Below are 115,343 nucleotides of genomic sequence, written 5' to 3'. Positions count from 1 at the left end.
ATTATTTCGACATAAAGATATTCAGGAACTTCGCGATTTAGATGAAGAAGATTTGAAGGAAATTGAAGCGTCTAAATATGATCTTAGCTATATTGCTTTGGATGGTAATATCGGTTGTATGGTCAATGGTGCTGGTCTGGCTATGGCAACGATGGATATTATTAAATATTATGGTGGGGACCCGGCTAACTTCCTCGATGTTGGGGGCGGTGCCACAACTGAGAAGGTAACGGAAGCGTTTAAAATTATTTTATCCGATGAAAAAGTTAAAGGGATATTCATTAATATTTTTGGCGGTATTATGCGTTGCGATGTCATTGCAAATGGTGTCGTCGAAGCTGCCAAACAGCTTGGATTAACACGCCCGCTCGTTGTTCGATTAGAAGGTACTAATGTTGATCTTGGAAAGAAAATTTTAGCGGAGTCGGGACTTAATATCGTTGCTGCAGATTCGATGGCAGATGGCGCACAAAAGATTGTCTCGCTCGTACAATAACCACTTTTAAATCGATAGGGGATGTGAAGTAATCGTGAGCATTTTAGTCGATAAACATACCAAAGTCATTACCCAAGGTATTACGGGGGCGACAGGTCTATTCCATACCAAAGGCGCGTTGGATTATGGTACCCAAATGGTGGGTGGAGTAACTCCAGGTAAGGGTGGTACAAATGTAGATATTACATTGGAGAATGGGGAAACTGTTAGCTTACCGGTATTTAATACTGTGATTGAGGCGCAACAAGCAACAGGAGCGACAGCAAGCGTGATTTATGTTCCACCAGCTTTTGCAGCAGATTCGATCCTTGAAGCGATAGATGCGGAATTGGATCTCGTGATCTGTATTACAGAAGGTATTCCAGTGCTGGATATGGTCAAGGTCTCTCGCTATTTAGAAGGTAAGAAGACGGTATTGATCGGACCTAACTGCCCGGGTGTCATTACACCTGGTGAATGTAAAATTGGTATCATGCCTGGTTATATTCATCTTCCAGGACATGTAGGTGTCGTTTCAAGAAGTGGAACGTTGACTTATGAAGCGGTTCATCAACTTACGACTCGTGGAATCGGTCAATCCTCTGCAGTAGGAATCGGCGGAGATCCAGTGAAGGGATCTGAATTCATTGATATTTTGAATCTATTTAATGAGGATCCCAATACGTACGCTGTTATTATGATTGGTGAAATCGGTGGAACGGCTGAAGAAGAAGCAGCGGAGTGGATTCGTGAGCATATGACGAAGCCTGTAGTTGGTTTTATTGGTGGCGTAACTGCACCTCCAGGTAAACGTATGGGACATGCAGGAGCAATTATTTCTGGTGGTAAGGGGACAGCTGAGGAGAAGATTTCTAAGCTTGAAGAATGTGGTATCAAGGTTGCCCCTACGCCATCAGAAATGGGTTCTACTCTAGTAAGTGTTTTAGAAGAACATGGTATTTTAGATAAGTGCATGACACAGTAATGTCGTTTCATGTATAATAGCTGCACAAGGTAAGCAACCTTTTATTCCCTTTTGGGGAATAAAAGGTTGCTTTTTTTTCGAAATATAAGAAATTATAAGTTTCACTTGATACTCTATACCTTATATTTCCGCTGAAATGGGTATCGTCTTTGAACAAAAGGACGGCATAGCCGTTTCTACTTGTATGGATCATGTATCATTTTATTAAAGGGTATACTAACCTATTTTTGAGGAGGCAATTATGAGAACTGAGGAAGAAAGAATGATGCTTATAGCGTTACATGAATTGGATGGAGTTGGATGGAAGACCATTGAACGATTGTCGAGAAATGGGGTTTTCTCGGTTCAAATGCTGAATTATAGTCACTTGGATTGGGAGAAAACGGGATTAACGCGAGATAAGGCAGAAACGATTTTCAGACAATTGTCGAAAGAACGAATCGAAGAACGTAGAGCCCAGCGTGTAGAGCGTGGAATTGAAGTGTTAACGATATTTGATGAGCAGTATCCTTATTTATTAAAAGAAACTCATCAACCACCGTGGGTGTTATACTGTCTCGGGGAACAGAAATTACTTCATACACTTAGTATATCTATGGTAGGAACGCGTATTCCGACAGCTTATGGACGGAGGGTAGGTTCGGTTTTGGCTGAAGAGTTGTGCGCCGCAGGTGTAACGGTTATAAGTGGCATGGCTAAGGGAATAGACACGGTATGTCATGAAGCAGCATTGAAATGTGGTGGGCAAACCATTGCAGTCATGGGGACGGGAATGGATATTATTTATCCTGCGGAGAATACATCATTATTTGGGCAGATCGTTAAGCATGGATTAATTGTAACAGAATATCCTTTGGGTACCCCGTCACATCCGGGTTTATTTCCGCAACGCAATCGAATTATTGCAGGTCTGAGTGTAGGAACGCTAGTAGTTGAGGCGGATGCTCGAAGTGGATCGCTAATTACTGCAGATGCGGCAATGGATGCGGGGCGTGATGTCTACGCTGTTCCAGGACCGGTAACGTCACCTAAAAGCAAAGGTGCCCTCAATTTGATAAAGCAAGGTGCAAAGATGGTCACATGTGGAAAAGATATACTCGAGGAGTATGAATCACGTCTGTCCAAAGATAGAAACGATGACATGAAATTAAAGGGAATTATTGAAGCGAAAAGTAATCGTTTAATAAATGAGGATTTGACAACTGATGAGGTTGAACTATACCATATACTCGAGCAGGGTCCATTTACAGTGGATGAATTACTACTGCAAAGTCACTGGGTTTTTGGACATTTGCATTCAGTTCTGTTATCTTTAATCATAAAAAAGCAGATTATCCAATTGCCTGGTGCTATATATAAGATTATATAATGAAGTTATTTGAGAATTTGAAGGTTCGATTGTTTGAGAGGAGATGAACTCATGGCAGCAGATTCACTAGTTATCGTAGAGTCGCCAGCAAAGGCGAAGACGATTGGTAAATATTTAGGAAGCAAATATATTGTTAAGGCATCTATGGGTCACGTAAGAGATTTACCTAAGAGCCAAATTGGCGTTGAGGTTGAGAATAACTTTAATCCCAAATATATTACGATTCGTGGAAAAGGTTCTATATTGAAGGAATTGAAAGATGCTAGAAAAAAAGTGAAATATGTCTATCTTGCAGCCGATCCGGATCGCGAAGGTGAAGCGATTGCTTGGCATTTGGCACAAGCGCTTGATGTTGATTTAACTGGAGATTGCCGCGTAGTGTTTAATGAGATTACGAAGCAGGCTGTCAAAGATGCTTTTAAAACACCGCGTAAAATTAATATGGATCTCGTCAATGCGCAACAAGCTCGGAGAATTCTAGATCGATTAGTAGGTTACAAAATAAGCCCCCTATTATGGAAGAAAGTCAAAAAGGGTTTATCTGCAGGACGTGTCCAATCTGTTGCAGTTAAGATTATTATGGATCGCGAGAATGAGATTGATGCCTTTGTTCCAGAAGAATACTGGAGCATTACTGCACAGTTGGCTAAGGGAGACACAACGTTCGAAGCGAAATTCCATCGACTTCATGGTGAGAAGAAGGATCTATCCTGTGAGGCAGATGTGCAGGAAGTATTGAAAGAAATTAAAGGTGCTTCTTATAAGGTTAGTGAAGTTAGGGAGAAAGAGCGTCAGCGTCATCCGTCCGCTCCCTTTACGACGAGTTCATTGCAACAAGAAGCTGCAAGAAAACTTAATTTTCGTGCAGCGAAGACGATGTCAGTAGCTCAGCAACTTTATGAGGGTGTTGAATTAGGTAAAGAAGGTACAGTCGGTCTTATCACTTATATGCGTACAGATTCAACACGTATTGCGGCGTCCGCAGCTGAAGAAATTAAGGAACTGATTGGGAGTAAATATGGGGAAGCTTTTGTACCAGAAGCACCACGTCAATTCTCCAAGAAAGCGGCTAATGCGCAAGATGCTCACGAAGCTGTTCGTCCTACATCCATTCTTAGAGAACCAGACAGTGTGAAGCCATTTCTAAGTCGTGATCAATTACGTCTTTATAAGCTAGTATGGGAGCGTGCTATTGCCAGTCAGATGGCATCAGCAATACTGGATACGCTTTCCGTAGATATTGCCGTAGGTAAAGCGACATTCCGAGCTGTCGGTTCTAAGGTGCGTTTCCCTGGTTTTATGAAAGTGTACGTAGAAGGTAATGATGATGGGACGACGGATGATGATAAGTTCTTGCCTGCCCTTGAACCTGGAGATAAGTTAACTAAGAAAGATGTCGAACCGAAGCAACATTTTACGCAACCACCACCACGATATACGGAAGCTCGTCTAGTAAAGACGCTTGAAGAGCTAGGTATAGGGCGTCCGAGTACATATGCGCCTACGTTGGAGACGATTCAAAAGCGTGGATACATCGCGATGGAAGAAAAGAAATTTATGCCGACTGAGCTGGGTGAGCTTATAATCGAGCAAATGGAGCAATTTTTCCCTGAAATTCTAGATGTAGAATTTACAGCCCATATGGAGGATGACTTAGATCACGTAGGTGAAGGTGCGAAAGAATGGGTTAAAGTACTTGCTGATTTCTATGAGTCTTTCGAGAGACGCCTTATCGTAGCTGAAGAAGAAATGAAAGAGATTGAAATTGAAGACGAAGTTTCCGATGAGATTTGTGAAAAATGCGGGAAGTTTCTGGTGTATAAGATAGGTAGATTTGGTAAGTTTCTAGCATGCGCCGGATTCCCGGATTGTCGAAATACGAAACCTATCATTAAGGATATTGGCGTTAGTTGTCCTAAATGTAAGGAAGGTCATGTCGTAGAAAGACGTAGCAAGAAAGGACGGATATTCTTCGGGTGTGATAAATATCCAGAGTGTGACTTTGTGTCATGGAATCGCCCATCATTGAAGCCATGTCCGAAGTGTGATTCCTTAATGGTTGAGAAACGTAATAAACAAGGAAATAAACTTCAATGTACAGCATGTGATCATGTTGAATTGGTTGAAGATAATGATGATACAGAAGATTGATCAATTGCAGGGGGTAGTGAAGTTGAAAGAACCACAAAGAGTAACTGTAATAGGTGCAGGACTTGCGGGAAGTGAAGCGGCTTGGCAAATAGCTAGCCGTGGAGTACCTGTCAGATTATATGAAATGCGACCTGTAGTGAAGACTCCGGCCCATCATACGAATCAATTCGCTGAATTAGTATGTAGTAATTCTTTGCGGGCGAATGGTTTGAGTAATGCCGTAGGTGTCTTGAAAGAAGAAATGAGAATGATGAATTCACTGATTATGGGATCAGCAGATAGAAACGCGGTACCAGCGGGCGGAGCGCTTGCTGTAGATCGTGATGGATTCTCAGGTGAAATAACGACGACACTTCATAATCATCCTTTAATAGAAGTGATTAATGAGGAGATTACACATATACCTGATTCAGAGATCGTTGTGATTGCGACAGGGCCACTTACCTCTCCGGCATTATCTGCGCAGATCCGTGAGTTAATGGGTGAGGAATATTTCTACTTCTATGATGCTGCTGCTCCAATTATAGAGAAAGACTCCATTAACATGGATAAAGTATATTTGGCCTCTCGTTACGATAAAGGGGAAGCGGCATACTTGAATTGTCCGATGAATGAAGAGGAGTTCAATGCATTCTATGATGCATTGATAACGGCGGAAGTAGCTGAACTCAAAGAATTCGAGAAAGAAATATATTTCGATGGTTGTATGCCAATTGAAGTGATGATGGCACGCGGCAGACAAACAGCTCTGTTTGGCCCGATGAAGCCTGTCGGCTTGGTGAATCCACACACAGGAACCCTTCCGTATGCTGTTGTTCAATTGCGACAGGATAATGCAGCAGGCACTTTATATAACATGGTTGGATTTCAGACGCATCTTAAATGGGGCGAGCAAAAACGTGTGTTTGGTATGATTCCTGGGCTTGAGAACTTAGATATTGTAAGATACGGTGTTATGCATCGTAATACATTTATTAATTCACCTAGATTACTTCAACCTACCTATCAATTGAAAGACAATGAGAATCTCTTCTTTGCCGGTCAGATGACAGGAGTCGAAGGTTATGTTGAATCAGCGGCATCGGGTCTTATAGCGGGCATTAACGCCGCGAGAATGGCTCTTGGTGAGGAATGTCTAGTATTCCCTCCATTGAGTACACTAGGTAGTATGTCGCAGTATATTACGACAGCAGATTCTAAACATTTTCAACCGATGAATGCTAACTTTGGACTTTTGCCTAGCTTAGAGAAGAAGATCCGTAACAAGAAAGAGAAGAATGAAGCTCTAGCTGAAAGGGCTCTCGAGAGTATTCGTGCTTTCAAGTCAGAGACGAATGTAGATAATTAGGAGGTCAAAGGATGGATCTATCATTTCATGCGACAACGATTTGCGCAGTGCGACATGATGGTAAAGCAGCCATAGCCGGTGACGGTCAGGTTACCTTCGGTGAGAGTGTCATTATGAAGACGACAGCTAAAAAAGTTCGACGATTATATCGTGGAGAGGTCATTGCAGGGTTTGCTGGTTCAGTAGCTGATGCGATAACATTGTTTGAAAAGTTTGAAAGTAAGCTTGAAGAACATCACGGGAATCTTCAACGTGCCGCTGTTGAGCTGGCCAAGGATTGGCGTCAAGATCGAATTCTCCGTAAGCTAGAAGCTCTCATGATTGTTCTGAACAAAGATGGGATGTTACTCATTTCTGGTGGTGGAGAAATCATTGAACCAGATGATGATGTGATTGCTATTGGATCAGGTGGCAATTTTGCATTAGCTGCAGGTAGAGCACTTAAAAGACATTCACCTCAACTGGAAGCTAAGGATATTGCAAGAGAGGCTTTACAAATTGCATCTGAAATTTGTGTGTATACGAACGGGAATATTGTGGTGGAAGAATTATAGGATTGTACGTGTTAATACACTATAGCGTGGAGGAAACTATGATGAGTAATCAATCTTTGACGCCCAGACAAATTGTAGCTGAATTGGATAAATACATTATCGGACAAAAGCAAGCTAAGAAGTCAGTAGCTGTAGCACTTCGTAACCGGTATAGACGTAATAAGCTTCCAGAACATATAAGAGATGAGATTGTCCCAAAGAACATCTTGATGATAGGTCCTACGGGTGTGGGTAAGACAGAAATTGCAAGAAGACTTGCGAAATTGGTCAACGCTCCCTTTGTGAAGATTGAAGCAACGAAGTTCACAGAAGTTGGATACGTTGGGCGTGACGTTGAGTCGATGGTACGGGATTTAGTCGAAATATCTATTCGCATGGTCAAGTTGGAACGTACGGAGAAAGTCCATGAACAAGCTGTAGAATTGGCTAATGAGCGTATTATAGAGATGATTGTTCCATCCAGTACAACAGGTACTAAGAATCAGGGAAATCCGTTTGAAATGCTTTTTGGCGGGAATAACAGTAATCAACAGACTCCTCCGGAAGAGAAAGAACAGGATAGTAGCATCATTGAGCGTAGGAGAAAAGTTAAATTTGATTTGTTATCAGGTAATCTAGAGAACGATAACATTGAAATTGATGTCGAGGATGCTAGTTCGCCTATGATGGACCTATTTGCTGGACAAGGTAATGAGCAGATGGGAATGAATATGCAAGAAATGTTTGGTAATCTTCTTCCGCGGAAAACGAAGAAACGGAAACTTCCGATTAAAGATGCACGCGAGGTGCTTATTCAGGAAGAGGCAGCCAAACTTATTGATATGGACGATATGATATCAGAATCAATTCAACGTGCTGAGCAATCAGGGATTATATTTATTGATGAAATTGATAAAGTGGCAAGTACAGGTAAGGGCAGCGGACCGGATGTATCACGAGAAGGTGTTCAGCGTGATATTCTTCCGATAGTTGAAGGGTCTACGATCATGACAAAGTATGGTCCTGTAAAAACGGATTTTGTTTTGTTTATTGCGGCAGGAGCCTTTCATATGGCTAAACCTTCAGATTTAATCCCGGAGCTACAAGGTCGCTTTCCAATACGTGTTGAATTGAATAGCTTAACTTTAGAAGATTTCGTATCTATTCTAACAGAACCAGAGAATGCTCTGACGAAGCAATATGTTCAATTGCTAAAGACAGAGGACATAGAACTTCAATTTGATCCAGCCGCTATTCGTGTCATTGCAGAGATGGCAGCAACAGTCAATCAGAATACGGAGAACATTGGTGCAAGAAGACTTCATACTATTCTAGAGAAGTTGTTGGAGGATTTATCCTTTGAGGCTCCTGAGCTAACTCTAGAGAGCATGACGATCACCGCTGAATACGTACGTGAGAAGTTAGCTAATATAGCTCAAGATCGTGATTTGAGCCAGTATATATTGTAGATAAATCAAAAGAGCAAGACTCGTTTTTTTACGAGTCTTGCTCTTTTTTTACAGTTCAATAGATAGTTACACTTTGTCGAACTAGAGCGAGATGTTCTATCTTGGTAAAGGTAATATTGTAAAATATCTAATTTGATGAAATCACATTTACTAACGTTGTGGATTTCATACATTTATCTAAATGATAGTATATAGGTCGAAAGTTTCATTTGCAATCATATTTAAATGTTAATAATTTATGTAAATGTTACGAAATTAAATTCGAATCGGGATTAATCAGCAAGATCCCGGTTTAAAACCCCTTTCGTTGACCGATATTGATCATAAACTTTTTTTGTTATATTAAATATAAGATAATAGTCCTTCATTTATAGAAAAATAGGGCTTTTTTCTTATTGTAATAATGCATAAAATTTAAGAAAATGAGCCTATACGACAAAATGTTTGATGAATTGCAAATGCCGATAAAGCATTAGGATTTAAAAGAAGGTTTAAAAGAATTTTGTCGAAAAAAAGGGATTTGTATCTCTTTGTAGAAATACTATCTTTAACAACGTTAAAAAGGTCAACTGAGTATTTAAAGAAAAATTAAAAACAGAAATTCGAAAGAGAGGGTCAGAATTGAATCTGTTAAATGGTGCAACTTTTCAAAAGTTACAAGGCGCATTAGATGCAGCAAATACAAGACAACAAGTAATTTCTAATAATATTGCTAACGCAGAAACGCCCTATTTCAAACGTTCTGTAGTTTCGTTTGAAAGTCTACTACAACAAGAAATGAATGAAGAAATGCGAACTCTTAAAGGGAATAGGACTGACTCACGTCATTTTACGATTGGACCTATTACGGAAATGCCATCGTCAGTTGTTACTATGGATTCTTCGACGGTGATGAATAATAATTTAAACAATGTTGATGTAGAACTGGAAATGTCACTATTAGCAGATAACCAACTTCGTTACAATTCTTACATATCACTAGTTAATAATAAAATGAAAATGATGCGTACTGCAGTGCAAGGGAGCTAATAGATTATGACTCTAAGTAATAGTTTTGGAATAAGTGCAACTGCGTTGACTGCACAAAGACTGCGGATGGATATTATTTCATCTAATATTGCGAATGCAGGAACAACAAGAGCAAGTGTGGTTAATGGGGAAGTAGTGCCTTACCGACGGAAAATGGTTGTGTTTTCACCGAATGAAACGAATTTTTCCAAAATGCTTCAATCTCAAATGAGCGGAAACTCTTCGAAAGGTATTGGTTCTGGTGTTAGAGTGAAATCTATTGAAGAAGATAGTGCTCCGTTAAAGCCCGTATACAACCCTACGCATCAGGATGCTAATGCCGAAGGGTATGTTATGATGCCGAATGTTGACATGAATAAGGAAATGGTCGATATGATTTCAGCCTCGCGTTCTTATGAAGCTAATATTACAGCTCTTAACGCATCTAAATCCATGATTATGAAAGCGTTGGAGATTGGACGGTAGTGGCAAGAGTTAATTAGATATGTAAAGGAGGGAATTGAATGATTCAAAACATGATGTTCAATACAGAACTAGTTAAACCGTTGCAGATGCCAAACAATATAGGAAAAGAATCTGCCACACCAATAGAATCACTTAGTAATTTCGGGGCTTACTTAGAAAATGCAATTCAACAAGTGTCAAATCAAGAGGTCGATGCAAGTGTTATGAGTGAGAAACTGTTACTTGGACAAGCAAATGTTGATGAAGTCCTGATCACTGCCGAACAAGCTTTATTGAGTTTACAGTTGACTGCACAAGTTCGAAATAAAGTGATTGAGGCGTATCAAGAGATTATGAGAATACAATTATAGAGAATTCTAGCTAAGCTTCGGGTGGGGTGACAATGTGAATGAGAGAATTACCGGGTATAAGGATAAAGTTACCCAGTATTGGAATCAATTCAGTAAAAATCAGAAAATAATATTTGGATCTACACTATCACTTATCATTATTTCTACTATTATTATAACGATGATGTTATCAAAGACAGAATATGAAGTAGCATTTAAAGATTTGAATGCAGCTGATGCGGCAGGTATTATGACCTATTTGGAAGAAAGTAATATCTCTTATAAATTAAGTCCTGATGGAAAAAGTGTGTCCGTACCAAGCACACAGGCTGCGCGTGCGAAAGTAGATGTGGGGTCTCAGGGCATTATTGAGAATGGCTCAATAGGTTACAAAATTTTTGAGCAAAGTTCATCTGCAATCGGAATGACAGACAGTGAATTTAATGTGAAGTATAATAACGCTTTGAACGGTGAAGTAGAACAACTATTGACAAGAATGAATGGTATTAGAGATGCTAAAGTACTCGTCAGTTTGCCAGAAGAAAGTGTCTTTGCAAGTACAGGGAATGAAGATAAAGCATCAGCTTCAGCCGTATTGGAGTTCAAGATGGGATATAGTCCTAAACAAGAAGCCATTGACGGTTACTATAATCTGATGAAGACAGCTATCCCAAATCTCCCGATTGAGAACATCACTATCCTAAATGGTGATGTTGAGTTGATCTCAACGGTGAAGGGTGGGGAAGGTGGTCTAACATCAGTATTGGAAGCTAACTTCGCGTTGCAAAAAAGGTTTGAAAATGAAGTTCGTCAAAATGTGAAGAAATTTCTAACCCAATTTACTGGTGAGGGCAAGGTAGAAGTCCTTGTAGCTTCCAAGCTCAATTTTGATAAAATTCAAAGTAACGAAAAGATGGTTACACCCGTAAATCAAGAAGACATGAAGGGTATAGAAATCAGCGTACAGAAGATATCGAAAAATTATTCGGGTACCAGTGCTCAAGATAGTGGTGTGGTTGGAACTGGACCGGAAGAGATTCCAGGATATCCAAGTAGTACCGATTCGGGTAGTACAACCTCTGAAGAACTATCAGAAACAGTGAATTATGATGTTAACCGGATTACAAGAGATATTATATCAAGCCCCTACTCTGTAAAGGATTTAACCATAAATGTAGCAGTGGAACCACCTACGGGACAGAATAGTTTGGATGAAGCTACGCAAGATGCGATAAAGAATGTTCTGGTTAATATTGTGAGAGCCTCTGTTGCGGATTCTGGTATTACATATACAGACGCTGACTTAGATAAAAAAGTTTCGGTCTATGCTCAAAATTATAATATTGTTGATACTAGTAAATCAGGAATAAGTCTTTCCAGCGGTCTTTTGTGGGGGATTGGGCTAGCAGTCTTAGCTTTGTTAGGAGTAGGTGGATATTTCATATTCCGTCGTCGTAAACAAAATGAGGAATTCGATGAGGATGTTCCATTGCAAGTTCCTACGGAGTTTCCTTCTATTAATTTGGAAAGTTTGAATAATGAAAGTCAAGTGCGTAAACAGCTCGAAACGCTGGCGAAAAAGAAACCAGACGAATTCGTCAACTTGCTGCGTACATGGCTGGCTGACGAATAGAGGTGGGTTTATTGGCAAAGTCAAATCATCAAGGGTTGAGTGGTCGTCAGAAAGCGGCGATTCTACTCATCACCCTAGGGCCTGAAGTTTCTGCACAAATATTCAAACATCTACGCGATGAAGAGATTGAACAATTAACTCTTGAAATTGCTAATGTGCGAACAGTAGATAGCTCAGAAAAAGATACGATCATGGCTGAATTTCATCAAATCTGTATAGCGCAAGAGTATATCTCGCAAGGTGGTATTAACTACGCAAGAGAGATTTTAGAAAAGGCTCTTGGACCACAAAAGGCACTTGAGGTTATTGGTCGATTGACAGCCACTCTTCAAGTAAGACCTTTCGATTTTGCACGTAAAGCGGATCCGAATCAGATATTGAACTTTTTACAAAATGAAAATGCACAGACGATTGCCCTGGTACTTTCATATTTACAATTCGAGCAATCGGCAGTAATCCTGTCATCGTTACCTCAGGAGAAACAAGCAGATGTAGCTCGAAGAATTGCAGTTATGGATAGTACATCTCCTGAAGTTCTTTATCAAGTAGAAAGAGTTCTTGAACAGAAACTTTCATCAACAGTGACACAGGACTTCACCAATGCGGGTGGTCTTGAGTCTATCGTTCAAATCCTAAATGGAGTTGATCGGGGTACTGAGCGTACAATTCTGGATGCATTGGAAATTCAGGATCCAGAATTGGCAGAGGATATCAAGAAGCGGATGTTTGTGTTTGAGGATATCGTGAATATTGATAATAGATCCATTCAACGGATTATTAGAGATATTGAGAATGCAGATCTTCAACTTGCGCTCAAAGTGGCAAGTGATGAAGTTCGTGATGTTGTTTTCCGTAATATGTCCAAACGTATGTCCGAATCTTTTAAAGAAGAAATGGAATTCATGGGTCCTGTAAGACTACGTGATGTCGAAGAAGCGCAGACACGTATTGTCGGTACGATACGCAGATTGGAAGAAGCCGGTGAAATAATAATTGCTCGCGGTGGAGGAGATGACATCATTGTCTAATTTGATCAAACATTCCCAGTATATACCTGTGGAAGTGTTGAAGGAATTGGATTTGTCTAAACATTACAACACTAGTGAGCTGGAAACGGAATTGGAGATCGAAGAAGTCCTCGTTGAAAATGAAGAGGTTACTATTCGGATTGACGAAGAAACAGAAAGACTGAAGACAGAAATACTTCAAGATGCTAAGGAATTTGCAGAACGGCAAATTCGTGAATCATCACAGGAATCGGAACAACTGTTATCGAAAGCTACAGAAACTATCGACCAATGGTGGCATGAACGTCGAGAACAAGATGAACATTTAACAGAAGCCATTAAATCGGAAGCTTATGAGCAAGGTCACAGCGAGGGACGTATCAAGGCAGAAGAAGAGCTTCAGAAGAAGATAGAAGAAATGATGCTTGAAGCTCAGGCTGTGCTGGAAGAAGCTTACCGTGTTAAGAATGAGATTATTCAAGAGGCGGAGCCTTTCTTGGTAGAACTAAGCACTGCAATTGCTGAAAAAGTTATTGAGAAGCAGTTGACAATCGAGAGTGAATTTATGATTGATTTGATCAAAAGAAACTTAGCGAGGAAAAGAGAACAAGGAGTTATCACTTTATGTGTTTCTCCAGTTCATTATGAGTTTGTACAAGCAGCTAGAGAAGAGCTGTGTCTATCGATTGATTCACAGGCAGAACTGAAAATATTACCTGATGCTACTGTGAATGATGGCGGATGTGTCATCCGGTCATCACTCGGAAGTATTGACGCGCGAATTGATACACAGCTAGTCGAAATTAAGAAAGAACTGATTCGTATAGCTCTAGATAATGATGATCGGAGAAATCAGGATGAAAGTGCTTGATAGTCAGCGTTATTTGGATCATCTGGATCATTTAGATCCCGTGAGAGTTAATGGGAAAGTGACACAAGTGATCGGGTTGATGGTTGAGTCGGAAGGTCCAGATGCGAACATCGGAGATGTCTGCTACATCTACCCTAGTAAAAGCACCAAGCCACTCCAAGCTGAAGTGGTAGGGTTTCGGGATAACAAGGTGCTGTTGATGCCACTTGGAGACCTTCAGTCTATTGGGCCAGGTTGTGATGTGGTAGGTACAGGGAAGCCACTAAGTGTGCAAGTAGGGTCTGAATTACTAGGGAAAGTATTGGATGGATTAGGTCAACCCTTAGATGGGTCTCTGATCCCAACAAGAATGGCCTTCAGTTCAACGTTTAGACCTCCTTCGAATCCATTGAATCGACCCAGAGTGCTTGAACCCATTAGTATTGGGGTGAGAGCTATTGATGGATTGCTTTCAATCGGGAAAGGGCAACGGGTTGGTATCTTTGCTGGTTCAGGTGTGGGTAAGAGTACATTAATGGGAATGATTGCCCGGAATACTTCTGCTGATGTTAATGTCATTGCACTAATTGGTGAGCGTGGTCGAGAAGTTCTCGATTTCATAGAACGTGATCTAGGCCCTGAGGGATTGAAGCGCTCTGTGGTTATTGTAGCTACATCCGATCAGCCTGCATTAATTAGAATCAAAGGTGCACTTATTGCAACGACGATCGCAGAATATTTCCGTGATCGTGGGATGAATGTCATGTTAATGATGGATTCAGTTACTCGCTATGCGATGGCGCAGCGTGAGGTCGGACTCGCCGTTGGTGAACCGCCTGCTATGAGAGGTTATACACCATCCGTCTTTGCTAATCTTCCCAAACTGTTAGAAAGAGCAGGGACGGGTCCTACTGGCTCTATAACGGCTTTTTATACCGTATTGGTTGACGGTGACGACATGAATGAGCCCATTGCGGATGCGGTCCGAGGTATTCTAGACGGACATATTGTGTTAAACAGAAATATTGCTAATAAAGGTCATTTCCCGGCGATTGATATTCTAGCGAGCATCAGTAGGGTGATGAAAGATATTTCATCAGATGAACATACTGAAGCTGCTGAGAACTTAAAACGACTGCTCGCTGTATATACGGAATCTGAGGATTTAATTAATATTGGTGCATACCATCGTGGATCAAATGATAGTATTGACGAATCTATTGACTTCATTCAGAATATCTGGGACTTTAGTAGGCAAAAGGTAAATGAGAAAGTATCATTTCAGGAAGTGAAGGAACGCTTGATTTCTGAATTTTCGAGGAGATGAATGATAAAGCATGAGATTTCATTATGCATTTCAGAATATTGTGAACTTGAAAGGGAACGAGAAGACACAAGCAGAATGGATATTGTCCAATGCCATTGCTAAACTACAGGAAGAAGAGAACTTCTTACAAGAATTCGAAAATATGAGGATTGAAATGACGAATCAACTTCAATTGGAGATTGAGAATTCCGCTCCTGTTGTAAAAGTACAAGCTATTCAAACGTACGTAGAGCATCTAGAACAATGTATTATTAGAAAGCATGTGGATGTTCGAAAAGCGAATGTGGTAGTGCGAAAAAGTCAAAGTCATTTAACAGATAAGATGTTGGATGAAAAAGTATGGATGAAATCTCGTGAGAAAGCAAAGGACAAATTTCAACATGAGACGTTACTCCGGGAACAAAATGAACTTGATGAAATAGCAACTGTAAGGTTTGTTATGAATCTTAGATAGAAACTTAATCGGGAGAATGTACAAATGTCTTGCCCCTTAGGGAGGGAATAAAAGTGGCACGTAATGATAATGACTTTGAGGACGAAAAGGAATCAGCAGGCGGATTTGAGCGGTTTTTAATGTTAATTATCCCTATTATTTTCACCATTGTTCTCGTAGGCGTATTACTTATTCTTTTTAATATGGATATACGTAATTCAGTTCTAGAATTCGCTAATAAAGTTCCAATCGTACAGAAATGGGTACCTGAACCTAATCTAGATCCGGAAAAGACGAAGCTACAAGAGAGCAAAGAAGAGATGAAAAGTGTGGAAGCTACACTAAAGGAACTAAAGAACCAGCTAGTTGCTAAAGAAACTGAATTAGAGCAAGAACGTGAAATTAAAGCTCAACAGGAAGCTCAATTGAAGGATTTAGAGACGAAGCTAGAAAGTTTGGAACAGGAAGATGTCGAAGTGATCCCTGAAGAAGATCTCGATGCTGAGTACCAGAAACAGATTGATGACCTTGCCAAATTGTATGCCAATATGAGTCCTAGTAAAGCAGCGCCAATCTTGCAGAATATGACGTTGGAAGAAACAGTACTATTGTTTAATTCAATGAAAAATGATAGTAGAATGGCAATACTTGAAAAAATGGATCCAAAGGTAGCGGCTGAAGTAACGATGTTAATGAAGGATACAAAATCAGCTCTTGATCTGCAGATCGCAGCATTGCAATCGCGTTTGAAGAAGGAGGACACAACGACTGTTCCAACTCCAACGAACTTGAATAAGAATCAATTGAGTCAGACTTTTGCCAATATGACACCGAAAAGTGCTGCCGATCTTCTCTTTCAGACTTATAAGATTAGTCCAGATAAGACACTGGAGATTTTAAGATCAGTAACGGATGCAACTCGTTCATCATTACTTGGACAAATGTCATCCATCGATCCATCTACGACGGCGATCATACTTAATAAACTTATGAGTAAATAATTTGAAGTTTAATAGATATGACGTGGAGGGAGGTGAAAATAAATGACGTTAATATTTCATAACATGGCTATGAATAATGCGAGTTCAACTAAGGGCGCAACGACAGGTGGAAAAGTGTCTAGTGATTCTACTGTAAATATGGTTGAGGGTTCTAGTGCACCAGTAGAGCAATCCTTCTCATACATTATGGGAGAGGGGACAGCTCCAAAAACGACACATACTCTCTCAGATGTAGCTTCATTGTTAGAAGGTCTTCAGCAGAATGTGTCTGCACAGGGAACTACAGTGACGGAAGCGGACTTGCTTAATCAACTTCTACAAGGATTTACTGATGAAATCACCAAAGTAGATGAGGCGATCGAAGTAGATCCATCGTTGATGCTGTTGCTTAAAGACTGGTTGCAGCAAGTGAATACATTGTTGGGTTCGGGTGAGGCTGAGAATAGTGAGACAGAGCAGAGTGTATTATTGTCTAGCATGCTTGCAGAGCAACCAGATACGATCAGATTTGCAGTGCAAGATGCAGTGAATCAATTAATATCTATGTTGCCACAGAATGATGCTACAAGCCTTTCTTCTAGTCCGCAAGCTATTCAATTGTTGGCTTCAGTTCATAACCTATTGCAACAAGTAGAACAGAATAAACCACAGACAGCCATTATTCCAACTGAAGTTACGGATAAGGAAAGTGCGAAGGCATTTGCCCTATTACAATCCAATGCTAATAAAGTAACTCAAGCTGATGGTTCAACGATTCTAAACAAAGGTGAAATGGTTGTTAATTCTAATGCTTCTCAGGTGTCTACACCAATGAAATTAGATCAACTCATTCAAACGCTACATGGAACAGCATCGAACCAAAGCGATGAAGTTGTTGCTAGTACGGTGCAGAAGTCTGCTACTACTGAGACAGCTGAATTCTCGCCAGATCAAGGGATATTAACAGCTGGGGAGCTATTGATGAGAGAAGGAATCAAGAATCCATTAAAGGCAGCTCCAGTCCCTGTTGAGAAATTTCCTGAAGAAGTGACCAAGCTTCTAGTTAGTAAATTGGATATTGTGAAGCTGAATGGCATGACTGAAGCGAGAATATCTCTTTATCCAGAGCATTTGGGGCAAGTTGATATTAAAATTACGATGTCGAATGGTCAATTGATTGCAACCTTTATGACTGAACATGCTGGAGCCAAGGGATTACTTGAACAGCAAATGTCACAACTCCGCACAGTACTACAATCTCAAGGCTTACAAGTTGAGAGACTGGAGGTGACGCAGAATCAATCCCTTCAATCACATATGTATCAAGAAGGTCGCCAACCAAGTGCAGGTCAGCAACAATCGAATCAAAGATCTAAAGAGCGGGAAGACCAAAGTGATGATTCATTAGCGATCGCTGAACTGACTGAAGAAATGAATGATTGGTTATCAGAACAAGTTAATATTGAACATGGAAATACATTTACAGCGAAAGCATAAAGAAAAGGGGGTGAACTCGTGGCTTCGGAAATTATAGGAACCAACAATATTTGGCCAAATTATTCTGCCAGTAATGTTAAAACGGCAAGTGCAAAAGATACTTCCACAATGGGTAAGGACCAATTTCTAAAGATCATGATTACGCAACTCCAGAATCAAGATCCGATGCAACCCTTAGAAGATAAGGAGTTTATAGCTCAGATGGCGCAGTTTACGTCCGTTGAACAGTTGATGAATATCTCGGGTCAACTAACTACTTTGAATCAATCATTAGGCAGTGTTTCAGGGCTGATTGGTAAAGAAATAAGTTGGATTGATTCAACGGATAATAGTACATCGGAAATCTTAACAGGCACCGTAAATTCTATTGTTATTCGTGATGGTGTTCAATATGCAACGGTTGGACAGATAGCTGTTCCAGTAAATCTAATTCTTGAAATTGGAAATCCTGTTGCAAATGAAAATCCACCTGTAACAGAACCAGATGAGAATGAGGATTCTCCTGCAATTGAGCCAGAACCAGAAGTAGAGCCAGAAGTGAATGAGGAAATCATATGAATGAACGGCTGATAATTGGCCAGCTGTTTCCTACCCCAGTAAATTCTACTTCCAATGCTAGAAATGTACGTCACTCACAGGGGGCAGTGAATAGTACCTCATTTGATCAATTGTTACAGCAAAATATGCTCAAGTTCAGTAATCATGCTGTAAAGCGCTTAGAGCAAAGGGGTATTGATATTCCTAAAGAACAGCTGTCACGCATATCAGATGCAGTTGATCAGGCCGCAGCAAAAGGTAGTAAAGAATCGCTTATATTATTGAACGATATGGCATTGATTGTGAATATCAAGAATCGTACTGTTGTTACAGCAATGGACGGTGGATCAATGAAGGATAATGTATTTACGAATATTGATAGTGCAATCATCGTTTCATAACTGGCTGGCCCGAATCGGAAGCCAGTGGACTATTGATCGATTGATATAGTCCATGTAATTAATAAGGGGGAATAGTGAAATGTTAAGATCTATGTACTCAGGGGTTTCTGGTATGAAGGGGTTTCAAACGAAACTAGACGTAATTGGTAACAATATTGCCAACGTCAATACGATTGGATTTAAGTCAGGTCGCGTGATGTTCAAAGATATTATGAGCCAAACGGTTTCAGGTGTAACACCTCCTACTGATGGTACACAAGGTGGAGTGAATGCTAAGCAGATCGGTCTAGGTGTATCGATTGGATCCATTGATACTTTGCATTTAGCTGGTAGTGCTATGACAACAAATCAACCAACAGATTTACGGATTGATGGAGATGGATTCTTCCTAGTAAGTATGGGGGATGAACAAGAGGTTCCCTTTTTGACACGCGCAGGTGACTTTCATATCGATGCACTTCGTAATCTGGTGACATCAGATGGATTGTTCGTGCTTGATACAGGGGGGGCACCTATTACATTAGAAGATGATGTTACTTCGTTCTCAATTGCACAAGATGGTACTATTATTCAGAAGATGGGTGATGGAACGACAGAACCAGGGGCGCAACTTGGCATAGCTAAAATAATTAACCCTGAGGGTCTCGAGAAAATTGGAGGGAACTTGTACCGAGTGACCTTAAATGCAAACCCGGATGGTGAATTTGAATTGTTTGCAGCTAATGATGTGGAGGTAGGGACAGGAGCTATTATATCTGGACAATTGGAAATGTCAAACGTTGATCTCACAGGTGAGTTCACGGAAATGATTGTTGCACAACGTGGTTTCCAAGCCAACTCCCGTATTATAACTACATCAGATGAAATCCTTCAAGAAGTTGTGAATTTGAAACGCTAATGATATAGCGGGAGGAGAGCGTGTCTCTTCTCCCGGATTTTCATAGGAGGCTTACGATGATCTCTCTTACAAGGATAAATGGTTCTGAAATGTGGCTAAATGCTCTTCTCATTGAAATGGTAGAAGAAACACCTGATACTTACATCACATTAGTTACAGGAAAAAGATTAATCGTGCTTGAAAAGGCTGCTGTAGTAATCTCGCTTGTAAAACAATATACACAAGAGATTGGTATGAATAATGCAACTATTAAAGTGGTACATACGGAGGAATCCCCATGAAAAAGATAATGCCTTGGCTGATTACGATTCTATTAGCTATAACATTAATTGTATTAGCCGCTTTCTTGCTATTCAATAATTTGTTTAGTAATCCAAATGACAATGTTAGCAAAACCGTAAATGCTGTTCAAATGAGAGGTTTGACTGCGGATCAAATGGTTGAAATGACCTCGGAAATAACTGGTATCAAGACAAATTTAGAGGATCTTGATTATATCGTAATGATGAATTTTGCGTTTCAATTGGATAGTAAGAAGTCTAAAGAGGAATTTGACAAAATTAAAGAAATTAGAGTTAAGCCAATTATTCTCAAAATACTTGCTGATACAAAACCAGATGATCTTAAAGGTGCGAATGGTAAAGATCAATTGAGCGCAAAATTGATCAATTTGATTAATGAGGGCTTAACTAGAGGACAATTGATGCAAATTGAGATCACAGATTTTATGTTAGCACCGATGTAAAAAGTAAAAATGGACTAAATTGTTAGGGGGTGAGATGATTGGTAGATGTATTATCACAAAATGAGATTGACGCCCTACTCGCGGCACTATCTTCTGGGGAAATGGATGCGGAAGAACTCAAAAAAGAAGAATCCCAGAAAAAAATTCGTTCATATGATTTTAAAAGAGCCGTACGTTTCTCTAAAGATCATATTCGAAGCTTAACTCGTATTCATGAGAATTTCGCTAGATATTTAACAACGTATTTTTCAGCACAGTTAAGAACTTTTGTGCAAATAAACGTCGTTCAGGTAGAACAGCTTCCTTATGATGAGTTTATTCGCTCTATACCTAAAATGACGATACTTAATATTTTTGAGGCAGAACCACTTAAAGGTAGAATGGTCATGGAAGTGCATCCGAACGTGGCTTATGCTATGTTAGATCGATTGCTTGGTGGTATAGGGAATGCACCAGCTAAGATGAACTCACTCACAGAGATAGAAACGACGATTATGGAGCGGATTTTTGGTAGAGCTTTTGAAAGTCTGCAAGAAGCATGGAAGACAGTCTTAGATATTTCACCTCGTATGGAGGCTATGGAGACTAATCCACAATTTATGCAAATTGTCTCACCGAATGAAACGATTGCTTTAATCTCTTTAAGTACTAAAATTGGAGATACGACAGGGATGATAAACATCTGTATACCACATGTCGTTCTAGAGCCCATTATGTCTAAACTATCTGCACATCAATGGTTTGTGTCTGAAAAGAAAGAAAGTGAACCACTTGAAGTGGAAGCTTTACAGCAACATGTTAAGCATACGCAGTTAAAGATTGTTGCTGAGCTCGGAGAATCGAAATTGTCTGTATCTGAATTTCTAGGATTAACGGTAGGAGATGTCATCAATCTTAACAATTCAGTTAATTCAGGGTTAGCGATTAAAATTGGAGAAATATTAAAGTTTACCGGCAGTCCAGGAACGATAAAGGATCGCATAGCTGTACAGATTGATGAAATTGTTAGTGAAGGAGTTGAAGGACATGACTGGTAAAGATTATTTAACCCAAGAAGAAATTGATGCATTACTAAGGCAGTCAGACTCAGATGATTCTACGGGGAATAAAATAGAGACTGTAGATGACTATTTAACACCACTTGAACAAGATGCATTGGGTGAAATTGGTAACATTACTTTTGGTAGTGCTGCGACGGCCCTTTCAACATTGTTAGGAAAAAAAGTAGATATTACAACGCCGACAGTAGCAATCATTACCCGAAGTCAATTCGAAGATGAATTCCCGAAACCGCATGTTGCTGTCCATGTGACATACGTGGACGGATTTGAAGGGATTAATTCACTTGTCATAAAGACAAGAGATGCACAAGTTATTGCAGATCTAATGCTTGGTGGCGAAGGCGATTCGAAAGAAGAAGAATTGAATGAGATTCATATTAGTGCGGTTCAGGAAGCTATGAATCAGATGATGGGTTCATCGGCAACTTCGATGTCAACACTATTTAATCGCTTTGTTAATATTTCACCTCCTGGAATTGATATATTAAATATAGCTAACGGTGAAGGAGTTGCTAATCTTCCTTCCGAGGAAACGTTGATTAAAATATCATTTCGATTAACCATTGGTGATTTAATTGATTCAACGATTATGCAGCTACTTCCGGTTCATTTTGCTAAAGATATGGTGAGAATTTTACTTAATGGTGCAGATGAACATATAGAGACTGTAGCAGCTCCTATTCAACCTCCTGTGGCACAACCAGCATTAAATATACCACCACCGCCACAGAGTAGCCCTAGCACTCAACAAGGCGTGGGGAACGCTGGGTATGCTCAGCAACAGGGTATGCCTGGGTACGATCTGAATCAACAATTCCAGAATGCTCCATCACAACCGCAGCATTACGGAGCACCTAATCGTAATTTAAATGTTCAGTCTGTGCAGTTTGCTAATTTGCAGTCAGCTCCATATCAGCAAGTGGATCAAAATAATTTAGAATTATTAATGGACGTACCACTCAAAGTTACCGTAGAATTAGGCAGGACCCATAAACAAATAAAAGATATTCTTGAATTATCGCAAGGATCGATCATCGAACTAGACAAACTTGCAGGCGAACCAGTTGATATTCTTGTGAATAACAAAATGGTAGCTAAAGGAGAAGTTGTTGTCATCGATGAAAACTTCGGTGTGAGAGTAATAGAAATAGTTAGTCAATGGGATCGTCTACAGAGAATACAATAAGGTGTATATAGGGAGGATTTTTAACAAATGGCAAATCGAATTCTTATCGTGGATGATGCAGCTTTTATGAGAATGATGATCCGTGATATTTTAACGAAGAATGGTTTTGAAGTCGTTGGAGAAGCAGCAGATGGTGCACAAGCTATTGAAAAATTCAAGGAAACACGTCCGGATTTAGTTACTATGGATATAACGATGCCGGAAATGGATGGCATTACGGCTCTTAAAGAAATTAAAATAATAGATCCGACTGCGAAGGTTATTATGTGTTCTGCAATGGGCCAACAAGCTATGGTAATTGATGCTATTCAAGCAGGTGCAAAAGACTTTATTGTTAAACCATTTCAATCAGACCGTGTTGTTGAGGCTATTAATAAAACTTTAGGAATATAGGTTGAATTATGCCTAGTTCAAATGAAATTATTGATAATGTTAATGATGTGAACTATGGTTTGAATCTTCTCTATGTGATTATCGTTTTGGCAGTTATTGTCGTACTTATTGTTTTCTTAATTCGATTCTTGGGGTCTAAGAATAAATCTTGGTTCAGTAATCCAATGATTCGAATTCTTGGTGGAGTAGGTATTGGACCAAATAAAACTCTCCAAATTATCGAGTTAGGAAACAGTGTGTACTTAGTCGGTGTTGGTGAAGATATAAGCCTGATCGATAAAATTTCTGATCCAAATGAAGTTGCAACTATATTAGCGGCACTTGAGGAAGAGGCAGTAGGTAAAAGTAACTTACTGCCTCCATTTTTAAGTAGACTAATTAGTAAAGTGAGAAGGGATGAAACTCCGCAAGAAATGGAACAACAGAATGATCTTTCCTTTCATGAAGTGTTCGATTCTAAGGTTCGTCGGATGTCTAATCGAAAAGAGAAAATGGAAGAACTGCTCCGTGAGGACAATAATACAGATCGGTTGAGGGATCCATGAAAAAAAAAGTCATCTTACTTTGTTTGTTAATGGGGATTGTTAGTCTGTCGTCGGTTTCAGCAGCATTTGCTGATCCTATCAATTTTGATATTCAAATTGGTAATTCAGACGGAGCGCCTAATACAAGTTCTTTATCAATACTCCTTCTTATTACAGTTATCAGTATTGCTCCGGCAATATTGGTGTTAATGACTAGTTTTACTCGAATTATTATCGTTCTTGGTTTTGTTAGGACATCACTTGGAACACAGCAAATGCCACCGAATCAGGTGTTGGTTGGTTTAGCGTTATTCATGACATTATTTGTTATGGCACCAACGTTTACATCAATCAATGAAGTTGCACTCCAACCTTATTTAAAAGCGGAGATTACGCAGACAGAAGCTATAAAAGAAGCTGAAGATCCAATTAAAAAGTTCATGTTCAAATATACTCGTGAAAAAGACTTGTTATTATTTATGAATTATACAAAGATGGAAAAACCGGCTACATACAGTGATATTCCTTTAACAGTATTGGTTCCTGCATTTGCAATTAGTGAGCTGAAATCGGCATTTCAAATGGGATTCTTGATTTTTATTCCATTTTTAATCATTGATATTGTTGTTGCAAGTACATTGATGGCGATGGGGATGATGATGTTACCACCGGTCATGATATCACTCCCGTTTAAGATTCTATTATTTGTTCTAGTAGATGGCTGGTACTTAGTTGTCAAATCGTTATTACTTAGTTTTAACTGATAGAACGATACAGAAGAAGTATATGCAAGTGAGGGAGGTCAGTCATGAACTCGGATTTTATTATAGGGCTGGCTGGACAAGCGATATTTACTGCGCTTAAAGTGAGTGCACCAATGTTGCTTCTGGGATTGGGAGTCGGCTTGATCGTGAGTATATTTCAAGCAACTACACAGATTCAGGAGCAAACGCTTGCCTTTGTTCCAAAGATAGTTGCTATATTGTTAGCGTTATTATTGTTCGGTCCTTGGATTTTAACGACGCTCGTAGACTTTACCTTTAACATATTAGACAATCTGCATAAATATATAGGTTAGGCTGAATGTCAATGGAACTAATTATGCAAGGTTTCCCAGTCTTTTTGCTTATTTTTTGTCGAATTACATCATTTTTTGTAGTAGCTCCAGTGTTTTCATCCAGAGGGGTACCTAATACGTTTAAGATAGGGATAGCATTTTTTGTCAGTCTATTGATCTATCTGACTTATGGCATAAATCAGACTATTGTACAAGACATGACTTATGTTTTACTCATTGTTAGTGAGGTTATGGTAGGATTGCTTCTTGGTTTTGTTGCATATTTGTTAATTACGGTTATACAGACAGCTGGTTCATTCATAGATATACAGATTGGATTCGGGATGGCCAACGTGCTAGATCCGATGACAGGTGTATCCGTACCCATGCTAGGTAATTTCAAATACATGATCGCTATGTTGCTCTTTTTAAGTATGAATGGACATTTGCAACTGATTGATGCCATTACTCAAAGTTATGAGTGGGTGCCCATATCTAATGATTTCTTTACAAAGTTATATAATGGCAGTATTTTAGAATTTTTAATAAGAACATTTAGTCAATCTTTTGTGTTAGCTTTTCAAATGGCGGCCCCATTAGTCGTAGCACTTTTTTTGACAGATGTAGGACTTGGATTTTTGGCAAGATCAGCCCCTCAATTTAATATTTTTGTTATTGGAATACCAGTGAAGATATTTCTTGGATTGGCGATGTTATTGCTGATTGTTCCTAGTTTTTCATATATATTCGGCAGTTTGTTTGAGATCATGTTCGAATCATTGCATAATTTGCTAGGAATTATTGGGAGTCAGCCAAATTGAACAGTATGGAGGAAAGTAAAGTGTCCTTTAGGTATCCTCTAGATTTACAGTTGTTCGCTGGCGAGAAAACAGAAAAAGCAACTCCAAAAAAACGTCAGGATACGCGTAAAAAGGGACAGGTTGCCAAAAGCCCAGAAGTTGCCGGTTCTGTAACACTTTTATCAGCACTTCTCTGCCTTCTTATTTTTGCTGGATATTTCAAAGACAAATTTGTACTTTTGTATACGGATGTATTTATGAATCGCTTATCTACGGATGTTACGATTGATAATGTGATGATGGTTTTTAGAGAATACGGTATACAAATATTGATACTACTCGCTCCGCTATTTTTAACGGTTTTTATAATGGCTTTGGCAGCTAATCTTCTACAGGTCGGTTTTTTGCTATCTGGTGAAGGGCTTAAAGTTCAGTTCAATAAATTGAATCCGCTCAAAGGTCTCAAAAATATATTCTCCATGAAGTCATTAGTTGAATTTGCTAAATCCATATTCAAATTAACGATTATTGGATATCTAGTTTATAGTACTTTATGGGCTAGTAAGGTAGAAATTGCCTCGCTTTCACAAATTAACATCGAGAGTACATTGATGTTTATGTCGAAACTCACTGTGAATTTAGGTGTGAAAGTAGCTATTGCTTTATTCGTACTAGCTTTTCTGGACTATCTCTTTAAACGACATGAACATGAAAAAAGTATAAAAATGTCGAAACAAGATATTAAAGATGAGTACAAGAATATAGAAGGAGATCCATTGATTAAAGGTAAAATTAGAGAACGTCAGCGTAGGATGGCTATGCAACGTATGATGCAAGAAATTCCGAAAGCAGATGTTATTATAACGAATCCGACACACTTTGCTATCGCATTGAAATATGATGCAAGTAAGATGGAGGCTCCAACGATTATTGCCAAAGGTCAAGATTATGTAGCTCTAAGAATTAAAGAAATTGCGAAGGAACAGGGCATCATTACTATGGAAAATAAGCCTCTGGCTCGCGCACTATATCAAAGGGCAGAGATCGGAGATTTCATTCCTGCAGATTTGTTTCAAGCCGTGGCTGAAATATTGGCCTATGTATATAAATTAAAAGGTAAAACCTAATAAATGTGGGATTGGAGGAAAGAGGCCCTTGAAAATTAAAGATATCACTGTCCTAACAGGAGTCATCGGTATTGTACTTATGATGATTCTTCCAATCCCGGCGTGGTTACTTGATATTTTACTCGTTATCAATATTTCACTTGCACTTATGATCTTATTGATCTCTATGAATACTAAGGAAGCGCTAGAGTTTTCCATCTTCCCTTCGATTCTACTGATTACAACGTTATTCCGACTTGCATTGAACGTGTCAACAACCAAGTTGATTCTTACTCATGGTGAGGCGGGTAAAGTTGTTGCTACATTCGGTAGTTGGATCGCAGGTGGACAGATTGCGATTGGATTTATTGTATTCTTAATTTTAGTGGTGGTTCAATTTATTGTTATCACTAAGGGATCTGAGCGTGTTGCTGAAGTTGGTGCTAGGTTTACGCTAGATGCTATGCCAGGAAAGCAAATGAGTATTGATGCGGATTTGAATTCCGGGTTAATTAATGAGCAGCAGGCAAGAGAACGACGCAGTAAGATCGAACGTGAGGCAGATTTCTACGGTTCTATGGACGGAGCCAGTAAATTTGTCAAAGGGGATGCTATTGCCAGTATTATTATTTTGATTATCAACTTAGTAGGCGGATTTATTATTGGAATGACTATTCATGGAATGTCATTCGGTGAATCAATTTCTACATACTCTATTCTAACGATTGGTGATGGACTTGTTAGTCAAATTCCAGCTCTACTAATCTCAACAGCTGCTGGTCTTATTGTAACTCGCGCTTCATCAGATGGAAATCTAGCATCTGATTTAACGGGTCAATTATTCGCATATCCGAAGTTGATCTATATTGTAGGCGGAACGATTGCTATGCTTGGTTTCTTCACCCCTATCGATTGGATTACGACAATGCCTGTCGCGATTTTATTGATATTAGCTGCTAGGAAGATGGAACAGAATGTGACTAAGAAGCAGTTATCTGAAGAACAGATGGAAGAAGAACAACAGATTGAAGAAGTTAGAAGCCCTGAAAGTGTTATCAATCTTCTTCAGGTAGACCCTATCGAATTCGAATTTGGTTACGGTCTTATCCCTTTGGCGGACGCTCAACAAGGAGGAGATTTGCTAGATCGGATCATCATGATTCGTCGACAATGTGCACTTGAACTAGGATTGGTGGTACCTGTTATTCGAATTCGCGACAATATTCAACTAAAACCGAATGAATACATCATAAAAATTAAAGGGAATACCGTGGGTGGTGGTGAATTATTACTTAATCACTACTTAGCTATGAGTCCAGGCTATGATGATGAATCCATTTCTGGAATTGAAACTTTGGAACCTGCATTTGGTCTTCCAGCGTTGTGGATTGATGAAATTACGAAGGAACGTGCTGAGTTAGCAGGGTATACAGTAGTGGACCCCCCTTCTGTAGTAGCAACTCATTTGACAGAGTTAATTAAGAAGCATGCTCACGAATTAATTGGTCGTCAAGAGACACGGACGTTAATCGACAATTTAAGAGAAAGTTATCCTGTACTTGTCGATGAACTTATTCCTTCAGTGTTATCCGTGGGTGATATTCAAAAAGTGTTGGCTAAGTTACTTCGTGAGAAAATATCGGTGCGTGATTTAGTTACGATCTTTGAAACTCTAGCTGATTGTGGAACATACTCTAAAGATCCTGATGTCCTTACAGAGTATGTGAGGCAGTCCCTATCGCGACAAATTACGCAACAGTATTCACAAAGAGGTGAGACATTAAAAGTTATCACTGTCGGACCTACGTTGGAGAAGAAAATTTCAGATAGTGTGCAACAAACAGAGCAAGGGAGTTACCTCGCTTTGGATCCGGTATCTGCACAATCGGTTTATCAGAAAATAAATGAACAAATCAATCGATTGCTGCAATCTGGACAACAGCCTATATTCTTGACTTCGCCAACGATAAGAATGTATTTGCGTCAAGTGATCGATCGGACAATGCAGGATATACCTGTCCTTTCGTATAGTGAATTAGAACCAAATGTAGAAATACAAAGTGTCGGAGTGGTGAATCTATGAGAGTGAAACGTTACATCGTCGATCATATGCCGGAGGCCATGCAACGAATCCGTGTGGATTTAGGAAGTGACGCAGTCATTCTTAGTACAAAAGAATTAAAAGTTGGTGGAATTCTTGGAATGTTTCAGAAAAAGAAGATTGAAGTTATCGCTGCAGTGGAAAAAGAAGCTCAAATGAAGTCAAACCCGAAAATAGGCTCGAATCAGTCCGTTGGAAGAGAGAATATTGATATGAACCCTAAGGGCCTACTCGGTGTAGCTTCTCAAACTGTTGCACCAACATTAAATATTCCAGTGAGAGCAGTTCCAGAGGCATATCAAAGAACCAATGATATTCTAAAATCAGGTATGAAGACTGTTGATGTACAACAGCAAAAGAAAGATATTGATTTACCCAGGAAATATGTTGAGGAAGCAGTGGACAAGTTAGATGTTATGAAGGATACGAATCTGTCATTTCCGGTGCGGAGTCATGAAGAAGAACAAGTAAAGCCAAAGCGTGATTCGGAAGAACATCTTCTTAAGGAAATAAGAGAGATGAAATTATGGATGGCCAAAATATCACGACAATCCATGATAAAAAGAGAACTGCCAGCATCGTTGGAGAAAATACAAAATCGATTGTTGCAGCAGGAAGTTGACGAGCAATTGAGAGAAGAGTGGATGGATGCTGCGGTCGAATATTGGGAAGAAAGCGGACGTTCGCGAAGTGATGTAGAACTAGAGGATTTCATTCGTGCCAAGGCTACATCATTTCTCTCAAATCGATTTGGTGGTGGAATAAGCATAGATACGAAGATTGTTTATGTTGCAGGTCCGACTGGTGTTGGCAAGACTACCACAATTGCCAAGCTTGCGGCAGAGCAACTGTTCCGACATCATCGGAAGGTAGGATTCATTACATCGGATACTTACCGAATATCTGCTGTAGAACAACTTAGAACGTATGCATCGATTTTAAATGTACCGTTAGAGGTAGTCCAATCACCTGCTGACCTCAAACGAGCAATGGAGCGACTTGACTATTGCGATCTCATTCTAATGGACACGGCTGGAAGAAATTATCGGAATGAATTGTTGGTTTCAGAGCTTCAAAGCTTACTTACACATGAGAGTAATAGCGAAACTTACTTAGTATTGAGCCTAACGTCTAAAGCTCAAGATATGAAAAAGATTACAGAGCATTTCAGTGAATATGGTCTTGATAAAGTCATATTTACGAAGTTGGATGAGACAGGCAGTTACGGAGCTATCTTTAATTTGATCTACGACTTTCCAATTCATCTTTCTTATTTGACGAATGGACAGAATGTGCCAGAGGATTTGTTTATACCTAATGATCAAATGCTTTGTAACCTTTTGTTGGATGAGGGAGAAGAGGAGCTATGAATGACCAAGCTGACTCTTTAAGGAAACTTATTTCATTACGAGAGAAGGCGCGATCCCAAGGGAGAGTGTTGAATGCCGATGTATCAACAGCAAAGTTTATTACTGTTACTAGTGGTAAGGGAGGCGTAGGGAAGTCTAATTTCACATTAAACTTTGCACTTACATTACTTTCATTGGGAAAAAGGGTATTAATTTTCGATGCGGATATAGGCATGGCAAACATCGATGTGTTGATGGGGACTTCTACTAAATATAACTTACATCATCTGATCCAACGTAAAAAAAGTATTCATGAGATTGTCGCAAAAGGACCTAAGGAATTGTGTTATATCTCAGGTGGTTCTGGCATGTCGGATCTCGTATCATTATCTGAACATGATATTCATTACTTTACAACTCAGATTGAACAAGTAGCGAATCAGATGGACTATATTATTTTTGATACTGGTGCAGGTCTATCTAAAGCTAATATACAATTTATTAGGGCTGCTGATGAATGTATTGTTGTGACTACGCCTGAGCCTACATCGATTACAGATGCCTATGCACTGATTAAAGTTGTTCATGGTATTGACTCAAGTGTCCCTTATCAGGTGGTTATTAACCGAGTGGACGATGAAATAGAGGCAACATTTACAGCTAATAAAATCAGATTAGCAGCAAAAAGGTTTCTGGATATCGAGATCCCGATGCTTGGGTATATAAGGGATGATTCACATGTTGTTCAAGCGGTCAAGAAACAAATCCCTTATTCTCTAGCATTTCCTAATAGTGTTGCTTCAAAAGATATTCAACGTCTTACAAAGCTTTATACCAGCACTTCTTCTGCTTCAGAAGTAGAAACTTTGACGGGAATCAAAGGATTTATGCATAAGTGGCTACAACGAACAAAATGATTTTCCTGTATTTACGGAGTGGGAGGTATGGATATAATGCAATATAAGGTCGTTGTTGTGGATGATTCTCCTTTTATGCGAAAGATTATATCTGATCTTATTGAAAGAGATTCATTATTTAAAGTTGTGGGTACCGCCACTAATGGCTTGGAGGCTTTAACGTTAGTGACGAATCTAAAACCAGATATTGTCACGATGGATGTGGAAATGCCTGAAATGAATGGTTTAGAAGCATTGAAAATCATTACTAAGGATAATCCGATCCCGGTTATTATGCTCTCAGGCATTAACGAGAATGGGTTAAGAGAGACGATACTAGCGTTAGAGTCAGGAGCATTTGACTTTATTCGAAAGCCATCTACAGTTGCCTCTAATGATATTGTTCAAGTTGGGGAAGTTCTTCTTGATAAAATGAAGGCAGCTATGGAGACTATAGAAAGAAGAGTTGCTAGGAAGACAGAAGAACTTGTGAAATCTGAGAAAAAGGTAGAGCTAAAAAAGAAACTAGAACCAGTAAAAAAGGTGAATTTGCTACCTAGGAATATAGTATCTCGCAAGAAAGAAGTTTTGCCGAAAACGAATATGAACGCTAATCAAGCAACACGTAATGGTATACTAGATAGTAAGATCACAGATGATAAATTGGCTAATTCAACCAAGGCGAAGAAGCCAACTGTGAAGAAACCTATGCCTACTAAACCAATGTTGGAAGTTGAGAGTGATACAAGTAAATTCCAACATGTAGTCGCTATTGGCTGTTCAACTGGTGGACCTAGAGCATTAAAGGCAGTATTGGAGCAAATGCCTGGAGATTTTCCAGCACCCGTAGTGATCGTACAACATATGCCACCCAAATTCACGAAATCACTTGCACAAAGGCTGAATACTTTCAGTGCTCTTGAAATAGTGGAAGGGGAGCATGGTATGGTTCTAAATAGAGGGTATGCGTATATTGCACCTGGTGGTTACCAAATGAAGATTGAGCGATCGTCGGTTGGCCATTATGAAATATGTTTAACTGAGGAAGAGCCATGTAATGGACATCGGCCTTCTGTAGAAGTGCTTTTTGACTCACTACTTCCATTTACAATGCTGAAACGCCATGTGATTCTATTGACGGGTATGGGAAGTGATGGTGCACAAGCAATGAAAAGATTGTATGAATCAGGTGTAAGGAATACCTATGCTGAAAGTGAAGAAACTTCTGTTGTTTACGGTATGCCAAGGTCTGCAGTGGAACTGAGTTGTGTCAAACATATTTTACCGCTTCAGGAAATTCCACTTAAGCTTATTCAAACACTGAAATAAAGGAAAGTGAACTCATAAGGGAGGTGCATCTCAATGGACATGAATCAATATTTATCAATGTTTATTGATGAGTCGAATGATCATTTACAATCGTTAAATGAAAAGATGCTTGAATTGGAAACTAGTCCAAATGATTTGAGTATTGTTCAAGTTATTTTTAGATCGGCACATACACTTAAAGGAATGGCAGCAACAATGGGCTATGAGGACCTAGCCTCACTTACACATCAGATGGAAAATGTTCTCGATTTAGTTCGTAATGAAAAGCTTGCAATGAAAGATTTTATATTTGATACCCTTTTCAAAAGTTTGGATGCCCTTGAATCTATGGTCGAGGATATTACCAATGGGGGAACCGGGAAATCTGATGTATCTGCCATAGTAATTTCATTACAGGCTATTGTACGTGGAGAGACGCTAGCCCAATCGAATGTGGAGGTAGTTGGATCAACATCCAATATAGTTCAATCCGTTCACTTGGACGAGTATCAATACTCTGTTTTGGATCAATCGATTGCAGAAGGTCATCGAGTACTTTATTTGGAAGTGTTCATTCGTGAAGATTGCCAATTGAAAGCTGTACGGGCCTATATGGCATTTGATTTATTGGAGGGGCATGGTGAAGTGATTAAATCACAGCCTTCCGTACAAGATATTGAACAAGAGAAATTTGATTGCAGCTTTTCACTTTATTACATAACACAAAAAAGCGCAGAAGAAATAGAACGAATGATATTGAACCTATCGGAGATTGATAGGGTCAGCGTTGTTGCACTGGATCAAGAGTCTTTGAAATTAATGGGAGATGTCAATCATTCAGCTAGAGAGACTGCGGTAACTGTTGAACTCGAAGAGACTTCTGTTATTGAAGAAACGGCAATTCAATCTACGCAGACATTGGTAGAATCCACCAGAACTGTCGCTAAAGAGGTTAATAAACCAAGTAACAATACTCCGTCACGAACCATCCGTGTTGATATTGAGCGTCTTGATGTTCTTATGAATTTATTTAGTGAGTTACTGATTGACCGTGTCCGGTTGGAGCAATTGGCCAGTGAAGCACAAAATCATGACTTAACAGAAACAGTTGAGCATCTTAGCCGCGTGAGTTCTGACCTTCAGAGTATTGTATTGAAGCTTAGAATGGTACCCGTGGATACTGTGTTTAATCGCTTTCCACGGATGGTGCGTGATTTAGCTAAATCATTGGATAAGAAGATTGATTTAGTGATAACAGGGGCTGATACGGAGCTAGATCGGACCGTTATTGATGAAATTGGGGATCCTCTTGTGCATTTGCTGCGAAATGCGGTTGATCATGGTATTGAACCTATTTCCGATCGACTCGCCGTTGGCAAGTCGGAGACTGGAACAGTAAATTTACGAGCGTTTCATAGTGGGAATCATGTATTTATTGAGATCCAAGAGGATGGACGAGGCATTAATCGTGAGAATGTTCTCAAATCGGCTATTAAGAAAGGTGTTGTAACGGCAGAACAAGGAGCGGCGATGGCCGATGAAGAAGTTTATCAGCTTTTATTTGCTCCTGGATTTAGTACAGCTGAGGTCATTTCTGATGTTTCAGGGCGTGGCGTTGGTCTGGATGTTGTGAAGTCCAAAATTACTGCCCTCGGTGGGAATGTCACCATTCATTCAATTCCGGGAAAAGGAACCAACTTTTCAGTTCAATTACCGTTAACGTTATCTATCATTTCTGCAATGCTTGTTCAATTAGGATCAGAAAAATATGCTATTCCTCTTACATCTATTGTAGAGACAGGCATCATTAAAAAGAATCAAATTCGAACAGTTCATGGAAATAAGATGATAGAGTTTCGTGGTAGTCATATTCCATTGATATCCCTATCTAAATTATTTGATATAGCTGATTTCGACGAGAGTGAAGAAGATGAGACTGAAATTATCGTTATTCGAAAAGGGGACCGGTTGGCTGCTCTAACAATTGAAGAATTTATAGGGCAAAATGAGATTGTCTTAAAAAGTCTAGGTAAATACCTACCACAGATTAAAGGTGTTTCAGGTGCAACTATTCTTGGAGATGGACAAGTTGCTTTAATTATAGATCCAAACGCATTCATTAAATAATGAATATGCCGCAAACACACTCGATATAGTGAATAGAAATTTAATAGGAGGTTATTGAAATGGGAGAAGATATTAAAGTCATTGTATTTAAATTAGGAAGCGAAGAGTATGGCATCGAAGTAGAAAAGGTTCAGACGATTGAGCGCATGCTACCTATTACACGTGTTCCAAAAACATTCCATTTTGTAAAAGGTGTTATTAATTTACGTGGTGTTATTATTCCTATTATTGACTTACGTGGTCGATTTAGCCTTCCAATTATTGAATATACTGAAAATACACGTATTATTATTGTAGATGTAAATGATATGGAAGTAGGATTTATTGTCGATTCAGCAAATGATGTTATCGATCTGAATACAGATCAAATTGCAAATCCACCTGAAGTTGTAGGGGGGATTAAAGCTAAATATTTGCAAGGTGTTGCAAAAATCAATGATGAGCGTCTTTTGATTATGCTTAACCTTTCTGAAGTGTTGAATAAAAGTGAAATTATTCAATTGGAAAGTATAGAGGAATAGAGATGGAGGTCTTTAAGCATTTTAAAGAATTTAAAATGGATGTCCTTAAAGAAATAGGAAATATTGGTGCGGGGAATGCGGCTACCGCACTTTCCTGCTTGCTCAATAAGCCGATTGATATGGCAGTTCCTAAAGTTGAAATTCTGAGATTTGAAGAGGTATCAGATGTAGTTGGAGGAGCAGAGCAAGTCGTTGTGGCAATATACTTCAGGGTTGAAGGTGATGTGCNCTAAAGTTGAAATTCTGAGATTTGAAGAGGTATCAGATGTAGTTGGAGGAGCAGAGCAAGTCGTTGTGGCAATATACTTCAGGGTTGAAGGTGATGTGCCCGGAAATTTATTCTTCATCTTAACTGTTGAGTCAGCGAAAAGTCTGTTGAGACGTCTAGCAGGAATTGATGTGACTGAAGATGACTACTTCAATGAAATGGAACTATCTGCACTAAATGAGATTGGCAATATATTGTCGGGTTCATATCTTTCTTCCCTTGCTGATTTCACGAAACTATCGATGTATCCGACAGTTCCTTCGTTAGCGATTGATATGGCGGGAGCCATATTGAGTTATGGACTTCTGCAACACGGTGAAATGGGAGATGATGCGCTTCTAATTGACACAAAGTTTGTGGAGTGTAATGAAGAGGTTGATGGTCAGTTCTTTCTTATACCCGACCCAGAATCTTTTATAAAAATATTCAAATCATTAGGAGTGCCTCTCGGAAATGATTGATCAAAAAGTTGTGAAGGTGTCTATGGCTGATTTAAAGGTCATTCAACAAACTGGACTTATCCGTACTTCCGGTTTAGGTTCTTGTGTAGGGCTTACAATGTATGATTCAGTGCTTCGTTTTGCAGGAATGGCACATGTTATGTTACCTGACTCTTCCATTGCGCGAGATGGCGAATTGAATGTTGCTAAATATGCAGATACGGCTTTACCTAGGTTATTAGATGAATTACTTAAACTAGGCTCGAAAAAATCGAATCTTGTTGCAAAGATGGCTGGTGGTTCACAAATGTTTGCTTTTGGTGGAAATAACGACACAATGAGAATTGGACCAAGAAATACAGAATCGTGCAAAGCTAAATTGAAAGAACTGGGCATTCCACTTATTGGACAGGACACTGGCGGAAACTTTGGTAGAACCATTGAACTTGATTGTAGTACAGGAATATTATACATCCGTAGTGTACAAATGGGTGCAAAGGAATTGTAGCGATGATAGAGAAAATACGGTTTAATTTATTACTTGGTGTGTTGGGGTTTATAATTACCTTTCTATTTTCTTTTATAAATAATCTTTTTTTGACAAGTGTTATAAGAGCTTTGGGTGCTTTTGCGATATGGTTTGTGTTAGCGATTGTGTTTAGATGGGTACTAAGTGTAATGACTTCACAACCTGATGATGAGTCGTGGGGAGAGAAAGAAGCAGATTCAGAATTAGTGAGTGATCAACGGGGAGCTCGATTTGATTTAACTTTAGCGAATGATACTGAAGAATTAAATGATCTGTTACAACCGAATCCTGAATTATCTAATGAGAGCGACCTTGGATTTACACCGCTGAATCCACCGAAATTTGTTTCTGCGCAAGATCCTGAACAATTGGCTAAGGCGGTTCGTCACCTGACAGAAAAATAAGGGGGTGAGATCACTTGAATGAGCAGAAAGTTTCTAAATTGAATCATCTAGAACTATGGGAATTGTGGAAAGAGTATGGTAATATTGAAGCTAAAAAGAAGCTTGTTGAAAATTATTTGCATATTGTAGATTATGTTTCAAGTCGTGTGGCTATTGGTCTTCCTAAAAATATTTCTAAAGACGATTTGGTTAGTAATGGAGTAATGGGTTTGATTGATGCTATCGATAAATTTGATTATAAACGGGGTTTTCAATTTGAAACCTACGGCTCATGGCGTGTCCGTGGAGCGATTCTGGATTCGTTACGCCAGGGTGATTGGGTACCACGTTCCGTCCGGGAAAAAGCTAAGAAGATTGAAGAAGCTTTTCAACATTTGGAACAAAGTCATCTTCGTTCTGTAAATGATTCGGAGATGAGCGAATACTTAGGAATAACTGAAAAAGAATATCATAATATGTTGCAGGAAGTAGCAGTTATGACATTGTGTTCACTAGAAGATCCAATTCGAGAGGAAGAATCGGAGACTCGTTTAAGCATGTTGATTGATGAGAATGCGGAGAACCCCGAGCATAAGGTTAATGAATTTTATTTGAAGGAAGCATTAGTAAAAGGGATTGAAAAACTTACTGAAAAGGAACGTACAGTGGTATCACTTCTATATTTTGATGATCTATCACTTAGTGAAATCGCCGAAGTGATGTCTCTTTCGCCTTCCCGAATCTCGCAACTTCACTCTAAAGCAATACTTAGACTGAGAGGGACATTGGAGAAGAATAGAGAATTATTAATGGGTAGTCGCTAAAGAGCTTTTGTTAATCGCAATAGATTAATGCATTTAAGGAGGGGTCAAGATTGACGGATCGTATTTCGCTTGGATCGTATTTAACTGTATCTATTTCTGACGATAAAACTATTGCATACCTTCAGTTCTCAAAACAAGATGAAAAATTCAAATGCACAATAGAAGAACTTGAACAGTTCATTCAACATCAGCGTGTTAAGTACGGCATTGACCGTAATATACTCCAACAAATTGTAGATCTCCCTGAGCGATTTGCTATAGTTAGAACACCTGTTGCTTATGGCGAGAAACCAATTGACGGGATCGATGGTCAAATTGAGGTTCTACTAAAAGTATCTGATGAAAGAGATCTTAAAGATCCGGAAAAAGATCAAGGGAAAGTGGATCATAAGGAAGTACACAATCTCAACAACGTACGTAAAGGTCAGATTATTGCGAAACGAACAGCTCCTGACCTTGGTAAGAATGGAACTTCAGTTACGGGTGAAGTCATTGCATTCAAACCAGGTAAAGATATTAAATTTAAAACAGGCAAAAATGTCATTGTGAATGGAGATCAAACGGCACTTTATGCTGCTCTTGATGGAATGATTACTATTACTGAGAAGATAAAAATTAATGTGTTCCCTATATATGAAGTGAATGGGGATGTGGATTATGGTATTGGGAATATTGATTTTGTTGGGAGCGTTATCATTCGTGGTAATGTATTAAGTGGGTTTAGAGTTAAAGCGTTAGGAGATATTCGTGTCATCGGTGGCGTTGAGGGTGCGGAGCTTGATGCTGAAGGGTCCATTGAAATCTCGAGTGGGATCATTGGTTACAACAAGGGATATGTAAAGGCTGGACACAATGTGAAAAGTTCCTTTATTCAGGAAGGTCATGTTACTGCAGGAGAAGATGTAATTGTTTCTCAAAGTATTATGCATTCTAATATAAGAGCTGGGAAAAATGTGATCTGTAATGGAACCAAAGGTCTAATAGTAGGTGGAAGTATTCAAGCAGGTGAGAGAGTTATTGCTCGGACTGTAGGAAATTCAATGTCTACTGTTACTAATATTGAAGTAGGCGTCGTACCTGCGTTAAGAAATGAACTTGCAGATCTACGAAATCAACTCAAATTACAAATGGATCAATCAGAAAAAACGGAGAAGGCATTGAATCTGTTGAATTTGCTGGCGTCTCAAGGACAATTAGCACCTGATAAAGTAGGTATGCGTATTAAGCTGAATGTAACCCAGAAGTCTCAGATCATTGTACTAGCTCAAACAAAAGAACGGATTCTGGAGATTGAAAAGTCTCTTGAAGATACGAATAAAGCTCGAGTGGATATTATTAGAACGATTTATGGTGGCTCAAAAATTGTCATTGGAAGATATACTCGATTCGTCAAGGATACCTCTGAACGAGTCTCCTTTTATTATTCTGATGGAGATATTTCAATGATTCCATACATATAGTGGACTTTCAGTGGAAATGAAGAAGTTGTTGTATTCCATTACTATAGAATGAGGTGGATATCGTGAGTATGAAATCGGTAGAATTGCAAATTGCTGTGCCGAGGACCCATGAAGCAGGGAAAGTACAAAACGAGATGCAACAGAGATCTGCCCAAGAACAATCCTTTTTGACAAATCAACAAATTAAAGAAAGTCGTGCAATGCAACAACGCAGCAATAGCGTTGATGAAACGGAGAATTCCATTATACGTGATGGAGGGAAACAGAAACAATCATCAGCTAATAATGAGCACTCCCAATCGGATCAACAAGAACTGCAATCTGAACAGCATCTAGCTGAGCATCCATACAAGGGGCATCATATTGATCTGTCTCTTTAAAAAATGCCGGATTGAATAGATTATTAGTGCGTGTTCAAAAGATGACTTTTTGAACGACCTCATTAAGGAGACTAGACGCTTTGGAACCATGGATTATTATTATTATGTTAGGGGTTGCGGCATTGATTTATGCATTAATGCTTCCCAGAAAAAAGGTAGACAAGCCATCTTCGGATTTAATGATCAAAGAAGTAGAATCGACTTTAGAGCAGTATATGGCGGATATCGAAGCAGAAAACGACACATTGGTTGAACTTGTTAGTCAAATGAAAAAAGAAATAACGACTAGGCAGACGGTGTTGGAAGAAAGTCTAAGTGAGACGCAACAGAGATTATTATATGTAGAACAACAGTCAACGGAATATGAAATACGTCTGACAGAGTTCGAGCAAGAAAAGACTCTTCGTACGACTACTCTAACTGAAACGCAAAGCATGTCTTCGGATGCCGCCGAGGTGTCTGAAATAGCACAATCTGTTGAAATGTCTGAACCAGTGAATTCTATCAAACAACGTTATTCTGAAGTGTTCGAATTACATGAGCAAGGGAAATCGATTGATGTCATTGGTAAGTTGATAGGAATACAACGCGGCGAGGTTCAACTTATTCTACAACTGGCGAAACAGGAGGGGACACGATGATGAGGAGTCGTTCATTCATGAGCGGGTTAGGCGTTGGCCTTATCATTGGTGCAGCTTTACTTCAGTTGATGATCGTTGGTGAGAAGCAAGCCACATTAATAAAAACACAATCTGACGCAATATTAACTAGAGAACAATTAGAAGAGATGGCGGAATCGTTAGATTTAAAGGTTGTTGAATCATCTGAACAATTACTGACAGATGAAGAATGGAAGCAACGAAAGCTTGAAGAAAGCACTAATCTACAAGGGAATGGTATTGAGTTACCGAATCAGAGTGAACCAGCGGTTACCCCTGTTGAACCTTCAACACCAGTAGAACCCAAGGGAACGAGTAATGAGCATTCGACTACTTCCGATATGCAATCACCTAAGGAACCGCTCGTAGAACCTGCGAAGGCGGTAACCGTTAATTATAAGATTGTAAACGGAGAAAATCTGACAGATGTGGCGGTGGGCCTAGAAAAGGTAGGCGTAATATCGAATAGGAACCAGTTTATTAAAGAGGCTTCGAAACAAAAAATAAATACTAAGATTCGAGTAGGGAATTATACTTTCACTAAAGGGGAAAGCTATGATTCTATTATATCTAAAATTCGAATAGAAACGTCTCGCTAATGGTTATAAAGTAGCGGGCGTTTTTTTGAAAATATTAGAAAATATCAGTTTCATTTGATGCTCTATTGCTTATAAATAACCTTAATGGATATACTATTGCAACGTTATAAAAATTATGGTATATTAGTTGACGGTGTTAAAAACACACGCCAAGTGATTCCTATGAGGGTGCTTTCTTATTTGAATAGAAAGTCTTAAAGGGAAATGATCGTTGGCGGAGGACAAAAAAACCAATAATAGGAGGTGCGTGAAGATGGGAGTAATATCCATGAAGCAACTTTTGGAAGCAGGCGTACATTTTGGTCACCAAACTCGCCGCTGGAACCCAAAGATGGATCGTTATATCTTCACAGAAAGAAACGGAATTTACATTATTGACTTGCAAAAGACAGTTAAAAAGGTGGAAGAAGCTTATAACTTCGTTAAAAGCATTGGCGATGAGAATGGAACCATTCTATTCGTAGGAACGAAGAAACAAGCACAAGATTCCGTGAAAGAAGAAGCTGAACGTTGTGGAATGTACTACATTAATCAACGTTGGTTGGGCGGAACTCTTACAAACTTCGAAACGATTCAAAAACGTATTAATCGTTTGAAGGAACTTGAGAAATGGGAAGAAGACGGAACATTTGATGTTCTACCTAAGAAAGAAGTTATCCTTCTCCGTAAAGAGAAAGATCGTCTTGATAAATTCCTAGGCGGTATCAAGAATATGAAAGGCCTTCCTAGTGCCCTATTCATTATTGATCCTCGCAAAGAACGTATTGCGGTTGCAGAAGCTCGTAAATTGGGTATTCCAATCGTAGGTATCGTAGATACTAACTGTGATCCAGACGAAATTGATTATGTCATTCCTGGTAATGACGACGCTATTCGTGCTGTTAAACTCTTGACTGGTAAAATGGCTGATGCCATTGTAGAAGCTCATCAAGGCGAAGAAACAACAGCCTAATATCGATTAGGTAATTCATATAAAATGAATTAAAATGAAAAGGGTGGTTGGTAGGTGGATAACCTCTCACTACCCTTTTTTTAAAATAATGATGAATATAAACGATTTGTGATATTAATAATAATATATTGGAGGGTGTAATCAATGGCAGTTAATGCTAGTGCAGTGAAGGAACTTCGTGAAAGAACAGGATCAGGAATTTTGGATTGTAAAAAGGCTCTCGATGAAACAAATGGCGATGTCGAAAAGGCAATTGAATTTCTGCGTGAAAAGGGATTGGCAGCTAGTGCTAATAAAGCAGGACGTATTGCTACTGAAGGTACTGTAGAATCATATATCCATGCTGGTGGTAAAATTGGTGTCCTTGTAGAAATTAACTGTGAAACGGATTTTGTAGGAAAAACGGATCAATTCAAAGAATTCGCTCGCGATATCGCTATGCAGATTGCTGCTACAAACCCACGTTATGTTCGTCGTGAAGAAGTGCCGCAAGAAGATGTTGAGAAAGAAAAGGAAATCTTGAAGGCACAAGCTCTGAATGAAGGTAAGCCAGAGAAAATCGTTGATAAGATGGTTGAAGGCCGTATCAGCAAATACTATGAAGAGTATTGCTTGATGGAACAATCTTACATCAAAGATCCAGACAAAACGATTGCAGCTATATTAAATGAAAAAGTTAATACAATTGGTGAAAACATTACAATTCGTCGTTTTGCTCGTTTTGAACTTGGTGAAGGTTTGGAGAAGAAAGTAGATAACTTCGTAGAAGAAGTAATGGCACAAGTTAAACAATAATAAATAGTTTCATTTGATGTTATAATAATAGTCATAATGAAGAATGGAACACGTAGTGTTCCTTCTTTTTTAACAATAGAATTGCAGCGTGGCGCCGACTTTATAGCGCTTTCTCAAAGTGGGAGGTTAACATTGGAAAAGCCAGTATTTAAAAGAGTAGTCTTAAAAGTCAGTGGAGAGTCTCTCGCAGGTCCAAATGGGTATGGCATTGATGCTATAACGATAGTTTCTATCGCAGAACAAATTAAAGAAGTAGTGGAACTTGGTGTTGAAGTGGCAATTGTATGTGGTGGTGGTAACATCTGGCGTGGAATTGCTGGAAGCGCAAATGGCATCGATCGGGCTACTGCCGATTATATGGGGATGCTAGCAACGGTAATGAATTCATTGGCACTACAGGATGCATTAGAGCAAATCAATGTGCCTACACGGGTTCAGACATCTATCGCGATGCAACAAATTGCTGAACCTTATATCCGACGTAGAGCTATACGTCATTTGGAAAAGGGTCGGGTTGTTATTTTTGCTGCAGGAACAGGGAATCCGTTCTTCTCTACAGATACAACAGCTGCATTACGTGCAGCGGAGATTGAAGCGGAAGTTATCTTAATGGCGAAGAACAAAGTAGATGGCGTATATTCAGCAGATCCTTTCAAAGACAATACAGCTGAGAAATTTGAGCAGTTAACCTATATGGATGTGCTCAATAAAAACTTAGGTGTTATGGACTCCACAGCATCATCTCTATGTATGGACAATAATATTCCGCTTATCGTATTTGCAATTACGGAGTTAGGAAACATAAAACGTGTCGTATTAGGTGAGAAAATAGGAACCATTGTTAAAGGGAGTGTAGACTAATGCCACAAACTATTAAAAAAAGCGGTGAAGATCGGATGGAGAAAGCGATTGGCGCTCTAAAGCGTGATCTTTCTTCATTGCGTGCAGGTCGTGCTACACCTGCATTGCTTGATCGCATTCAAGTGGAATATTATGGGGCGCCGACGCCTCTTAGTCAATTAGCTAACATTAGTACACCAGATTCTCGTACTTTGATGATTCAACCTTGGGATAAATCGTCATTATCTGATATAGAACGAGCTATTTCGAAGTCGGATCTTGGAATAACACCATCTAATGATGGTTCACTAATTCGTCTGTCTATACCAGTACTAACAGAAGAACGTCGTATCGAACTTGTAAAAACGACGAAAAAGTTTGGTGAAGAGGCAAAGGTAGCCGTTCGTAATATACGTCGCGATGCTAATGATGATATCAAGAAATTAGAAAAGACTGATATTTCCGAAGATGAATCTCGTAGACATCAAGAAGATATTCAAAAGATGACGGATAAATATATTGCCGAAGTCGACAAAGTTCTCTTGACAAAAGAAAAAGAGATCATGGACGTATAAGAGACTTATGGCCCCTCCTTTTATGGTGGGGTTTGTCTATTTATAAAATAATGTCTTCAACTTGCAGAAAGTGGCTTGGAGGAAATGGAATGATCAAACGAATTCGATCATGGTGGAGGCACAAAGATAATCCTAACAAGGTGGAAATTACCTTGGACAATATTCCTCAGCATGTCGCGATCATTATGGATGGAAACGGTCGCTGGGCGAAACGACTTGGGTTACCAAGGATTGTGGGGCATCAAAGCGGAATGAAAGCTGTAAAGCGTGCTACAATTGCTGCAGATGAGCTAGGCATTAAGTATTTAACGATGTACGCATTCTCAACGGAGAATTGGAAACGCCCCAAAGATGAAGTTGATTTCCTGATGCGACTACCTCAGGAGTTTCTCGCCATAGAACTGGATGAATTAATACAAAAAAATGTACAAATTCGTATGATGGGCGATAAAGAAGGATTACCTAAACATACTTTGGATGCTATGGAAAAAGCGATCGAACTTACAAAAAATAACAATGGTCTTGTGCTTAACTTTGCGCTAAATTATGGTGGTCGTAAAGAAATAACGGATTGTATGTCCATGATTGGAAGTGAGGTTGAAGCAGGTAGGTTGAGAGCAGAAGATATTAACTCTCAATGGATCGAGGATCACTTGCAATCAACTGGTCTGCCAGATCCGGATCTCTTGATCCGAACAAGTGGTGAAATGAGAGTTAGTAACTTTATGTTGTGGCAGTTGGCATACAGCGAGTTATGGTTCACCGATATTTACTGGCCGGAGTTCGATAAGAATCATTTACATGATGCTGTTGCTGAATATCAGCGAAGAACAAGACGTTACGGTGGGCTGTCATAACTCAAGTAGAGGATGAAAATTGTTGAAACAACGACTAATTACCGGTATTATTGCAGGAATTATTTTTCTGGGATTTTGTGTGATTGGGAATATGCCATTTCATCTTTTAATTCTTGGTATGTCTCTGATAGGATATTATGAATTTGTGAGAATGATCAAAGTGCGTCCTTTCAGTGGTATTGCTACACTAGGATTTCTGGGTGTTTTTATGATTATGTTTCCATGGAAGCTATTAAATATAACATATACGCCACAATGGGAACTGATTTGGGTTCTTCTGTTTTTGCTTATGTTAATGACAGTGTTATCCAAAAATAGGATCAATATTACACAAGTATCAATACTTTTACTCGGTGTACTATATATTGGAAGTGGGTTTTACTTCATTGCAGAATCACGTCATGCTGCGGATGGATATGGGCTATTTTGGATCTTTTTATTACTCTTTTCGATCTGGGCAAGTGATGCAGGTGCCTATTTTGTAGGTAGACAATGGGGACGAAACAAGCTTTGGCCAGCGATCAGTCCCAATAAGACGGTAGAAGGTGCAATTGGAGGAATTATCATTGCAATATTGACTGCACTTATTTTTTCTACCTTTTCTGGAGGATTATTGGGATACGGCAGAGCGGTGCTAATTGGACTAACATGTGCTGTCATTGGACAACTTGGGGATTTAATACAATCTGCTTACAAACGAGCATATAATATTAAAGATTCAGGTAAATTACTGCCAGGTCATGGTGGAATATTAGATCGTTGTGATAGTTGGATTGTTGTGTTCCCTTTTGTACATATCGTGATGCTATTGCCTTACTAAGATGAGAGATGGTGCATTATGAAGAGAATTAGTATTCTGGGATCTACGGGTTCTATTGGGACACAAACATTAGACGTAGTGTCTGCCCACAGGGATCAATTTCAAGTCGAAGGACTTGCTGCCGGAACCAATACGGACTTGCTGATCCAGCAGGTACTTGAATATAAACCGCGTAAGATTTCAGTTGCAACGAAAGAATTGGCAGAACGCATCAAACTACAAATCCCTTCAACTACACAAGTGTTTTATGGTGATAGTGGTCTTGTAGAGGTTGCTGCGGGGACTGACGCTGAGATGGTTGTTACGGCAGTCATGGGGAGTGTGGGGCTTCGTTCCACGATGGCTGCAATTGAGGCAGGGAAGCATATTGGACTAGCTAATAAAGAATCATTAGTGACTGCGGGTCATTTAGTAACGTCTCTTGCTAAAGAAAGAGGAGTACAGTTACTTCCAATCGATAGTGAACATTCTGCGATATTTCAATGTTTAAATGGGGAACGTCGGAAGGATGTTGCAGGAATTACAATAACAGCATCTGGAGGCTCATTTCGAGATTTGTCACGTCATGAGTTAGTTCATGTTACGGTAGAGGATGCATTGAAACATCCTAACTGGTCGATGGGCTCGAAGATCACAATTGATTCTGCGACGATGGTGAATAAGGGGCTAGAAGTGATTGAAGCTCATTGGCTTTTTGATTTATCATATGATCAGATCAATGTACTTCTTCACCCGGAGAGTATTATCCATTCTTATGTGGAGTTCTGTGATAGTAGTATTATTGCTCAGTTAGGTAATCCAGACATGAGAGTTCCTATTCAATACGCTTTAACCTATCCAGAGCGCTGGCCATCTCCTACCCGTAGATTATCGCTTGCGGAAGCAGGTCGTCTTCATTTTAAAGAGATGGACTATGTTAGATTTCCATGTTTACGTATTGCTTTTGAATGTGGAAGATTGGGAGGGACCGCAACAACAGCCTTCAACGCTGCGAATGAAGTTGCTGTTGCACGATTCTTAAAGCGAGAAATCTCGTTTCTACACATCGAAGAGGTTATTGAGAAAGTGCTTGAACAGCATGTTAATATGACGAATCCTGATTTAGGTTCGATTGAAGAATGTGATCAGCGATCACGTGAAATGGCATCGAGGATATAAATATACGATAGTACCTTTCCTTTTTTTTATAAAAATTACTTCAAAAGTGATTCTCTTGTGTTCAGTCTGAGAATAATGATAATCTAGAAGGACAAACTTCGATCTTAGACGATAAAGGGGGATGAGGCGCTTGGAAATGGTTCAGGTAGTTTTTTTAACGATATTAATGTTTTTTCTTATTGTAACGGTACATGAATGGGGTCATTACTATTTCGCCAAACGTGCCGGTATATTGGTTCGTGAATTTGCAATCGGTTTCGGTCCGAAACTGTTTTCTTATAAACGTAATGAAACTCAATTTACACTGCGGTTACTGCCCTTTGGTGGTTATGCACGTATGGCGGGTGAAGATCCGGAACTTGTAGAGATCCAAGTGGGTCAGACCATAGGTGTTCGTATTGTGAACGATGAAGTGAAGAAGATTTATTTGGATCAATTGGATAATCGTAAAAATATTGTTCGTGGTGAGGTTCAATCCATTGATTTGGATGAAGCTTTAACATTACAGTTAGACGTTGATGAGGATATTCAGCGGTATCGTGTTCATCCTCAAGCGATGATGATCAAAAAGGGTCAAGAGATACAGATTGCCCCTAAAAACCGCCGATTTGGTAGTAAGACAGTAGGGCAGCGTGCTTTGTCTATCTTCGCAGGACCTGTGATGAATTTTATTCTTGCGTTTATATTGTTTGGTCTTCATATCCAAATGGCTGGTATTCCATTGGATAACCCTACGTATGTTCAGATTGGGAACGTTTCTGCAGGTATGCCTGCTTCGGAAGCTAATTTGAAAAAAGGGGATATCATTGAATCGATCAACGGTACGCCGATTGGTGCTGATTATCAGAAGATGATTGAGCTAACAGCAACATCAGAAGGTAAATCCATGGATTGGCGTATTCGCCGTGGCGATGAAACTTTCAATGTGACGCTGATTCCTCGGGCGATGGAAGGCCAAGAAGGTGGTAAGATTGGAATTACACCGGAGTTACCAACAAGATCAGCTTCGATTGGCGAGACCATTACTCATTCAGGGAAAACGATGGTGAGTACTACTGAAATGATCTTTAAAGGATTCAGTCAATTGATATCTCAATTCTCTATGGATGATATTGGTGGGCCCGTACGAACATTTGAAGTGACTGGCCAAATTGCGAAGCAAGGAATTGTGCAACTAACCTACTGGACTGCCATATTAAGTCTATACTTAGGTATCTTTAATCTATTCCCTATTCCAGCGCTCGATGGAAGTCGTCTTATATTTCTTGGTATAGAATGGGTTCGCGGTAAACCGATTGACCCGAATCGAGAAGGAATGGTTCACTTTGTTGGGTTTGCTATGCTTTTTCTTCTTATGATCGCTGTGACCTATAACGATATATTAAGATTGATCAACGGTTAGAAAGCACTTGAAAAACAAATGTGTCAGATGACCGCTTCGGCAACGGATTGTCCTTACGATCGCTGTTGCCCTCAGATTTCTTGATTATATACCGCCTGTAGCGGTAGAAATCCGATGGCAAAGCATATGCTTCCGAAGTAGCTTTCCTACGGAAAACTTGTAGGCGAGCGCTCACGCTTCTTCAGGACAATTCCGTTTCCTACGCTACGACCTGCCTCATTCGGTTTATTCGAAGTATAGCAATTAGTAAGGCTCATAAACTTAGGGTTATGCTTTCGATGCGAGTTTATTCGAAGTATAACAGGAAGTAACGCTCATAAACTTTTAGGAGGATATTATTTCTTATGTCAAAAGATAAGCAGTTTGTGACGGAAATTACACCGCAAGGGGAAGATTTCTCCCGTTGGTATATAGATGTAATCAAGAAAGCTGAATTGATGGATTATTCACCTGTACGGGGATGTATCGTGTTCCGTCCTGATGGTTATGAAATTTGGGAACATATACAGGCAGAATTGGACCGTCGATTTAAGGAGACAGGACATCGTAACGCCTATTTTCCACTATTAATTCCTGAGAATTTCTTCCAAAAAGAAAAGGATCATATCGAAGGATTTAATCCAGAGCTACCATGGGTAACTGAAGTGGCTGGTGAAAAACTGGAGGAGCGTTTAGCGATTCGTCCGACTTCTGAAACGATGTTTGGTCATATGTATTCCAAGTGGATTCAATCTTACCGAGACCTACCAGTACTAATTAACCAATGGGCAAACGTTGTTCGTTGGGAAAAACGTACATTGCCATTCATCAGAACTAGTGAGTTCTTATGGCAGGAAGGTCATACGGCTCATGAAACGGAAGAGGAAGCTCGCGAAGAAACGATGAGAATGTTAGAAGTATATCGTTCTTTCTTGGAAGAGTATCTTGCTATTCCAGTTATTACTGGTCAAAAAACCCCTTCAGAACGGTTCGCAGGAGCAGTAGATACCTTCTCAATCGAAGCGATGATGAAAGATGGAAAAGCTGTACAAGCTGGAACATCTCATTACTTAGGAACGAAATTTGCCCAAGCCTTTGAAATTCAGTATTTAAGCCGCGACAATACTCAAGAATATGTACACACGACATCTTGGGGGACGACAACTAGATTGATTGGTTGTTCGATTATGGTACATGGAGACGATCGGGGCCTTGCATTACCGCCGAAAGTAGCCCCTACACAAGTCGTGATGATCCCAATTGGACCTGCCAAGACTCGTGAAGCAGTGGTTGGTCGTACAGACGAATTGTTCAGTGAATTGAAGAAAGCAGGAGTTCGTGTTAAAGTGGACGACCGCAGCGATGTAACTCCAGGCTGGAAGTTCAACGAGTATGAAATGCGCGGTGTACCTGTACGATTGGAGCTGGGTCCTCGTGATATGGAGAACGGCGTCTGTGTGTTAGTCTCCCGTATAACAGGTGAGAAGAAGATTGTTCAACAGGATCAATTGGTCGAAGAAGTGAAGTTGATGCTGGAACAAGTGCATCAAGAGATGTTGGATAGAGCGAAACAATTCATGAGTGATCATTTCTATTCTGTAGATAGTCTGGAAGAAATGAAGATGAGAATGGAAGAGTCACGTGGGTTCACATTGGCTGGATGGTGTGGTTCCGATGAGTGTGAGAGCAAGGTGAAGGAAGAGACGGGAGCTACGAGCCGTAATATTCCGTTCGAACCTGCTGAAAGTAAAACAATCTGTATTAGTTGTGGACAGCCTTCCAAACATACCGTAGTGTTTGCTAGAGCGTACTAAGAGATCATTAGAGTTAGACTTTATTAAAGACTTCAAAGAACCATGTGGAAGAGCTTCTGGCAGAAATGAGTCGGTGAGTAAGAGATCGAGTACATTTTTGTACACAGAGGCTTTTCGTCTATATAGTAAGAGTTCAAGTGATGACTTTTTGAATATCTCTTTATAGAGGTAAGGATAGGTGGTTAAGGGGGTAGAAAGCATGAACAATGTGGATGAGAAAAGAATTCGGTTTGAGCTTCTAATGAAACAAGGCGCAGTTCCAGCCAGTCTAATGAATCCTTATTTCTTGGATGGATATATTGAACAGGTTGAAACAAGCCGTACTACCCAACAATGGGTTATTACTATTGTTAAGGATACGTTGGTTCCAGGGGAAGTATACCGCGCATTTTGCCTTAAGATTCAAGAAAAAATGCAGCATATTTCCAAAATTTCATTTGTTTTTAAATATACGGAAGCTGTTTCGACTGACGATATTGTAGATACGTATTGGAGTTTGTTTGTAGAGTGGGTACATCGGGAGATCCCATCTGTTAATGGATGGTTAAATCGAGCGACCCACGAAATAGAAGATGGCCAGTTGCTGTTGACCATGTCCGATGCTACTTCACTAGAATTAGCCAAGAAGAAACAAATTGATCAGGCCATTACACGTTTCTTCACTACCTTTTTCGCTCTTCCTCTTCGTATTAAATTAGCGGTTGGGGATACCGGTAAGGAAGCGATTAAGGAGTTTGAACAAAAGAAGCTTCAAGAAGAGCGGGAAGTTGTACAGAATATGATGAATAGCATTGAGGCTGAGAGTCGCAGTTTTGATGAGAATTCTGACGATGTTCGACTTCATGTTGGATATGATATCAAAGATCAACCTATTCCAATTCAAGATATCCAAGATGAAGAGAAAAAAGTTACGATTCAAGGAGCTGTATTTGGCCTGGATAGTAAAGAGTTGCGAAATGGTATGACGCTGTTTATGTTTAACGTGACTGACTTTGGTGATTCGATGCAATTGAAAATGTTTGCCAAAACAAAAGATGATGTCAAAGTGTTAAATCAATTGGAAAATGGCAAATGGGTAAAAGTACGAGGTCGGATAGAATTTGACCGATTCATGACCATTCCAGAACTTGTGATGATGCCAACAGATTTGAATGAAGTACAAGCACCTCCTGAACGTAAAGATAACGCACCCTTGAAACGGGTGGAATTCCACTTGCACACAACGATGAGTACGATGGACGCCATCACACCAATCGATAAATATATAAAGACTGCAGCACGATGGGGACATACGGCGATTGCCATTACGGATCATGGTGGTATTCAAAGTTATCCAGAAGCAGCTAAATCTGCCAAGAAGAACGGATTGAAAATGATATATGGAGTAGAAGCTAATGTGCTGAACGACGCGATTCCTGTTGTTCTAAACCCGCAGCCAATCGATCTCAAAAGCGCTACTTATATCGTTTTTGATATAGAGACCACGGGTCTCTCTATTACCCATAGTAATATTACAGAACTTGCCGCTGTGAAAATAAAAGAGGGTCAGGAAATAGATCGGTATGCCACTTTTGTTAATCCACATGAGAAGATTCCCTTTCATATTCAACAGCTTACGAATATTACCGACGAGATGGTAAAAGATGCCCCTGATCTAGAACCAGTCTTACAGGAATTTGTGAAGTTTGCTGAAGATGGGATTCTAGTAGCTCATAATGCAAGATTTGATATGGGCTTTATTCAAGCATCGTTGAAAGAATATGGACTACCTGAAATGCCAAATCCAGTTCTAGACACACTGGAATTAGCACGATTAATATATCCAGGAATGAAGAATCATAGACTGAACACGATGGCAGATAAATATAAAGTACTATTGGAAAGCCATCACCGAGCGATTGACGATACGATTGCATTAGCAGGTATTCTGAATGGGCTTCTGGTTGACACTGAGAAGATGAAAAATATCACGATGCTCGATCGACTCAATGACTATGTGGGAAAAGATTTATCTAATATCAGACCATTTCATTGCAGCATTTATGCATTGAATCCCGTTGGTAAGAAGAATCTATTCAAGCTGATATCTTTATCACACACAGAATATTTTAAACGGGTGCCATGTATCCCACGATCGAAGCTTGAAGAATTACGTGAAGGATTACTTGTAATTTCAGGTTGTGAAAAGGGCGAGTTCTTTGAAGCGGTATTGAACAAGTCTTTGGAAGAGGCAGAAGAAATCGCACAGTTCTATGACATCCTTGAAATCCAGCCATTAACGATGTATATGCATTTAGTGGATAAAGGATTTGTTGCAAGCCCACTTGAAATAAAGGCAGCTTTGAAGACGGTTTGTGAGATTGGTGAGAAGTTAAATAAGCCCGTTATTGCAACTGGGAATGTACATTATCTTGAACCACGTGAAAAGTTGTTTCGTGATATTGCTATTAATGGGATTACAGGTTTCAGCCCATTGAAAGGTATGAAAAAACCTGATGCGCATTTCCGTACGACAGACGATATGCTTGAGGAATTTGATTTCTTAGGTAAAGGGAAAGCGAATGAAGTTGTCGTTACCAATACGATAGAACTAGCAGATCGATTCGAAGAAATAGAGTTATTTCCATCCAAACTGTTCACACCGATCATGGAAGGTGCAGACGAAGAGATTCGTAAAACTTGTTACGACACAGCAAAGGGTATATATGGTGAGGAGCTACCTGATGTTGTCATCAAGCGGCTTGAGAAAGAGCTTGAGCCGATTATTAAGTACGGGTTCTCAGCGAACTATTTGATTTCTGAACGGCTTGTGAAGAAATCGAACAAAGATGGGTATTTGGTAGGCTCGCGGGGTTCGGTAGGCTCATCGGTTGTGGCAACTTTTTTGGGGATATCAGAGGTTAATCCGTTACCAGCACACTATGTTTGTAAGAATCCTGATTGTAAGCATAATGAATGGTTTCTAGATGGTAGTATACCAAGTGGGTTCGACCTCCCAGAGAAAGCATGCCCTCATTGTGAGGGGATACTAAAAGGTGAGGGACAGGATATCCCGTTTGAGACTTTTCTTGGATTTAAAGGGGATAAAGTTCCAGATATTGACCTTAACTTCTCCGGGGAATACCAAGCGATAGCTCATAATTATACGAAAGAACTTTTTGGTCCCGAAAATGTATTCCGTGCAGGTACAATTGGTACGATTGCGGAGAAAACAGCATTTGGATATACAAAGAAATATGAGGAAGAGAATCAGAAGAAATGGCGTGGAGCTGAGGTGGTTCGTCTTGCATCTGGTTTCACAGGTGTGAAGCGAGGTACGGGTCAGCATCCAGGGGGGATAGTGGTCGTACCGGATTATATGGACGTTGAAGACGTTACACCGATTCAATTCCCAGCAGATGATACCAAAGCGGAATGGAAGACGACGCATTTTGATTATCATGCCTTTGAATCAAATTTACTTAAACTTGATATATTAGGTCATGATGATCCGACTATGATGCGTATGCTACAAGATTTAACGGGTGTGGATCCTACCTCGATACCGATGAATGATCCTAAAGTGATGAGTTTATTTCACTCAACCGAAGCGCTAGGTGTTTCACCTCAGAAAATTCGAACACCTGTAGCGACATATGGTGTGCCCGAAATGGGAACTAAATTCGTACGTCAAATGTTGATTGAGTCTTTACCTACTTCCTTTGCCGATTTATTGCAGATCTCTGGATTGTCTCATGGGACAGGCGTCTGGCTTGGAAATGCACAAGATTTAATTAAGAACGGAACATGCAACATTAAGACGGTTATCGGTTGCCGTGACGATATTATGCTCTATCTAATTTATAAAGCTGGCATGGATGCAGGACTGGCTTTTACCATTACGGAAAGTGTGCGTAAAGGGAAGGGTCTGACTCCAGAATGGATTGAAGAGATGAAGAAGTGTAAAGTACCGATGTGGTACATCGATTCATGTCTCAAAATACAATATATGTTTCCAAAGGCTCATGCCGCTGCTTACGTTATATCTGCTGTTCGTACTGCTTTTTTCAAACTATATTATCCTATTGAATATTATGCGACATACTTTACAGTGAGAGCCGAGGATTTCGATATCGAATTATGTTGCCAAGGATATGAGGCCATATATCGTCAGATCGAGGAGATTGAGCAGAAAGGATTCCAGGCAACTACGAAAGAGAAGAGTATGCTTGCCATTTATGAGATGGCGTTAGAGGTGACGGCACGTGGCTTCACCTTCCAGACCATTGATATATACCGATCTGACTCTACGAAGTTTACAGTGGATGGGGATTCACTGATACCTCCGTTCTCTGCTATGGCAGGAATCGGTGATAACGCAGCACGAAATATAGCGCTAGCGCGTGAAGATGGGGAGTACTTGTCAATTGAGGACTTCCAACAGAAATCTAAAGCGAGTAAAACCGTTGTTGAGCTACTAACTCAAATGGGTTGTTTCCGTGGATTGCCTGAAAGCAACCAACTTTCTTTGTTTTAAAGTCTTTATAGCGAGGACAAATCCTCGTTTTACAAAGGGGAGTCAAGGGCAGATACTTGTCAGTGTTGCCAGACTATGCTATAATTTTTAGTAGCAAACATGGAGATAAAACCGTTGTGTAAAGAGTGGGGCAACCCACTCTTTACTCTTTGGTATATAGGATTATGAAAGTCTTGGAGGTTATAGTCTTTGAGCACACCTAAGATAAAAAGTATCGTAGAAGAAATGATCCAGCCTTTTATGGAAGAACATGACTTTGAACTTGTTGATGTGGAATACGTCAAAGAAGGAAAAAATTGGTTTTTGCGTATTTACGTTGATAAAGAAGGCGGTATTGATATTGATGACTGCGGCTTAGTTAGTGAATATATGAGTCTGCAGCTGGATCAGAACGATCCAATTACTGATGTTTATTTCCTGGAAGTATCGTCTCCTGGAGCGGAACGACCGTTAAAGAAAAGTGCTGATGTTGTGAAAGCCGTAGGCAAAGATGTGTTAGTTACTGTATACGAAGCGCTGGACGGTCTCAAGGAATTTGAAGGCCGGCTTCTTTCGTTTGAGGACGATGTACTTGTGATTGAAGTGGGTAAGAAGCAACACCAAATTCCGTATGAAAAAGTAGCTAGTGCTAGATTAGCTATTATTTTTTAGAAGTAAGAGTTGAGAAAGGGGGAACTAAATCCCAATGAGTATGGATTTTATTGAAGCAATGAATGAGTTAGAAAGAGAAAAAGGGATTAGTAAAGATGTATTATTTGAAGCCATCGAGGCTGCTTTAATTTCGAGTTATAAACGTAACTTTAATACAGCCCAAAATGTACGGGTGGACATGAATCGTAATACGGGTGTTATTAAAGTGTATGCCCGTAAACTGATCGTTGAAGAAGTGTTGGATCCACGTACAGAGATTTCGCTTCCCGCAGCACGAGAAATAAATCCCCATTTTCAATTGGAGGATATTGCAGAGATTGAAGTTACACCTCGTGACTTTGGTCGTATCGCTGCACAAACGGCGAAACAAGTCGTTACTCAACGTATACGCGAAGCGGAGCGTGGATTGATCTACAACGCCTTTGTGGACAAAGAGGAAGATATCGTGACTGGGACAGTTCAACGTCAAGATCCACGAAATGTTTATATTGATTTGGGTAAGGTTGAAGCTTTGCTGCCTTTGAATGAGCTAATGCCTAATGAAAAATTTAAGCATGGTGAGCGTGTCAAAGCTTATATTACGAAGGTTGAGAATACGACTAAAGGTCCACAGATCATGTTGTCACGTACTCATCCTGGTCTACTGAAACGACTGTTTGAACTGGAGGTTCCAGAAATCTTCGACGGCGTAGTTGAGATTCGCTCAGTTGCACGTGAAGCTGGCTTCCGTTCCAAGATTGCTGTTCATTCTCGTAATGACGAAGTGGATCCAGTAGGTTCATGTGTTGGACCTAAAGGGATTCGAGTACAGACGATTGTGAATGAATTACGTGGAGAAAAGATCGACATTGTTCGTTATTCCGATCAGGTTGAAGAGTATGTTGCCAATGCGCTAAGTCCTTCAAAAGTCATTGAAGTAGATGTGTTTGAAGAGGAGAAGATGGCTCGGGTTATCGTGCCAGATTATCAATTATCCCTTGCCATTGGTATTAAAGGACAGAACGCGCGTCTTGCGGCTAAGTTGACTGGATGGAAGATTGATATCAAGAGTGAGACTCAAGCGGAGCAGGAATTCGGGAGAGCGAAAACATACAGTGATGATTTACCTCAAGATTCTGTCTCCATCGAGTAATTTCCTGGAATAGGACGGAGGGCAAGGATGAAGTCAAGAAAAGTACCTTTGCGTAAATGTGTGGCATGCCAAGAAATGATGCCGAAGAAACAACTCATTCGTATTGTGAAAACGCCAGATGATGAAGTGCTTATTGATCTGTCAGGTAAGAAGTCAGGTCGAGGAGCTTATCTGTGTGGTAAGGCTTCCTGCTTTAAATTGGCACAAAAGAATAAGTCATTGGATCGCGCATTGAAACATCATGTGAACCCGGAGATTTATGAACAGTTGGCAGATGATTTTGGTGTTGTTGAAGAACAATTTTTAGTGATGAAGGAGAATTCCAATGATGGATAATACGCTTTCTCGTCTGGGTCTTGCGATGCGTGCAGGAAAAGTAGTTACAGGTGATGAAATCGTGCTCAAAACTATTCGTTCTTCAGAAGCTAAACTGGTCATCGTAGCTAATGATGCATCACCAAATACACAAAAAAAGTTTCGTGATAAATGCGGAACATACAAAATTCCTCTGGTGATCGGATATGACCGGGAAAGTCTGGGCACAAGTATTGGGAAACCACATCGAGTTGTGCTGGCAATTACGGATCAAGGATTCGCGAAAATGATCTCTAAATCTATGGAGACTATGACGGAGGTGGAGTATATTGACTAATCAAGAAAATAAAAGTGAAAAGCTACGTGTATATGAGTACGCTAAGTCGCTAAACATGAGTAGTAAAGAAATAATTACGATATTAAAGCGTTTGGAAATCCCTGTCAATAACCATATGAGTGTGATGGAGGGTGAAACTGTCTCGAAGGTAGAGCAGTTTTTTAATAATATTAAGTCCAATGCAGCCGCCAAAAGAGACGGCGGAGATAAAAACGCAGTGGCAGCAACCTCATCTGTCAAGAAGGATGAAGTTGCGGTAAAACCAACCGTGGTGTCTGGATCTCCTCAAGTGAGCAGCACTAACACGGAACAGAGTGACACAAAAAAACAACAGGAAAAGCAGGTAGGTATGAATAATAATACGAATAACACTAATGCTACAGTAACGTCAAGGCCACAGAGCAGTACATCTGCTCCAAGAACTCAAAGCAACACAAGCGCTCCAAGAACTCAAGGTAGCAGTAATGCTGCACAAAGACCACAAAGTAACACGAGTTCATCTAGACCTCAAACCACGGGTGCCCCATCAAGACCAGCATCAACCCAAGGTGGTCAAAGATCGGGTACTCAACAAGGAAGTCAAACTGCGAATCGCTCAAGTAGCCCTGCGCAAGGCGACAATAGAGGTGCTAACAAGGCTAGACCTGGCAATAATGGGGCTAGACGTTTCGATGACAACAAGGGTGGCAACTTCAGAAACAATCGTGGTGGAAAAAATGGTAGAGGAAAAGCCTCGTACCCTGCTCGTGAAAAAATTGACAATACCCCTAAAAAGATTATTGTTCGTGGCGCGATGACTGTTGGAGAAGCAGCTAAATTGCTTCATAAGGATGCATCTGAAGTGATTAAGAAATTGATCACAATGGGTGTTATGGCTACGATTAACCAAGAACTGGATCTTGAAACTGTACTTCTATTAGCTGCTGAATTCGGTGTAGAAGTTGAAGTGAAAATTGCAGTAGAAGACGATCGGTTCGAGACGGTTGAAGAAGTTGATAATGAGTCTGATTTGCAAACACGTCCTCCTGTAGTCACTATTATGGGTCACGTCGATCATGGTAAGACTACATTGCTAGATGCTATTCGTTCCGCGAATGTATCAAGTGGCGAAGCGGGTGGAATTACTCAGCATATCGGTGCTTACCAAGTTGAAATTAATAATAAGAAGATTACGTTCTTGGATACACCTGGTCACGAAGCTTTTACAGCTATGCGTGCTCGCGGATCTTCAATTACGGATATAGCAATTATCGTTGTTGCGGCAGATGATGGTGTTATGCCACAAACTGTGGAAGCCATTAACCATGCTAAAGCAGCGGAATTACCGATTATCGTAGCGGTTAACAAAATTGATAAGCCTGGTGCTGATCCTGACAAAGTGAAGCAGGAATTGACTGAATACGGCTTAGTTCCAGAAGAATGGGGCGGGGATACGATTTATGCTAATGTATCTGCCAAACAAAAATTGGGACTTGAAGAATTGCTTGAAATGATTCTCCTTGTTGCAGAAATGAATGAATATAAAGCAAATCCAAATAAACGCGCTCGTGCTGCGGTTATTGAAGCTGAGCTTGATAAAGGTCGGGGTCCAGTAGCTCGAGTGTTGGTTCAACATGGTACTCTTCGTGTTGGAGATGCTTTCGTAGCGGGTAACTGCTTCGGTCGTATTCGTACAATGGTGAACGATAAGGGTCGCCGTGTGAAGGAAGCAGGTCCATCTACACCTATCGAAATTACTGGGTTGACTGAAGTACCACAAGCAGGCGATCCATTCATGGTGTTCGAAGATGAACGTAAAGCACGCTCCATCGCTGAGAAACGTTCCATTACTCAACGCCAAAGCGAGATGGGTAGTAATGTACGCGTGACATTGGATGATCTGTTCCAACATATTAAAGACGGTGAGATCAAAGGTCTTAATGTCATCATCAAGGGTGATGTTCAAGGTACAGTTGAAGCGCTGAAGAGCTCACTCGAGAAGATTGAAGTAGAGGGCGTTCGTGTCAAAATACTTCATAGTGGTGCAGGTGCGATTACTGAGTCTGATATCATTCTAGCCGCTGCTTCTAGCGCTATTGTTATTGGATACAACGTTCGCCCAGATCATCAAGCGGCTGCTACAGCACAAGAAGAAAAAGTGGACATCCGTTTACACCGCGTTATCTACAAGGTGATTGAAGAGATCGAGCAAGCGATGAAGGGTATGCTTGATCCAATATTTAAAGAGAAGGTTATCGGTCATGCTGAGATACGTAATGTATTCTCAATCGGCAAGATTGGTACGATCGCAGGTAGTATGGTTACTTCAGGTAAAATGGTGCGTAATGCAGAAATACGTCTAATTCGTAATAGCATTGTTATTCATGAAGGAAAGATTGACACCTTGAAGAGATTTAAAGATGATGCGAAAGAAGTAGCTCAAGGGTATGAATGTGGTATAACTTTGGAAGGCTATAGTGAAGTTAAAGAAGGCGACATTATTGAAGCTTTCATCATGGAAACGGTGGAGCGCAAGTAGAGAGGTGAATAAACATGGCTAAAATTCGCGTGGGACGTGTTGGTGAGCAGATTAAGAAGGAATTAAGTGTGCTTATCCAAAGCGAACTAAAGGATCCTCGGATAGGCTTCGTAACCGTAACTGGGGTCGAAGTTCCGAATGACCTTGCGCAAGCAAAAGTGTATCTGAGTGTACTTGGTGATGAAGAACAGAAGAAGAACACGCTTCTTGCGCTTGAAAAGGCGAATGGATATCTTCGTTCAGAGCTAGGCAAACGGATTCGTCTACGACATACGCCAGTACTTATTTTCAAATTTGACGAATCTATTGCATACGGTAGTCATATTGAGAAGTTGCTAGGTGAAATCGAGAAGAACCAATAAATGTTAATAACGGTTTTAAAAGGAGACGGCAATGCAGACCTATGAACAATCGCTTGAAATTGCAAAAGAGTATTTGCTCAAGCATGATGATTTTCTTGTAGTGTCGCATGTTCAGCCAGACGGAGATGCAGTCAGTTCCACGGTAGTTGTGGGCTGGCTTCTCTCATGTCTAGGGAAGAAATTCACTCTGGTGAATGAAGGTCCTATCCCACAGCGCATGCAATTCCTTATGCTTAGTGAAGAAATACTTAACATGGAGAGTAATCCCCCTGATCGAACGTTTAAGCATGTCATTTGCGTGGATTGTGCTGATTTTAAGCGTGTAGGATTAACGAATCAGTTCTTTGCTAAGGATGCTATCATCCTTAATGTAGATCATCATCCTACGAATGACGGCTATGGAGAAGTGAATCTGATTAAGAGTGACGCAGCTGCAACGACGGAAATCTTATATGATTTGATTAGGAAGTTTCCTGTTGAATGGACAGAGGAATCTGCTACAGCTATTTATACAGGGATCCTTACGGATACGGGTGGATTTCGATATTCTAATACGACTCCCAAAGTAATGAGCATGGCCTCTGAATTACTTGGTTATGGTGTTAACGGTCCGCTGTTGTCTGAGAATCTATTAGAAGAAATGACTCCTTCACAAATGAAAATACTAATAAAGGCACTAAGCACGCTGGAAATGTCATCTGATGGTCTCATTAGTTGGGTTCACATCACACCTGAATCTATGACGGCGTGTGCGGCAATCAATGAAGATTTAGAAGGAATTGTGAACTACCCACGCAATATAAGTGGTGTGGAAGTAGGAATTCTATTTAAAGTCATCGATGATTCTGCCGTGAAAGTGAGCCTACGCTCCTCCGGAAAGGTTGATGTTGCGGCATTAGCGCAAATGTTCGGTGGAGGGGGACATGTTCGGGCAGCAGGTTGCCGAATAGAGGGAACCTTGGATAACATTATTCCGCAAGTGCTAGAACGGGTGAGACAATTATTATGAGCGATCTTGAAGGAATACTAGCTGTATATAAACCAGCAGGGTTCACATCACATGATGTTGTAGCGAAGGTTCGAGGTATATTGCGGATGAAGCGGATCGGACATACAGGTACGCTGGATCCTCAAGTTACGGGTGTGCTCCCATTATGCTTAGGACGTGCTACACGTGTAGTTGAATACATGCAAGAGCTTCCGAAAGAATACTATGCTACGATGCAACTTGGACTAGCTACGGATACAGAGGACTTAACGGGTCAGGTTATAGAGCAAGTCGATTCCGTTACTGTTACAAAGGAAGAGATCGAGAAGGTGCTGAATTCTTTTCAAGGCGTTATATCTCAGGTTCCTCCTATGTACTCTGCTGTGAAAGTGGATGGAAAAAGATTGTATGAATTAGCTAGAGAAGGTAAAGTAGTAGAGCGTAAAAGTCGTGAGGTTACGATTTATGAGATCGAAATGACCGATATCTCTTGGGATGGATCTTATCCTGAAATAACCTTCCGAGCATTGTGTTCAAAGGGAACTTATATCCGAACGCTTTGTGTTGATATTGGACGGGCTTTAGGGCTCCCTTCAGTTATGGCAAAACTTGAGCGAACGAAGTCAGCAGGGATTGATGCAGAACATTGCTTGAATTTTGATGATATTCAACGCTATATGGATGAAGGGACACTCCATTCGCACTTGATTCCTGTAGATGAAGCAATACCTCATTTACCAGCACACACAGTATCCGAGGAGAAAACAACTGCAGCAATTCAAGGGCAAAGGCTGTCATATAAATCAGTAAGCCCGGAAGTGACTGGTGAAGAACCGATACGACTCTATGATACTGAACAGCGATTTCTAGGAATATTTCAACGGCAACTAGAGACAGGAGCGATTGCTCCGATTAAAGTGTTCTTGTAGGAATAATGCTTCTTTTCGAAGAATCATTATGAATCAGGTTATCTAACAGAATTGCAGGTGAGAAAATTGTGAAGACTGTTATGTTATCATATCCCCTTTCACCCGAAATGCTTTTTGAGAGAGAAGAATCTCAAGTTGTAGCTATAGGGCAGTTTGATGGAATTCATTTGGGGCATGTAAGTGTGATCTCTTCTGCTATTGAACTAGCGAAGCGAAAAGGAATTCCATCGGCAGTAGTGACTTTTAATCCGCATCCTAAAGAGGTGATGGGTAAGGGAGACTATGAAGGGTACTTAACCCCCCTGCGGGATAAACAGGAATTGCTTGCAGGTATGGGAATTGATACGTTGTATGTTGCTCAGTTTGATGAAGAATTTTCACGAGTTAGTCCACATGATTTCTTCACAGGTGTACTTCTTCCACTCCATATCGATACGGTCGTTGTCGGTTTCGACTTCCGGTTCGGGTATCAAGGAGCAGGGGATGTTGAAATGCTTCGTGAAATGGGTCGAGATAATATGGGCGTGGAAATTGTCTCACCATTTCTTCTAGATGGTGAAAAGGTGAGTAGCTCAGTAATTCGTAAGTTACTTCAGTCTGGAAATTTGAAGCTAGCCAATAGCTTGTTCGGACGCAATTACAAGTTGCGGGGAACGGTTGTTGAAGGGGAGAAACGAGGTCGTACGATCGGTTTTCCTACAGCGAATTTGAAACTAGATGATCGGTATGTCGTTCCAGCCAAAGGTGTGTACGCTATCCGTGTGCTTTATAAAGAGAAGTGGATTATGGGCGTTATGAATATAGGAGTCAAACCAACGTTCCATGAAAAAGAAATAGCTCCAAGTTATGAAGCCCATCTTTTTCATTTCGATGAAAGTTTATATGGCGAGCATTTAACAGTAGAGCTTGTGCACTATATACGTGAAGAGCGACGATTCCCATCTGTACAAGAATTGATTGCGCAGATCCAGGCGGATGCACAGTTAGCAGAACAGTTATTGAAGTCATAGAAGTCATAGAAGTTCGAGTTTACTTTATATATATATATATGCTATACTGATAAACGTCATTGGAGACAAAGACAACATAACCTTAGCTTGGTTACGCGATCTCACCAACGGTAACGAGGCTAATGGCGATTATAATTGAAGGAGGTGAATAGGATGGCATTAACTCAAGAACGTAAACATGAATTGATTGCTGAGCACAAAACACATGAGTCTGATACTGGATCTCCAGAAGTGCAAATAGCTATCCTTACAGAGAACATTACGAATCTGATTGCCCATTTCCATGCACACAAGAAGGATCATCATTCTCGTCGTGGATTGTTGAAGATGGTTGGACAACGTCGTAAGTTGTTGAAGTATCTGAAGAATAAGGATGTAAGACGTTATAGTACTTTGATTGAGAAACTCGGATTGCGTCGTTAATAATCCAATAGCCTTAACAAATGCAGCCTGGTTGTTCACCGTATGTCCTTTCAGGAGTGACAGCGGGGGCAATCGGGTTTCTTTTTACAATAATAAATACGAATTGAAGAAGGAGGGATTTCATGGAAAAACGTGTTGAAATGCAATTAGGTGGAAGAACCCTTATCTTGGAAACTGGACGTTTCGCGAAACAAGCGAATGCTGCTGTAATGGTTCGCTACGGAGAAACGGTCGTTCTATGTACAGTAACAGCTTCAAATGAGCCGAAGGATTTGGACTTTTTCCCACTTACGGTTAACTATGAGGAAAGAATGTATGCAGTTGGTAAAATTCCTGGTGGGTTTATTAAACGTGAAGGTCGACCAAGCGAGAAAGCAATTCTTTCTAGTCGTCTAACGGATCGTCCTATACGTCCATTATTCCCTGAAGGGTTCCGCAATGATGTGCAAATTGCCAATCTAGTCATGAGTGTTGATCAAGATTGTGCGCCTGATATCGCTGCTATGATTGGTACCTCTGCTGCACTAAGCATTTCAGATGTTCCGTTTAGTGGTCCTATTGGTGCTGTTGCTGTTGGTCGGAAGGATGGACAGTTCATCATTAATCCGAACATCGCAGATCAAGATGCGAGTGACCTATACCTAGTCGTTGCTGGAACGAAAGATGCGATTATGATGGTAGAAGCAGAAGGCGATGAAGTTTCGGAAGAAATTATGCTTGAAGCGATTATGTTTGGTCATGATGAGATTAAGAAAATTGTAGCGACGATTGAAGAACTCGTTGCCCAAGTTGGAAAACCTAAGATGGCAGTTAAACTTCATACAGTAGATGCTAACGTAAATGTTGCAGTTCGCGAATTTGCAGAAGCTCAACTGAAAGAAGCTGTTAAAACTCAGGAAAAACATGCGCGTCAGGATGCGATTGACAGTATTAATGAGGCGACGGTTACTTTGTTTGAACAAAAGTACATAGAAACACCGGAACTCATGAAAGATGTCAAAGAAGTGCTGCATGATATCGTTAAGGAAGAAGTAAGACGCTTAATTACACATGATAAAGTACGTCCTGATGGACGGAAATTGGATGAAATTCGTCCGATTGAATGTGATACAGGTATTTTACCGCGTACGCATGGAACAGGACTATTCACCCGTGGGCAAACACAAGCACTTAGCGTATGTACTTTAGGCGCACTTGGCGACGTTCAAATTCTTGATGGAGTTGATTCACAAGAATCGAAACGCTTCATGCATCATTACAACTTCCCTCCATTCAGCGTTGGTGAAGCACGTCCACTTCGTCCACCAGGCCGTCGAGAAATCGGACATGGTGCACTGGGTGAACGAGCAATGGCTAAAGTTCTTCCTTCAGAAGTTGAATTTCCATATGCTATTCGTCTCGTATCTGAAGTGTTGGAGTCCAACGGATCATCCTCACAGGCTAGTATATGCGCAGGAATTCTCGCTATGATGGATGCAGGGGTACCTATTAAGGCACCGGTAGCCGGAGTAGCTATGGGACTTATTAAAGACGGTGATCATGTATCGATCTTGACTGATATTCAAGGTCTGGAAGATCATCTTGGAGATATGGACTTTAAAGTTGCAGGTACAGCTGTGGGTGTTACGGCTATCCAAATGGATATTAAGATTGATGGAATTAGTCGTCAAATCTTACAAGATGCTTTGAGTCAAGCTAAAGAAGGACGTATGTTCATCTTAGGCAAAATGAATGAAGCTATCGCTCAACCAAGAGCAACTTTATCACCTTACGCTCCGAAAATTATGACTTTAAATATTAATCCAGATCGTATTCGTGATGTTATCGGTGCGGGTGGTAAAATAATTAACAAGATCATTGAAGAGACAGGTGTTAAGATTGATATCGAGCAAGATGGACGTGTATTCATTGCTTCAACGAATGAAGAAATGAACCAAAAGGCACGTGCCATTATCGAAGGAATTGTTCGCCAAGTTGAAGTAGGCGAAATTTTTGTAGGTACTGTGAAGCGTATTGAGAAATTCGGCGCATTTGTGGAAATTCTTCCGAATAAGGAAGGTCTGGTTCACATTTCTCAACTGTCAACAGAACGCGTCGCCAAAGTGGAAGATATTATTGCCATTGGGGACTCCATTACAGTTAAAGTAACTGAGATTGACCAACAAGGACGAATTAATTTGTCTCGCAAAGCTACACTGACCGTGTAGTTATTGGTTGAATGAAGTTGATATGAACGAATTAGAAAAGAGACAGAGAGCTTCATCATCTGGCTCTTTTTTTAAAATATAAGAAAGCATCAGTTTCACTTGATACTCTATTTCTTATATTTCCGCTGAAACGGGTGCCGTCTTTGAAAAAAGACGGCATTGCCGTTTCTACTTACTTCATCTCCCTATTCATATTCCAATTGTTCCGCACATATGATGGGACAAAGGTAACAAGGGAGATGAAATATTTCATGAATATGAGGAAGTTTGCCATTCTACTTGCCTGTTTTACCGTAATATTAGGAATAGGTCAATCCAATAGTGTTAAGCTATTTATTGGGAATGGTCGGAATGAAATACACTCACAAGAAACATTACAGGGGATGAGTGATCATAAAGAGGAAGACCCCCTATACCGTCAGATTAAGGACAAGGCTGCTCTTATGAGAGTTGAGCCAATTAATGCAAAAATAGATCGAGTCTGGAAAGCCATCCCAGGATATAATGGGTTGGAAGTGGACATAGATGAAACTTATAAGTATGCCAAAGTCAAAGGAAACGCATCTTCAATTACATATATATTCCGTCAATTGTTACCAAAGGTGGGACTTCAGGATCTTGAAGTGCAACCTATTTACCGTGGAAACCCTCTAAAACCTATGGTATCTTTAATGATTAATGTGGCATGGGGTAACGAATATATTATTCCAATGTTAAATACATTGGATCAGGAAAAGGTAAAAGCTACATTCTTTTTTGATGGTAAATGGTTGAATAGTAATGTTGAACTTGCGAAAGAAATTCAAAAAAGAGGTCATGAACTATCAAATCATGCGTATTCTCATCTTAATATGAGTCAACTTAGTGAGGACAAGGCTATAACTGAAATGAGTAGAACGCAGAAACTATTGAAGGATGAATTAGGTCAAGAGCCGAAATGGTTCGCTCCTCCATCAGGTGATTTCGATAGTGATACGGTTAGAATTGCAAAAGGGCAAGGAATGTATACTGTACTTTGGACATTGGACACGGTGGATTGGCGACGTCCTTCCCCACAATCCATTGTGAATAAAATATCCGAGAAGGTTGAACCTGGATTCCTCATATTGATGCACCCTACATCATCTTCCTCTGGCGCTCTGCAGGGGATGATTCAAGCCATTAAGGGGAAAGGGTTACATTTGGGGACGGTAAGTCAGACACTATCTACAGAGCGCATAGTTGAGTGAATGCTGTTTCTTTGGTAGGATAAGGAATGGATTATCTAGTGTTTCATAATTAGGAGGCCTTCGAATGGAAAAAATAAAGCTAAGTAACGGCCTAAGAGTAGTCATGGAGAAAATTCCAACTTGCCGTTCCGTTTCCTTTGGGATTTGGGTGAAAACAGGTTCGAGATATGAGAATGTTCAGAACAATGGCGTTTCTCATTTTATTGAGCATATGCTTTTTAAAGGTACAGAACGATTCGATGCGAAAGAGATTGCGGAACAATTCGATGCTATTGGAGGCAATTTGAACGCGTTCACGTCGAAGGAATATACATGTTACTATGCCAAAGTTCTTGACGAGCATCTTCCGATTGCCGTTGATGTGCTTGCGGATATGTTCTTCCGATCTAATATGGATGATGGTGAGTTGGCGAAGGAGAAGAATGTTATTCTCGAAGAAATCTCTATGTATGAGGATACTCCGGATGATATCGTTCATGATTTAATGGCAAAAGCCGTCTATGGAGAGCATCCATTAGCCTACCCTATTTTAGGGACGATAGAGCAACTGGAAGAAATGAAATCGAAAGATCTTAAAGCATATATGGCTGAACATTATACGATTGAGAACACGGTGATCAGCGTAGCGGGAAACATTGATGAGCACTTGGTAGAATTATTGGAACGTCATTTCGGTGGATTTAAGAACCATGGAAGTGCGAGTGGTATTACTGTACCTGAATTTCATAGTAATGTTCTGTTTCACAAAAAGAAAACGGAGCAAAATCATATATGCTTGTCGTTTCCAGGATGTTCTATTGATGATAAGAGACAATATGCCATGGTATTGTTGAATAATGCAATCGGTGGAGGAATGAGTTCTCGTCTATTCCAAGAAATTCGCGAGAAACGCGGATTGGCTTACGCAGTATATTCTTATCATAGTTCCCATGCAGACAATGGATTGTTCACAATATATGCGGGAACTGCTCCTAAGCAAACGAAAGAGGTTATGGACCTCACGAAAGAAGTGTTGTTCGATCTTGCTACAAAGGGGTTAAGTGATGATGAGTTGCGTAAAGGAAAAGAACAGTTGAAGGGCAGTCTCATTCTTAGTCTGGAAGGTACGGGTAGTCGTATGAATCGTCTTGGCAAAAATGAGTTGATGTTAGGTAAACATTATACACTAGATGAAATGATCACAAATATTGATAATATATCAATGGATGATGTAGAATCTGTACTTGATCTTATGTTCAGTGAGCCATTCTCAGTAGCAATGGTTGGGACGTCTGATCGAAGTATATCAGGAATAAGGGGCGATGACTTTGTTGCATTACGTTCAAATAAATAGACTATCTGGGAATGAAGATATCAAGCTTCCAGAGAAAATGTCCAAGCTTGCTTCGGGTTATGATCTGTATGCAGCAGTGGAAGAAGAGGTTGTTCTACAACCAGGGGAGCGGAAGTTAATTCCTACTGGATATGCTATTGCAATGCCTGAAGGGCTTGAGGCGCAAATACGTCCGCGTAGTGGACTTGCATTTAAGCATGGTATCACTTGTCTGAACACGCCGGGAACAATTGATGCTGATTATCGAGGAGAAATAAAAGTCCTCTTAATTAATCTTGGTGCCGAGTCATTTACCATCGTAAGGAATGAACGGATTGCTCAGATGGTGTTTCAGACCGTTCCTCAAGTGGAGTGGGAAATCGTGAATGAGCTTTCGGAAACTGTGCGTGGTTCAGGTGGATTTGGTCATACAGGTAAATAAATTAGTTTGAGCTTACGAAGGCCTTCTGAAGGCATGCGTAAGCTCTTTTTATTTCTTCATTTGTAACTACATCTTTCACCCCTGTTTAGGCCTTCGCATATTATGCGATATAGTACATGGAATTGAGAAAGGAGCCACATCCTAATGCTGACTGGCGTAAAAGTTGTATTCATAGGCGGGGATGCAAGACAGATCGAAGTAATTCGGAAGTTCTCTGAGAAGGATGCGACAGTCTCTATTGTTGGATTCGATGAACTTACAGATCAGTTAGAAGACATCACAAGAGAGCAACTTTCTATTGAACTATTAGAGCAAACGGATGTACTTGTACTCCCCGTCATGGGTTGTGACAATGAGGGGAAGATCATGACGCTATTCTCATCCGAGCCATTACAGTTACTGGAGGAACATTTTAATGTATTACCACATGAATGTACGGTATATACAGGCGTTGCGAAGCCGTATTTAAGCAATATGTGCTCCGAACGTAAGATTCGTCTTGTGGAACTGCTGGAACGAGATGATGTAGCGATTTATAATTCTATACCCACAGCAGAGGGTGCCCTAATGATGGCTATTCAGCATACTGATTTCACGATACATGGATCAAATTGTATGGTCTTAGGGATGGGGCGAACGGGATTTACGATGGCTAAAAGCTTACAGGGTTTGGGAGCAAAAGTATCGATGGGAGTACGGTCTGAAGTGCACTTTGCGAGGGCGAGTGAAATGGGCTGGGAGCCCTTTCTGATAAGGGATTTAGGGAGAAAAGTGGTTGGTGTGAACTTGCTTTTTAATACGATACCGACTATGATAGTCACAGCGCAAATCCTGTCTCAAATGCCCCCAAATGCAGTCATTATTGACCTTGCTTCAGCCCCGGGTGGGTGCGATTTCCGCTTTGCGGAGAAGCGGGGAATTAAGGCGCTGCTTGCTCCTGGTCTGCCTGGTATCGTTGCTCCCAAAACAGCTGGTATTATCATTGCGAATGCATTGGTACAGTTGATTTCAGATGAAATCAAGATTCGGGGGGATGAGAAATGAAGTGGCAGGGCAAAACGGTAGGGTATGCGATAACGGGATCTCATTGTACGTTAGAAGAGGTCATGCCTCAGGTATTGCGATTTGTTAATGAAGGTGCGAACGTGGTGCCAATTGTTTCAAATACGGTACAAAATACGGATACACGCTTTGGATCGTCAGGAAATTGGTTGAAACAGTTGAAAGAAATTACGGGGAATGATATTATTTCTACAATTGTTGGAGCGGAACCGCTAGGACCGTCTAAATTATTAGATGTTCTAGTTATCGGACCATGTACGGGTACAACAACAAGCAAATTGGCGAATGCGATGACGGATACTCCGGTCTTAATGGCAGCGAAAGCTCAGATGCGTAATGGTCGTCCTTTGGTGCTGGCTATTTCCACAAACGACGGATTAGGGTTGAACGCAGCCAATATTGCGAAACTGTTGGTAACGAAAAATATTTATTTTGTTCCTTATGGTCAGGATAACCCACAGCAAAAACCTAATTCTCTCGTCGCCAAAATGGAGCTCATTCCAGAAACATGTTACGCAGCACTTAGCGGAACACAGTTACAACCTATGATTATCGAACGGTTTCATTCAGCGTAAGAACTTATCATTTACTAGAGGATGTCATAATTAGAATAAGGGGAGATACAGCAAATGAACAATCAGAAATTTAATGTCGCTGTTCTAGGAGCTACAGGAGCAGTTGGAGAACAGATCATAGGGTTATTGGAGAAGCGTGATTTCCCAATATCCAAGTTGAAGCTACTTTCATCTGCACGTTCTGCGGGTACCGTCATTAAGTTTAAAGGCCAAGATATAATAGTAGAAGAAGCTACCCCTGATAGTTTTGAAGGAATTGATATTGCGTTGTTTAGCGCTGGTGGCGACATAAGCAAGGAGTTTTCTCCACACGCTATTCGCCATGGTGCAGTATGTATTGACAACACGAACGCTTATAGAATGGATCCAACGACTCCTTTAGTTGTTCCTGAAGTTAATTCCGAGAAGATCAAGGACCATGTCGGTATTATTGCAAATCCGAATTGTTCTACGATTCAAATGGTTGCTGCATTAAAGCCTTTGCAAGATACTTACGGTATTTCACGAATAATCGTTTCAACTTATCAGGCAGTTTCTGGTGCAGGAAGCAAAGCAATTGATGAACTCTTACGTCAAACTAAGGAAGTTCTTGATGGTGAAAAGGTTGAACCTGAAATTCTACCTGTTGGATCACTTCCGGTGAAACATCAGATTGCTTTTAATGTGATCCCTCAAATTGATAAATTCGAAGAGAATGGATTTACTTTAGAAGAAATGAAAATGGTTAATGAAACGAAAAAAATAATGGGCGATGAGACGATAGCGGTAACAGCAACTTGTGTTCGAGTTCCAGTTGTCTATGGTCACTCTGAGTCCGTCTATGTAGAATTGAAAGAAGATTATGATCTAGATGCGGTGAGAACACTTCTTGCGAACTCTCCTGGCATTACTGTAGTAGATGATCCTTCGACACAATCGTATCCAATGGCTACTGATTCTACTGGGAAACCAGATGTATTTGTCGGACGCTTACGTCGGGATTTTGGACATCAACGGGGTCTAAACATGTGGATTGTATCTGACAATCTTATTAAAGGTGCAGCATGGAATGCTGTACAGATTGCTGAAATAGTCGCATCTAATCATTCCGTACTTTTGTAGGTTAACGTTATATGGAGGAATAGAAATGCGAACATTAGTTCAGAAATTCGGCGGTACATCCTTGTCATCACCTCAGGCAAGGGAACATGTTATTTCACATATTAGAAGAGAATTGAATGAGAACTATAATTTAGTTGTTGTTGTTTCGGCTATGGGGCGTCGTGGAGAACCTTATGCGACGGATACGTTACTTGAGTGGATTGCCCAGAATGGTGATGCATTACCAGCACGCGAAAAAGATTTGCTACTATCCTGCGGTGAAATTATATCCGCGACTACATTATGTAGTTTACTGGAGAGTAATGGGATCGCGTCAACGGTTCTTACAGGTGCCCAGGCAGGGTTTGAAACGAATGATCATTACGGTAATGCTCGTATTGTGGACATTCATCCAGCACGTATTATAGAGGAATTCGAGAGAAATAAGGTCGTCATAGTAACTGGGTTTCAGGGTCAGACGAATTCTGGAGATATCACTACCCTTGGAAGAGGGGGGAGTGATACTACAGCGACAGCATTGGGTGCAGCCCTTCAAGCGGAGATGGTTGATATTTATACTGATGTAAATGGTGTGTTAACAGCAGATCCGCGAATTGTCGAAGATGCTAGACCTATATCCCATGTCAGTTACACGGAAATATGTAACATGGCATATCAAGGAGCCAAAGTCATTCATCCGCGTGCAGTTGAGATTGCTATGCAAGCCCAAATTCCTGTGCGTATTCGTTCAACATTCTCCGAGGATGAAGGAACGTTGGTTACGAATCCCGAGGGATTTCGTGACGTTCAGTCTGGTGTTATGGATCGTTTGGTAACGGGGATCGCATATGTCAGCAATGTCACTCAAATCACTGTAGATTGTGGAGAAGGATCTAACAATCTACAGTTAAAAGTATTTAAATCAATGGCAGAAAATTCAATAAGTGTAGATTTTATTAATGTTACAGCTACTGGTGCAGTATATACAGTGTTTGATCATCATTCGGAACGAGCACTTTCGATTCTTCAACAGCTGGGTTTTAATCCGAAGAGTGTATCGGGATGTGCTAAAGTGTCTATCATCGGTGGAGGAATTAATGGTGTTCCTGGAATTATGGCTACAATAGTGGAATCATTAAGTGAACAGCATATACAAATATTGCAATCAGCTGATTCAAATACGACGATATGGGTGCTGGTTAAGAAGGATGATATGGTTCAAGCATTGCGTTCTCTTCACAGCACATTTGAGTTGAATAGACATATCGAATGAAAGTAATATCTGGTATTCATTCGATATGTCTTGCTAGATCCAATTAAAGTAGAAGTAGCTATAATTGGATCTATCTAGATAGAATGAACTAAATTGATTTACACTTACGAAGCTAGTTTCCTACGGAAACTTAGTTTATGCTTACGAAGATAGTTTCTTACAGAAACTTTTAGGAGGAAATGTATGAGATTTGGAAGGTTAATGACAGCAATGGTAACCCCATTTGATGATCGTGGTCAGATTAACTGGGATGAAACTTCCAGACTAATAGATTATTTAATTCATGAGCAAAAATCAGATTCACTGGTAATTGGAGGCACAACAGGGGAATCTCCAACGTTGAGCGATGATGAGAAACTTGAATTGTTTCGATTTTCCGTGGAGAAAGCAGGAGATCGTTGCAAAATCATTGCGGGTACGGGTAGTAATAATACAGCGCATTCTATTTATATGTCACAAGAGGCTGAAAAGCTTGGTGTGGACGGTCTCTTGTTAGTTGTCCCGTATTATAATAGGCCAAGCCAAGAGGGGATGTTCCGTCATTTTGAAGCTATTGCGCAAAGTACAGAACTTCCAATCATTTTGTATAATGTACCGAGCCGCACGATAGCTAGCCTTACAGCTAAGACAACCCTTCGATTGGCGGAAATACCTAACATTGTTGCTACTAAGGAATGTGCCTCTTTGGAGCATGTGACGCAGATTGCTATGTCTGCTCCAGAACATTTTAAGGTTTATACTGGTGATGACTCAGCAACGCTCCCAGCCCTTGCTGTGGGGGCATACGGCGTCATTAGTGTAGCGTCACATATTGTAGGTGCTACAATGAAAGATATGATCAATTCCTTTATTGAGGGTGATGTGAGGCAGGCAACATTACTTCATCAGCAGCTATTCCCTATTTTTAAGGGGATGTTCGATTGCCCAGATCCGCTACCGAATCCGGCAGCTGTTAAATATGCCCTTCAATTGGTGGGGTATGCTGTTGGAGAACCGCGGCTGCCAATTCTTCCTCCCAACGAGGAAGAGGTTGAGTTTATTAAAGGTCTTATTGCATTAATTTAAAATTGTAATTACTTACGGTATAATGAGCATCTCCTGTTGGAGGTGCTTATTTTTTTGAAATAAAGGCATATTAGATGGGGATGCTTAATACTTAACAGTACGATGACTTGTTTTTTCACTTTTTAATCATGTATAATGAAAACAAGTGACTGGGTGCGGTATGTTTTTGAAATATAATATAAATAATGGTGTACGTCCAAAACCATACAAGGAGGGTAAGATTCAATTGTCTAAGAAACTAAATAACGATAAATTGACGATATTTGCTTTGGGCGGCGTCGGTGAAATCGGAAAAAATATGTATGTCATTCAATACGCAAATGACATTATTGTAGTGGATTCCGGATTGAAGTTTCCGGAAGAGGATATGCTAGGAATTGATATTGTTATTCCAGATATTTCTTATTTAACAGAGAATCGTGATAAAGTTAGAGGAATTTTGCTGACGCATGGTCACGAAGATCATATAGGCGGATTGCCTTACGTGTTGAAACATCTGAATGTTCCTGTATACGGGACAAAGCTTACTTTAGGACTAGTTGAGAATAAATTAAAAGAAGCTAATTTGCTTGGTGAAACGAAGCGAATTCTGATCGATGAAGATTCAGAGGTCCAGATTGGAACGACTATGAAAGCTACGTTCTTTAGAACGAATCATAGTATTCCTGATTCTGTAGGTGTATGTGTCGCTACACCAGAAGGAAATGTAGTTCATACAGGAGACTTTAAATTTGATCATACACCTGTGAATGGACAATTTGCTGATTTACAGAAGATGGCTGCGATTGGACAAGCGGGTGTGCTTGCACTTCTTTCAGATAGTACAAACGCTGAGAAACCTGGGTTCACGCCATCAGAACGTAATGTTGGTGTAGTACTTGAAGATATTTTCCGTAAAGCGTCACAAAGAGTGGTTATTGCAACTTTTGCATCTAATGTGCATCGTATTCAACAAGTGGTTAATGCTGCTGAAGCAACAGGACGCAAAATAACAGTCATTGGTCGCAGTATGGTAAATGTAGTTTCCATTGCTTCAGATCTAGGTTACTTGATTATACCTGATGGTATGTTGATTGAACCTGAAGAAGTAAACAAGATGGCGGCTGATAGAGTTGTTATTCTTTGTACTGGAAGTCAAGGGGAGCCAATGTCTGCTCTAACACGAATGGCTCGCTCTACACATCGTAAAGTAGATATTCTACCTGGTGATACAGTTATTATTGCTGCTACTCCAGTTCCTGGTAATGAGAAATATGTAGGTCGCACAATTGATGAGTTATTTAAACTTGGAGCTGATGTTATCTATAGTGGTTCCAACCCTGGCGTTCACGTCTCGGGTCATGGTAGTCAGGAAGAATTGAAATTAATGCTTAATCTGATGAAACCAAAGTTTTTCTTACCGATTCATGGGGAATTCCGTATGCAACGTCGTCACGCATTATTAGCTGAATCTGTAGGTGTTGCACCTGAGAATATATTTATTACAGAGCTTGGAGAGATCGTTGAAATCGTGAATGGTTCAGCTCGTAGAGCTGGAAAAGTAACGGCAGGAAACGTGTTAATTGATGGATTAGGTGTTGGAGACGTTGGTAATATCGTTCTTCGCGATCGTAAATTACTCTCACAAGATGGTATATTAGTAGTTGTTGTCACATTAAGTAAACAGGATGGCAACATTATGTCGGGACCTGATATTATCTCTAGAGGATTCGTATATGTACGTGAATCTGAAGGTCTCCTAGATGAAGCGAACCGGATTGTATCTAGTACACTTCAGAAGCTAATGAGTGAGAAAGTGAATGAATGGGCATCGCTAAAAACGGGTGTTAAGGATGCATTGGGACGTTTCTTGTATGAACAAACACGTCGCAGACCTATGATTCTTCCCATTATTATGGAAGTGTAATTTTAAATTTAATAGACGACTATATAATGTAAGTAAGCACACAGTCGCCCCTACTCCGCAGGTAATATTGGACGGTTCCCTGCGGAATAGGGGCATTTTATGCTTTCCTAAGTATAATTAGGGTATCTTTTCTCCCATACTAGCAAGGCAAGGTTATGATTCGTATGGTGAAAGGAAGATGAGCCCAATATGACAAAGTTATTTAATGGTGATACGGGTGGAGTAAACCCCCAAATACGTTTAGATACAGAGGTACCAGATCAACAACCGGATGTGAAAACGGATGCTCAGGTGGTCAATAACATTCAACAACTCGGACAAACGTCAGTCCCTAATGGTGAGTCGAATATATTTTGCATGACGATTATTGGTCAGATTGAAGGACATATGATGTTACCCCCACAGAACAAAACGACTAAATATGAACATATCATCCCACAACTTGTTGCTACAGAACAAAGTGAGGATATTCAAGGTGTCGTTATTGTTCTCAACACCGTTGGGGGTGATGTTGAGGCAGGACTTGCCATTGCAGAGATGATATCTTCATTATCAAAGCCAACAGTGACTGTCGTGATCGGTGGTGGTCATAGTATAGGGGTTCCTATTGCAGTAGCATCCAGTTATTCGATCATTGCTGAAAGTGCTACGATGACCATACACCCGATTCGGTTAAATGGTCTAGTTATAGGAGTTCCACAGTCATTTGAATATATGGAGAAAATGCAAGAAAGAGTCGTTCAATTTGTAACTTCCCATTCTAGAATATCCGAGGAGAGATTTAAAGAACTGATGTTTAGAACGGGTGAACTGAATCGGGATATTGGAACGGCAGTAGGCGGGAAAGATGCTGTGAAGTATGGACTGATGGATGAAGTTGGTGGGATTGGTCTGGCACTAGCTAAACTGAATTCACTCATTAAGGAGCGTCAAGAGATGCTACAGCCAGGGAGGTTACAATAATGACTTTATATACGATCATACCGATGGATGTGATCTGGGAAGGGAGTTTTAAGGAGCCTGAGAGAACAGTTGATATTGCGATTGGAAATGGTCTTATGCAAGTGATGCCAATAGACCATAGCAGTGCGCAGATTGTTAGATTGATAAGTTGCCCGTTGGATTATTATTTGAATCCCAAATATTCACCTGGACAAATTATTCGTTATATTCCGCTATTACAAAATTAGTCTATGAATTGGTAAACAGAACATAGGTGCCCACGGAGAATTATGGTATAATATTGTTCCGGGGGTGAATTCTTTGGCCAAAAGAAGAAGAAAGAAAAAGGCTATATTTAGTAACGTACTCAAATATGAAATTTATGGGATTATTCTCATTACGCTATCTGTTATCGCATTATCTGGTGAAGCTACAGTTGGTTGGTCTCTATCCAAAATATTTGGACTCATGTTAGGCAAGTTTTATTTCGTTGTTCCACTTGTAGGAATTTATTATGGATTAATGGCGATGATCAATAGAAAGTGGCCTAATCAATGGAATTCACGTAAAAGTGGCGTGCTACTTTTAGTTCTTGCTTTTTCATTGATGGCTAGCATTTCAAGCATTGAAAAGAAATTAGCTCCTACTTCTATTTTGAGTAGCGGCACCATTTTTGATCAGGCAAAGTCTGACTTGCATGAAGAGCTATTGGCTCCCTCCGTTGAGACTGAAAATTCTATGAAGGATAAAGATGTCGGCGGCGGATACATAGGCGCTATTCAGTATACTGCTCTTTTCTGGTTATTTGGAAATATAGGGGCTAAGTTATTGAGGATTGTTATGTTTATTATCAGTTTCATGTTGATTACGAACTTATCCTATGTTGATCTGATACGAATTGTTCGAACTAGGATGATGAAAGCTGGTTCCTATGTACATAAGCAATTTAGTATGCGGCAGCTACCAGCGAGTGGCGCTCCATTAAAGGCAAAGTCTATTTCAAATAGAAGTAGACAACTCCTTCCAGGTGATGAAGATGATGATTTCGATGAAGAAATTATTCCGAAAGTTAAACGGAATACACCTGTGTTTTTTCAGTTGTTTGGTGGGAAGAGTGCGAAAGAGGAACGATCCCTCAGTGATGATAATTCAGATGAGACGATCGATGACATGGTGGTAGTTGAGCCTAACAAGCGTATTGGAAGACGAGGAAAAGATGCTACTCCGGCTTATCAAGAGGATGAACTAGTATTGAATTCCGAACAAGTCGTACCCGTGGACGAGCTTCCAACTAGCACTCCGATCATTCGTGATTTCTTTGAGCATGTAGTATCGGAAGGGCTTGCCGAGGAAGATGATCTAGAAGAAGCTTTTACAGGTCAGGAAGTGGCTGACCTGAAGGAAGCTGTTATGAAGAGTCAAGGAGAGGTTTCTGGAGAACAAGCGACAAGCGATACAGACAGTAATATTGGAAATGTAGTGGATGCTTCGGGTACTAGTGAGATGAAAGAGAACGAGGGAGAACTTGCATCGGAGACTATTGCTCAGGCACCCCCTCCAAAGCCGTATATATTGCCACCATTTCGTTTATTAGCTAAGCCTAGCAGTGTTGGGAAGGCTGGTGATCAGAATGATTACATGCAGACAGCGCGTAAGCTTGAAGCAACTCTAGAGAGCTTTGGTGTTCGGGCGAAAGTGTTGGAAGTTGTTCGTGGTCCTGCCGTTACCCGCTATGAAATCCAACCAGATATCGGGGTTAAGGTTAGTCGGATTGTGGCCTTAACCGATGATATAGCGCTGGCACTTGCTGCTAAGGATATCCGAATGGAAGCTCCAATCCCTGGTAAGTCAGCGATTGGGATTGAAGTTCCTAATAACGAAGTATCTATCGTTACGATGCGTGAAGTGATGGAGACGACTGTGTTTCAGGAGGCAGAATCCAAGTTGACTATTGCATTCGGTAGAGATATTTCAGGTCAGACGATCGTTGGTAATCTAGCGAAGATGCCGCATCTTCTTGTTGCAGGTGCTACGGGATCAGGGAAGTCCGTCTGTATTAATGGAATTATTACGAGTATTCTTTATAAAGCTAAGCCAGATGAAGTGAAGTTTCTAATGATTGACCCAAAGATGGTCGAGCTGAACATGTACAATGGTATTCCTCATCTGTTGGCGCCAGTCGTGACAGATCCGAAACGAGCATCTCTAGCATTGAAGAAGATTGTAGTCGAAATGGAGAAGCGTTATGAACTTTTCTCCAAATCAGGAACTCGTAATATCGAAGGATATAACAAGTTAATGAAAGATAATTTACCTGCTGTATTACCTTATATCGTTGTCATCGTTGATGAGCTTGCAGATCTAATGATGGTCGCAGCCAATGATGTGGAAGAAGCGATTATGCGACTCGCCCAAATGGCACGAGCAGCTGGTATCCATCTCATTATTGCTACCCAGCGTCCTTCTGTAGACGTTATAACGGGAGTCATTAAGGCGAATATTCCTTCGAGAATTGCATTTGGCGTTTCTTCTAATGTGGATTCTAGAACGATATTGGATATGGCAGGAGCTGAGAAGCTTCTCGGGCGTGGAGATATGTTGTTTATGCCAATGGGTTCATCCAAGCCCATTCGGGTTCAAGGTGCATATTTAACAGACCAAGAAGTAGAGAACATTGTTGATTATGCGCGTGATCAAGGACAAGCTGAATATGATGAATCCCTTGTACCTGAAGTAGAAGAACCATCATCCAATGGGGATGAGATGCTTGATGAACTATACGATCAAGCTGTACAAATTATACTTGAAGCCAAACAAGCGTCTGTATCTCTTTTACAGCGCAGAATGCGGGTAGGATACACTCGCGCAGCCCGACTTATTGATTCGATGGAAGCACGGGGAATCATTGGGCCATACGAAGGAAGTAAGCCAAGGGAAGTTCTTGTATCTATGGAGCAGTATGAGCAGAGTCGAATTAGTTCTTAGAATTAAAAAAAGAGTCTTCCTTGTTTTCTTGTGGGAGGCTCTTTCTGCTCTTTGTGATTCTCCCTATTTTAACTGTCATTTAAGCACTTATTTCTTTCTTCCCTGTCTATTCTCCTAATTTAAGTGTCTTTTATGCAGTTACTCCGTTCTCATCAGTCTTTCTTCATCACTGAGTCATGAATGTGAGGTGCTCGTGAGAGAGGAAATGGAAATGGGCAACAGCGATCTGAAGGACAATCTGTCATCGTAGCGGTATCCTACACTAATGTCAGATCTATTACACCGATGTCAGATCTACTACACTTTTGTGTGACATGCATAGGAAGCTATAAGTCTTGTCATAATAACGTCAGGCAACCTGTCAAAACACAAAAGAAAGGTAGAGCTAAACATATGAAAAAACCGAGAAGTTGGATCGTCATTGGGTTGGTGCTTACGTTGTCATTTTCTGTAGTCGCCTTTTCACAAAATAAATCGCAAGCAAAGATGGATACTTTGAATGACCCTGAAGTTTCTTCTCAAGCTGTTTTTAGTACAAATGTCTTTCAATATGGTTCATCTGGAGACGATGTATATGAGCTGCAAGGCAGGCTTAAGCATCTAGGTTATTACACTGGCAAGATTGACAGCAACTTTGGTACGAATACACTGAAATCAGTTAAATGGTTTCAATATGAGTTTGGGTTGAAGGTGGATGGAATCGTTGGGCCTAAAATGAAGCTGAAGCTTTATAATGCGACGAAGAATTGGAAGCCGACTGTACCGAAAAATACAGGTAATTCAGCGGAAGTCCAAAAATCGGAAACACCTAAAAAGGATCCATCACTGTCAACCTCTAATACGATGGGTCTATCTGAGAATGATCTAAAAATAATGGCCAATGCTGTGTATGGTGAAGCTCGCGGTGAACCATTCGAGGGACAGGTAGCTGTTGCAGCTGTTATTTTGAATCGTGTGAGGTCATCTGAATTTCCTAATACCCCCTCAGGCGTTATATTTCAGCCTTTAGCCTTTACAGCAGTTGCTGATGGCCAAATATATTTAGAACCTAATGAAGGGGCAAGACAGGCTGTACAGCAGGCACTGAACGGTTGGGATCCTTCAGGAGGATGCTTGTATTACTTTAATCCGAAGACGGCGACTTCGAAGTGGATTTGGACACGTCCTCAGGTGAAAACGATTGGTGAACATATTTTCTGCATGTAAATGCATGCTCAAAAGGTGACTTTTTGAACAACCACTGCGAGATGAATGGGCAATCGAAGGCTTGTCTTCGATTGCTTCTTCACTTTCATGTGGGTTAGAATGGATAATATTACAATGCTTCAACCTAAATAAACAATTCATCAATTAAAGGAGATTGGGACCTTGAATAAAATGAGATTTGAGCACGCTAGTGCAGGTCGCCTACGGATACATGTCATGCCTACCAAGCGTTTCAAAACGTTCGCGATTTCTTTGTATGTGGGTACCCCGCTTTCCGAAGAGACTGTGACTTCTACAGCATTAACTCCCTTTGTACTACGTCGAGGGACGGAATCCTATCCAGAGACTATACAGTTCCGTGAAAGGTTAGAGCAATTATATGGAGCTGGATTTGGGTTCGATGTATATAAAAGAGGAGATTATCAGATCGTGCAGTTTCGTATGGATACAATTAACGATTCTTTTGTTCAGAGCGAGGAAAGTCTGCTTGAATCCTCCTTTGCATTTCTAGGAGAGGTCGTTACACGTCCGGTATTAGAAGATGGGCATTTCAGAGATGCTTACGTGCAGGCGGAAAAAGAGAATGTTCGTAAAAAATTAGAGTCTATCGTTAATGATAAGATTCGATATGCTGCTGAGCGTTGCTTAGAAGAAATGTGTAGGAATGAGCCATATCGCTTACATCCGCTCGGACAGCGTAAGGATTTGGACGCTATAACTTCAGAATCGCTCTATAACTCATACATCAAGTGGTTGAATGAATCGAGTATAGATCTATATGTGGTCGGAGATACAACGATTGAGGAAGTACAGAAGATGGTAGAACAGCATTTTCATTTAGACTCCTCCGCACCTATATCGTATGAATCGCGCAAGCCGACTCGTGAAGTGAGCGAAGTTAGAACGATTGTTGAGAAATTGGATGTGAATCAAGGGAAACTGAATATGGGGCTTCGTACAACGATTACTTATGGGGATGATGCTTACGCCTCTGCACTCGTGTATAACGGAATTCTTGGTGGATATCCCCATTCGAAACTCTTCTTGAATGTTCGTGAGAAGGAAAGCTTAGCTTATTATGCTTCTTCTCGTTACGATGGTCATAAAGGAATTGGAACGATCCAATCGGGCATTGAGGTTCAAAATTATGAGAAAGCGGTCACGATTATTCGCAATCAGTTGGAGGAAATGCGAACAGGTCAGATCAGTGAACTAGAGATGTCGCAAACGAAAGCTATGATTCGCAATTTATTACTTGAAATGGATGACTCTGCATTTGAAATGATTTCATTTGATTTCAATTCGCAGTTATCTGGAAAAGATCGCACAGCCGAACAACTTCTTCAACAGGTGGCGAATATTACAGTGGATGATGTACATGCTGCTGCTGCAACCTTCGAGCTGGATACCATCTATTTCTTAACGGGGCAAAAGGAGGAATAGTATATGGACAGTATACAATATGAGCATTTACAAGAAACGCTATACTACGAAGTTATGGATAATGGGCTACGTGTTTATGTTCTTCCTAAACCAGGATTTAATAAGACGTATGCCTCATTTGCGACGAAATATGGATCAGTGGATAATCATTTCCGTGTAGAAGGGCAGGAAGAGGTAGCGGTCCCTGATGGAATTGCCCATTTCCTAGAACATAAAATGTTTGAGGAACAGCAAGGAGATATTTTTGCAACTTTTGCTTCGCAAGGTGCTTCTGCGAATGCATTCACAAGTTTCGATCAAACGGTATATCTATTCTCAGCGACTGAGAATATTCAAGATAATTTGGAGACGTTAATCAACTTTGTACAAAATCCATATTTCACAGATCAGAATGTGGATAAGGAAAAGGGAATTATCGGTCAAGAAATTGGGATGTATCAGGATAATGCGGATTGGCGTGTCTATTTCGGCTTAATCGAAGCCATGTTCAAAGTTCACCCCGTTCATATTGATATCGCGGGTACGGTGGAATCTATTAGTACGATTACGAAGGAGACGTTATATTCTTGTTATAACGCTTTTTATCATCCAAGCAATATGCTTCTGTTCGTGGTGGGTGGGGTTGAGCCGGAGGAAGTGTTTGAACTTGTAAGGAGTAACCAAGCGAAGAAATCATATGAACCTCAAGGTGCGATAGAACGACTATTTGAGCAAGAACCTGTGGAGGTAGCAGAGAAAAAACGCGTAAATAACTTAACTGTTTCTATGCCTAAGTGTTTATTCGGATATAAAGATAAGGATGTTGGACTTGAAGGGGAAGCTTTACTGAAGCGTGATCTGACGACTAAACTGATGCTTGATTTACTGTTTGGTTCAAGTACCCAATTATATCAGAAGCTTTACGATGAGGAGCTTATATCCGACAGCTTCGGGTATGAATATAATAGTTCCCCTCACTACGGATTTTCCATTATTGGTGGAGACACGAGGGATCCTGATCTACTGCTTAGCAGAATTCAAGAAGAAGTGGAACAACTCGTGAAAGAAGGCTTTACGGAGACTGATTTCGAGCGGTCACGTAAAAAGAAAATGGGTGGATATTTACGTATGTTGAATTCTCCCGAGAATATCGCTCACGAGTTTACCAAGTATCAATTTCGTGGGAGTGACTTTTTCTCCATTTTGCAGGTGTATGAGTCTATTACATTAAAAGATGTTAATGAACGATTAAATGAGCATATTGATTCGAGCCAAGTAGCTGTGTCGGTTGTGATTAATCCTTGAGTCATAACATGGGAGCGGAATGGAGCAAGCCGATCGGGGAAACGACGGTTCTAATTACAGGAGCTAGTAGGGGCATTGGAGCGGCGATAGCGGAGCGCTTCGCTACTGTGGGGATGAATGTTGTTATTCATTATGGAAAGTCCCATGAAGAGGCTAATGAAGTCGCGCGTCGCTGTATGAGTCATGGAGCTAACGTTCTAACGATAGCTGCGGATTTGAAGAGTCGTGAAGAAATCATTCGAATGCGTGACAAGCTTCAGAGTCATGGTATGTTGCCAGATATTTTGGTGAATAATGCGGGAATATCTCATTACGGATTGCTCTCCGATGTGACAGAGGAGATTTGGGATGATGTGATGTCAACCAACTTGAAGAGTATGTTTCTATGCACACAAGCCTTTATGCCTGATATGATATCGCAACGCTGGGGGCGTATCATTAATATATCTTCGGTATGGGGAATTTCAGGAGCATCATGTGAGGTATTGTACTCAGCAAGTAAAGGTGGAGTGAATGCCTTCACTAAAGCATTGGCGAAAGAGTTAGCACCATCGGGAATATCAGTCAATGCTGTGGCTCCTGGAGCAGTTGATACATCTATGCTGTATCATTTACAAGAGAATGACATTCGAATGCTGGAGGAAGACATACCTGCAGGGAGACTGGCTCAGCCTGATGAAATATCGTCACTTGTTTATTTCCTGGCCCTTCCAGAATCGGGATATATTAATGGTCAAGTCATCAGTCCGAATGGGGGATGGGTTACTTAAGTCAGAATTTTCCGATAAATTCTCGCATAATGAAGTTCAAATAAGCTCATATTATGACTGTTGATTTTAAATCTCATGTGTCAGGCAAAGGAGGATTTAATATGTCATCAACAGTTGTCAGAAATTTTGATAGTTGGAAAAAGTTTTTGGGAGAGCGCGTAGTACAGGCTCAAAAGATGGGGATGAGTGAAGACACCATCTCGAAATTGGCTTACGAAATTGGCGATTTTCTAGATGAGAAGGTCGATCCCCAGAATGCTTCCAACCGAACACTTAAGGAATTGTGGGATGTTGGAAATAAAGAAGAACGGCAAACTATTGCACGCTTGATGGTTAAACTTGCCAAGAAAAATGCATAGTTCTGTGAGAAAAGCTCCCATTATGGGAGCTTTTCTACAATCATTACAGAGTTGACCTTGCCTTTCGGTTTTTTTTTATATATCATTAACATGACCCATGACTGGAACCGATCTAGAAATATCAGGACTCAAGATGGGGGGTTGAGGAAGTCGTGTCGAATGTATGGGGAACGTGTTAGAAGAGGTGTTGAATTGGAGTCGAAAAGTAGTACATGGAATACAAGATACATAAGAACAGACCAGGTTTATTAGGAGATATTGCATCTTTACTTGGGATGCTGGAAGTTAATATACTGACTATTAATGGCGTTGAAGGCGAGACTCGAGGAATGTTGCTTGAAACGGATGATATAGAGAAAATTCAGCTTATGGGATCGATGCTCAAAAAGATGGATAATATAACAATTTCAGCACTAAGACCTTCAAAACTTGTTGATAAGTGTGCTGTACGTCATGGACGATATATTGACCGAGATTGTGATGATGATAAGGCTTGGGATGAAGAGATCGTTTACGATACCTTTACGAATACCTATGATGGAAGATGAATGAAATAACATTGTATAAAATGATAAAATCAGGAGGTGATGGTATGTCTGAACTGGGTCAACAATTAAGGGAAGCAAGACTGGAAAAGGGAATGAGTCTAGATGATGTACAGGAAATGACGAAGATTCGCAAACGATATTTAGAAGCCATCGAGGCGGGGGACTATAAAGTTCTTCCCGGGAATTTCTATGTACGGGCTTTTATTAAGACATATGCAGAAACCGTAGGTCTTAATCCTGATAAGCTCTTAGAAGGAGATACGGAAGTGATGTCCTCTCAGGTTGAAGGGACGATGGAGCCTATAATTCAGAAACGTTCGAGCAATCGAGTTCCTAAAGAGCGAAATGTGAAATGGTTATCAACTGTATTAATGTGGACCTTTCCGATATTAATCATTGTCGTTATTTATTTATATGTATCTTCTCTAGAAGAGAAACCGAGTGATAAGCAAGTGGATTCCGGGCAAAAAATAACTGACAACATTAAGGATCCATCGTTACCCGATAATACTGTGGTAGATCCAGCGGGAAATGAAGGGGAACAAACACCGGATAATAATACTGGAGAGGTTAACGGGGAAAAGGATACAACGGTAGAACCCCCAGTAGAGGAAATTCCTCCGGTTGAGTCACAAATAGTAACGGTTACGGAGGATGGTAAGCAAGGGAAAAATACCATCTTTAAAGTGTCAGGGCCTAAGGGTGCGAAGATTCCAGTTGAGATTAAGGCAAGTGGTGTGAGTTGGCTTGAAGTCTACAGAGGGAAAGATTCTACCGGAGAGAAACTGTCGTTTGGTAATACAAAAGATGGTGATGTACTTAGTTTAGAATTGGATGACCAAAATATGCTAATCAAATCGGGTTATTCTCCTGCAACGATTATTACAGTAGCGGGTCAGCCTATTACGGATGGGAAAACAACAACAAGAATTATTCTTGAGATAGATACGACAGATACGACGGATACCACCAATACGGATACAACAACAGGCGAATAAGTAACATCTTTGACGGAAATAATAAGACTGGCTATCAAAGCGGTAGTCTAAAAATCTCCGTTGAAGAGAGGTGTTTGCTGTGACAGTAAGCTGGATTGTGACCGGATTAGGTATTATTGTGAGTTTACTCGGTTATTATTTAACTCCAAATGCATGGGGTTATGGTATTTTGGGTTTCGGAATTGCCCATATTGTACTGGGGGTTCTAGATATGTTCCGACAACCTTCCAGTAGTAGATAGTTTGTGTATCTCAACAAAGAGTATTCCTGTCATGTGTGTTCTCGCTGAAACGGGTACCGTCTTTGAAAAAAGACGGTACAGCCGTTTCTACTTGTGAAAATAGATTTCAATGATAGAATCATATATTATGATAGAACGTTTTAGAAAGGACGTGGAATGATGAGTTCAGAAAATTCTTTTGACATTGTATCCAAATTTGATTTGCAAGAAATGAATAATGCCATCACCCAAGCAGAGAAGGAGATCGCATCGAGGTTCGATTTCAAAGGGAGTAAGAGTAGTCTTAAATTAGATAAAGATGCTCTTGTGATTGCATCGGACGATGAATATAAATTGAATGCGGTTATCGATATTTTACAATCAAAGATGGTTAAACGAGGTTTGACGCTAAAGAATGTGGATTACGGTAAAATTGAACCTGCTTCTTTGGGGACTGTTCGGCAGAAGCTTACTTTAAAACAAGGTATCGATCAGGATAACGCCAAAAAGATCAATGTTCTGATTCGCGATTCGAAATTAAAAGTGAAAAGTCTGATCCAAGGAGATCAAATTCGTGTAACGGGTAAGAGCAAAAATGATTTGCAAGCGATCATGCAACTATTACTCAAAGCAGATCTTTCCCTAGACCTTCAGTTTACGAACGTTAAGTAAGAAGAATACTGCTTTTTGACACTGAATAATCCATATATTATACTGGAAAAGATTCATTAAGTAAGAATGGGTTATATCACTGGGGGAGCATGGATAATGACAGGGAGAGTCCAGAGTATACTATTGAACTCTGATTTATTATTGATGGATTATAATATGGTTTACAGGGAGGTCATCCTGTGAATTTACCGAATCGTATTACGGTAGCTAGAATTTGTCTAATTCCCGTTATGATGGTATTTTTATTAGTTGATTTTAGTTTTTATCCAGATCCAATCGTGTGGCGTTCTTACGAGTTGCCCTTTAACCAACTGGTTGCTGTTGTCATCTTTATTATTGCTGCCAGCACCGATGGGATTGACGGCTATCTCGCACGTAAGAGAAATTTGGTAACAGATCTAGGGAAGTTGCTTGATCCATTAGCAGATAAATTGCTTGTAGCAGCTATTCTGATTTCTTTAGTACAAATGGGGAAATGTGAGAGCTGGATTGTCATTATTATTATTAGTAGGGAATTTGCAGTGACAGGACTTCGTCAAATTGCTCTGCTCCAGGGTAAGGTTGTTGCAGCTAGTAGTTGGGGGAAGATTAAAACAGTTGTTCAGATCGTAGCGATTATAGCTATGCTAATTAACAATTTTCCTTTTGTTTTTATATCCCTTCCTTTTGACGTCATAGCGACTTGGGCTGCTGGCCTGATCACACTATACTCAGGGATTGATTATTTCGTTAAGAATAAAAAGATACTTAATTTGTCTAACAGCTAACAGCGTATATAATAAGTACTTTATTAGGGCAGTAGGATATTATCCTATTGTCTTTTCTTTCAAATTTTAGTAAAGGGTTCAGGCTGATTCGACACGAAGTGGAGGTTTTTCTGAAATGAAGGCAGAGATTATCGCAGTAGGAACAGAATTGTTGTTGGGACAGATTGTAAATACAAATGCCCAGTACCTGTCGCAAGAACTAGCTACATTAGGAATTGATGTGTATTTTCAAACCGTCGTTGGTGATAATTTAGCGAGGTTACAAGAATCGATTGCATTGGCGAGTCAGCGGGCGGACATTATTGTATTAACAGGTGGTATTGGTCCTACACAAGATGACCTAACTAAGGATGCACTGGCAGCATTACTAGGACGAGAATTACATATAGACCGGCTTGCTATGGATCATGTTGAGAATTTCTTCAATAGTCGCGGTGCGCATATGACCGAGAATAATCGGCGGCAGGCGACGGTAGTTGAAGGAAGTACACCCCTTGCTAACCCTACAGGACTTGCTGTTGGTAATGCCTTATCGCATGAGGGTAAGTACTATATTATTCTTCCTGGACCACCTAAGGAAATGGCCCCAATGTTCCATGAAGAGGCTAAGCCATGGTTATTGCGGCATGCTCTTACGAATGAAATGCCTATTTATTCTACTATGTTAAAGTTCGCTGGTATTGGTGAATCTGCTTTAGAGGAACGACTATTGGATTTAATTCAGAATCAAAGTGACCCGACGATTGCTCCTTATGCTAAAGAGGGAGAGGTTACGGTGCGGATTTCAACGAAGGCTCAAAGTGAGAAGGAAGCCAAGATCAAGTTGGACGCAACAGAAGAACAAATTCGCTCGTTACTTCCTAATCATTTATATGCGACTGAAGATATACCTATTGAGAAAGCAATTGTTGATCTAATGGCGGATCATAGGATGACACTAAGTGTAGCGGAGAGTTGTACTGGTGGACTTTTGATGGAGAGAATTACATCGGTACCTGGCAGTGCGACGATGTTCTTAGGTGGTATTGTATGCTATTCCAATCAGTTGAAAGAAAAATTACTGAACGTTCCTCATGATTTGTTGGATGGAGATGAGGCGCCTGGTGCTGTAAGTGCAGAGGTAGCACAAGTGCTTGCAGAACAAGTTAGAATGATTGCGGATACTAATTTTGGTTTATCGATTACTGGGGTAGCAGGTCCAGGGTACTCTGAGCGCAAACCGGTAGGTCTCGTATACATTGCACTTGCTGAACGTGGGAAGAAGACAGAGGTGCATGAGCTACGTTTAAGTGGAAATCGGGAGTCTATTCGGATTCGTACGGTCAAAAATCTATTGTATCGATTGTGGTTGAAAATTATGCAAAGCGATAAAATTCAGCAAGACAGTTGAATGATTGATATGGGTAGTAGTATACTAATCTCATAACGGAAGAACCGTAGCGAAATACGTATTTTGCTACGGTTCTTTTTCTATTGTATCGGACCCGTATCAAAAAGGAAGGAGTGTTGACCTGATTAAAAAACGAATGTATGTTCGAAAAAATGCTTGGCAAACGTTCTAAAACAAGGTATCATAATATTATAAATATTGAAGGATGTGAGTCAATTGTCAGATCGTCGTGCGGCGCTGGATGTAGCGCTTCGTCAAATAGAGAAACAATTCGGTAAAGGTTCCATTATGAAATTAGGTGAATCAACACACATGCAAGTGGGGGTTACTTCCAGCGGATCTTTAGCTTTGGATATTGCTCTTGGTGTGGGTGGATTTCCAAAAGGCCGTATTATTGAAGTGTATGGTCCAGAATCTTCTGGTAAGACGACTGTAGCTCTACATGCGATCGCTGAGGCTCAGAAGGTTGGTGGAACAGCGGCTTTCATTGATGCGGAACATGCGTTAGATCCTAAATATGCTGCTAATCTAGGTGTTAATATTGATGAACTGCTTCTATCGCAACCAGATACGGGAGAGCAAGCATTAGAAATTGTAGAAGCATTGGTGCGTAGTGGTGCAGTGGACATCATTGTCATTGACTCTGTTGCGGCCTTAGTACCAAAGGCAGAAATTGAAGGAGACATGGGCGATTCCCATATGGGTTTACAAGCCCGTCTGATGTCTCAGGCTTTGCGGAAGTTATCAGGGGTAATTAGTAAATCTAATACGACTGCGATCTTTATCAATCAGTTGCGCGAGAAGATCGGGGTTATGTTTGGTAATCCTGAGACGACTCCGGGTGGACGGGCCTTGAAGTTCTATTCCTCGATCCGTTTGGATGTACGTCGAGTAGAGAGTATTAAGAACGGAAACGACATTGTTGGTAATCGCACTAAGATTAAAGTCGTTAAGAACAAGGTAGCGCCACCATTTAAGCAGGCTGACGTTGATATGATGTATGGTTTAGGTATTTCCAAGGAAGGCGGCATTGTTGATATCGGTGTGGATATGGATATCATAAATAAGAGCGGTGCTTGGTTCTCCTATGAAGGTGAACGCTTAGGCCAAGGTCGAGAGAATGCGAAGCAATTCCTAAAGGATCATTCTGAGATATCAGACACTATTGAGAAGAGAATTCGGGAAGCTAGCAATTTAACGAATGTAGTGACTCCTCCAGATGCGAAAGAGAAAGAGGAAGATGAGTTGGAAGAGAAAGAACTGTTGGAAATGGAATAGGCTTGGTATTGTAGTGATCTAAGTTATTATGACATGAAGGGCGCCCGTAATATAATTACATGGGGTGCCTTTTGGTTTGTTTGGGGATGAATTTCTTAAGGAAGGGTGAGTAAGTGAACTCATGGATGACTTGAATAATGACGTTTATTGTGAAGAAGATGTAAGTAGTGCGATTTCCCATTTTCCTGCGGATCAAGAATTGCTCATTACGGGAGTGGAGCGTGAACCGAAGCAGAGATATAGGTACTTAATATCTTTCGGATCTTATGTTCTCTCGGTTCATGAAGATGTTATGATCAAGTATAGAATGGTGAAAGGGAATACTTTCTGGAAACATGAATTAGAAGAAATTGTACTGTCTAATGAGAAGCAAATAGCTTATGTTCATGCATTGAAATATTTAGAGAGAAAGTCACGTACTCGTAACGAAATACAGAAGAGACTTCAAGAGAAGGAAACCTCGCTTGAGGTCATTGGGGACGTGCTAGAGCGATTAAGTCGCGAAGGCTTAGTAAATGATGCTCTGTATGCTCAACAGTGGGCAGAGCAGCGGATTACGAGCCAGCGGAAGGGTAAAGCGTGGGTGAGACATGAGTTAAGGCAAAAGGGTATAGATAAAACACTTATTACGGAAGCGCTTGAAGGGATAAGTCCTGAACAAGAATATGAGAGTGCACTTGTTCTTGGTAGAAAGAAGTGGAGTCAGACCAAAGGTGAGACGTTAGATAAGAAACGCAAGGTAGGATCTTATCTGATGCGGCGCGGTTTCTCGGGTGAGCAAGTTAGACGTGTGCTGAATGTAGTGATACAAGAAGAGGATTTACAAGATGTGGATGATGATTATGTATTCGAATAAATAAGAATATATGGGATTACGACGCATTCCCTTGACAATATCTTTTCACAAATACTAAAATGAAAAAGAGTCTATATTCGCATAGGGAATCTTTTTCCTTCCAAAAGAGGTTCTTTCTATGAAAAATATTGATTTTGCTAGTTCCTATGAATGAATTTAACGCCAGTGGTTGGCGGACATTGTACATGGTTAGTACGTACAGTATGTTAGTAGTAATAGCAGGTTCGTAGTATGATGGCATGAGTTAATGAATAACAACTGTAGAAAATTCCAAGGATTCCTTGGAGGAACAAACGAGGAGGGTGAACAGAATGATAGAAACCTGGATTTGGGTCTTGATCGTTCTCTTCGTAGCCGTAATCTTTGGGTTCGTAGGTTTTTTTATTCGAAAGTCTATTGCAGAAGCTAAGATTTCCAGTGCTGAAGAAGCTGCCGTTCAAATCGTGGAGAGCGCGAAGAAGGAAGCAGAAGCAGTGAAGAAAGAAACGGTACTAGAAGCTAAGGATGAAGTCCATAGAATTCGGTCCGAAGCTGAAAAGGAAACTCGTGAACGCCGTAATGAAATTCAACGGCAAGAACGTAGATTGTTGCAAAAAGAAGAATCATTGGATAAAAAAATGGATGCATCAGAACGTAAAGAAGAGCAAGTGGCCAACAAAGAGAAACGAATTGAAGAAACTCAACAACAAATTGATATGATTTACATGAGTCAAGTAACAGAATTAGAACGAATCTCAAATTTAACTACTGAGGAAGCGAAGGGAATTATTCTAACCAATGTAGAGCATGAGGTACGTCACGAAACAGCGCAAATGATTAAAGATATTGAGAGCCAAGCCAAGGAAGAAGCAGATAAGAAATCGCGTGAGATTATTACTCTAGCTATCCAGCGCTGTGCTGCTGATCATGTAGCGGAAACAACAGTTTCTGTTGTAACACTACCAAATGAGGAAATGAAGGGACGAATTATTGGACGAGAAGGTCGTAATATTCGTGCTCTTGAAACACTTACTGGTATTGATCTTATTATCGATGATACGCCAGAAGCTGTTATTCTTTCAGGATTTGATCCAATCCGTCGTGAAATTGCCCGTACAGCGCTAGAAAAATTGGTTGCTGATGGACGAATTCATCCTGCACGTATTGAGGAAATGGTGGAGAAATCTCGTAAAGAAGTAGATGAACGGATTCGTGAGTATGGTGAACAAGCGACCTTCGAGGTAGGTGTTCATGGATTACATCCTGACCTTATTAAGATTATGGGTCGGTTGAAATTCCGTACAAGCTATGGTCAGAACGTTCTGAAGCACTCGATGGAGGTAGCTTATCTAGCAGGATTAATGGCAGGAGAGCTTGGGGTAGACATCGTATTGGCGAAACGTGCCGGATTATTACATGATATCGGTAAAGCGCTGGATCATGAAGTGGAAGGATCACATGTCGAAATTGGCGTGGAACTAGCGAAGAAATACAAGGAACATCCAGTGGTTATCAACAGTATTGCTTCTCACCATGGAGATGTCGAAGCAACTTCGGTCATCGCTATGTTGGTTGGTGCAGCAGATGCTTTGTCAGCTGCCAGACCGGGAGCGCGTAGAGAGACATTGGAGACTTACATTAAGCGTCTTGAGAAGTTGGAAGAAATCGCTGAGTCATTTGAAGGTGTTGAGAAATCATTTGCGATCCAAGCGGGTCGCGAAGTGCGCGTGATGGTTCACCCTGAGAAAATTGATGATGCGGAATCATTCCGACTAGCACGTGATATTACGAAGATGATTGAGAATGAACTGGATTATCCAGGACATATTAAGGTAACGGTCATTCGAGAAACTCGTGCGGTTGAATACGCCAAATAATAGTAAATATGAAAAGTGGCCACATTGGGGCCACTTTTCATATTGTTTGTATTGAAGGAGGAGAAATGATATTAACGTTTTATTTATTGGAGATATTGTAGGTGAAGTTGGTAGAAAGGCACTTAAAGCTATGTTGCCCGTATTGAAAGCGAAATACAACCCACATATTATTATTGCGAATGGTGAGAATTCTGCTGCTGGTCGTGGAATTACAGAAGCCATTGCGAATGAATTCTATAATTGGGGTGTTCATGGGATTACTATGGGTAATCATACGTGGGACAATAAAGATATATTTGAATTTATTGACGATGAACCAAGAATGATACGTCCAGCCAATTTTCCGCCGGGGACACCAGGGCGTGGATATACGGTTATTAAAGCAAACGGAAAAGAACTGGCGATCGTTAATTTACAAGGTCGTACGTTTCTTCCGGCTATTGATTGCCCTTTTCGTAAAAGCGATGAAATTGTCGAAGAGCTACGCAAACAACATAAATGTATCTTAGTCGATTTTCACGCAGAAGCAACTTCTGAGAAAATAGCGATGGGATGGAATCTAGATGGTCGTGTGTCGCTTGTAGTGGGTACACATACGCATGTTCAGAGTAATGATGATACTATTCTTCCAGGTGGAACGGCTTATCTTACGGATGCAGGTATGGTTGGGCCGAGAGAAGGGATTCTCGGAATGGAGCGAGGAGCCGTACTTCGTAAATTTGAAACACAGCTTCCAGTACGTTTCGTAGTAGATACAGGGAAGTGGCATTTCCATGGCGTCTTTGTCCAAATAGATGAGTCTACAGGAAATGCTCTGAAAATTGAGAAGATTCGTTTGCAAGAAGACGAATGGATAATGAGTTAATACGTTTATTAAAAATAAGTCATGATTTCTACTTTCCTGAATAATAATTAGTATGTGGATATGAGCCATCATCATTCCCAGGGGAGGATCAACTTATGGATGTATTAAAAGTTTCAGCTAAGTCCAATCCTAACTCGGTTGCGGGAGCTCTTGCTGGTGTTCTTCGTGAACGCGGAGTTGCAGAACTACAGGCGATTGGAGCCGGTGCTTTGAACCAAGCTGTAAAAGCAGTAGCAATTGCCCGGGGATTTGTTGCACCTAGTGGAGTTGATTTAATCTGTATTCCGGCCTTTACAGATATTGTGATTGATGGAGAAGACCGCACGGCGATGAAATTAATTGTTGAGCCAAGATGAGTTTCTTTTTTTATATGCCTTAATTCTGTTTACCTGCATAGAAGGTTGAACTTACCCAAGTGGTGAAGTTTATCTTTAGCTAAGGTAAACAGTTTTTTTGTTAGGAAGGGGGTTGTTACATAGATGAGATCGGTGATAGATTTCCATTGTGATGTACTTAGCAAAATGACAGATGATATTTCGATCACTTTTATGAATGATAGTCAATTGGATGTGACCTATGAACGATTACAATCTGGGGGAGTTACTCTTCAATGTTTCGCTATTTACTTACTGGAAAAGTGGGGGCAGCCTCGATTTGAATATATATTGAAAGGCATAGATGTATTTCGAAATAAAGTTCTTACAACGGGTACTGGGATGCAGTGGCTCCGTTTTAAAGAAGATATGAACCAATTGGCGAATTCCAAGACATGGGGAATGCTATCTATTGAGGGAGCAGATGGACTTGAGGGGAATATGTTCAATGTTAGAACTGCATATGAGTTAGGGGTTAGATTCCTTGGACTGACATGGAATTATGCGAATTGGGCAGCAGATGGCGTTCTTGAAGAAAGGAATGGAGGGTTTACGAAGAAAGGAAGACAACTTATTGAATTATGCAATGAGATTGGATTGCTACTGGATGTGTCCCATTTGTCACAGGCAGGGTTTTGGGAGTTGACCGAATTAACGGAGAGACCTTTCATTGCATCGCATTCTAATGCATATGCTATATGTCCAAATGTACGAAATTTGCATGACGAACAGATCCGAGCGATGGTTTCTATAGATGGGAGAATTGGATTAACGTTTGTACCTTGGTTCGTTAAGAGTGGAAATGGTGAAGTAACTCTTAGAGACATCATTCCGCACATCGAGCATATGTGTGAGCTTGGAGCAGAGAAGCATCTGATGTTCGGATCTGATTTCGATGGGATTGATACGTGGATCACAGATTTAGAGCATCCAGGCAAGTATCCAAGTCTGATTGAGTTACTGTTGAAGTATTATACGGAGGAACAAGTTGATTCGTGGTTATCAGGGAATGCTATAAGTTACTTGGAGAATAATCTACCTAGTAAATCGGCTGAATAGCAGAGCGAAAGAGGTCAGGCATACCCAATAAGCTTGAACATTATGACAAACTTGTTTCAAAAACCGAAATGATGTCGAATGTAGGTCACAATTTAGAGTGATTCCTTTTTATTTTGAACACAAAAGCTGTATAATGGATGTTGATGTTGGTAGAAAGAGATGTTAGAGAAAAAATAAGGAGTGGATTTTGTATGAGTAAATCAGTACCAGTAGGTGTTTCTGCAAGACATATTCACCTCACACAAGAACATGTTGAAGTATTATTTGGACAAGGATACCAATTAACCGAGTTCAAGCCGTTGTCGCAACCAGGGCAATTTGCAGCAAATGAAACGGTAGCTGTCATTGGATCTAAAGGTCAATTTGATAAAGTGAGAATTTTGGGGCCAGCACGTCCAGCCTCACAATTGGAAATTTCTCGTACAGACTCTTTCGCTATTGGTGTAAAAGCACCTGTTCGTGAGTCTGGCAATATTGAAGGCACACCAGGAGTAACACTTAAAGGTCCTGCTGGAGAAGTAACACTTGAAGAAGGCGTAATTGTTGCTGCACGTCATATCCATTTTCACACTTCTGATGCACAGGCTTGGGGAATTCAAGATAAGCAATTGCTAAAGGTACGTTTAGGTGGAGAACGTGGATTGGTTCTTGAGAATGTCGTAGCTCGTGTTTCTGATTCTTTCGCTTTGGACATGCATATTGATACAGATGAAGCTAACGCTGCAGGTGCCAATAACGGAGATACAGCAGAAATTATTGACTAGTTGCTATTGATATAGTTGGAATTGAATAATCAACGAATTTCTAAATAATGAGTTTGATCGAAGCGGGAGAGTTGTTCTCCTGCTTTTTTTTGTTGTTTACGATAAGGGATCTATCTATGGTGGGGGACATAAGTCTATGGGATAGTTGTAGAAAAGTCACTTAATTTAAGGAGAATCGTGGAGTGGAGTGATTTAGTTGTATAAAGGTCAGTTAAAATAGGAGGAAAGCTGAAATATGAAGGTTTCCAGCGAATTAGATACCCTCTGTGCAACTAAATTTAGTATTTGGAGAATGCGCCCGAATTTAGATGTGCTTTATGCAACTGCGGTGATCAGGGAGGCAGAAGATCGTGATGTTGGTGTTGGTTTGGTGATTGAAGAGGAAGGTTTTCTTGCACATTGTGATGATGGATTAGGTCGGGGTATTGTGGTATAATTTCTTATTGATATGTTCAAAAAAATATAAATAAATATGTGTGAATTGTGAATATTAAAGATAAATAAGAGGACGTGAAATAATTGACTAAGGATAACCAAAACTCACCGGACTTAAAATCCGGCAAGGGTTCGAAGGATTACTCCAAGTACTTTGATTTCTCTGATGCTAAAGTGCTATCAGAAGATGAGTTTGGGAAGAGAATTCGAATTAGAGGTCGAGAAATTAATATCATGTCAGAGCCCAATCATAGACAAGAGAAACAACGTGGTAAAGAAGATGTTCAGGTGTTGTACGGGAATGCTGTTCCAGACGAGCTGAGAGGCATCGGTAAGGATAAGCACTATATTATCTATACATTTGGCTGCCAAATGAATGAACACGATACAGAGACCATGAAAGGGCTCTTAGAAGAGATGGGTTATCGCAGTACGGAGGATCGGAAGGTCGCAGATATTATTTTACTTAATACATGTGCTATTCGGGAGAACGCTGAGGATAAAGTATTTGGTGAACTCGGTCATCTTATGCATCTGAAGACAGAGAAGCCAGATCTCTTACTTGGTGTCTGTGGTTGTATGGCTCAAGAAGAGAATGTGGTCAATCGTATTTTGCAAAAGCATGGTTTCGTCGATTTGATCTTCGGAACACATAATATTCATAGATTGCCGCATTTGATTAAGGAAGCGCTATTCAGTAAAGAGTTAGTTGTTGATGTATGGTCTAAGGAAGGCGACATTATTGAGAACCTACCGAAGAAGCGGGAAGGTATGAAAGCATGGGTAAACATTATGTATGGTTGTGATAAGTTCTGTACCTATTGCATCGTTCCATTCACCCGTGGTAAAGAGCGTAGTCGCCGACCAGAAGATGTTATCGCAGAGGTAAGAGATCTTGCACGCCAAGGATTCAAAGAAGTGACATTGCTTGGACAGAATGTGAATGCTTACGGTAAAGATTTCACGGATATTACGTATAGCTTCGCTAATCTAATGGATGATATGCGTTTGATTGATATTCCACGTGTTCGGTTCACAACTTCTCACCCAAGAGACTTCGATGATGAGTTGGTGCATGTGCTTGCCAAAGGCGGTAATCTGGTAGAGCATATTCATCTACCTGTTCAATCTGGAAGCTCGGAAATTCTGAAGAAAATGAGTCGTAAATATTCCCGTGATCGCTATATGGAGTTAGCACAAAAAATAAAAAAGGCGATTCCCAATGTAGGATTAACGACGGATATTATTGTTGGTTTCCCAGGAGAAACGGATGAGCAATTTGAAGAAACGATGACGTTGGTCAATGAGATTGGATTCGACTCAGCCTTCACCTTTATTTATTCTCCCCGAGAAGGGACACCTGCAGCTATAATGGAGGATAATATTCCAATGGAAGTGAAGAAGGAACGTTTACAACGTCTTAATCAGGCCATTGTGGATAACAGTCGTAAGAGCACTGAGAAGATGCAAGGAAAGATCGTGGAAGTGCTCGTTGAAGGTGAAAGTAAGAATAATGAGGCGGTTCTAGCAGGTAGAACACGTAGTAATAGGCTAGTTCACTTTGAAGGTGGCAAAGACTTGATTGGAACGCTAGTGAATGTGGAAATAAGTGAAGTGAAAACATGGTATATTAAAGGCGAGATTGTAACAGAGTCTGTAGCTGTGAATTTATAGATAAGGGGTGGTCTATGTGTCACAAGAACAAGGCAAGCTTAATGAGCATGGAATGTTGACCTATGATACGCGAGACTTGGTTATCCAAGAAGAGGTTATGATTAAAGCGAAAGAATTAGCGAACTTGTTATCTAGTAGTGAAGAAGTGAAGCATTTCCAACAAGCAGAAATGAAAATTAATAACCATGAACGTGTACAAGAATTGATCACTATCATCAAGAAGAAGCAAAAAGAAATTGTTGCTTTTGAATCTTTTAGAAATAAAGAGATGGTGGCCAAGATTGAAGCGGAAATTGAAGTTCTCCAAGATGAGATCGATGGTATACCCGTTGTAGTGGAATTTCAGCAAAGTCAAAGTGATATAAATTATTTACTGCAGTTGGTCATTTCTGTCATTCATGATACGGTATCCGAAAAAGTGAATGTTGAAGTGGGGACAGATGCTCCTCCAACGAATTGTGGTTAAGTATGGACAAGGCTGCGGATAGCTATCCGCGCCTTTTTGCTGAAAGATAAGAACATATAAGTCGTGCGGAGCGTGTGCCTTAAAGTGGCATGAAGTGTCGCTAGCATCGGAAGCATAAGCTTTTTGAAAAAGGGCGGCATAGCCGTTTCTACTTGTTGGATAAAATAGATAGATAGACATATTTAGGAGGATTAGCATGGAGGGACTAGACAGCATGATTGCCAAGGGGAAAGATACCTTTTGGGGATTTCTTGGTTGTGAATTCATTTCTGGAGATAGTAAGGAAGTGAAGATTGCATTGGATATTAAGGAGCATCATATGAATTCGCTCGGTATAGTCCATGGGGGAGTGCTTAGCTCCTTGATGGATCAGGCCATGGGTATGGTTGCAACAGCTGCCAAAAATGTAGATGCTTGTGTGACGACGAATATGAATATACATTTTGTTGCCCCGATGAAGCAAGGACTCCTCACTGTAACTGCCATAGTTATTCATGAAGCGGGACGTAGCTTAACGACTGAAGCACGTGTTCATGATAGTGAAGGAACATTAGGATGTGTATCGACAGCTAGCTTCAGAGTCGTAGGCATCAAGAAATAAAGTGAAAACAAGTCATAACACTTGACAAACACTATTAATGGATCATAATGATAATATCAAATAGAATATTATGTGGTGATGACGATGAATGAAGATAATAGTAAACAAGAAACGTACAATGCTAAGAAATATCGCACGCCAGATGGAGTTCCAGCGGATATTGTCATGTTTACACTAACGAAGCGGGAACGTAAGACGGTTACGAAGACCTTACCGATTCGTGAACTGAAGGTGATGTTAATTCGTCGTAAGTCTTGGCCCTTTGCGGGTAAATGGGCGTTACCTGGTGGGTTCTGTAGAGAAAGTGAATCCATCTATGATGCGGCAAAGCGAGAGTTGAAGGAAGAGACGGGCGTGGACGGCGGACATCTAGAGTATTTGGGTGTTTACAGTAAGCCAGGTAGAGATCCGCGTGGTTGGATTATTAGCAATGCCTTCTTTGCACTCGTAGAAGAATGGATGCTGGAGCAGAAACAAGCGGCGGATGATGCGGAAGAAGTGGGGATGTTCGGAATTCAAGAAGCGCTCGAAGAGTTGGAGTTAGCATTCGATCATCGTGAGATTATTCGAGACGCCTATATAAGAATTCAGCAGAAGATGTTGCAGACGACGATTGCTAAGCAGTTCTTGCCGAAGCATTTCACCCTGAGTGAACTGTATCAAGTGATTCAGACGGTTGTGCCAGAGTTCAAAGAGCCTAATTTTATTCGGAAAATCACTTCAACACGCAGTAGGCAGGGTCTACTGGAAGAAGTGAAAGATGAAGCGGGCAAGAAACTTAGCTCTAATCAATATTCACAGCGTTCCGCACAATTGTACATGTTTATGGATGATGTTCCTTTATTATCAATTTATACGTAATACCAATATGTAATGATTGGGGAGTGAGAATGATGAAAGCATTACTCGTCATTGATTATACCTATGATTTCGTAGAAGGTAATCTTCCAGTGGGGCAGCCTGCTATTGATCTTCAAGACACTATTGTTGCGCTCACACAAAAGTATGTAGATCAAGATGACTTCGTCGTAATGGCTGTTGATCTTCATGAGAAGAATGATTCTTATCATCCGGAGACGGCTTTATTCCCAGCACATAATATTCGTGGTACGCACGGACGAGAATTGTACGGTAATTTGGCGGATGTCTATAACAGAAACGAACAATCTATCTATTGGATGGATAAGAGTAGATATAGCGCTTTTTGTGGGACGAATCTTGATATATTACTTAAAGAACGAGGAATTACAGAAGTTCATTTGGTAGGTGTGTGTACGGACATTTGTATTCTTCATACCGCTGTAGATGCATACAACAAGGGATATGGAATTACCGTGTTTGAGGATGCTGTAGCTAGCTTTAATCCGCACGGACATGAATGGGCACTAGAGCATTTTAAAGGTAGTCTGGGAGCTCAAGTAATTAGAAGTTCGAATTAGTAGTGCTTTTCTTCTGACAATGAAGTTGATGAGCTGCAAGACAACAAGGGGGAATACATCATGCATACGGAAGATCTTGCGCTGCATACCGATAAATATCAGATTAATATGATGTATGCGCATTGGCACTTAGGTACACATGAGAATAGAGCCGTATTTGAAGCCTATTTCCGAAAGCTTCCATTTGGAAATGGATATGCTGTATTTGCAGGTTTAGAACGAATTGTTCAATATGTTAACCATCTTCGATTTACGGAAGAGGATATACAATACCTTGCAGAACAAGAAGAGAATTATGATTCTGCATTTCTGGATGAATTGCGTAAGTTTCGCTTCGAAGGAACGATTCATTCTATGAAAGAAGGAACATTAGTATTTCCTGATGAACCGTTGATTCGTGTTGAAGGTAGAATGATGGAGGCGCAATTAGTAGAAACAGCTCTTCTTAATTTCATGAACTTTCAGACACTTATCGCAACCAAAGCATCGCGAATTAAACAAGTTGCAGGTCAGGATACTTTACTTGAATTCGGTACACGCCGTGCACAGGAAGCGGATGCGGCGGTATGGGGTGCTCGAGCTGCATATGTTGGAGGTTTTCATGCAACATCCAATATGTTGGCAGGCAAAAAGTTTGGCATTCCTACTAAAGGAACTCATGCACATTCGTGGGTACAGAGCTTTGAAAGTGAGCAAGAGTCTTTTGACGCCTACGCCAAGGTCATGCCTGATTTAGTGACTTTACTAGTAGATACTTACGATACGCTGAAGAGTGGTATTCCACATGCGATTCAGACGGGTAAATATTTAGCATCTATTGGGAAGAGCTTGTCTGCCATTCGCTTAGATAGTGGGGACTTAGCATATCTTTCGATTCAAGCTCGTAAAATGTTAGATGAAGCGGGCTTATCTCATGTAAAAATTGTTGCTTCAAATGATTTAGATGAGAATACGATTCTTAACCTTAAAGCACAGGGAGCACGGATTGATATTTGGGGCGTTGGAACGCAGCTGATCACAGCGGCGGATCAACCAGCATTAGGCGGTGTGTACAAACTCGTCGAACGTAATGTGGGTGGCATCATGAAGCCAACTTTGAAAATCTCGGCTAACCCTGAGAAGGTATCTACACCTGGCAAGAAAGACGTATATCGCATTATTGACCGTATAAGTGGTAAGGCTCTAGCGGATTATATTTGTTTCCCAGAAGAGGATCAGCCGCGTGATGGCGGTCCGATCAAGTTATTCAATCCTCAGCATTCTTATCTACAAAAGAAGATACGGAACTATGAAGCTATTCCTATGCTAGAGCCCGTATTTGTGGATGGTGTTCAAGTATATGAATTACCGACGCTTGATATGATTCGCAGCCACCATAAGGAACAGCTAAATCTCTTCTGGCCGGAATATTTGCGGAAAATGAATCCGGAAATATATCGTACGAATATTAGTGAGACCGTATGGGAATTGAAGAAATCTATCATGGCTCAACATATGCAAGAAGAAGATATATAATAATATAAGGTATAACCGATAGCATGTTAGAGATCCCACAGGATCTCTGACATGCTTTTTTTATAAATATAAGAAAGTATAAGTTTCACTTGAATCAATTTCATAATCGCCGATGCAGCTAAATCGGGTTGCGTAATTATGAAATTGATTCTTGATACTCTAATTCTTATATTTCGGCAGAGACGGGTACCGTCCTCGAAAAAGGACGGCATAGCCGTTTCTGCTTGTGTGGAGAAGCCACTGAAGTCATACGGATGTCCTCAATTATTTCTCGGGAAAGCGCAGGAATTGGCAAAATGTATCGCTGTTCGACATGTCACGGAGTGAAAACGCATACATCATATTTATCTAAATATGATTTTTTTCATATCTAAAATTTGTAATAACTCGTTAAATGAGAGGATAACAGTAGAGAAGATATCCTGAAAGGGGTTATGTCGGTGGAACATCTGCCAAAAGTAAATGAGTTGGGTTTCTTTGAAATAAGACTGGAGTCCATTGGGGGCCTTGGGGCAAATTTGGCTGGTAAAATGCTGGCTGAGGCTGGTGTTGAAGGTGCTGGTCTGAATGGGGTGAGTTTCTCGTCCTATGGTTCTGAGAAGAAGGGATCACATGTTAAAGCGCATATTCGTTTTTGTGATCTGAATACACCTATACGTGACACATCACCCGTAGAACGACCACATGTTGTGAGTGTTTTTCATGAAGCTCTAGCTAAAACGGTTAACGTTGTTAGTGGAATTTATGCAGATAGTATAGTCCTTATCAATTCTCAGAAGACACCTGAGCGATTAAAGAATGCTATGAATATGCTTGGAGGCACGGTTGCTGTTATTGATGCAACAGGTATTGCGCTAGCGGAGAAGAATCGAGTCAATATGGCGATGCTTGGAGCGATGTTTCGATTATGTCCTTTTCTTGATCCCGATACGATGAAAGACGTCATTCGCAAATCCCTTGGGACGAAATATCCTCAGAGTGTAGCATCCGCATTGAATACGTTCGAACGTGGATTTAACGAAGTAATCATTCAGGAATTCCCACTAGAAGAAGGATTGTCAATGCCGGAATTTGTACGTGCAGATACATCTGTTCTTGGATATGAGACGCAGCCAATGGGAGGACTCATTACGAATCCTGGGAATAGCATACTGAAGAACCTGAGTATTTCACGCGCTGGAATGATGCCTCATTTCGTGCTAGAGGATTGTATACATTGTGCCCAGTGCGATACGGTATGTCCCGACTTATGCTTCGTGTGGGAAGAACAGCCTGATAAAAAAGGAAGACCACAAATGTTCCTTAAAGGGATCGACTATCAGTATTGTAAAGGTTGTCTGAAATGTATAGAGGCTTGTCCAACGGATGCTCTCTCAAGCATGTTTGAAGAAGACGGGGTAGCAGATGCTCAGACCGTTAAACATATTTTTGACTTAGTATAAATGATTGGTGAAAGGCGGGAAGTTGTTATGGCTGTTATTGATGAAAAAGAAGTAGATACATCTTCTAAGGTCGAGCAAATATATGTCTATGAATCTGGGAATGAAATGGCTGCTTATGCTGCACATCAAATTAATTATCATGTGATGGGATATTTTCCAATCTCCCCCTCAACCGAGGTAGCACAGTATTTAGATTTGATGAAAGCGGATGGGCAACATGATATTAAATTGATCCCGTCAGATGGTGAACACAGTTCCGCAGGTATATGTTTCGGAGCCTCAACGGCGGGCGGTCGCGTGTTTAACGCAACAAGTGCAAATGGTTATATGTTTATGTTAGAACAGATGCCTGTGCAGTCTGGTACACGATTTCCTATGGTTATGAATCTGGTGTGCAGATCGGTCTCAGGTCCGTTGAATATTCATGGTGATCATTCGGACCTATATTTCGCATTGAATACAGGCTGGCCTATCCTGATGTGTCGTGATCCCCAGTCTGTCTATGATATGAACCTCATCGCGCTCAAACTAGCTGAACACAAAGATGTCCGTCTGCCAGTGCTGATTGCTTCTGATGGATACTTCACGTCACACCAGAAGCGTCGTGTTCAAGTGTTGGCGCATCAGAAGGACGTTCATAAGTTTGTAGGGGAAAAGCCACCAGAAGGGTTCCCCAATACGTTAGATCGTGACAATCCTATTACGGTGGGACCGTATATGAATGAACCGGATTATATTAATAATAAATATCAGCAATCCCAAGCAATGTACAATGCTGGAGACGTATTTGAGGTTATTGCTAGTGAATATAAGGAATTAACAGGTCGAAATTACGAAATGCTAGATATGTATCGTATGGAGGATGCAGAAGTAGCCGTATTTCTTATGAATTCGGCTTCTGAAATTATCAAAGATGTGGTAGACCAACTTCGTAGTCAAGGGATCAAGGCAGGTTCAATCGCTCCGAATATGATCCGACCGTTCCCTCAGAAGCAAATTGCTGAAGCATTACAACATGTTAAGGCAATTACGGTGGGTGATCGTGCAGATTCATATGGAGCACATGGCGGAAATATGGTGCTTGAAATCAAAGCTGCCCTATTCACACATGGTAACACAACAACACAGGTGATCAGTCGGATATATGGTTTGGGAGGCAAAGAGTTCTACTCCGAGGACGGGCATCATTTGTTCAAGTTAGCTATTGAGGCAGTGGAGAAGGGGACGGTAGAAGTTCCTTTTGATTATTATGGTCATACTGAAGGAGAAGCATCTAAAGCTCCTCAGCGTGTTCTCAAGCCGATGAGGTTCGAAGACTTGAAGACAGGCTTAATTACGGTGAAGAAGGATGAAGTGACTGGGAAATTAAGTGTACGAATTCCACCGTTACGCGCGCTTACGAAGAAGCCGAAACGCTTAGCTCCGGGTCATGGCGCTTGTCCAGGGTGCGGGATATTCTCGGGTCTGGAGACGTTCTTCAAGGGAATTGAAGGGGATATCGTTGCACTGTATCATACAGGGTGTGCTATGGTTACGACTACGGGATTCCCTTACTCTGCACATAAAGCGACGTATATCCACAATCTGTTCCAGAATGGTGCTGCGACATTATCAGGTGTTGTAGAAATGTTCTGGGAACGCAAGCGGCGAGGTGAATTAGATCATCTAGGTTTGCAAGATGACTTCACGTTTGTTATGGTCACAGGTGATGGAGGGATGGATATTGGTATGGGGCCTGCCATTGGTGCAGCAATGCGGAACCATAAGATGATTATTATCGAGTATGATAATGAAGGGTATATGAATACTGGGGCACAGCAGTCCTATTCAACACCTATTGGAAACCGTACTTCCACATCCAACCTAGGAACGGAGCAACAAGGGAAAACAACGCAACATAAAGATACAGCTCAAATTATGGCAGCAACGAATATTCCGTACGTATTTACGGGTTCGGAGGCATTCCCTCAAGATTTGGTGAAGAAAGCGGCGAAAGCCCAATACTACGCGCAGAACGAAGGATTAGTATATGGAAAAATACTGATTGCATGTCCTTTGAACTGGTTATCTAATGACAATGAGGGTGCTATCATTGTGAATGAAGCTGTAGATACTTGTTTCTTCCCATTGTATGAGGTAGAACATGGATGTACAAACATCACTTATAATCCAGAAGATAAGAATAAAAAGGTTGAGCTTCGCGAATGGCTGAAATGGATGGGGAAAACACGCCATTTACTTAAGCCAGAGAATGAAACTACGTATGAGAGTTTCCAAAATGAGGTTAATAGACGCTGGAATGTATTGAAGGCTAAGCATGAGAATCCTTATTTATAAGCTTATTTAGAAATGAAAAAGGCATTTTTCCTTAGCAGGGGAGATGTCTTTTTTGAATGCTGGCTTGGAGAAGGTTACAATGAAGAGACTAGTGAATACGATTAATAATTTAGATAATTAAGGAAGGGAATGATGACTTAAATGAACAGTTTTCAAGCATTTATGATTCGTAAAGATGATCAAGGGTTTCGAAGTGGTGTAGAGACACTTAATATAGATCAACTACCAGAAGGTGACGTAACCGTTGAGGTAGAGTATTCCAGTGTTAACTATAAGGATGGTTTAGCCAATTCACCGGAGGGGAGGATAGTCAAATCGTATCCTTTTATTCCGGGCATTGATCTAGCTGGAACCGTTGTTGAGTCAAATGACCCACGCTTTCAGTCAGGTGATGTTGTTCTATGTACAGGATACGGGCTTGGTGAAGCACATTTCGGTGGGTATAGTCGCTTGGCAAGGGTAAGTGGTGATTGGCTCGTCTCGTTACCAAAGGGCTTGAATTCAAGAGAGGCGATGGGACTGGGAACGGCTGGGTTTACGGCTGCATTGTCTGTGGAACGTCTTATTCATAATGGTCTTACACCGGAGCGCGGACCTGTATTAGTTACAGGGGCAACGGGTGGTGTGGGTAGTGTAGCTGTGAATATACTAGCTCAGCTTGGATTCGAAGTTGTGGCAAGTACAGGGAAAGTAGATACTCAGAGTGAGTGGTTACAACAATTGGGAGCTACTTCCGTCGTTAGCCGAGAAGATATTATTGCACCGACCAAAGGAGTTCTTGCAAAAGAGCGCTGGGCAGGTGTAGTTGATCCTGTTGGAGGATCTCATTTAGCAGGGCTTTTGAAGACAGTCCAATACGGTGGAGGAGTGGCACTTTCAGGATTAACTGGCGGTGGTTCTTTTGAAAGTACAGTCTATCCATTTATACTACGAGGAATACAATTGCTCGGTATCGATTCCGTCTATTGTCCAATGGAACATAGACAGGCGATTTGGACTAAATTAGGCGCAGCGTGGAAGCCCGTTAAGGTACTTGATGGGGGAATAACGGAAATTTCATTGAATGAATTACCTGGTGTACTAGAGACTATACTGCAAGGTGGAGCAGTCGGACGTACCATAGTGAAGCTAGATTAGGACATTTATTGTAGCGGGTTAGCTTTTGGAAATAGGAAGTGAAACTAGCAGAGTGTGGGGACTGGTAATAGCTCCCGTGCTCTGTTTTTTGTCGTTGAATAATCGTTGCCTGTAAACAGTTTGGCTTACTTAAAAATAAATAATGTTAAAATAAATGGAACATTTAGAGTCTAACGAACGTTTAAGTGGTAATGAGAGTATAAGCTTAAGTTGTAGTTCAGACTTGAAGTTGAGATAAAATGTGCAAAGGAGAGAAATTCATGAGAAAAATTCTAACCGCATTTGCAGTTGTTAGCATGTTAAGTGTTGGTTCAATAGCAAATGCCGCTGATTCAATTCCTATATATATAAACAATGATATAATTCCAAACAGTTTAGCGCCAATAGTAGAGCAAGGGAGAGTACTTGTTCCCATTCGAGTTGTGTCAGAGGCATTAGGTGCCAAAGTAGAATGGGATCAAAAGGACAACAAGGTGACTATTCGTAAATGGGCTGAAAGTGTCATACTTACGATCGGTAAGAATACTGCTTCCGTCGATGGGAAGCCCAATCAATCCGGTGTGATTTCATTAGATGTGTCTGCTAAATTGGAGAATAATCGAGTGTTTGTCCCTTTACGATTTCTATCAGAATTATATGGGTATAGGGTAGATTGGGATGGCAAGGCAGTAACGATTAGTTCACCTCTAAATGATAAGGAACGGAAGATTCTTTATGAAGGTTCGCTACAAGAAGCTCGGAAGCTAGCGATGGACAAGACCTACACCTCAATTGTACATTATGAGCAAAGGCCATTAGAGGTAAAGTATGTATATGAAGATTATGATAGCACGTTTATATTCCCTGAGGGTGAAGCCCTTCGCTTCTATGTGATTACAGGCGATACAGTTTTATTGTATGAATTTAAAGAGGATTTCCCAATGGTGACTTGGCAAGCGCATATTCAAAAAGGAAATAACCTAGAAAACTTCTTGGATCATAAATTGTTTGATATAAGAGGAACGGAAATGATAATAAATAAAAAGTTATTATATTACAAATATAGTATTTTTGGAGATAGCAGCAGAGAAATAAGTGGTAGCATTGATGAAGATAATACAATTACGCAACTGGGCTTCGAACATATTATTGGTGGTGGGGTATTCGAGAAAGAGGGGAAGATTTCATTAGAGTTATCTAATGAAATACGAAAGGAAGTAGTGAATAGTGTACAATAGTTGAGCAAGTTACGGACGCAAGAAAGGCAGTGCTCTGAATAGTTAATGTGATTAAATATGGCCACTTGCATGAGGGGCTTCACATATAGTAAACTCGGCTGATAGAGATGGAAACGAGTTGGAGGAGAAAGAAGTATGAATCAGAATCAAGTGGCAGATCGGGTTACACCTATTTATATATTGTCTGGATTTCTGGGGAGCGGGAAGACGACATTGTTGCAGCGCATGGTAACTCATTGGCAGGAGCAGGGGCTGCGACCTGCTGTGATCATGAATGAGATTGGCGATGTGAACTTGGAAGGTGCACTGATTGAAGAGACGATCCCCATGACTGAAATGCTCAGTGGATGTATCTGCTGTACCATTCGAGGTGATCTAAGTCTAGAAATATCTAATTTGATTAAGCAAGAATCACCTGATGTGATCGTCATAGAGGCGACAGGAATTGCAAATCCGATGGAAATCTTGGATGGAGTAACGGAAGCTGCACTTTATATGAAAATAGATCTAAAGAGCGTCATTACCGTCGTGGATGCCGTACATTTATTGGAACTATATGAGATTCAGAAAGGCAAGACTTATCGCCTTATGCAAGAGCAGATTCGCTGTGCATCTTATTTGATCCTTAATAAAGTTGACCGTGTAAGTGAAGAAGATCAAGAGAAGCTAGCGACTATTATATCTAGTTGGAACGAGTATGCCCCGATTATTCCAGCTGTACGTTGTGATGTGGACTGGGTTCCATTGTTCGGACAAGATGTTCAACCTAGACAGTGGAAGAGCGACAAATCACATGAAGTTGATCAAGGCAAGGGAGATGACCATAGTCATGATGGACATGATCACTCACATCACTCCCATGATCATGTTATGGTGTATACGCATTATTTCGCGGGTCCAATTGATAGTCAGGGTTTCGAAAAATTAGTGAATCATTTACCACGTGAAGTATATCGCGCAAAAGGAATTATGACATTTAGTGATACAACCAGCCGATTTTTATTTCAATATGCATTTAGAGAATCGGACTTTTTGAAGATTAATCCTCAAGGAGTTGTACCCGATGTCGTTGTATTCATAGGTGAGCATTTCTCTCAAGCTGAATTGAAGAATGCCTTGGAAGAGCTTGAGCAGAAGGGTTAATACTTATTAGAATTTGAAGGAGAATGATTCAGTTATATCGTGTTGCAACTTAACGGTGACCGATGTATACTGTGGTATATTGAACGTCTTTGAACGGGAGAGTAATGGGAGTGACCGATATTGTAGCGAGCCGGAATTGGTGAAAGCCGGCATATTGGACTCTGATGAAGCGCACCCGGGAGATGGCTATTCCAACGTCATGAAGATCGTCTTTTGAACAACTTCTTTTATGATCAGTAGAATAGTCCGATTGATCTTCGTTATAGGTCATCAAGCGGAACAACTCTGGAGAGGAATACACCTCTGTCTGAGGGTTCAACTAGAGTGGTACCACGGGAACTAAAGCTCTCGTCTCTTATTCATAGAGATGAGGGCTTTTTTTGATGAAATAAACAGTCATTTAAGTAGAATATGGAGGATGAACTATCATGTTAAAGAATTGGGCCATAGAGGCAATACAGCCACACGTACCCCTATCAGCAGAAGAAGTGGAAAACTTATTAGAAACACCGCCCTCAGTAGTGATGGGTGATATTGCATTTCCATGTTACGTATTAGCGAAGCAGTTTAGACAATCACCGCCGCAGATCGCCTTACAATTAGTGAGTCGTATCCAAATGAAGGGAATCAAAGCAGAAGCTGTTGGACCCTATGTTAATTTAACTTTCGACAGAGATTATTATGTCGGGGGCTTGATGGAGAGATTGCAGCAAGATGATGATGCTCGAACTAATATAGGTCAGGGAAAAAAGGTTGTTATTGATATGTCATCTCCCAATATTGCGAAACCTTTTGGTATCGGACATCTTAGATCAACGATGATTGGTGCAGCCTTGTATAAAATGTATCAAACCGCAGGATACGAACCTGTTAGCGTCAATCATCTGGGCGATTGGGGCACGCAATTTGGCAAACAAATTACAGCATATAAGCGTTGGGGTAATGATGAAGCTTTACAAGAGAATCCAATTCAAGAGTCTTTACGTTTATACGTTAAGTTTCATGAGGAAGCACAACAAGATGTAACATTGGAACCCGAGGCGAGAAATTGGTTCCGTCTGTTGGAGTCTGGTGATGAAGAAGCGAATAGACTTTGGGAATATTTCGTCGAAGTTAGTATGCAGGAGTTCAACAGAATGTATAAAAGACTAAATATTACGTTCGATCATGTGCTTGGAGAAAGCTTTTACAATGATAAAATGGCTGCCGTTGTTCAAGCGCTAAAAGATAAAAATTTATTAGTGAAAAGTGATGGTGCACTCGTTGTTCAATTGGATGATGAGGGGATGCCACCTTGCTTAATTATGAAATCCGACGGGACGACGATTTATCCTACACGCGATTTGGCAACAGCATTTTATCGCCATCATGTCATGAAAGCTGATCAAATTCTTTATGTGGTCGGGGGAGAACAGAAGTTACATTTCCAACAAGTATTTGCTGTATTGCATAAAATGGGGGCCGAGTGGGTACAAGATTGCAGTCATGTACACTTTGGATTAATGAAATTCGAGGGTAAGAAGATGTCCACCCGTCGCGGTAAAATTGTGTATCTTGACGATGTGTTAGATGAAGCTGTTGCAAGAGCGCTCACAGTCATTGAACAGAAGAATCCAGAGTTACCGGACAAATATAAGGTGGCACAGGACGTAGGAATTGGAGCTGTTATTTTTGGGGATCTCAAGAATAATCGGACTAACGAAGTGGATTTCTCACTGGATGATGCGTTGAATTTCGAAGGGGAGACAGGTCCTTATTTGCAGTACACATATACAAGAACCCAAAGCATTCTTTCTAAAAGTATGATGTTAGAACAAGTACACACGGAAGATTCTCAAGGAATGCAGCAGGATCAATATGCTGAAGCATTAGGTGATTCAGGATGGGCACTCCTTAAACTGCTTATTACGTTCCCTGTACAGTTGAAACGTGGGATACAGAACAATGAACCTTCCGTATTAGCTAGATATGTTCTAGATATAGCGCAGGCGTTCAATCACTTCTACAACCAGGAAAGAATACTGTGTGAAGAAGATGGGGTAAGAAAAATTCGAGTGTCTCTAACGACACTGACAGGGCAATCTTTACAAAGAACAATGCATATTCTTGGTTTGGCTACCCCAGCCCGTATGTAAAAAGGGACGTAATAGATCCATTTAACAATCTCATGTTGATAGATTTTGCGGATTCCTTTAACATTAGGAATAGCAAAGTAGATCAACTAGCACATCGCGTAAATGTGTTGATAGTGAATGGAGCGGAAGTATGGTAAAAGAGAGATTGCTCGATAGTGATCATTCAAGAGATGTCTTTACCTATTTTGGACTTGCCGTATATTCTTCACAATCTTTGGAGAAGCAACTGGTTAACTTATTGATGCTCATGAAGCTATCAGAGGGCAAGATTCCAACAGAAGAAGACTTCACTGAAATTTATCAACGTAAGTTAAGTAGTTCGTTAGGCCAATTAGTGCAGGAAATTCAGCATCATTTCCCTTTCACGAAAGAAGAAACAATTCAATTGACAAGAATATGGAAGCAACGTAATTATATTGTCCATGATTACTTCAAAGAACGAATCCAAGAGACGTTCAGTCCTGGAGGTCGTTCCCGTATGATTCGTGAGCTTACGAAATTTAGTGATCAAGCACAAATGTTAGAGAAGAAGCTCCAAGGTTATTCTCGGGAATTATATCGCACGCTTGGTCTGGATAATGATTCTCATGCTTCTAATTCCGATAAATGATAGTTTATGAACAAGGATGCTTGAATAGGGTGGAGTTGTTCTGAAAGGGTCTCTGAAAAAAGTCCACATATATTGGTGTAGGATGCCGCTGCGATGACGGATTATCCTTATGGTCGCTGTTGCCCTCCAATTTCTTGATTGTATACCGCTTAGCGGTAGAAATCCTAGGGCAAAGCATATGCTTCCGGAGTAGCTTTCCTACGGAAAGCTTGTAGGCGAGCGCTACCGCTTCTTCAGGATAATTCCGTCATCTTCGCTACTTCATACAACATCCATTGTTTTCTGTAAGTACTGATTTCTGCAACTACTCGCACTTGTTATCTTATATTTCTATTGCTATAGCGAGGGTATCACGTAGTTAGTTGCAAATTTGACCTCTAAATCCATTGCCATTCCTCTTTCCACCACTTTAGCTGCCCAAACAACATCTAATTATTCGGAAAACCCAATTTTCCGCGTTTCTCCCGATTTCAACTGTCATCTAGGCACTTAATTCTCACAATCTAGCCTTTACTGCTAATGTAAGTGTTGTTTAGGCTCTTATTCCGTTCTCGTGGGTCTTCCTTCCCCCGCTATTTACGCGGAATACATCTAAAGGCTTACATAGGAAAGTATTCAGCATCAGAGAAATGAAGTCACTTTGAAAGAATTGATTATCAAAGGAAATATAGTACAAAATATGGAATAATATGATACACTTATGCTAGCTAAATTCACGATATAAATGTTATTTCTTATTCAACGAACGGGCAGGTTAACGCAAAATTACTCTATATGCTCCGTCTAAGATATTGAAGATGAAGGGGGCGAGTTAATGAATCGAAGTATATTAATTTTATTCTGTGTACTCTTAATTTTAGCTGGGTGCTCAAGACAAAATGAGTCGTATAAAAGAAATATCGAAGAAGTCAAATTGAACGAAGATAAAGGAGAAAATAGGATCGGTAATATCGATAAAAGCATCAATAGCAGTGTCACACTAGAAGCAAGTCAAGAGAACAAAAGTAATGGTGAAATTAAGGCGGTAAAAGATGCACAAGAGTTTAGTGAGATTATTAAGGAAAAAGATGCGGATAAATTAATACAGCTTCTTAACACTACACAATTGGATATAGAAGGAGCAAATAAAATAATTGAAGGCTTCGATGTGAATTTTGATCTGGATACATTATCTGTTCAAATCAATTACGATGGATTTGCTATGAACCCTCAAGTAGGACAGTATGAATTCATTTTATTGGACAAGAACCTTAATGAAAATAATGAAGAGAACTCGTTAGTAATTCGTTATGATGTAGATGGCAGTAAAGTCTATCATAATCCCTATGTTCGGTATTTTCCTTATGCAGAAGAAATGGTTCTCCAATACTTAGACCATATTAGTAAGGGGAAGGCAACTGAATTGGCTGGATTTTTGAATCCAGATGATATCGAGGTTCCAAGTTGGGTTGCTGAAAAGACAATAATGAATTATGAGGATTTCTTTGATTCGGGAGACATGTCGATTCGCTATACTAATCGTTTTGTATTCGTGGCAGAAGACGAAAAAGGTAATGAACATGTAATTGAAGTGAATCACGGAGATGGCTTAATGAGTATAAAAGATGACTTTATCCCCGAATTTTTAAACTAATCTATCGGGAAACGATAGTGGAATAGCGGTTGCTTCGACAGCCGTTTTATATTTGTTCAAGTATCTTGATAATTACGTTGCTTGATTTTTATTCGTTGATAGTCGTAGTAATGAAAGCACTAAACAGCGTATTTAAGAATTTCTACTAACGTCATTTGTATTTTAAAGTTTCTTGAATTCAGGTAATTCGACTAGCGTTCTCTCTTGTACAACCATCATCCATTACGCTGACGGGTAACGTTAGGTTAATAAGCTAATAATTAGAAATAGAACTTCCAATTTTATGGAAGATCTATTTCTACTTCTATGTCTAATATCAACATTGAACTTTAACAGAGCGATTCTTTAAAAGGAGTAATACCTTGTTGTCAGGTCATCTGTTATTTTATATACTAGGCACGGATTGAACAGGTTGCCTAGAAGATTCTTCTACATGCTCAGATCCAGTAGGTTGTGGTAAGATGCTTCCCAGTTGTAGTTGATACAATTGGAAGTAACGACCGCCAAGTGCTAAGAGTTCGTCATGACTACCTCGTTCAACGATCTCTCCACGGTGTAATACGAGAATCTGGTCTGCACTGCGGATGGTAGAAAGACGGTGAGCGATAATGAATGTTGTGCGACCTCTCTTCAGGACCTCAAGGGCCGACTGAATGAGGCTTTCCGTCTCGGTATCAATGTTGGCGGTAGCTTCATCAAGAATAAGGATCGCTGGATCGAATGCAAGTGCGCGTGCGAAGGAGATCAGTTGGCGCTGCCCAGCGGATAATGTACTTCCTTTCTCCACAACGGGCTCATCGAATCCTTTAGGTAAGTGGGCAAGTATACGCTCAGCACCCACATCACACAAGGCCTTCTCGATTTGTTCACGGGATATTTTCTCGTCACCTAGGCTGACATTCGATGCAACCGTACCAGTGAAGAGATAAGGATCCTGCAATACAATTCCCATATGATGGCGTAGCCATTGTTTAGGGATATCAGTCACTTCCTGACCATCAATCGTTATGCTTCCTTTCTGTGGATCATAGAAGCGGAATAATAGATTAATGATGGAACTTTTCCCTGAACCAGTATGACCTACCAGCGCAACCGTCTGACCTTGCTTCGCTTCAAAGGAAATATTTTTGAGAACATAATCTTTTTTATAAGCGAAGGAGACATCCTTGAATTCTACATTTCCTTTGTAGCGTGGCATAGTACCATCTGTAACCTCTTCCCCTGGCTCATCCATTAGCTCGAACACTCTCCCTGCAGATACCATAGAAGAATCAAGCGCAGCAAGTTGGTTCACCATGCCCGTGATGGGTTGGAATAACCGACCGAGAACATCAACGAAGGCATATAGAACACCAAGCGATACAACATTGGTACCACTGAGTGAGCCGAATCCGAAATACGCTAGCAATACGGCAAATGAGAAGCTGCGTAATACATTGACCAAATTATGGGTTGTAAACGCATTGAGGTTCAGCATCTTATTCTGATATTTCATGTAATCTTGATTCAGTGTCTCGAATTCATCCTTCGTTTGTTGCTGGCGTCGGAATATACGAATGATGGACATCCCTTGAATCGACTCATTGATGATCGCATTGATCTCACTTAGACGAGAGCGAATAATCGTATTGAATTTCGTTGCGTATTTACGATACAGAATAATCCACACGATTAAGATCGGAATGACGAACAGGCATACAAGCCCAAGTCGCACATCAAGTATGAATAGAGCAATATACACGCCTGTAATATAGACGATACCCGAGCTGAAGTTGGCAAGTACAGCTACGAATAAATCTTTTACAGCTTCGGTATCGTTGGTAATTCTAGAAACGACCTTTCCAGCAGGTAAGTTATCGAAGAAATGGACTGGAAGTCGTTGAATATGGGCGTATACATCTGTCCGCAATTTCTGAATCACTTTGTTAGCTGAAGACTGTAGCCAGTACGTCTTACCAAATTCCGTG

The 115,343-nt window shown here is 40.5% G+C and carries 109 protein-coding genes, 2 pseudogenes and 1 other annotated feature (2 of these 112 cut by a window edge); of the genes and pseudogenes, 110 read left to right on the top strand and 1 reads right to left on the bottom strand.

From position 1 onward, the window contains the following. The 110 genes and pseudogenes from sucC to AC1TO9_RS05740 all read left to right on the top strand — a co-directional run. On the top strand, positions 1–496 hold the final stretch of the coding sequence (gene sucC, locus AC1TO9_RS06285) for an ADP-forming succinate--CoA ligase subunit beta (protein WP_482053945.1). Its footprint begins 665 nt before the window's first position; only the last 496 of its 1,161 coding nucleotides appear in the window; its start codon lies beyond the left edge, outside the window; the stop codon is at positions 494–496. Positions 497–530: 34 nt separating this feature from the next. Continuing rightward, a complete protein-coding gene (gene sucD, locus AC1TO9_RS06280) occupies positions 531–1,460 on the top strand; it encodes a succinate--CoA ligase subunit alpha (RefSeq protein WP_482053944.1) in 930 nt (309 codons plus the stop codon). A 241-nt stretch (positions 1,461–1,701) separates the two neighbouring features. Next, positions 1,702–2,829 carry a DNA-processing protein DprA gene (dprA, locus tag AC1TO9_RS06275; RefSeq protein ID WP_482058643.1) on the top strand — a complete coding sequence of 376 codons (1,128 nt, stop codon included), beginning with the start codon at positions 1,702–1,704 and terminating at the stop codon, positions 2,827–2,829. Positions 2,830–2,880: 51 nt separating this feature from the next. Beyond that, on the top strand, positions 2,881–4,980 hold the full coding sequence (gene topA / locus AC1TO9_RS06270; RefSeq protein ID WP_482053942.1) for a type I DNA topoisomerase: 2,100 nt from the start codon (positions 2,881–2,883) through the stop codon (positions 4,978–4,980). 22 nt (positions 4,981–5,002) lie between these two features. After that, complete coding sequence (gene trmFO, locus AC1TO9_RS06265; RefSeq protein WP_482053941.1) at positions 5,003–6,328, top strand: FADH(2)-oxidizing methylenetetrahydrofolate--tRNA-(uracil(54)-C(5))-methyltransferase TrmFO; 1,326 nt, start codon at positions 5,003–5,005, stop codon at positions 6,326–6,328. An 11-nt stretch (positions 6,329–6,339) separates the two neighbouring features. Continuing rightward, positions 6,340–6,882 carry an ATP-dependent protease subunit HslV gene (gene hslV / locus AC1TO9_RS06260; protein ID WP_482053940.1) on the top strand — a complete coding sequence of 181 codons (543 nt, stop codon included), beginning with the start codon at positions 6,340–6,342 and terminating at the stop codon, positions 6,880–6,882. 41 nt (positions 6,883–6,923) lie between these two features. Beyond that, on the top strand, positions 6,924–8,330 hold the full coding sequence (gene hslU, locus AC1TO9_RS06255) for an ATP-dependent protease ATPase subunit HslU (RefSeq protein WP_482054485.1): 1,407 nt from the start codon (positions 6,924–6,926) through the stop codon (positions 8,328–8,330). Between the two features lie 621 nt (positions 8,331–8,951). Then, a complete protein-coding gene (gene flgB / locus AC1TO9_RS06250; RefSeq protein WP_482053939.1) occupies positions 8,952–9,359 on the top strand; it encodes a flagellar basal body rod protein FlgB in 408 nt (135 codons plus the stop codon). A gap of 6 nt (positions 9,360–9,365) precedes the next feature. Further along, entirely contained in the window at positions 9,366–9,824 is a 459-nt protein-coding gene (gene flgC / locus AC1TO9_RS06245) for a flagellar basal body rod protein FlgC (RefSeq protein ID WP_482053938.1), read from the top strand. A 38-nt stretch (positions 9,825–9,862) separates the two neighbouring features. After that, entirely contained in the window at positions 9,863–10,174 is a 312-nt protein-coding gene (gene fliE / locus AC1TO9_RS06240) for a flagellar hook-basal body complex protein FliE (RefSeq protein ID WP_482053937.1), read from the top strand. Between the two features lie 34 nt (positions 10,175–10,208). Beyond that, entirely contained in the window at positions 10,209–11,786 is a 1,578-nt protein-coding gene (gene fliF, locus AC1TO9_RS06235; RefSeq protein WP_482053936.1) for a flagellar basal-body MS-ring/collar protein FliF, read from the top strand. A gap of 11 nt (positions 11,787–11,797) precedes the next feature. After that, entirely contained in the window at positions 11,798–12,814 is a 1,017-nt protein-coding gene (fliG, locus tag AC1TO9_RS06230; protein ID WP_482053935.1) for a flagellar motor switch protein FliG, read from the top strand. Beyond that, entirely contained in the window at positions 12,807–13,664 is an 858-nt protein-coding gene (locus AC1TO9_RS06225; protein WP_482053934.1) for a FliH/SctL family protein, read from the top strand. Before fliG ends, AC1TO9_RS06225 begins: the two co-directional genes overlap by 8 nt. After that, entirely contained in the window at positions 13,651–14,970 is a 1,320-nt protein-coding gene (gene fliI / locus AC1TO9_RS06220; RefSeq protein ID WP_482053933.1) for a flagellar protein export ATPase FliI, read from the top strand. Before AC1TO9_RS06225 ends, fliI begins: the two co-directional genes overlap by 14 nt. Positions 14,971–14,980: 10 nt before the next feature. Further along, positions 14,981–15,424, top strand: coding sequence for a flagellar export protein FliJ (fliJ, locus tag AC1TO9_RS06215; protein WP_482053932.1), 444 nt, complete (start codon positions 14,981–14,983; stop codon positions 15,422–15,424). A 53-nt stretch (positions 15,425–15,477) separates the two neighbouring features. Beyond that, complete coding sequence (locus tag AC1TO9_RS06210) at positions 15,478–16,404, top strand: MotE family protein (protein WP_482053931.1); 927 nt, start codon at positions 15,478–15,480, stop codon at positions 16,402–16,404. Between the two features lie 42 nt (positions 16,405–16,446). After that, positions 16,447–17,880: a flagellar hook-length control protein FliK gene (locus AC1TO9_RS06205; RefSeq protein ID WP_482058642.1), complete on the top strand. Its 1,434-nt coding sequence runs from the start codon at positions 16,447–16,449 to the stop codon at positions 17,878–17,880. Between the two features lie 18 nt (positions 17,881–17,898). Continuing rightward, entirely contained in the window at positions 17,899–18,438 is a 540-nt protein-coding gene (locus AC1TO9_RS06200; RefSeq protein WP_482053929.1) for a flagellar hook capping FlgD N-terminal domain-containing protein, read from the top strand. Then, positions 18,435–18,818 carry a TIGR02530 family flagellar biosynthesis protein gene (locus tag AC1TO9_RS06195; RefSeq protein WP_482053928.1) on the top strand — a complete coding sequence of 128 codons (384 nt, stop codon included), beginning with the start codon at positions 18,435–18,437 and terminating at the stop codon, positions 18,816–18,818. The genes AC1TO9_RS06200 and AC1TO9_RS06195 overlap by 4 nt, the downstream gene beginning before the upstream one ends. A 79-nt stretch (positions 18,819–18,897) precedes the next feature. Then, positions 18,898–19,716 carry a flagellar basal body rod protein FlgG gene (gene flgG, locus AC1TO9_RS06190; protein WP_482053927.1) on the top strand — a complete coding sequence of 273 codons (819 nt, stop codon included), beginning with the start codon at positions 18,898–18,900 and terminating at the stop codon, positions 19,714–19,716. Positions 19,717–19,772: 56 nt separating this feature from the next. After that, positions 19,773–19,997, top strand: a complete 225-nt coding sequence (locus tag AC1TO9_RS06185; protein ID WP_482053926.1) for a flagellar FlbD family protein — start codon at positions 19,773–19,775, stop codon at positions 19,995–19,997. Further along, positions 19,994–20,461, top strand: coding sequence for a flagellar basal body-associated FliL family protein (locus tag AC1TO9_RS06180; RefSeq protein WP_482053925.1), 468 nt, complete (start codon positions 19,994–19,996; stop codon positions 20,459–20,461). The genes AC1TO9_RS06185 and AC1TO9_RS06180 overlap by 4 nt, the downstream gene beginning before the upstream one ends. A 38-nt stretch (positions 20,462–20,499) precedes the next feature. Continuing rightward, positions 20,500–21,498 (top strand): flagellar motor switch protein FliM, encoded by a 999-nt coding sequence (gene fliM / locus AC1TO9_RS06175; RefSeq protein WP_482053924.1) that lies wholly within the window; start codon positions 20,500–20,502, stop codon positions 21,496–21,498. Continuing rightward, entirely contained in the window at positions 21,488–22,708 is a 1,221-nt protein-coding gene (gene fliY, locus AC1TO9_RS06170) for a flagellar motor switch phosphatase FliY (RefSeq protein ID WP_482053923.1), read from the top strand. Before fliM ends, fliY begins: the two co-directional genes overlap by 11 nt. Before the next feature lie 27 nt (positions 22,709–22,735). Further along, on the top strand, positions 22,736–23,101 hold the full coding sequence (locus tag AC1TO9_RS06165; protein WP_482053922.1) for a response regulator: 366 nt from the start codon (positions 22,736–22,738) through the stop codon (positions 23,099–23,101). A 5-nt stretch (positions 23,102–23,106) separates the two neighbouring features. Continuing rightward, positions 23,107–23,646, top strand: coding sequence for a flagellar biosynthetic protein FliO (locus tag AC1TO9_RS06160; protein ID WP_482054484.1), 540 nt, complete (start codon positions 23,107–23,109; stop codon positions 23,644–23,646). Next, positions 23,643–24,389, top strand: a complete 747-nt coding sequence (gene fliP, locus AC1TO9_RS06155; protein ID WP_482058641.1) for a flagellar type III secretion system pore protein FliP — start codon at positions 23,643–23,645, stop codon at positions 24,387–24,389. The genes AC1TO9_RS06160 and fliP overlap by 4 nt, the downstream gene beginning before the upstream one ends. Before the next feature lie 44 nt (positions 24,390–24,433). Next, positions 24,434–24,703, top strand: coding sequence for a flagellar biosynthesis protein FliQ (gene fliQ / locus AC1TO9_RS06150; RefSeq protein ID WP_482053920.1), 270 nt, complete (start codon positions 24,434–24,436; stop codon positions 24,701–24,703). A gap of 11 nt (positions 24,704–24,714) precedes the next feature. After that, a complete protein-coding gene (gene fliR / locus AC1TO9_RS06145) occupies positions 24,715–25,503 on the top strand; it encodes a flagellar biosynthetic protein FliR (protein WP_482053919.1) in 789 nt (262 codons plus the stop codon). A gap of 5 nt (positions 25,504–25,508) precedes the next feature. Next, positions 25,509–26,609, top strand: a complete 1,101-nt coding sequence (gene flhB, locus AC1TO9_RS06140; RefSeq protein WP_482054483.1) for a flagellar biosynthesis protein FlhB — start codon at positions 25,509–25,511, stop codon at positions 26,607–26,609. Between the two features lie 28 nt (positions 26,610–26,637). Next, entirely contained in the window at positions 26,638–28,671 is a 2,034-nt protein-coding gene (gene flhA / locus AC1TO9_RS06135; RefSeq protein ID WP_482053918.1) for a flagellar biosynthesis protein FlhA, read from the top strand. Continuing rightward, on the top strand, positions 28,668–30,059 hold the full coding sequence (flhF, locus tag AC1TO9_RS06130) for a flagellar biosynthesis GTPase FlhF (RefSeq protein ID WP_482053917.1): 1,392 nt from the start codon (positions 28,668–28,670) through the stop codon (positions 30,057–30,059). Before flhA ends, flhF begins: the two co-directional genes overlap by 4 nt. After that, positions 30,056–30,955, top strand: coding sequence for a MinD/ParA family protein (locus AC1TO9_RS06125; RefSeq protein ID WP_482058640.1), 900 nt, complete (start codon positions 30,056–30,058; stop codon positions 30,953–30,955). Before flhF ends, AC1TO9_RS06125 begins: the two co-directional genes overlap by 4 nt. A gap of 36 nt (positions 30,956–30,991) precedes the next feature. Beyond that, on the top strand, positions 30,992–32,263 hold the full coding sequence (gene cheB / locus AC1TO9_RS06120) for a chemotaxis-specific protein-glutamate methyltransferase CheB (RefSeq protein ID WP_482053915.1): 1,272 nt from the start codon (positions 30,992–30,994) through the stop codon (positions 32,261–32,263). Between the two features lie 33 nt (positions 32,264–32,296). Beyond that, entirely contained in the window at positions 32,297–34,369 is a 2,073-nt protein-coding gene (locus AC1TO9_RS06115) for a chemotaxis protein CheW (protein ID WP_482058639.1), read from the top strand. Between the two features lie 59 nt (positions 34,370–34,428). Next, positions 34,429–34,890, top strand: coding sequence for a chemotaxis protein CheW (locus AC1TO9_RS06110; protein WP_482058638.1), 462 nt, complete (start codon positions 34,429–34,431; stop codon positions 34,888–34,890). 2 nt (positions 34,891–34,892) lie between these two features. Beyond that, a pseudogene (locus AC1TO9_RS06105) lies at positions 34,893–35,619 on the top strand (chemotaxis protein CheC). Next, the gene (locus AC1TO9_RS06100) at positions 35,612–36,106 is read left to right on the top strand and encodes a chemotaxis protein CheD (protein WP_482053912.1); all 495 of its coding nucleotides are present in this window, start codon (positions 35,612–35,614) and stop codon (positions 36,104–36,106) included. Before AC1TO9_RS06105 ends, AC1TO9_RS06100 begins: the two are co-directional and overlap by 8 nt. A 2-nt stretch (positions 36,107–36,108) precedes the next feature. After that, positions 36,109–36,531, top strand: coding sequence for a hypothetical protein (locus tag AC1TO9_RS06095; RefSeq protein WP_482053911.1), 423 nt, complete (start codon positions 36,109–36,111; stop codon positions 36,529–36,531). A gap of 14 nt (positions 36,532–36,545) precedes the next feature. Further along, a complete protein-coding gene (locus AC1TO9_RS06090) occupies positions 36,546–37,334 on the top strand; it encodes a FliA/WhiG family RNA polymerase sigma factor (RefSeq protein ID WP_482053910.1) in 789 nt (262 codons plus the stop codon). A gap of 50 nt (positions 37,335–37,384) precedes the next feature. Further along, the gene (locus tag AC1TO9_RS06085) at positions 37,385–38,794 is read left to right on the top strand and encodes a DUF342 domain-containing protein (protein WP_482058637.1); all 1,410 of its coding nucleotides are present in this window, start codon (positions 37,385–37,387) and stop codon (positions 38,792–38,794) included. 68 nt (positions 38,795–38,862) lie between these two features. Then, on the top strand, positions 38,863–39,174 hold the full coding sequence (locus AC1TO9_RS06080) for a hypothetical protein (RefSeq protein WP_482053908.1): 312 nt from the start codon (positions 38,863–38,865) through the stop codon (positions 39,172–39,174). A gap of 80 nt (positions 39,175–39,254) precedes the next feature. Continuing rightward, entirely contained in the window at positions 39,255–39,815 is a 561-nt protein-coding gene (locus AC1TO9_RS06075; RefSeq protein WP_482058636.1) for a hypothetical protein, read from the top strand. Next, positions 39,812–40,432, top strand: coding sequence for a hypothetical protein (locus tag AC1TO9_RS06070; RefSeq protein WP_482058635.1), 621 nt, complete (start codon positions 39,812–39,814; stop codon positions 40,430–40,432). Before AC1TO9_RS06075 ends, AC1TO9_RS06070 begins: the two co-directional genes overlap by 4 nt. Positions 40,433–40,685: 253 nt before the next feature. Then, the gene (rpsB, locus tag AC1TO9_RS06065) at positions 40,686–41,384 is read left to right on the top strand and encodes a 30S ribosomal protein S2 (RefSeq protein ID WP_482053905.1); all 699 of its coding nucleotides are present in this window, start codon (positions 40,686–40,688) and stop codon (positions 41,382–41,384) included. Between the two features lie 144 nt (positions 41,385–41,528). Further along, on the top strand, positions 41,529–42,179 hold the full coding sequence (gene tsf, locus AC1TO9_RS06060) for a translation elongation factor Ts (RefSeq protein ID WP_482053904.1): 651 nt from the start codon (positions 41,529–41,531) through the stop codon (positions 42,177–42,179). A gap of 132 nt (positions 42,180–42,311) precedes the next feature. Continuing rightward, on the top strand, positions 42,312–43,040 hold the full coding sequence (pyrH, locus tag AC1TO9_RS06055) for a UMP kinase (RefSeq protein ID WP_482053903.1): 729 nt from the start codon (positions 42,312–42,314) through the stop codon (positions 43,038–43,040). Continuing rightward, positions 43,040–43,594: a ribosome recycling factor gene (gene frr, locus AC1TO9_RS06050; protein ID WP_482053902.1), complete on the top strand. Its 555-nt coding sequence runs from the start codon at positions 43,040–43,042 to the stop codon at positions 43,592–43,594. The genes pyrH and frr overlap by 1 nt, the downstream gene beginning before the upstream one ends. An 89-nt stretch (positions 43,595–43,683) precedes the next feature. Next, on the top strand, positions 43,684–44,451 hold the full coding sequence (locus AC1TO9_RS06045; RefSeq protein ID WP_482053901.1) for an isoprenyl transferase: 768 nt from the start codon (positions 43,684–43,686) through the stop codon (positions 44,449–44,451). Positions 44,452–44,473: 22 nt separating this feature from the next. Continuing rightward, positions 44,474–45,271, top strand: a complete 798-nt coding sequence (locus AC1TO9_RS06040; protein WP_482053900.1) for a phosphatidate cytidylyltransferase — start codon at positions 44,474–44,476, stop codon at positions 45,269–45,271. An 18-nt stretch (positions 45,272–45,289) separates the two neighbouring features. Continuing rightward, complete coding sequence (locus AC1TO9_RS06035) at positions 45,290–46,429, top strand: 1-deoxy-D-xylulose-5-phosphate reductoisomerase (protein WP_482058634.1); 1,140 nt, start codon at positions 45,290–45,292, stop codon at positions 46,427–46,429. Between the two features lie 130 nt (positions 46,430–46,559). Next, a complete protein-coding gene (rseP, locus tag AC1TO9_RS06030) occupies positions 46,560–47,831 on the top strand; it encodes an RIP metalloprotease RseP (RefSeq protein ID WP_482053898.1) in 1,272 nt (423 codons plus the stop codon). Between the two features lie 344 nt (positions 47,832–48,175). Continuing rightward, positions 48,176–49,624: a proline--tRNA ligase gene (gene proS / locus AC1TO9_RS06025; RefSeq protein ID WP_482053897.1), complete on the top strand. Its 1,449-nt coding sequence runs from the start codon at positions 48,176–48,178 to the stop codon at positions 49,622–49,624. 199 nt (positions 49,625–49,823) lie between these two features. Continuing rightward, a complete protein-coding gene (locus AC1TO9_RS06020) occupies positions 49,824–54,140 on the top strand; it encodes a PolC-type DNA polymerase III (protein WP_482053896.1) in 4,317 nt (1,438 codons plus the stop codon). A gap of 189 nt (positions 54,141–54,329) precedes the next feature. Beyond that, a complete protein-coding gene (gene rimP / locus AC1TO9_RS06015; RefSeq protein ID WP_482053895.1) occupies positions 54,330–54,791 on the top strand; it encodes a ribosome maturation factor RimP in 462 nt (153 codons plus the stop codon). A gap of 34 nt (positions 54,792–54,825) precedes the next feature. After that, positions 54,826–55,923, top strand: coding sequence for a transcription termination factor NusA (gene nusA / locus AC1TO9_RS06010; RefSeq protein ID WP_482053894.1), 1,098 nt, complete (start codon positions 54,826–54,828; stop codon positions 55,921–55,923). Positions 55,924–55,950: 27 nt separating this feature from the next. Next, the gene (gene rnpM, locus AC1TO9_RS06005; RefSeq protein ID WP_482053893.1) at positions 55,951–56,259 is read left to right on the top strand and encodes an RNase P modulator RnpM; all 309 of its coding nucleotides are present in this window, start codon (positions 55,951–55,953) and stop codon (positions 56,257–56,259) included. After that, the gene (locus tag AC1TO9_RS06000) at positions 56,252–56,575 is read left to right on the top strand and encodes a L7Ae/L30e/S12e/Gadd45 family ribosomal protein (RefSeq protein WP_482054482.1); all 324 of its coding nucleotides are present in this window, start codon (positions 56,252–56,254) and stop codon (positions 56,573–56,575) included. The genes rnpM and AC1TO9_RS06000 overlap by 8 nt, the downstream gene beginning before the upstream one ends. Then, positions 56,568–59,093: a translation initiation factor IF-2 gene (gene infB / locus AC1TO9_RS05995; RefSeq protein ID WP_482053892.1), complete on the top strand. Its 2,526-nt coding sequence runs from the start codon at positions 56,568–56,570 to the stop codon at positions 59,091–59,093. The genes AC1TO9_RS06000 and infB overlap by 8 nt, the downstream gene beginning before the upstream one ends. Before the next feature lie 14 nt (positions 59,094–59,107). After that, positions 59,108–59,455, top strand: a complete 348-nt coding sequence (gene rbfA, locus AC1TO9_RS05990; RefSeq protein WP_482053891.1) for a 30S ribosome-binding factor RbfA — start codon at positions 59,108–59,110, stop codon at positions 59,453–59,455. Between the two features lie 31 nt (positions 59,456–59,486). Continuing rightward, positions 59,487–60,464: a DHH family phosphoesterase gene (locus AC1TO9_RS05985; RefSeq protein WP_482053890.1), complete on the top strand. Its 978-nt coding sequence runs from the start codon at positions 59,487–59,489 to the stop codon at positions 60,462–60,464. Next, complete coding sequence (gene truB / locus AC1TO9_RS05980; RefSeq protein WP_482053889.1) at positions 60,461–61,372, top strand: tRNA pseudouridine(55) synthase TruB; 912 nt, start codon at positions 60,461–60,463, stop codon at positions 61,370–61,372. The genes AC1TO9_RS05985 and truB overlap by 4 nt, the downstream gene beginning before the upstream one ends. Before the next feature lie 80 nt (positions 61,373–61,452). After that, positions 61,453–62,382: a bifunctional riboflavin kinase/FAD synthetase gene (locus AC1TO9_RS05975; protein ID WP_482054481.1), complete on the top strand. Its 930-nt coding sequence runs from the start codon at positions 61,453–61,455 to the stop codon at positions 62,380–62,382. Positions 62,383–62,535: 153 nt separating this feature from the next. After that, positions 62,536–62,805 carry a 30S ribosomal protein S15 gene (gene rpsO, locus AC1TO9_RS05970; RefSeq protein ID WP_482053888.1) on the top strand — a complete coding sequence of 90 codons (270 nt, stop codon included), beginning with the start codon at positions 62,536–62,538 and terminating at the stop codon, positions 62,803–62,805. A gap of 122 nt (positions 62,806–62,927) precedes the next feature. Beyond that, entirely contained in the window at positions 62,928–65,012 is a 2,085-nt protein-coding gene (pnp, locus tag AC1TO9_RS05965; RefSeq protein WP_482053887.1) for a polyribonucleotide nucleotidyltransferase, read from the top strand. 251 nt (positions 65,013–65,263) lie between these two features. Beyond that, positions 65,264–66,241, top strand: a complete 978-nt coding sequence (locus AC1TO9_RS05960; RefSeq protein ID WP_482053886.1) for a polysaccharide deacetylase family protein — start codon at positions 65,264–65,266, stop codon at positions 66,239–66,241. Between the two features lie 64 nt (positions 66,242–66,305). Then, complete coding sequence (locus AC1TO9_RS05955; protein ID WP_482053885.1) at positions 66,306–67,574, top strand: M16 family metallopeptidase; 1,269 nt, start codon at positions 66,306–66,308, stop codon at positions 67,572–67,574. Next, a complete protein-coding gene (dut, locus tag AC1TO9_RS05950) occupies positions 67,549–67,995 on the top strand; it encodes a dUTP diphosphatase (protein WP_482053884.1) in 447 nt (148 codons plus the stop codon). Before AC1TO9_RS05955 ends, dut begins: the two co-directional genes overlap by 26 nt. 144 nt (positions 67,996–68,139) lie before the next feature. Continuing rightward, positions 68,140–69,039 (top strand): dipicolinate synthase subunit DpsA, encoded by a 900-nt coding sequence (dpsA, locus tag AC1TO9_RS05945; RefSeq protein WP_482053883.1) that lies wholly within the window; start codon positions 68,140–68,142, stop codon positions 69,037–69,039. Beyond that, the gene (locus AC1TO9_RS05940) at positions 69,036–69,632 is read left to right on the top strand and encodes a dipicolinate synthase subunit B (protein WP_482053882.1); all 597 of its coding nucleotides are present in this window, start codon (positions 69,036–69,038) and stop codon (positions 69,630–69,632) included. Before dpsA ends, AC1TO9_RS05940 begins: the two co-directional genes overlap by 4 nt. A 54-nt stretch (positions 69,633–69,686) precedes the next feature. Beyond that, positions 69,687–70,733 (top strand): aspartate-semialdehyde dehydrogenase, encoded by a 1,047-nt coding sequence (locus tag AC1TO9_RS05935; protein WP_482058633.1) that lies wholly within the window; start codon positions 69,687–69,689, stop codon positions 70,731–70,733. A 25-nt stretch (positions 70,734–70,758) separates the two neighbouring features. Beyond that, the gene (gene dapG / locus AC1TO9_RS05930) at positions 70,759–71,985 is read left to right on the top strand and encodes an aspartate kinase (RefSeq protein WP_482053880.1); all 1,227 of its coding nucleotides are present in this window, start codon (positions 70,759–70,761) and stop codon (positions 71,983–71,985) included. 183 nt (positions 71,986–72,168) lie between these two features. Beyond that, complete coding sequence (gene dapA / locus AC1TO9_RS05925; protein ID WP_482053879.1) at positions 72,169–73,050, top strand: 4-hydroxy-tetrahydrodipicolinate synthase; 882 nt, start codon at positions 72,169–72,171, stop codon at positions 73,048–73,050. A gap of 226 nt (positions 73,051–73,276) precedes the next feature. After that, positions 73,277–74,956 (top strand): ribonuclease J, encoded by a 1,680-nt coding sequence (locus tag AC1TO9_RS05920; RefSeq protein ID WP_482053878.1) that lies wholly within the window; start codon positions 73,277–73,279, stop codon positions 74,954–74,956. 189 nt (positions 74,957–75,145) lie between these two features. Next, positions 75,146–75,919: a ClpP family protease gene (locus tag AC1TO9_RS05915; protein WP_482053877.1), complete on the top strand. Its 774-nt coding sequence runs from the start codon at positions 75,146–75,148 to the stop codon at positions 75,917–75,919. Continuing rightward, a complete protein-coding gene (locus AC1TO9_RS05910) occupies positions 75,919–76,146 on the top strand; it encodes a YlzJ-like family protein (RefSeq protein WP_482053876.1) in 228 nt (75 codons plus the stop codon). Before AC1TO9_RS05915 ends, AC1TO9_RS05910 begins: the two co-directional genes overlap by 1 nt. A gap of 73 nt (positions 76,147–76,219) precedes the next feature. Continuing rightward, positions 76,220–78,883: an FtsK/SpoIIIE family DNA translocase gene (locus tag AC1TO9_RS05905; RefSeq protein ID WP_482058632.1), complete on the top strand. Its 2,664-nt coding sequence runs from the start codon at positions 76,220–76,222 to the stop codon at positions 78,881–78,883. Between the two features lie 393 nt (positions 78,884–79,276). Further along, a complete protein-coding gene (sleB, locus tag AC1TO9_RS05900; RefSeq protein WP_482053874.1) occupies positions 79,277–80,089 on the top strand; it encodes a spore cortex-lytic enzyme in 813 nt (270 codons plus the stop codon). A 171-nt stretch (positions 80,090–80,260) separates the two neighbouring features. Further along, the gene (gene yfmF / locus AC1TO9_RS05895; RefSeq protein WP_482054480.1) at positions 80,261–81,532 is read left to right on the top strand and encodes an EF-P 5-aminopentanol modification-associated protein YfmF; all 1,272 of its coding nucleotides are present in this window, start codon (positions 80,261–80,263) and stop codon (positions 81,530–81,532) included. Positions 81,533–81,535: 3 nt separating this feature from the next. Then, positions 81,536–82,816 (top strand): EF-P 5-aminopentanol modification-associated protein YfmH, encoded by a 1,281-nt coding sequence (gene yfmH / locus AC1TO9_RS05890; RefSeq protein WP_482053873.1) that lies wholly within the window; start codon positions 81,536–81,538, stop codon positions 82,814–82,816. Between the two features lie 8 nt (positions 82,817–82,824). After that, on the top strand, positions 82,825–83,586 hold the full coding sequence (ymfI, locus tag AC1TO9_RS05885; protein ID WP_482053872.1) for an elongation factor P 5-aminopentanone reductase: 762 nt from the start codon (positions 82,825–82,827) through the stop codon (positions 83,584–83,586). A 101-nt stretch (positions 83,587–83,687) separates the two neighbouring features. Beyond that, positions 83,688–83,945: a DUF3243 domain-containing protein gene (locus AC1TO9_RS05880; protein ID WP_438350202.1), complete on the top strand. Its 258-nt coding sequence runs from the start codon at positions 83,688–83,690 to the stop codon at positions 83,943–83,945. Positions 83,946–84,157: 212 nt separating this feature from the next. Next, positions 84,158–84,442, top strand: a pseudogene (locus AC1TO9_RS05875) (DUF3388 domain-containing protein); the annotation flags it as partial. Positions 84,443–84,537: 95 nt separating this feature from the next. After that, positions 84,538–85,491 (top strand): helix-turn-helix domain-containing protein, encoded by a 954-nt coding sequence (locus tag AC1TO9_RS05870; protein ID WP_482054479.1) that lies wholly within the window; start codon positions 84,538–84,540, stop codon positions 85,489–85,491. Between the two features lie 79 nt (positions 85,492–85,570). Next, positions 85,571–85,732: a hypothetical protein gene (locus AC1TO9_RS05865; RefSeq protein WP_482053871.1), complete on the top strand. Its 162-nt coding sequence runs from the start codon at positions 85,571–85,573 to the stop codon at positions 85,730–85,732. A 159-nt stretch (positions 85,733–85,891) separates the two neighbouring features. Continuing rightward, positions 85,892–86,383, top strand: coding sequence for a YajQ family cyclic di-GMP-binding protein (locus AC1TO9_RS05860; RefSeq protein ID WP_482054478.1), 492 nt, complete (start codon positions 85,892–85,894; stop codon positions 86,381–86,383). 179 nt (positions 86,384–86,562) lie between these two features. Then, positions 86,563–87,150 (top strand): CDP-diacylglycerol--glycerol-3-phosphate 3-phosphatidyltransferase, encoded by a 588-nt coding sequence (pgsA, locus tag AC1TO9_RS05855; RefSeq protein WP_482053870.1) that lies wholly within the window; start codon positions 86,563–86,565, stop codon positions 87,148–87,150. 115 nt (positions 87,151–87,265) lie between these two features. Further along, a complete protein-coding gene (locus tag AC1TO9_RS05850) occupies positions 87,266–88,540 on the top strand; it encodes a competence/damage-inducible protein A (protein ID WP_482053869.1) in 1,275 nt (424 codons plus the stop codon). A gap of 216 nt (positions 88,541–88,756) precedes the next feature. After that, complete coding sequence (recA, locus tag AC1TO9_RS05845) at positions 88,757–89,818, top strand: recombinase RecA (RefSeq protein WP_482053868.1); 1,062 nt, start codon at positions 88,757–88,759, stop codon at positions 89,816–89,818. 121 nt (positions 89,819–89,939) lie between these two features. Continuing rightward, on the top strand, positions 89,940–90,674 hold the full coding sequence (locus AC1TO9_RS05840) for a regulatory protein RecX (protein ID WP_482053867.1): 735 nt from the start codon (positions 89,940–89,942) through the stop codon (positions 90,672–90,674). Positions 90,675–90,985: 311 nt separating this feature from the next. Then, complete coding sequence (gene rny / locus AC1TO9_RS05835) at positions 90,986–92,530, top strand: ribonuclease Y (RefSeq protein WP_482053866.1); 1,545 nt, start codon at positions 90,986–90,988, stop codon at positions 92,528–92,530. Positions 92,531–92,600: 70 nt separating this feature from the next. Beyond that, positions 92,601–93,395, top strand: coding sequence for a TIGR00282 family metallophosphoesterase (locus AC1TO9_RS05830; protein ID WP_482054477.1), 795 nt, complete (start codon positions 92,601–92,603; stop codon positions 93,393–93,395). A gap of 95 nt (positions 93,396–93,490) precedes the next feature. Further along, positions 93,491–93,751, top strand: coding sequence for a stage V sporulation protein S (locus AC1TO9_RS05825; RefSeq protein ID WP_068655598.1), 261 nt, complete (start codon positions 93,491–93,493; stop codon positions 93,749–93,751). A gap of 123 nt (positions 93,752–93,874) precedes the next feature. Further along, the gene (locus tag AC1TO9_RS05820; protein ID WP_482058631.1) at positions 93,875–94,828 is read left to right on the top strand and encodes a dipeptidase; all 954 of its coding nucleotides are present in this window, start codon (positions 93,875–93,877) and stop codon (positions 94,826–94,828) included. A gap of 191 nt (positions 94,829–95,019) precedes the next feature. Continuing rightward, positions 95,020–95,592, top strand: coding sequence for a phosphate propanoyltransferase (gene pduL / locus AC1TO9_RS05815; protein WP_482053864.1), 573 nt, complete (start codon positions 95,020–95,022; stop codon positions 95,590–95,592). Between the two features lie 235 nt (positions 95,593–95,827). Continuing rightward, entirely contained in the window at positions 95,828–96,028 is a 201-nt protein-coding gene (locus AC1TO9_RS05810) for a hypothetical protein (RefSeq protein WP_482058630.1), read from the top strand. A gap of 83 nt (positions 96,029–96,111) precedes the next feature. Beyond that, a complete protein-coding gene (gene miaB / locus AC1TO9_RS05805; RefSeq protein ID WP_482053862.1) occupies positions 96,112–97,701 on the top strand; it encodes a tRNA (N6-isopentenyl adenosine(37)-C2)-methylthiotransferase MiaB in 1,590 nt (529 codons plus the stop codon). Between the two features lie 52 nt (positions 97,702–97,753). Beyond that, a complete protein-coding gene (locus AC1TO9_RS05800; protein WP_482054476.1) occupies positions 97,754–98,167 on the top strand; it encodes a YlbF/YmcA family competence regulator in 414 nt (137 codons plus the stop codon). A 196-nt stretch (positions 98,168–98,363) separates the two neighbouring features. Then, on the top strand, positions 98,364–98,768 hold the full coding sequence (locus AC1TO9_RS05795; RefSeq protein ID WP_482053861.1) for a PaaI family thioesterase: 405 nt from the start codon (positions 98,364–98,366) through the stop codon (positions 98,766–98,768). Between the two features lie 84 nt (positions 98,769–98,852). Beyond that, complete coding sequence (locus tag AC1TO9_RS05790) at positions 98,853–99,629, top strand: NUDIX domain-containing protein (protein ID WP_482058629.1); 777 nt, start codon at positions 98,853–98,855, stop codon at positions 99,627–99,629. 32 nt (positions 99,630–99,661) lie between these two features. After that, positions 99,662–100,207, top strand: coding sequence for a cysteine hydrolase family protein (locus AC1TO9_RS05785; RefSeq protein WP_482054475.1), 546 nt, complete (start codon positions 99,662–99,664; stop codon positions 100,205–100,207). 60 nt (positions 100,208–100,267) lie between these two features. Further along, entirely contained in the window at positions 100,268–101,722 is a 1,455-nt protein-coding gene (locus tag AC1TO9_RS05780; protein WP_482053859.1) for a nicotinate phosphoribosyltransferase, read from the top strand. Positions 101,723–102,162: 440 nt separating this feature from the next. Beyond that, positions 102,163–103,164: a 2-oxoacid:acceptor oxidoreductase family protein gene (locus tag AC1TO9_RS05775; protein WP_482053858.1), complete on the top strand. Its 1,002-nt coding sequence runs from the start codon at positions 102,163–102,165 to the stop codon at positions 103,162–103,164. A 27-nt stretch (positions 103,165–103,191) separates the two neighbouring features. Next, positions 103,192–105,501, top strand: a complete 2,310-nt coding sequence (locus tag AC1TO9_RS05770; RefSeq protein WP_482058628.1) for a thiamine pyrophosphate-dependent enzyme — start codon at positions 103,192–103,194, stop codon at positions 105,499–105,501. 162 nt (positions 105,502–105,663) lie between these two features. Beyond that, a complete protein-coding gene (locus AC1TO9_RS05765) occupies positions 105,664–106,638 on the top strand; it encodes an acrylyl-CoA reductase family protein (RefSeq protein WP_482058627.1) in 975 nt (324 codons plus the stop codon). 260 nt (positions 106,639–106,898) lie between these two features. Next, the gene (locus AC1TO9_RS05760; protein WP_482058626.1) at positions 106,899–107,855 is read left to right on the top strand and encodes a copper amine oxidase N-terminal domain-containing protein; all 957 of its coding nucleotides are present in this window, start codon (positions 106,899–106,901) and stop codon (positions 107,853–107,855) included. 135 nt (positions 107,856–107,990) lie between these two features. Continuing rightward, complete coding sequence (locus tag AC1TO9_RS05755) at positions 107,991–108,998, top strand: CobW family GTP-binding protein (RefSeq protein WP_482058625.1); 1,008 nt, start codon at positions 107,991–107,993, stop codon at positions 108,996–108,998. An 80-nt stretch (positions 108,999–109,078) separates the two neighbouring features. Further along, positions 109,079–109,357, top strand: a binding site (T-box leader). A gap of 69 nt (positions 109,358–109,426) precedes the next feature. Continuing rightward, positions 109,427–111,133, top strand: coding sequence for an arginine--tRNA ligase (gene argS, locus AC1TO9_RS05750; protein WP_482053853.1), 1,707 nt, complete (start codon positions 109,427–109,429; stop codon positions 111,131–111,133). A gap of 130 nt (positions 111,134–111,263) precedes the next feature. Beyond that, positions 111,264–111,743, top strand: coding sequence for a hypothetical protein (locus AC1TO9_RS05745; RefSeq protein ID WP_482058624.1), 480 nt, complete (start codon positions 111,264–111,266; stop codon positions 111,741–111,743). 814 nt (positions 111,744–112,557) lie between these two features. Beyond that, positions 112,558–113,376: a hypothetical protein gene (locus AC1TO9_RS05740; RefSeq protein ID WP_482058623.1), complete on the top strand. Its 819-nt coding sequence runs from the start codon at positions 112,558–112,560 to the stop codon at positions 113,374–113,376. A 385-nt stretch (positions 113,377–113,761) separates the two neighbouring features. Here the strand turns inward: AC1TO9_RS05740 and AC1TO9_RS05735 are convergent, their stop codons facing one another. After that, a protein-coding gene (locus AC1TO9_RS05735; protein ID WP_482058829.1) for an ABC transporter ATP-binding protein crosses the window boundary here: on the bottom strand, positions 113,762–115,343 show its 3' portion. The gene runs 452 nt beyond the window's last position; only the last 1,582 of its 2,034 coding nucleotides appear in the window; its start codon lies beyond the right edge, outside the window; its stop codon occupies positions 113,762–113,764.

The sequence above is a fragment of the Paenibacillus sp. Y916 genome (assembly GCF_056786435.1).
Note: the sequence above shows the minus strand (reverse complement) of the source record. Positions and strands in the feature narration are given on the sequence as shown.

What these genes read in the sequence shown, in the direction of transcription:
- dprA (WP_482058643.1), top strand. Translation starts at nt 1,702, where the DNA reads ATGAGAACTGAGGAAGAAAGAATGATGCTTATAGCGTTACATGAATTG.
- topA (WP_482053942.1), top strand. Translation starts at nt 2,881, where the DNA reads ATGGCAGCAGATTCACTAGTTATCGTAGAGTCGCCAGCAAAGGCGAAG.
- hslV (WP_482053940.1), top strand. Translation starts at nt 6,340, where the DNA reads ATGGATCTATCATTTCATGCGACAACGATTTGCGCAGTGCGACATGAT.
- hslU (WP_482054485.1), top strand. Translation starts at nt 6,924, where the DNA reads ATGAGTAATCAATCTTTGACGCCCAGACAAATTGTAGCTGAATTGGAT.
- flgC (WP_482053938.1), top strand. Translation starts at nt 9,366, where the DNA reads ATGACTCTAAGTAATAGTTTTGGAATAAGTGCAACTGCGTTGACTGCA.
- fliE (WP_482053937.1), top strand. Translation starts at nt 9,863, where the DNA reads ATGATTCAAAACATGATGTTCAATACAGAACTAGTTAAACCGTTGCAG.
- fliI (WP_482053933.1), top strand. Translation starts at nt 13,651, where the DNA reads ATGAAAGTGCTTGATAGTCAGCGTTATTTGGATCATCTGGATCATTTA.
- fliJ (WP_482053932.1), top strand. Translation starts at nt 14,981, where the DNA reads ATGAGATTTCATTATGCATTTCAGAATATTGTGAACTTGAAAGGGAAC.
- AC1TO9_RS06205 (WP_482058642.1), top strand. Translation starts at nt 16,447, where the DNA reads ATGACGTTAATATTTCATAACATGGCTATGAATAATGCGAGTTCAACT.
- AC1TO9_RS06195 (WP_482053928.1), top strand. Translation starts at nt 18,435, where the DNA reads ATGAATGAACGGCTGATAATTGGCCAGCTGTTTCCTACCCCAGTAAAT.
- flgG (WP_482053927.1), top strand. Translation starts at nt 18,898, where the DNA reads ATGTTAAGATCTATGTACTCAGGGGTTTCTGGTATGAAGGGGTTTCAA.
- AC1TO9_RS06185 (WP_482053926.1), top strand. Translation starts at nt 19,773, where the DNA reads ATGATCTCTCTTACAAGGATAAATGGTTCTGAAATGTGGCTAAATGCT.
- AC1TO9_RS06180 (WP_482053925.1), top strand. Translation starts at nt 19,994, where the DNA reads ATGAAAAAGATAATGCCTTGGCTGATTACGATTCTATTAGCTATAACA.
- fliY (WP_482053923.1), top strand. Translation starts at nt 21,488, where the DNA reads ATGACTGGTAAAGATTATTTAACCCAAGAAGAAATTGATGCATTACTA.
- AC1TO9_RS06165 (WP_482053922.1), top strand. Translation starts at nt 22,736, where the DNA reads ATGGCAAATCGAATTCTTATCGTGGATGATGCAGCTTTTATGAGAATG.
- fliP (WP_482058641.1), top strand. Translation starts at nt 23,643, where the DNA reads ATGAAAAAAAAAGTCATCTTACTTTGTTTGTTAATGGGGATTGTTAGT.
- fliQ (WP_482053920.1), top strand. Translation starts at nt 24,434, where the DNA reads ATGAACTCGGATTTTATTATAGGGCTGGCTGGACAAGCGATATTTACT.
- fliR (WP_482053919.1), top strand. Translation starts at nt 24,715, where the DNA reads ATGGAACTAATTATGCAAGGTTTCCCAGTCTTTTTGCTTATTTTTTGT.
- flhB (WP_482054483.1), top strand. Translation starts at nt 25,509, where the DNA reads ATGGAGGAAAGTAAAGTGTCCTTTAGGTATCCTCTAGATTTACAGTTG.
- flhF (WP_482053917.1), top strand. Translation starts at nt 28,668, where the DNA reads ATGAGAGTGAAACGTTACATCGTCGATCATATGCCGGAGGCCATGCAA.
- AC1TO9_RS06125 (WP_482058640.1), top strand. Translation starts at nt 30,056, where the DNA reads ATGAATGACCAAGCTGACTCTTTAAGGAAACTTATTTCATTACGAGAG.
- cheB (WP_482053915.1), top strand. Translation starts at nt 30,992, where the DNA reads ATGCAATATAAGGTCGTTGTTGTGGATGATTCTCCTTTTATGCGAAAG.
- AC1TO9_RS06115 (WP_482058639.1), top strand. Translation starts at nt 32,297, where the DNA reads ATGGACATGAATCAATATTTATCAATGTTTATTGATGAGTCGAATGAT.
- AC1TO9_RS06110 (WP_482058638.1), top strand. Translation starts at nt 34,429, where the DNA reads ATGGGAGAAGATATTAAAGTCATTGTATTTAAATTAGGAAGCGAAGAG.
- AC1TO9_RS06100 (WP_482053912.1), top strand. Translation starts at nt 35,612, where the DNA reads ATGATTGATCAAAAAGTTGTGAAGGTGTCTATGGCTGATTTAAAGGTC.
- AC1TO9_RS06095 (WP_482053911.1), top strand. Translation starts at nt 36,109, where the DNA reads ATGATAGAGAAAATACGGTTTAATTTATTACTTGGTGTGTTGGGGTTT.
- AC1TO9_RS06080 (WP_482053908.1), top strand. Translation starts at nt 38,863, where the DNA reads ATGAAATCGGTAGAATTGCAAATTGCTGTGCCGAGGACCCATGAAGCA.
- AC1TO9_RS06070 (WP_482058635.1), top strand. Translation starts at nt 39,812, where the DNA reads ATGATGAGGAGTCGTTCATTCATGAGCGGGTTAGGCGTTGGCCTTATC.
- rpsB (WP_482053905.1), top strand. Translation starts at nt 40,686, where the DNA reads ATGGGAGTAATATCCATGAAGCAACTTTTGGAAGCAGGCGTACATTTT.
- tsf (WP_482053904.1), top strand. Translation starts at nt 41,529, where the DNA reads ATGGCAGTTAATGCTAGTGCAGTGAAGGAACTTCGTGAAAGAACAGGA.
- frr (WP_482053902.1), top strand. Translation starts at nt 43,040, where the DNA reads ATGCCACAAACTATTAAAAAAAGCGGTGAAGATCGGATGGAGAAAGCG.
- AC1TO9_RS06045 (WP_482053901.1), top strand. Translation starts at nt 43,684, where the DNA reads ATGATCAAACGAATTCGATCATGGTGGAGGCACAAAGATAATCCTAAC.
- AC1TO9_RS06035 (WP_482058634.1), top strand. Translation starts at nt 45,290, where the DNA reads ATGAAGAGAATTAGTATTCTGGGATCTACGGGTTCTATTGGGACACAA.
- proS (WP_482053897.1), top strand. Translation starts at nt 48,176, where the DNA reads ATGTCAAAAGATAAGCAGTTTGTGACGGAAATTACACCGCAAGGGGAA.
- AC1TO9_RS06020 (WP_482053896.1), top strand. Translation starts at nt 49,824, where the DNA reads ATGAACAATGTGGATGAGAAAAGAATTCGGTTTGAGCTTCTAATGAAA.
- nusA (WP_482053894.1), top strand. Translation starts at nt 54,826, where the DNA reads ATGAGTATGGATTTTATTGAAGCAATGAATGAGTTAGAAAGAGAAAAA.
- rnpM (WP_482053893.1), top strand. Translation starts at nt 55,951, where the DNA reads ATGAAGTCAAGAAAAGTACCTTTGCGTAAATGTGTGGCATGCCAAGAA.
- AC1TO9_RS06000 (WP_482054482.1), top strand. Translation starts at nt 56,252, where the DNA reads ATGGATAATACGCTTTCTCGTCTGGGTCTTGCGATGCGTGCAGGAAAA.
- rbfA (WP_482053891.1), top strand. Translation starts at nt 59,108, where the DNA reads ATGGCTAAAATTCGCGTGGGACGTGTTGGTGAGCAGATTAAGAAGGAA.
- AC1TO9_RS05985 (WP_482053890.1), top strand. Translation starts at nt 59,487, where the DNA reads ATGCAGACCTATGAACAATCGCTTGAAATTGCAAAAGAGTATTTGCTC.
- truB (WP_482053889.1), top strand. Translation starts at nt 60,461, where the DNA reads ATGAGCGATCTTGAAGGAATACTAGCTGTATATAAACCAGCAGGGTTC.
- AC1TO9_RS05975 (WP_482054481.1), top strand. Translation starts at nt 61,453, where the DNA reads ATGTTATCATATCCCCTTTCACCCGAAATGCTTTTTGAGAGAGAAGAA.
- rpsO (WP_482053888.1), top strand. Translation starts at nt 62,536, where the DNA reads ATGGCATTAACTCAAGAACGTAAACATGAATTGATTGCTGAGCACAAA.
- pnp (WP_482053887.1), top strand. Translation starts at nt 62,928, where the DNA reads ATGGAAAAACGTGTTGAAATGCAATTAGGTGGAAGAACCCTTATCTTG.
- AC1TO9_RS05960 (WP_482053886.1), top strand. Translation starts at nt 65,264, where the DNA reads ATGAATATGAGGAAGTTTGCCATTCTACTTGCCTGTTTTACCGTAATA.
- AC1TO9_RS05955 (WP_482053885.1), top strand. Translation starts at nt 66,306, where the DNA reads ATGGAAAAAATAAAGCTAAGTAACGGCCTAAGAGTAGTCATGGAGAAA.
- dpsA (WP_482053883.1), top strand. Translation starts at nt 68,140, where the DNA reads ATGCTGACTGGCGTAAAAGTTGTATTCATAGGCGGGGATGCAAGACAG.
- AC1TO9_RS05940 (WP_482053882.1), top strand. Translation starts at nt 69,036, where the DNA reads ATGAAGTGGCAGGGCAAAACGGTAGGGTATGCGATAACGGGATCTCAT.
- AC1TO9_RS05935 (WP_482058633.1), top strand. Translation starts at nt 69,687, where the DNA reads ATGAACAATCAGAAATTTAATGTCGCTGTTCTAGGAGCTACAGGAGCA.
- dapG (WP_482053880.1), top strand. Translation starts at nt 70,759, where the DNA reads ATGCGAACATTAGTTCAGAAATTCGGCGGTACATCCTTGTCATCACCT.
- dapA (WP_482053879.1), top strand. Translation starts at nt 72,169, where the DNA reads ATGAGATTTGGAAGGTTAATGACAGCAATGGTAACCCCATTTGATGAT.
- AC1TO9_RS05915 (WP_482053877.1), top strand. Translation starts at nt 75,146, where the DNA reads ATGACAAAGTTATTTAATGGTGATACGGGTGGAGTAAACCCCCAAATA.
- AC1TO9_RS05910 (WP_482053876.1), top strand. Translation starts at nt 75,919, where the DNA reads ATGACTTTATATACGATCATACCGATGGATGTGATCTGGGAAGGGAGT.
- sleB (WP_482053874.1), top strand. Translation starts at nt 79,277, where the DNA reads ATGAAAAAACCGAGAAGTTGGATCGTCATTGGGTTGGTGCTTACGTTG.
- yfmF (WP_482054480.1), top strand. Translation starts at nt 80,261, where the DNA reads ATGAGATTTGAGCACGCTAGTGCAGGTCGCCTACGGATACATGTCATG.
- yfmH (WP_482053873.1), top strand. Translation starts at nt 81,536, where the DNA reads ATGGACAGTATACAATATGAGCATTTACAAGAAACGCTATACTACGAA.
- ymfI (WP_482053872.1), top strand. Translation starts at nt 82,825, where the DNA reads ATGGGAGCGGAATGGAGCAAGCCGATCGGGGAAACGACGGTTCTAATT.
- AC1TO9_RS05880 (WP_438350202.1), top strand. Translation starts at nt 83,688, where the DNA reads ATGTCATCAACAGTTGTCAGAAATTTTGATAGTTGGAAAAAGTTTTTG.
- AC1TO9_RS05870 (WP_482054479.1), top strand. Translation starts at nt 84,538, where the DNA reads ATGTCTGAACTGGGTCAACAATTAAGGGAAGCAAGACTGGAAAAGGGA.
- AC1TO9_RS05860 (WP_482054478.1), top strand. Translation starts at nt 85,892, where the DNA reads ATGAGTTCAGAAAATTCTTTTGACATTGTATCCAAATTTGATTTGCAA.
- AC1TO9_RS05850 (WP_482053869.1), top strand. Translation starts at nt 87,266, where the DNA reads ATGAAGGCAGAGATTATCGCAGTAGGAACAGAATTGTTGTTGGGACAG.
- AC1TO9_RS05840 (WP_482053867.1), top strand. Translation starts at nt 89,940, where the DNA reads ATGGATGACTTGAATAATGACGTTTATTGTGAAGAAGATGTAAGTAGT.
- rny (WP_482053866.1), top strand. Translation starts at nt 90,986, where the DNA reads ATGATAGAAACCTGGATTTGGGTCTTGATCGTTCTCTTCGTAGCCGTA.
- AC1TO9_RS05825 (WP_068655598.1), top strand. Translation starts at nt 93,491, where the DNA reads ATGGATGTATTAAAAGTTTCAGCTAAGTCCAATCCTAACTCGGTTGCG.
- AC1TO9_RS05820 (WP_482058631.1), top strand. Translation starts at nt 93,875, where the DNA reads ATGAGATCGGTGATAGATTTCCATTGTGATGTACTTAGCAAAATGACA.
- pduL (WP_482053864.1), top strand. Translation starts at nt 95,020, where the DNA reads ATGAGTAAATCAGTACCAGTAGGTGTTTCTGCAAGACATATTCACCTC.
- AC1TO9_RS05810 (WP_482058630.1), top strand. Translation starts at nt 95,828, where the DNA reads ATGAAGGTTTCCAGCGAATTAGATACCCTCTGTGCAACTAAATTTAGT.
- AC1TO9_RS05800 (WP_482054476.1), top strand. Translation starts at nt 97,754, where the DNA reads ATGTTGACCTATGATACGCGAGACTTGGTTATCCAAGAAGAGGTTATG.
- AC1TO9_RS05795 (WP_482053861.1), top strand. Translation starts at nt 98,364, where the DNA reads ATGGAGGGACTAGACAGCATGATTGCCAAGGGGAAAGATACCTTTTGG.
- AC1TO9_RS05790 (WP_482058629.1), top strand. Translation starts at nt 98,853, where the DNA reads ATGAATGAAGATAATAGTAAACAAGAAACGTACAATGCTAAGAAATAT.
- AC1TO9_RS05785 (WP_482054475.1), top strand. Translation starts at nt 99,662, where the DNA reads ATGAAAGCATTACTCGTCATTGATTATACCTATGATTTCGTAGAAGGT.
- AC1TO9_RS05780 (WP_482053859.1), top strand. Translation starts at nt 100,268, where the DNA reads ATGCATACGGAAGATCTTGCGCTGCATACCGATAAATATCAGATTAAT.
- AC1TO9_RS05770 (WP_482058628.1), top strand. Translation starts at nt 103,192, where the DNA reads ATGGCTGTTATTGATGAAAAAGAAGTAGATACATCTTCTAAGGTCGAG.
- AC1TO9_RS05765 (WP_482058627.1), top strand. Translation starts at nt 105,664, where the DNA reads ATGATTCGTAAAGATGATCAAGGGTTTCGAAGTGGTGTAGAGACACTT.
- AC1TO9_RS05760 (WP_482058626.1), top strand. Translation starts at nt 106,899, where the DNA reads ATGAGAAAAATTCTAACCGCATTTGCAGTTGTTAGCATGTTAAGTGTT.
- AC1TO9_RS05755 (WP_482058625.1), top strand. Translation starts at nt 107,991, where the DNA reads ATGAATCAGAATCAAGTGGCAGATCGGGTTACACCTATTTATATATTG.
- argS (WP_482053853.1), top strand. Translation starts at nt 109,427, where the DNA reads ATGTTAAAGAATTGGGCCATAGAGGCAATACAGCCACACGTACCCCTA.
- AC1TO9_RS05745 (WP_482058624.1), top strand. Translation starts at nt 111,264, where the DNA reads ATGGTAAAAGAGAGATTGCTCGATAGTGATCATTCAAGAGATGTCTTT.
- AC1TO9_RS05740 (WP_482058623.1), top strand. Translation starts at nt 112,558, where the DNA reads ATGAATCGAAGTATATTAATTTTATTCTGTGTACTCTTAATTTTAGCT.